Annotated in this window: 98 protein-coding genes and 1 pseudogene (2 of these 99 running past the window's edge); 69 read left to right on the top strand and 30 right to left on the bottom strand. The window is 67.1% G+C overall.

The window, feature by feature from the left end; genetic code table 11:
* From QP512_RS09805 to QP512_RS09555, 51 genes and pseudogenes are all read left to right on the top strand, one after another.
* Positions 1 to 169 carry the 3' portion of a flagellin gene (locus QP512_RS09805; protein ID WP_286071901.1) on the top strand. Its footprint begins 1,070 nt before the window's first position, so 169 of the gene's 1,239 nt are visible here — the last part of the coding sequence; its start codon lies beyond the left edge, outside the window; its stop codon occupies positions 167 to 169.
* Between the two features lie 71 nt (positions 170 to 240).
* A complete protein-coding gene (locus QP512_RS09800) occupies positions 241 to 1,473 on the top strand; it encodes a flagellin (RefSeq protein ID WP_286071900.1) in 1,233 nt (410 codons plus the stop codon).
* Positions 1,474 to 1,946: 473 nt separating this feature from the next.
* Positions 1,947 to 3,365 (top strand): flagellar filament capping protein FliD, encoded by a 1,419-nt coding sequence (gene fliD, locus QP512_RS09795; protein ID WP_286071899.1) that lies wholly within the window; start codon positions 1,947 to 1,949, stop codon positions 3,363 to 3,365.
* A gap of 128 nt (positions 3,366 to 3,493) precedes the next feature.
* Positions 3,494 to 3,910 carry a flagellar export chaperone FliS gene (fliS, locus tag QP512_RS09790; RefSeq protein WP_019336597.1) on the top strand — a complete coding sequence of 139 codons (417 nt, stop codon included), beginning with the start codon at positions 3,494 to 3,496 and terminating at the stop codon, positions 3,908 to 3,910.
* Entirely contained in the window at positions 3,907 to 4,200 is a 294-nt protein-coding gene (locus tag QP512_RS09785; RefSeq protein WP_286071898.1) for a hypothetical protein, read from the top strand. Before fliS ends, QP512_RS09785 begins: the two co-directional genes overlap by 4 nt.
* A complete protein-coding gene (locus QP512_RS09780) occupies positions 4,197 to 4,775 on the top strand; it encodes a PilZ domain-containing protein (RefSeq protein ID WP_286071897.1) in 579 nt (192 codons plus the stop codon). The genes QP512_RS09785 and QP512_RS09780 overlap by 4 nt, the downstream gene beginning before the upstream one ends.
* Positions 4,776 to 4,867: 92 nt before the next feature.
* Positions 4,868 to 5,500, top strand: a complete 633-nt coding sequence (locus QP512_RS09775; protein WP_010485918.1) for a response regulator transcription factor — start codon at positions 4,868 to 4,870, stop codon at positions 5,498 to 5,500.
* A 404-nt stretch (positions 5,501 to 5,904) separates the two neighbouring features.
* Positions 5,905 to 7,314, top strand: coding sequence for an RNA polymerase factor sigma-54 (rpoN, locus tag QP512_RS09770; RefSeq protein WP_286071896.1), 1,410 nt, complete (start codon positions 5,905 to 5,907; stop codon positions 7,312 to 7,314).
* Positions 7,315 to 7,328: 14 nt separating this feature from the next.
* Positions 7,329 to 7,706: a response regulator transcription factor gene (locus tag QP512_RS09765; RefSeq protein ID WP_005409556.1), complete on the top strand. Its 378-nt coding sequence runs from the start codon at positions 7,329 to 7,331 to the stop codon at positions 7,704 to 7,706.
* Entirely contained in the window at positions 7,703 to 9,208 is a 1,506-nt protein-coding gene (locus QP512_RS09760; protein WP_286071895.1) for a sigma-54 dependent transcriptional regulator, read from the top strand. Before QP512_RS09765 ends, QP512_RS09760 begins: the two co-directional genes overlap by 4 nt.
* A gap of 148 nt (positions 9,209 to 9,356) precedes the next feature.
* Complete coding sequence (locus QP512_RS09755; protein ID WP_286071894.1) at positions 9,357 to 9,932, top strand: SUKH-4 family immunity protein; 576 nt, start codon at positions 9,357 to 9,359, stop codon at positions 9,930 to 9,932.
* A gap of 128 nt (positions 9,933 to 10,060) precedes the next feature.
* On the top strand, positions 10,061 to 10,504 hold the full coding sequence (locus QP512_RS09750; protein ID WP_286071893.1) for a hypothetical protein: 444 nt from the start codon (positions 10,061 to 10,063) through the stop codon (positions 10,502 to 10,504).
* Positions 10,505 to 10,860: 356 nt separating this feature from the next.
* Positions 10,861 to 11,226 (top strand): flagellar hook-basal body complex protein FliE, encoded by a 366-nt coding sequence (gene fliE / locus QP512_RS09745; protein WP_005409552.1) that lies wholly within the window; start codon positions 10,861 to 10,863, stop codon positions 11,224 to 11,226.
* Positions 11,227 to 11,239: 13 nt separating this feature from the next.
* Positions 11,240 to 12,886: a flagellar basal-body MS-ring/collar protein FliF gene (gene fliF / locus QP512_RS09740; protein WP_286071892.1), complete on the top strand. Its 1,647-nt coding sequence runs from the start codon at positions 11,240 to 11,242 to the stop codon at positions 12,884 to 12,886.
* A 7-nt stretch (positions 12,887 to 12,893) separates the two neighbouring features.
* Positions 12,894 to 13,880 (top strand): flagellar motor switch protein FliG, encoded by a 987-nt coding sequence (fliG, locus tag QP512_RS09735; protein ID WP_024958226.1) that lies wholly within the window; start codon positions 12,894 to 12,896, stop codon positions 13,878 to 13,880.
* Positions 13,877 to 14,518 (top strand): FliH/SctL family protein, encoded by a 642-nt coding sequence (locus QP512_RS09730; protein ID WP_286071891.1) that lies wholly within the window; start codon positions 13,877 to 13,879, stop codon positions 14,516 to 14,518. Before fliG ends, QP512_RS09730 begins: the two co-directional genes overlap by 4 nt.
* Positions 14,515 to 15,900 carry a FliI/YscN family ATPase gene (locus QP512_RS09725; protein WP_197592137.1) on the top strand — a complete coding sequence of 462 codons (1,386 nt, stop codon included), beginning with the start codon at positions 14,515 to 14,517 and terminating at the stop codon, positions 15,898 to 15,900. The genes QP512_RS09730 and QP512_RS09725 overlap by 4 nt, the downstream gene beginning before the upstream one ends.
* 3 nt (positions 15,901 to 15,903) lie before the next feature.
* Positions 15,904 to 16,371: a flagellar export protein FliJ gene (gene fliJ, locus QP512_RS09720; protein WP_065198660.1), complete on the top strand. Its 468-nt coding sequence runs from the start codon at positions 15,904 to 15,906 to the stop codon at positions 16,369 to 16,371.
* Complete coding sequence (locus tag QP512_RS09715) at positions 16,371 to 17,522, top strand: flagellar hook-length control protein FliK (RefSeq protein ID WP_286071890.1); 1,152 nt, start codon at positions 16,371 to 16,373, stop codon at positions 17,520 to 17,522. Before fliJ ends, QP512_RS09715 begins: the two co-directional genes overlap by 1 nt.
* Positions 17,523 to 17,738: 216 nt before the next feature.
* Positions 17,739 to 18,254, top strand: coding sequence for a flagellar basal body-associated FliL family protein (locus QP512_RS09710; RefSeq protein ID WP_057504318.1), 516 nt, complete (start codon positions 17,739 to 17,741; stop codon positions 18,252 to 18,254).
* Positions 18,255 to 18,264: 10 nt separating this feature from the next.
* Positions 18,265 to 19,269, top strand: coding sequence for a flagellar motor switch protein FliM (fliM, locus tag QP512_RS09705; RefSeq protein WP_049431106.1), 1,005 nt, complete (start codon positions 18,265 to 18,267; stop codon positions 19,267 to 19,269).
* Positions 19,266 to 19,601, top strand: coding sequence for a flagellar motor switch protein FliN (fliN, locus tag QP512_RS09700; RefSeq protein WP_005409543.1), 336 nt, complete (start codon positions 19,266 to 19,268; stop codon positions 19,599 to 19,601). Before fliM ends, fliN begins: the two co-directional genes overlap by 4 nt.
* A 17-nt stretch (positions 19,602 to 19,618) precedes the next feature.
* Positions 19,619 to 20,017 (top strand): flagellar biosynthetic protein FliO, encoded by a 399-nt coding sequence (gene fliO / locus QP512_RS09695; protein WP_180848852.1) that lies wholly within the window; start codon positions 19,619 to 19,621, stop codon positions 20,015 to 20,017.
* 1 nt (position 20,018) lies between these two features.
* A complete protein-coding gene (fliP, locus tag QP512_RS09690; RefSeq protein WP_286071889.1) occupies positions 20,019 to 20,798 on the top strand; it encodes a flagellar type III secretion system pore protein FliP in 780 nt (259 codons plus the stop codon).
* 84 nt (positions 20,799 to 20,882) lie between these two features.
* Positions 20,883 to 21,152, top strand: coding sequence for a flagellar biosynthetic protein FliQ (locus QP512_RS09685; protein WP_005413254.1), 270 nt, complete (start codon positions 20,883 to 20,885; stop codon positions 21,150 to 21,152).
* 13 nt (positions 21,153 to 21,165) lie between these two features.
* Positions 21,166 to 21,957 carry a flagellar biosynthetic protein FliR gene (gene fliR, locus QP512_RS09680; RefSeq protein WP_286071888.1) on the top strand — a complete coding sequence of 264 codons (792 nt, stop codon included), beginning with the start codon at positions 21,166 to 21,168 and terminating at the stop codon, positions 21,955 to 21,957.
* Between the two features lie 279 nt (positions 21,958 to 22,236).
* Entirely contained in the window at positions 22,237 to 24,369 is a 2,133-nt protein-coding gene (locus QP512_RS09675) for a bifunctional diguanylate cyclase/phosphodiesterase (protein ID WP_286071887.1), read from the top strand.
* Positions 24,370 to 24,577: 208 nt separating this feature from the next.
* Entirely contained in the window at positions 24,578 to 25,708 is a 1,131-nt protein-coding gene (flhB, locus tag QP512_RS09670) for a flagellar biosynthesis protein FlhB (RefSeq protein ID WP_286071886.1), read from the top strand.
* Positions 25,709 to 25,752: 44 nt separating this feature from the next.
* Positions 25,753 to 27,813, top strand: coding sequence for a flagellar biosynthesis protein FlhA (flhA, locus tag QP512_RS09665; RefSeq protein WP_286072022.1), 2,061 nt, complete (start codon positions 25,753 to 25,755; stop codon positions 27,811 to 27,813).
* 145 nt (positions 27,814 to 27,958) lie between these two features.
* Positions 27,959 to 29,587: a flagellar biosynthesis protein FlhF gene (gene flhF, locus QP512_RS09660; protein WP_286071885.1), complete on the top strand. Its 1,629-nt coding sequence runs from the start codon at positions 27,959 to 27,961 to the stop codon at positions 29,585 to 29,587.
* Complete coding sequence (locus QP512_RS09655) at positions 29,574 to 30,461, top strand: P-loop NTPase (RefSeq protein ID WP_005409532.1); 888 nt, start codon at positions 29,574 to 29,576, stop codon at positions 30,459 to 30,461. The genes flhF and QP512_RS09655 overlap by 14 nt, the downstream gene beginning before the upstream one ends.
* Positions 30,458 to 31,201: an RNA polymerase sigma factor FliA gene (locus QP512_RS09650; protein WP_075674543.1), complete on the top strand. Its 744-nt coding sequence runs from the start codon at positions 30,458 to 30,460 to the stop codon at positions 31,199 to 31,201. The genes QP512_RS09655 and QP512_RS09650 overlap by 4 nt, the downstream gene beginning before the upstream one ends.
* 57 nt (positions 31,202 to 31,258) lie before the next feature.
* Positions 31,259 to 31,651, top strand: a complete 393-nt coding sequence (gene cheY, locus QP512_RS09645; protein WP_006365466.1) for a chemotaxis response regulator CheY — start codon at positions 31,259 to 31,261, stop codon at positions 31,649 to 31,651.
* A complete protein-coding gene (locus QP512_RS09640) occupies positions 31,651 to 32,256 on the top strand; it encodes a protein phosphatase CheZ (protein ID WP_049465790.1) in 606 nt (201 codons plus the stop codon). Before cheY ends, QP512_RS09640 begins: the two co-directional genes overlap by 1 nt.
* A 2-nt stretch (positions 32,257 to 32,258) precedes the next feature.
* Positions 32,259 to 34,070 (top strand): chemotaxis protein CheA, encoded by a 1,812-nt coding sequence (locus QP512_RS09635; protein ID WP_286071884.1) that lies wholly within the window; start codon positions 32,259 to 32,261, stop codon positions 34,068 to 34,070.
* A gap of 113 nt (positions 34,071 to 34,183) precedes the next feature.
* Positions 34,184 to 34,924, top strand: a complete 741-nt coding sequence (locus QP512_RS09630) for a flagellar motor protein (protein ID WP_005409527.1) — start codon at positions 34,184 to 34,186, stop codon at positions 34,922 to 34,924.
* 1 nt (position 34,925) lies between these two features.
* A pseudogene (gene motD / locus QP512_RS09625) lies at positions 34,926 to 35,771 on the top strand (flagellar motor protein MotD); the annotation flags it as partial.
* 175 nt (positions 35,772 to 35,946) lie between these two features.
* Positions 35,947 to 36,729 (top strand): ParA family protein, encoded by a 783-nt coding sequence (locus QP512_RS09620; RefSeq protein WP_286071882.1) that lies wholly within the window; start codon positions 35,947 to 35,949, stop codon positions 36,727 to 36,729.
* Positions 36,726 to 37,916, top strand: coding sequence for a chemotaxis protein CheW (locus QP512_RS09615; RefSeq protein WP_286071881.1), 1,191 nt, complete (start codon positions 36,726 to 36,728; stop codon positions 37,914 to 37,916). Before QP512_RS09620 ends, QP512_RS09615 begins: the two co-directional genes overlap by 4 nt.
* An 81-nt stretch (positions 37,917 to 37,997) precedes the next feature.
* Complete coding sequence (locus QP512_RS09610; RefSeq protein WP_005409522.1) at positions 37,998 to 38,306, top strand: STAS domain-containing protein; 309 nt, start codon at positions 37,998 to 38,000, stop codon at positions 38,304 to 38,306.
* The gene (locus QP512_RS09605) at positions 38,303 to 38,668 is read left to right on the top strand and encodes a response regulator (protein WP_005409521.1); all 366 of its coding nucleotides are present in this window, start codon (positions 38,303 to 38,305) and stop codon (positions 38,666 to 38,668) included. Before QP512_RS09610 ends, QP512_RS09605 begins: the two co-directional genes overlap by 4 nt.
* Positions 38,669 to 38,713: 45 nt before the next feature.
* Positions 38,714 to 40,705, top strand: coding sequence for a chemotaxis protein CheA (locus QP512_RS09600; protein WP_286071880.1), 1,992 nt, complete (start codon positions 38,714 to 38,716; stop codon positions 40,703 to 40,705).
* A 331-nt stretch (positions 40,706 to 41,036) separates the two neighbouring features.
* Positions 41,037 to 43,286 (top strand): methyl-accepting chemotaxis protein, encoded by a 2,250-nt coding sequence (locus tag QP512_RS09595; protein ID WP_286071879.1) that lies wholly within the window; start codon positions 41,037 to 41,039, stop codon positions 43,284 to 43,286.
* A 216-nt stretch (positions 43,287 to 43,502) separates the two neighbouring features.
* Positions 43,503 to 44,276: a flagellar brake protein gene (locus QP512_RS09590; RefSeq protein ID WP_286071878.1), complete on the top strand. Its 774-nt coding sequence runs from the start codon at positions 43,503 to 43,505 to the stop codon at positions 44,274 to 44,276.
* Positions 44,277 to 44,462: 186 nt separating this feature from the next.
* The gene (locus QP512_RS09585; RefSeq protein ID WP_099552079.1) at positions 44,463 to 44,954 is read left to right on the top strand and encodes a chemotaxis protein CheW; all 492 of its coding nucleotides are present in this window, start codon (positions 44,463 to 44,465) and stop codon (positions 44,952 to 44,954) included.
* A 136-nt stretch (positions 44,955 to 45,090) separates the two neighbouring features.
* Complete coding sequence (locus QP512_RS09580) at positions 45,091 to 45,474, top strand: hypothetical protein (protein WP_006442858.1); 384 nt, start codon at positions 45,091 to 45,093, stop codon at positions 45,472 to 45,474.
* A gap of 101 nt (positions 45,475 to 45,575) precedes the next feature.
* Positions 45,576 to 47,963 (top strand): methyl-accepting chemotaxis protein, encoded by a 2,388-nt coding sequence (locus QP512_RS09575; RefSeq protein ID WP_286071877.1) that lies wholly within the window; start codon positions 45,576 to 45,578, stop codon positions 47,961 to 47,963.
* A 611-nt stretch (positions 47,964 to 48,574) separates the two neighbouring features.
* Entirely contained in the window at positions 48,575 to 50,845 is a 2,271-nt protein-coding gene (locus QP512_RS09570) for a methyl-accepting chemotaxis protein (protein WP_286071876.1), read from the top strand.
* 37 nt (positions 50,846 to 50,882) lie between these two features.
* Positions 50,883 to 51,752 (top strand): CheR family methyltransferase, encoded by an 870-nt coding sequence (locus QP512_RS09565; RefSeq protein WP_286071875.1) that lies wholly within the window; start codon positions 50,883 to 50,885, stop codon positions 51,750 to 51,752.
* A complete protein-coding gene (gene cheD, locus QP512_RS09560; protein ID WP_008264676.1) occupies positions 51,749 to 52,345 on the top strand; it encodes a chemoreceptor glutamine deamidase CheD in 597 nt (198 codons plus the stop codon). The genes QP512_RS09565 and cheD overlap by 4 nt, the downstream gene beginning before the upstream one ends.
* Positions 52,342 to 53,415 carry a chemotaxis response regulator protein-glutamate methylesterase gene (locus QP512_RS09555; protein ID WP_286071874.1) on the top strand — a complete coding sequence of 358 codons (1,074 nt, stop codon included), beginning with the start codon at positions 52,342 to 52,344 and terminating at the stop codon, positions 53,413 to 53,415. Before cheD ends, QP512_RS09555 begins: the two co-directional genes overlap by 4 nt.
* 205 nt (positions 53,416 to 53,620) lie before the next feature.
* On the opposite strand, the gene acnB is transcribed toward QP512_RS09555, so the two are convergent.
* From acnB to QP512_RS09540, 3 genes are read right to left on the bottom strand one after another with little or no spacing between them, the layout of a single operon-like run.
* Positions 53,621 to 56,212: a bifunctional aconitate hydratase 2/2-methylisocitrate dehydratase gene (acnB, locus tag QP512_RS09550; protein WP_014647014.1), complete on the bottom strand. Its 2,592-nt coding sequence runs from the start codon at positions 56,210 to 56,212 to the stop codon at positions 53,621 to 53,623.
* Positions 56,213 to 56,255: 43 nt separating this feature from the next.
* Positions 56,256 to 56,654 carry a type II toxin-antitoxin system VapC family toxin gene (locus QP512_RS09545; RefSeq protein ID WP_286071873.1) on the bottom strand — a complete coding sequence of 133 codons (399 nt, stop codon included), beginning with the start codon at positions 56,652 to 56,654 and terminating at the stop codon, positions 56,256 to 56,258.
* Positions 56,655 to 56,660: 6 nt separating this feature from the next.
* On the bottom strand, positions 56,661 to 56,885 hold the full coding sequence (locus QP512_RS09540) for an AbrB/MazE/SpoVT family DNA-binding domain-containing protein (RefSeq protein ID WP_005409505.1): 225 nt from the start codon (positions 56,883 to 56,885) through the stop codon (positions 56,661 to 56,663).
* 301 nt (positions 56,886 to 57,186) lie between these two features.
* On the opposite strand from QP512_RS09540, the gene acnA reads away from it, so the two are divergent.
* Positions 57,187 to 59,940: an aconitate hydratase AcnA gene (gene acnA, locus QP512_RS09535; RefSeq protein ID WP_286071872.1), complete on the top strand. Its 2,754-nt coding sequence runs from the start codon at positions 57,187 to 57,189 to the stop codon at positions 59,938 to 59,940.
* A 121-nt stretch (positions 59,941 to 60,061) separates the two neighbouring features.
* Here the strand turns inward: acnA and QP512_RS09530 are convergent, their stop codons facing one another.
* Positions 60,062 to 60,511, bottom strand: a complete 450-nt coding sequence (locus tag QP512_RS09530; RefSeq protein ID WP_286071871.1) for a hypothetical protein — start codon at positions 60,509 to 60,511, stop codon at positions 60,062 to 60,064.
* 110 nt (positions 60,512 to 60,621) lie between these two features.
* Positions 60,622 to 62,172, bottom strand: a complete 1,551-nt coding sequence (locus QP512_RS09525) for a BCCT family transporter (protein WP_286071870.1) — start codon at positions 62,170 to 62,172, stop codon at positions 60,622 to 60,624.
* A gap of 169 nt (positions 62,173 to 62,341) precedes the next feature.
* Here QP512_RS09525 and betI point away from each other — a divergent pair, with 169 nt between their 5' ends.
* The 5 genes from betI (at position 62,342) to QP512_RS09500 (ending at position 69,205) form a co-directional block, all read left to right on the top strand.
* Entirely contained in the window at positions 62,342 to 62,932 is a 591-nt protein-coding gene (gene betI / locus QP512_RS09520) for a transcriptional regulator BetI (RefSeq protein WP_286071869.1), read from the top strand.
* A 38-nt stretch (positions 62,933 to 62,970) separates the two neighbouring features.
* Positions 62,971 to 64,443, top strand: coding sequence for a betaine-aldehyde dehydrogenase (betB, locus tag QP512_RS09515; protein WP_053449653.1), 1,473 nt, complete (start codon positions 62,971 to 62,973; stop codon positions 64,441 to 64,443).
* Positions 64,444 to 64,542: 99 nt separating this feature from the next.
* On the top strand, positions 64,543 to 66,225 hold the full coding sequence (betA, locus tag QP512_RS09510) for a choline dehydrogenase (protein WP_286071868.1): 1,683 nt from the start codon (positions 64,543 to 64,545) through the stop codon (positions 66,223 to 66,225).
* Between the two features lie 233 nt (positions 66,226 to 66,458).
* Positions 66,459 to 68,135 carry a long-chain fatty acid--CoA ligase gene (locus tag QP512_RS09505; RefSeq protein WP_286071867.1) on the top strand — a complete coding sequence of 559 codons (1,677 nt, stop codon included), beginning with the start codon at positions 66,459 to 66,461 and terminating at the stop codon, positions 68,133 to 68,135.
* A gap of 200 nt (positions 68,136 to 68,335) precedes the next feature.
* Entirely contained in the window at positions 68,336 to 69,205 is an 870-nt protein-coding gene (locus tag QP512_RS09500; RefSeq protein WP_286071866.1) for a crotonase/enoyl-CoA hydratase family protein, read from the top strand.
* Positions 69,206 to 69,217: 12 nt separating this feature from the next.
* On the opposite strand, the gene QP512_RS09495 is transcribed toward QP512_RS09500, so the two are convergent.
* The 8 genes from QP512_RS09495 to QP512_RS09460 all read right to left on the bottom strand — a co-directional run bounded on the left by QP512_RS09495 (position 69,218) and on the right by QP512_RS09460 (position 81,797).
* The gene (locus QP512_RS09495; RefSeq protein WP_286071865.1) at positions 69,218 to 71,938 is read right to left on the bottom strand and encodes a response regulator; all 2,721 of its coding nucleotides are present in this window, start codon (positions 71,936 to 71,938) and stop codon (positions 69,218 to 69,220) included.
* A gap of 1 nt (position 71,939) precedes the next feature.
* Positions 71,940 to 73,079, bottom strand: a complete 1,140-nt coding sequence (locus tag QP512_RS09490) for a two-component system response regulator (protein ID WP_286071864.1) — start codon at positions 73,077 to 73,079, stop codon at positions 71,940 to 71,942.
* A 205-nt stretch (positions 73,080 to 73,284) separates the two neighbouring features.
* On the bottom strand, positions 73,285 to 74,796 hold the full coding sequence (gene lysS / locus QP512_RS09485; protein ID WP_286071863.1) for a lysine--tRNA ligase: 1,512 nt from the start codon (positions 74,794 to 74,796) through the stop codon (positions 73,285 to 73,287).
* Between the two features lie 146 nt (positions 74,797 to 74,942).
* A complete protein-coding gene (locus QP512_RS09480; RefSeq protein ID WP_286071862.1) occupies positions 74,943 to 76,583 on the bottom strand; it encodes an acetolactate synthase large subunit in 1,641 nt (546 codons plus the stop codon).
* A gap of 65 nt (positions 76,584 to 76,648) precedes the next feature.
* Positions 76,649 to 78,034, bottom strand: a complete 1,386-nt coding sequence (locus tag QP512_RS09475; RefSeq protein ID WP_286071861.1) for an NAD-dependent succinate-semialdehyde dehydrogenase — start codon at positions 78,032 to 78,034, stop codon at positions 76,649 to 76,651.
* 635 nt (positions 78,035 to 78,669) lie between these two features.
* The gene (locus tag QP512_RS09470; protein WP_295568135.1) at positions 78,670 to 79,452 is read right to left on the bottom strand and encodes a helix-turn-helix transcriptional regulator; all 783 of its coding nucleotides are present in this window, start codon (positions 79,450 to 79,452) and stop codon (positions 78,670 to 78,672) included.
* A gap of 154 nt (positions 79,453 to 79,606) precedes the next feature.
* Positions 79,607 to 80,732, bottom strand: a protein-coding gene (gene prfB / locus QP512_RS09465; RefSeq protein ID WP_099551678.1) for a peptide chain release factor 2 whose coding sequence is annotated in 2 segments (ribosomal slippage) — positions 79,607 to 80,656 and positions 80,658 to 80,732 — 1,125 coding nt in all. Because the reading frame shifts where the segments join, the coding sequence is not laid out codon by codon here.
* A 183-nt stretch (positions 80,733 to 80,915) separates the two neighbouring features.
* Entirely contained in the window at positions 80,916 to 81,797 is an 882-nt protein-coding gene (locus QP512_RS09460; RefSeq protein WP_286071859.1) for a LytTR family DNA-binding domain-containing protein, read from the bottom strand.
* Positions 81,798 to 81,972: 175 nt separating this feature from the next.
* On the opposite strand from QP512_RS09460, the gene QP512_RS09455 reads away from it, so the two are divergent.
* Positions 81,973 to 83,172, top strand: coding sequence for an acyltransferase family protein (locus tag QP512_RS09455; protein WP_286071858.1), 1,200 nt, complete (start codon positions 81,973 to 81,975; stop codon positions 83,170 to 83,172).
* A gap of 102 nt (positions 83,173 to 83,274) precedes the next feature.
* Here the strand turns inward: QP512_RS09455 and QP512_RS09450 are convergent, their stop codons facing one another.
* The 7 genes from QP512_RS09450 to QP512_RS09420 all read right to left on the bottom strand — a co-directional run bounded on the left by QP512_RS09450 (position 83,275) and on the right by QP512_RS09420 (position 95,082).
* Positions 83,275 to 86,187 carry a VIT domain-containing protein gene (locus QP512_RS09450; protein WP_286071857.1) on the bottom strand — a complete coding sequence of 971 codons (2,913 nt, stop codon included), beginning with the start codon at positions 86,185 to 86,187 and terminating at the stop codon, positions 83,275 to 83,277.
* A gap of 99 nt (positions 86,188 to 86,286) precedes the next feature.
* Positions 86,287 to 88,068: a single-stranded-DNA-specific exonuclease RecJ gene (gene recJ / locus QP512_RS09445; RefSeq protein WP_286071856.1), complete on the bottom strand. Its 1,782-nt coding sequence runs from the start codon at positions 88,066 to 88,068 to the stop codon at positions 86,287 to 86,289.
* Between the two features lie 163 nt (positions 88,069 to 88,231).
* The gene (locus tag QP512_RS09440; protein WP_021204549.1) at positions 88,232 to 89,149 is read right to left on the bottom strand and encodes a hypothetical protein; all 918 of its coding nucleotides are present in this window, start codon (positions 89,147 to 89,149) and stop codon (positions 88,232 to 88,234) included.
* Between the two features lie 4 nt (positions 89,150 to 89,153).
* Positions 89,154 to 89,618: a transcription elongation factor GreA gene (greA, locus tag QP512_RS09435; RefSeq protein ID WP_026347191.1), complete on the bottom strand. Its 465-nt coding sequence runs from the start codon at positions 89,616 to 89,618 to the stop codon at positions 89,154 to 89,156.
* Positions 89,619 to 89,626: 8 nt separating this feature from the next.
* Positions 89,627 to 92,869 carry a carbamoyl-phosphate synthase large subunit gene (carB, locus tag QP512_RS09430; protein ID WP_286071855.1) on the bottom strand — a complete coding sequence of 1,081 codons (3,243 nt, stop codon included), beginning with the start codon at positions 92,867 to 92,869 and terminating at the stop codon, positions 89,627 to 89,629.
* A 149-nt stretch (positions 92,870 to 93,018) separates the two neighbouring features.
* Complete coding sequence (gene carA / locus QP512_RS09425) at positions 93,019 to 94,146, bottom strand: glutamine-hydrolyzing carbamoyl-phosphate synthase small subunit (RefSeq protein ID WP_286071854.1); 1,128 nt, start codon at positions 94,144 to 94,146, stop codon at positions 93,019 to 93,021.
* A gap of 252 nt (positions 94,147 to 94,398) precedes the next feature.
* Positions 94,399 to 95,082, bottom strand: a complete 684-nt coding sequence (locus QP512_RS09420; RefSeq protein WP_286071853.1) for a dihydrodipicolinate reductase C-terminal domain-containing protein — start codon at positions 95,080 to 95,082, stop codon at positions 94,399 to 94,401.
* Between the two features lie 137 nt (positions 95,083 to 95,219).
* Between QP512_RS09420 and QP512_RS09415 the strand changes: the two genes are divergently transcribed.
* From QP512_RS09415 to QP512_RS09405, 3 genes are read left to right on the top strand one after another with little or no spacing between them, the layout of a single operon-like run.
* Positions 95,220 to 95,981 carry a 3-oxoacyl-ACP reductase gene (locus tag QP512_RS09415; protein ID WP_286071852.1) on the top strand — a complete coding sequence of 254 codons (762 nt, stop codon included), beginning with the start codon at positions 95,220 to 95,222 and terminating at the stop codon, positions 95,979 to 95,981.
* 4 nt (positions 95,982 to 95,985) lie between these two features.
* Positions 95,986 to 96,381 (top strand): MerR family transcriptional regulator, encoded by a 396-nt coding sequence (locus tag QP512_RS09410; protein ID WP_286071851.1) that lies wholly within the window; start codon positions 95,986 to 95,988, stop codon positions 96,379 to 96,381.
* Between the two features lie 55 nt (positions 96,382 to 96,436).
* On the top strand, positions 96,437 to 97,018 hold the full coding sequence (locus QP512_RS09405; RefSeq protein WP_286071850.1) for an NAD(P)H-dependent oxidoreductase: 582 nt from the start codon (positions 96,437 to 96,439) through the stop codon (positions 97,016 to 97,018).
* 96 nt (positions 97,019 to 97,114) lie between these two features.
* Here QP512_RS09405 and QP512_RS09400 read toward each other — a convergent pair whose 3' ends face one another.
* From QP512_RS09400 to QP512_RS09390, 3 genes are read right to left on the bottom strand one after another with little or no spacing between them, the layout of a single operon-like run.
* Positions 97,115 to 97,369, bottom strand: a complete 255-nt coding sequence (locus QP512_RS09400; protein ID WP_286071849.1) for a DUF6587 family protein — start codon at positions 97,367 to 97,369, stop codon at positions 97,115 to 97,117.
* A complete protein-coding gene (locus tag QP512_RS09395) occupies positions 97,369 to 99,234 on the bottom strand; it encodes a ferrous iron transporter B (RefSeq protein WP_286071848.1) in 1,866 nt (621 codons plus the stop codon). Before QP512_RS09395 ends, QP512_RS09400 begins: the two co-directional genes overlap by 1 nt.
* Positions 99,231 to 99,485, bottom strand: coding sequence for a FeoA family protein (locus QP512_RS09390; RefSeq protein ID WP_286071847.1), 255 nt, complete (start codon positions 99,483 to 99,485; stop codon positions 99,231 to 99,233). The genes QP512_RS09395 and QP512_RS09390 overlap by 4 nt, the downstream gene beginning before the upstream one ends.
* Before the next feature lie 119 nt (positions 99,486 to 99,604).
* Between QP512_RS09390 and QP512_RS09385 the strand changes: the two genes are divergently transcribed.
* The 5 genes from QP512_RS09385 to yeiP all read left to right on the top strand — a co-directional run bounded on the left by QP512_RS09385 (position 99,605) and on the right by yeiP (position 103,177).
* Positions 99,605 to 100,393, top strand: coding sequence for an enoyl-CoA hydratase/isomerase family protein (locus QP512_RS09385; RefSeq protein WP_286071846.1), 789 nt, complete (start codon positions 99,605 to 99,607; stop codon positions 100,391 to 100,393).
* 2 nt (positions 100,394 to 100,395) lie between these two features.
* The gene (locus tag QP512_RS09380; RefSeq protein ID WP_286071845.1) at positions 100,396 to 100,797 is read left to right on the top strand and encodes a VOC family protein; all 402 of its coding nucleotides are present in this window, start codon (positions 100,396 to 100,398) and stop codon (positions 100,795 to 100,797) included.
* Entirely contained in the window at positions 100,794 to 101,690 is an 897-nt protein-coding gene (locus QP512_RS09375; RefSeq protein ID WP_286071844.1) for a hydroxymethylglutaryl-CoA lyase, read from the top strand. The genes QP512_RS09380 and QP512_RS09375 overlap by 4 nt, the downstream gene beginning before the upstream one ends.
* 100 nt (positions 101,691 to 101,790) lie before the next feature.
* On the top strand, positions 101,791 to 102,561 hold the full coding sequence (locus tag QP512_RS09370; protein ID WP_286071843.1) for an SDR family NAD(P)-dependent oxidoreductase: 771 nt from the start codon (positions 101,791 to 101,793) through the stop codon (positions 102,559 to 102,561).
* Between the two features lie 49 nt (positions 102,562 to 102,610).
* Positions 102,611 to 103,177: an elongation factor P-like protein YeiP gene (yeiP, locus tag QP512_RS09365; protein WP_005409468.1), complete on the top strand. Its 567-nt coding sequence runs from the start codon at positions 102,611 to 102,613 to the stop codon at positions 103,175 to 103,177.
* Positions 103,178 to 103,339: 162 nt separating this feature from the next.
* Here yeiP and QP512_RS09360 read toward each other — a convergent pair whose 3' ends face one another.
* From QP512_RS09360 to QP512_RS09345, 4 genes are all read right to left on the bottom strand, one after another.
* Positions 103,340 to 104,026, bottom strand: a complete 687-nt coding sequence (locus QP512_RS09360; protein ID WP_286071842.1) for an MliC family protein — start codon at positions 104,024 to 104,026, stop codon at positions 103,340 to 103,342.
* An 83-nt stretch (positions 104,027 to 104,109) separates the two neighbouring features.
* Positions 104,110 to 104,502, bottom strand: a complete 393-nt coding sequence (locus QP512_RS09355) for a nuclear transport factor 2 family protein (protein WP_286071841.1) — start codon at positions 104,500 to 104,502, stop codon at positions 104,110 to 104,112.
* Positions 104,483 to 107,632 (bottom strand): multidrug efflux RND transporter permease subunit, encoded by a 3,150-nt coding sequence (locus QP512_RS09350; protein WP_286071840.1) that lies wholly within the window; start codon positions 107,630 to 107,632, stop codon positions 104,483 to 104,485. The genes QP512_RS09355 and QP512_RS09350 overlap by 20 nt, the downstream gene beginning before the upstream one ends.
* 36 nt (positions 107,633 to 107,668) lie before the next feature.
* Complete coding sequence (locus tag QP512_RS09345; protein ID WP_286071839.1) at positions 107,669 to 108,814, bottom strand: efflux RND transporter periplasmic adaptor subunit; 1,146 nt, start codon at positions 108,812 to 108,814, stop codon at positions 107,669 to 107,671.
* 129 nt (positions 108,815 to 108,943) lie between these two features.
* Here QP512_RS09345 and QP512_RS09340 point away from each other — a divergent pair, with 129 nt between their 5' ends.
* Complete coding sequence (locus QP512_RS09340) at positions 108,944 to 109,660, top strand: response regulator (RefSeq protein ID WP_286071838.1); 717 nt, start codon at positions 108,944 to 108,946, stop codon at positions 109,658 to 109,660.
* Positions 109,660 to 110,736, top strand: a complete 1,077-nt coding sequence (locus tag QP512_RS09335) for an ATP-binding protein (protein ID WP_286071837.1) — start codon at positions 109,660 to 109,662, stop codon at positions 110,734 to 110,736. Before QP512_RS09340 ends, QP512_RS09335 begins: the two co-directional genes overlap by 1 nt.
* On the opposite strand, the gene QP512_RS09330 is transcribed toward QP512_RS09335, so the two are convergent.
* From QP512_RS09330 to QP512_RS09320, 3 genes are all read right to left on the bottom strand, one after another.
* Positions 110,714 to 112,477, bottom strand: a complete 1,764-nt coding sequence (locus tag QP512_RS09330) for a DUF4105 domain-containing protein (protein WP_286071836.1) — start codon at positions 112,475 to 112,477, stop codon at positions 110,714 to 110,716. The genes QP512_RS09335 and QP512_RS09330 overlap by 23 nt on opposite strands.
* 100 nt (positions 112,478 to 112,577) lie before the next feature.
* Complete coding sequence (locus QP512_RS09325; RefSeq protein ID WP_014037036.1) at positions 112,578 to 112,877, bottom strand: DUF2388 domain-containing protein; 300 nt, start codon at positions 112,875 to 112,877, stop codon at positions 112,578 to 112,580.
* A 62-nt stretch (positions 112,878 to 112,939) separates the two neighbouring features.
* A complete protein-coding gene (locus tag QP512_RS09320) occupies positions 112,940 to 114,328 on the bottom strand; it encodes an FAD-binding oxidoreductase (protein ID WP_286071835.1) in 1,389 nt (462 codons plus the stop codon).
* Between the two features lie 169 nt (positions 114,329 to 114,497).
* Here QP512_RS09320 and serA point away from each other — a divergent pair, with 169 nt between their 5' ends.
* Positions 114,498 to 115,343 carry the 5' portion of a phosphoglycerate dehydrogenase gene (gene serA, locus QP512_RS09315; protein ID WP_133934543.1) on the top strand. 396 nt of this gene lie beyond the right edge of the window, so the window shows 846 of its 1,242 coding nt (coding positions 1-846); it begins with the start codon at positions 114,498 to 114,500; the stop codon falls past the right edge of the window.

The following is a 115,343-nucleotide window of genomic DNA, read 5'->3' as shown; positions in this document are numbered from 1 at the left end:
GACCTCCTCGGAAAACCTGTCGGCATCCCGCAGCCGCATCCGCGATACCGACTTCGCCAAGGAAACGGCGGAACTCACCCGGACCCAGATCCTGCAGCAGGCCGGCACCGCAATGCTGGCCCAGGCCAACCAGGTCCCCCAGAACGTGCTCAGCCTGTTGCAGCGCTGACATACGGCGCTCCTGAAGCACGTCAGGAGCGTTGATCCCCTCGTACGTGCACTGCTCAAGGAACTTTCCTCATGGCACAAGTCATCAACACCAACACCATGTCGCTCAACGCTCAGCGTAACCTGAGCACGAGCGGCTCCTCGCTGGCCACCACCATCCAGCGTCTGTCGTCGGGTTCCCGTATCAACAGTGCAAAGGATGACGCTGCAGGCCTGGCGATCTCCGAGCGCTTCGGCACCCAGATCCGCGGCATCGACGTCGCCATCCGCAACGCCAACGACGGTATTTCGCTGGCACAGACCGCTGAAGGCTCGCTGTCGGAAATCGGCAACAACCTGCAGCGTATCCGTGAGCTGTCGGTGCAGTCTGCCAACGCCACCAATTCGACCAGCGACCGCAAGGCCCTGCAGGCCGAGGTGACCCAGCTTGTCAGCGAGATCGACCGCGTCGCCAAGCAGTCGGATTTCAACGGCACCAAGCTGCTGGATGGCTCATTCTCCAGCCAGCTGTTCCAGGTCGGTGCCAATGCAGGTCAGGCCATTGCTATCGACAAGGTTGTGAACGCCAAGGCTGACGCCCTTGGTAGCACCACCTTCGACAGCAACACCATGACCCTTGCTGCAGCTACGGGTGGCACGCCGGTCGCAGGCGAAGAACTGAAGATCTCCGGCCTGAAGATCAGTGGCGGCAGCCTGACCAGTGCGGTGGACATTGGCGATGTAAAGATCACCAGCACCGGCAATGCCGCCGAGGATCTGAAGGCGGCTACCAAGGCCACTGTTGCAGCCATCAACGCGAAGATCGGCGAAGCAGGCGTCTACGCGGAGGCAGACGCAACCACTGCCGGCAAGATCACCCTGACCTCGGTCAAGGAAAGTGCTGACAAGGACGGTAAGTTCAGCGGCCTGGCCGTTACAGAGGGCACCGGCAGCTTCACCAGTGACGAAGTGACGGCCCATGACGATGCCGCCATTCCGGCTGGTGGCACTCAGCTGTTGAAGGACGTCAAGATCGATACGGTCGCTGGTGCACAGCAGGCAATTGCAGTCATTGACAAGGCCTTGGGTTCGATCAACAACACCCGCGCTGACCTGGGTGCGATCCAGAACCGCTTCACCTCGGTCGTCGCCAACCTGCAGACCTCGACGGAAAACCTGTCGGCTTCGCGTAGCCGCATCAAGGACACCGACTTCGCCAAGGAAACCGCCGAGCTGACCCGCACCCAGATCCTGCAGCAGGCCGGTACGGCCATGCTGGCCCAGGCCAACCAGGTGCCGCAGGGCGTGCTGAGCCTGCTGCGCTGATACCAGGCAGTCCGGTCTACTACGCAGCGACTTAGACGTAGAAGCGGATGCTGCCGCCGGCCCTGGCCGGCGGCAGCATCCAACCGGAACCACCTAGCGGCACGAAGGCGCGGGCCATGCCCGGCCCGGGATCACTCCCGAACCGGCTTGGCATCGCCCGCTCCTGCGGACCTCTCTTTCAGCGCTGTACCTTTGACTGTACGTACCGGGCGGCTTCGTCTCCCCCCGATTGTCAGTAGCCTGATCCCTCCCCTGCATTGGGGGAGGGTCTTTTGCAGACTCCCGGCAGCCCGCGGTGAACCTACCCGCACCCTGCCCCAACCCTCCTGCAACCCGCGTGCCAGAACCCGCGCCGTACCATTGGCACGGCGCATGCATCAACGAAGTCCTCAAGACCCAGCGGCGCAGGCCGCTATTTTCGTTGACGACGGGCCACCGCACGGCGAGCCGGCCCGTATACCAGGAGAAACGACGTGGCAGACTTTGGATACGGTGGCATCGGCTCGGGGCTGGATATCTCCAGCATCGTCAACCAGCTGGTCGCGGCAGACCGCAAGCCGGCCGACAATGCGCTGAACCTGCAGCAGTCCAAGGCCAAGATGCAGCTGTCGTCGATCGGCACCGTCACCGCGGCCTTCGACAAGCTCAAGACCGCCCTGACCGCATTGAAGGCCACCACCGCGTTCGATACGCGCACCGTGACAGCCACCGGCAAGGCCGGCCCCACCAATGCCGACGACGTTCTGACAGCCTCGGTGGCGCTGTACGACCTCGGCACGACCAAGGCAGCCGCCTCCAACGGCACGCACCAGGTGGAGGTCACCTCCCTGGCCACCGCGCACAAGCTGATTGCCGACACCTCATTCCCGAAGACCGACACCTTCGGTGCCGGAACCTTGACACTGACCGTTGGCGTCGGTGACAAGGCCAAGACCATGAATGTGGAGGTGGAGGACGGCGATACGCTGACGACCATCCGCAACAAGATCGATGCTGCCGGTCGCAAGGAAGGCATACAGGCCACGCTGATCACCTCCGGCGACAACCAGTACCTGTCGATCGCCCAGGAAAAGACCGGTGCGGCCAACGCGATCAAGCTGGAATACGGCGGCAGCGACCCGAAGCTGGGCGCACTGGTCGGCAGCCTCAAGCAGAACACCGCTGCCGCCGATGCCGAACTGACCATCGATGGCGTCAAGGTGGTCAGCGCCAGCAACACAGTGGCCGACGCCGTGCCGGGCCTGACCCTGAACCTGAAGGTTCCAGGCAAGAGCACCGTGGTGATCAGTACCGACACCGCCGCTGCGACCAAGGTGATGCAGGAGTTCGTGACCGCGTACAACGCGGCGATCGCGGCGATCAACACCGAAACCAAGTACGACGCCAAGACCAAGGAAGCGGCCACACTGACCGGCGACGCGCAGATGCGTGGTGCTTCCAGCCAGCTGCGCTCGATGATGTCCGGCGTGCTGAAGGAGCTTTCCGCCGATGGCCTGGATCCGAAGGTGCTGGGCCTGCAGACGCGCGGCTATCCCAATGCCGACGGCAGCCTGGTGCTGGATACCACCAAGTTCGCCGCTGCACTGGCCAGCCAGCCGGAGAAGATCCGCGCGGCCATCACCGGTGATACCGGCGGTGCAGGCACGCTGTACACCATGGTTGACGGCTACGTCAGCACCACCGTCGGCAAGGAAGGCGCCTTTGTCGCCCGCACCAAGGGCCTGAATACCACGCTGGACAACATCGACAAGCGCCGCAAGGACCTCGACACGCGCATGAAGAACGTCGAGGAACGCTACAAGAAGCAGTTCCTGGCGCTGGACAGCCTGATGGGCAAGCTGCAGCAGAGCAACACCTCGCTGCAGCAGCAGCTGGCGCAGCTGAACCGCTGAAGGTCTGCGTACAACGCTCAAGTTTGGCGTGCAATGCACCGATAACGGACGCAACAGCAATCAACGCCGCACCGCCGGCCACGGTCCCCGCGACCTGCCGGCGGCACCCCGCGCAAGGAGAATCACGAATGTACGGTTCCAGCCGTCAATATGCCGAGCAGTACCGCCAGGTGGGAGTGACCAGTGCGGTCGCCGATGCCGATCCGCACAAGCTGGTGGCGATGCTGCTGGCAGGCGCGCTGGAGCGCGTGAGGCGCGCCCAGGCCAGCCTCGAGCGTGGCGACCAGGCCGGCAAGGGCAAGGCGATCGGCGAAGTCTGCGCGATCGTCGGCCACCTCAACGGCTCGCTGGACCACGAGGCCGGCGGCGAGATCGCCGGCAATCTGTCGGCACTCTACGACTACGTGCTGCAGCGCCTGACCGAGGCCAACCTGCACAACGACCGCGCCGCCCTCGATGAGTCCCTGCAGCTGCTGGGCGAGATCGACAGCGCCTGGAATGCGATTCCGCACGAACAACGCCGCCCGGCCGCGGTGGCACCATGAGCCTGCATGAACTGCACGCCCAGCTCGACGCCTTCGAGAAGGCCCTGGGCGAAGACGCCCTGGACCAGGCTGACAGCCTGCTCGATGGCCACGACAGCACCCTGCACGCCCTGCTCAGCCAGCCGCTGACCACGGCCGACCACGCGCCGCTCAGCGCACTGTTCGAACGCCAGGAGAATCTGCTCGGCCTGCTGCGCAAGCGCCGCGATGCAGTGGCCGCGCTGATGAACGATGGCCAGCGCTCTCTTCGCGCCGCCCATGCCTACCTGCAGGCAGAATCACTGGCATGACCCAGCTGCCGACCACGTCGCTGCACCACCCCGCCGAAAGCGAGCTGTTCGACGAAACGCTCAGCTGCGAGCTGGCCTTGCCGGCCGAGTTCCAGGCAGGCAGCGGCGCCGGCCGTACCAGCAGTGCCGAAGGCCTGCTGCGCAGCCTGGCCCTGGTGGAGGACAGCCGCGTTGACGAGCATGACGACCGCAATGAAGCCAGCCTTCAGCTGCAGCGTCTGGAAGCCAAGCTGGATCTGGCGATGGTGCTGCTCGGCCGGCTGGTCCGGCAGCAGGGCCAGGAACTGACCCTGCGCCCGGTGCGCTGGTCGCGTCGCGGCATCCGCCTGCAGCTGGGCCCGCGCAGCGGTGCCAGCCCCGGACAGGCCGGCCTGGTGCGCCTGCAGCCCAGCGACTGGCTGCCCGACCACATCGATCTGCCAGTGGAAGTGATCGCCGAAGCAGCGGATGGCGGCGGCGGCCACTATCTCTGGCTGCGCTTCCAGCGCCTTGGCGATGGCCTGGAAATGGCGATGGAGCGCCACCTGTTCCGCCTGCACCGTCGACAGGTGGCCGAAGCGCGCCGAGCGCGCTGAAACCTGCCACCATCACGCTTGGCGGGCAAGCCTTGGCGCGCCCGTTCAGCTAAGTTAAGGTGGACTCCCCTACACGGATCTGTTGCGTGCCTGTGCGAGTTCTCATCGTCGACGATCACACCCTCGTCCGCGCCGGCCTGGCGCGGCTTCTGCAGGGGTTTGCCGACGTGCAGCTGGTGGCCGAAGCCAGCAATGCCGAACAGGCACTGCAGCTGGCCCTGCAGCACGCACCCGACGTGGTGCTGATGGACCTGTCACTGCCGGGCCGTACCGGCCTGGAAGCCCTCAGCGACATCCGCCTGCGCGCGCCCGGCACCCGGGTGGTGATGATGACCATGCACGACGACGCCGCACACGTGCGCGATGCACTCGATCGCGGCGCGGTCGGGTTTTTGGTCAAGGATGCGGCGCCGCAGGAGCTGGAACTGGCGCTGCGCGCAGCGCATGCCGGCCAGGTGTTCCTGAGCCCGCAGATCTCCGCCAAGATGCTGGCACCGATGCTCGGCCGCGAGAAACCCACCGGCATCGCCGCGCTGTCGCCACGACAACGCGAGATCCTGCGCCGCATCGGCAAGGGTGAGAGCAACAAGGAAATCGCCGCCGACCTCGGCATCAGCGTCAAGACGGTGGAAACCCACCGCGCACGCATGATGGAGTCGCTCGGCTGCCGCCGCGCCAACGATCTGCTGCTGCTGGCTGCGCGCCACCAGCATGAGCTGGAGTAGGCGCCCCCCCCCCCCCGGCGGCACGCAACGATGGCAGGGTAGAGTCGACTGTCAGTCGACTGCTCTCCCATCAGGCCCAGGAAAAGTCCCGCGCTCCGCGCGCAAGTCGACTAACGGTCGACTCTACCAACGCGCGACACCCTGCATCGGCGACGAATTCCCGTCACCCCGACACTTCCCGACAGGAATCCGTACACGGCACACGGCGGGATCGACGGAGCGAGCACCGCGAATCAATGCCTTAGCTTCACCCATCGTCAATATCCCGCACTTATGTAGGGAAAACCCCTACACCCTGTCGGGACATCCACGAAAGCCCTCAGGAACCCCCCGATTCCGCACTCGCCGGATCAAAAGCAAGATGCGTTCCACAAGGCGCCGGGGAGCGGTGCCGGGGAACCACGATGAAGGCTGCACTCTCGACCCAGCTGGGCCAACAACTTCACCTTACCCCGCAGCTGCTGCAGTCGATCCGGCTGCTGCAGCTCGATGGCCTGCACCTGGAACAGGAAATCCAGCGCCTGCTGGACGCCAACCCGCTGCTGGAGATCGAAGAGGCCGAAGCGCCCGCCGCCGATGCCACCGAGATCAGTGCCACCACGCTGGACACCGCCGCGTTCGACGAACTGCCGGAGCCCTCGATGTGGGACGTGGCCGGCGCCAGCTGGCAGGACGGCGATGACGACCGCATGGCGCGCATTGCTGCCGGTGAGTCGACCGACCCGCAGCTGCGCGTGCTGCAGCGGTTGTCGCTGGACATGGACGACCGCGAGCTTGCGGTGGCTGCCTTCTGGCTCGACCACTGCGACGAGGCCGGCTATCTGCAGGCGCCGCTGGCGCAGCTGCAGCTGCTGGCCAGCGCCCAGTTCGACATCGCTGCCGAGGGCGTCGAGGCCATCCGTCAGCAGCTGCTGCACGGCGAACCTGCCGGCATGGCCGCGCAGGACCTGCGCGAAGGCCTGCAGGCGCAGCTGCGCAGCCTGCACGGCGTGGTGCCCGCCCGCCACCTGGCCGCGCGCATCCTGGATGGCGCGCTCGAAGCGCTGGCCGCACATGATTACCCCGCCCTCGCCCGCCAGCACGACGCCGAGATCGACGACGTGCGCGAAGCCGTGCGCCTGATCCTGTCGCTGCAACCGCGCCCGGGCGACAGCCTGCTGCCGGAACGCAATGCCGTGGTGGTGCCGGACGTGGTGGCCTGGCATGCCGATGGCCAGTGGAAGGTGGCCCTGAACCCGGCCACCAGCCGCCGCGTGTCGATCAACAGCCAGTACGAACAGGCCCTGGCCGAGACCAGCGAAGCGGCCCCGGCACTGCGCGAAATGCTGCAGGAAGCGCGCTGGTTCAGCCGCGGCCTGTCGATGCGCTACGACACCCTGCTGCGCACTGCGCGGGTGATCGTCGAGCGCCAGGCCGCGTTCCTGGTTCGCGGCGAAGAAGCCATGGCCCCGTTGACCCTGAAGGAAGTGGCCGAGGAAATCGGCATGCACGAGTCCACCGTCTCGCGCATCACCACCGGCAAGTTCCTGCAGACCCCGCGCGGCACCTTCGAGCTGAAGCACTTCTTCGCGGTCCGCCTGGAGGGCGCCAGTGTCTCCGGCCAGGCGGTCAAGGCCATGGTCCGCCGCCTCATCGACGCCGAACCGGCCGGCCGCCCGCTGGCCGACGAGGCCATTGCCGGGCTGCTGTCGCGCCAGGGGGTGAACATTGCTCGCCGAACCGTCGCAAAATACCGGGAACAACTGGACATCGCCCCGGCCCGAGAACGGCGCCGGCTCGGCGCCAGGCAACCGCAGCTGGCCCGGGTGGGCTGAAAAGGATGTTGGACATGAACAAGCTTACGGTCCTGCTGGTCGATGACCACGAGGGCTTCATCAATGCGGCGATGCGCCATTTCCGCAAGATCGACTGGCTGCAGATCGTCGGCAGCGCCGGCAATGGCCTGGAGGCGATCGAACGCTCGGAGACGCTGCGCCCGCAGGTGGTGCTGATGGATCTGGCCATGCCGGAAATGGGCGGCCTGCAGGCCACCCGCCTGATCAAGTCGCAGGACGACGCACCGTACATCGTGATCGCCAGCCACTTCGACGACGCCGAGCACCGCGAACACGCGCTGCGCGCCGGCGCCGACAACTTTGTCAGCAAGCTGTCCTACATCCAGGAAGTCATGCCGATCCTGGAAGGCCTCAGGGAGGAACAGTCGTGAGTGAATCGCGCATCCTGGTGCTGGACAACGACGCCGTGCGCGCCGAGCGCACCGTTGCCCTGCTGGAATTCATGGACTTCAACCCGCGCTGGGTCTCCGACGCGGCCGACTTCGACCTCGGTCGCCAGCGCCAGAACGACTGGATGGCGGTGATCGTCGGCAGTCTGGACGACACTGCCGCCAGCACCGCACTGTACAACTGGCTCGGTGGCAGCAGCCTGCCCCCGCCGGTGCTGCTGGCCGATGGTGATGCTTCGGCATTTGCGCACCAGCATGGCCTGCACGAAGCCAATATCTGGCCGCTGGAAACCCCGCTGCGCCACGCGCAGATGGAAGCCCTGCTGCGTCGCGCCAGCCTCAAGCGCCTGGATGCCGAACACCAGGCCGGTGCTGCGCAGGACCAGGGCCCGACCGGCAACGGCGCTGCGGTGACCGCACTGCGCACCATGATCGAACAGGTTGCCGCGTTCGATACCACCGTGCTGGTGCTGGGCGAATCCGGTACCGGCAAGGAAGTGGTGTCGCGCGCGATCCACCAGCGCTCGCCGCGCCGCGATGGCCCGTTCGTGGCGATCAACTGCGGCGCCATTCCGGCTGACCTGCTGGAAAGCGAACTGTTCGGCCACGAAAAGGGTGCCTTCACCGGCGCACTGACCGCCCGCAAGGGCCGTTTCGAAATGGCCGAGGGCGGCACGCTGCTGCTGGATGAAATCGGCGACATGAGCCTGCCGATGCAGGTCAAGCTGCTGCGCGTGCTGCAGGAACGCAGCTTCGAACGCGTGGGCGGCAACCAGACCATCCGCTGCAACGTGCGGGTGATTGCCGCGACCCACCGCGACCTGGAAACGCGCATCGCCGAAGGCAAGTTCCGCGAGGATCTGTTCTATCGCCTCAACGTGTTCCCGATCGACGTGCCCGCCCTGCGCGAGCGTCGCGAAGACCTGCCGGCACTGGTGGAAACCATCGCCACCCAGCTGGCCCGCACCGGCCGCGGCGAAGTGCGCTTCTCTGCCGAGGCGCTGCAGGCCCTGGCCGGCTACGAATGGCCGGGCAACGTGCGCGAACTGACCAACCTGGTCGAGCGCTTGGCCGTGCTGCACCCGGGCGGTTCGGTCCGCGTGCAGGATCTGCCGGCCCGCTACCGTGGCGATGCGGCACTGGCCGCCGTCGCTACACCGGCGCCGGCACCGCCCGCCGCCAGCGAAGAGCGACTGGACCTGCGCAGCTTCTCGTTCCACACACCCGGCAGCGGCAACCAGCCGGCGCTGGAGCACGGCATCGCCGTCAATCGCCCGGCGGCACCGGCCGCACTGCCCGACGAGGGCATGGACCTGCGCAACCACATGGCCAGCATCGAACTGGGCCTGATCAACGAAGCACTGGAACGCACCCAGGGCGTGGTCGCCCACGCCGCCCAGCTACTCGGCCTGCGCCGCACCACCCTGGTGGAAAAGCTGCGCAAGTACGGCATTGAACGCGAGCAGGCCGAACTGGCAAGCTGACACGCGTTTCCAGCATGAAGGGGACACCAACGCCTGGGCTTGCCCGGGCGTTGGTGTTTGTGGGGCCGCTGCATGAGAAGATCCACGCCGTGCGTGGGTGAGGAATTCCGCTACACGACTGCGTTTGCAACTTCTCCTAAAGGCACCGATGAAATATGTCGGTAGCTTTGCCCATATGGAGAACTCAACCAGACCGCCAACGCTGGACCTCATGCCGATCAGCCAGGAAGAGATCGATCACTCTCCCTTTCTGCTCGAAGCACAGCGCCTAGCTGGCCGCCTTTCGCCGTATGCCAACGACAACACGAAGTTCCATTCACGCCTGCAGCGATTTGAGGCAGACGAACGCACCCTGGCGATCTTTGGACACGTGCTGGGCGGGCTCTTCTTCGTGGACCTCAAAGATGGCTACGTAGGACTACTTTCAGTCGATTCCGAAGCATCACCCCAGTACTGCAATTCAGACCTGAGGAGCTTCTCAGCTTTCCATACCGCGTTCATCGCAGCAATCCGACCCGCGCTGAACTCCAACGAAGGCGTGGCGGAGTCCACTCTCACGGAACTTGAGGCCTCGTTCCGCAACTGCGATGCCACATCCATGGGGGCCGAGAGTAACTTCTGGCCCACATGTCTTTACGAGCTATCAGAGGGGTTCTTTCCTCTTTCATCCGAGAAGGTGGAACTACACCGCTCACTCGGGATCGATCTCAACTATCCCTGGTAGAAATCGGCCCGAGCACGTTCTTCGGCCGCAAGCCGAGTGGGGTCGGAGGCTTTGCGTTTGCAATGATTCCTACAGACAACGGCGCGCAGTTGCAGAGCATGGACGGGACATCCCAACGAGGTTCCACCATGCAACGCATCACCGTGCTCGCCGCCCTGCTGTTCCCGGCACTCGCCACCGCCGCCGACTGCACCCTGCCCACCACACTGGACCAGCGCCAGTTCACAAACCTCAGCGACCCGCTTTACGCACCGGACAACCCCAATGCCGGACGCATGGTCCAGGTCAGCTTCGCCGGCAACCAGTATGTGCTGGACATCCTCGGCACTGATCTCCGCATCGGCGGCAACTACCGCTACCAGCGCCTGGCCCCGCATATCGCGGAAATCCAGATGACTGAAAGCCACCCAGCCGGTCCCGCCCACTACACCCTGTTGCTGACCTGCCTGAGCGACCGCCAGGGTCGCTTCATCTACACCCAGCACGACGGCCCCATCGCACCGCGCCAGCGCCAGAATTCCGGCCACTGGACCCTGCAGCCTCAGGGCGGAAAACCGACGCCGGTTAAATGACGCCTCCATTGGGGTCAGAGCCCGTTGCCTCGCAACGGGATCCGACCCCGAGCTCTGACAGATCGCGGAGGTCTGTCGAAGGCGGGGTGGGTCCGGTTGCGGGGGCGTGAGCGCCACGGATGGCGCGACCGAGGCTACATGGATGTACTTGCGCCGTCCCCCGCAACCGGACCCACCCCGCCAACCCACGGGAAGCCCGTTTTTGACGTTGACGTTGACGTGGCGTCGGCAGGTGCAGGGCGCAGCCCTGCCAGCACACCCCCACCCTCACTTCACTGAATCGAAAACCGGTTTCGGCACGGCACTTGCACTGGCTCAAGCAGACAACCCCATCCCTGTTTCTGGAACCGTTGCAGATGTCCCACTCCGTCACTTCGATCCTTTCGCAGATCCGCTCCTATCAGACCCAGATGGGACAGCCGGCGCTCAACCCGCTGGGCGAAACGCCGCGCAGCAACGCCCTGCCGGGCACGGTGCTGGATGCACCGCAGGCCCAGCCGGCCAGCTTCACCGAAACCCTGCGTGGTGCGATTGCCGGCGTCAACGACGCGCAACAGAAATCCGGCGCCCTGGCCAAGGCGTTCGAAATGGGCGACCCCAGCGCCGACCTGGCCAAGGTGATGGTCGCCTCGCAGCAGTCCCAGATCGCCTTCCGCGCCACCGTGGAAGTCCGCAACCGTCTCGTCCAGGCTTACCAGGACGTGATGAACATGCCGCTGTAAGGAACATTGACGCATGGCACTGACGCTCTCCAAGGACAGCCTGAACGCCGAGAAGGCCGGGCAATGGTTCGACCGCCTGCAGAGTCTGCAGATCACCCGTCGGCTGGGCCTGATGGCGATGATCGCGGTGGCGGTGGCGGCAGGCCTGTCCGTGTTCTTCTGGTCACAGAAGCCGGGCATGGTCCCGCTGTATACCGGCCTGGACCAGAAGGCGACCGCTGAAGCGACCGATCTGCTGCGCGCCGCGCAGATTCCGTTCGCGCTCGATCCCGCCACCGGTGGCATCACCGTGCCGGAAAAGAACCTGCACGACGCCCGCCTGAAGCTGGCCGGCTCCGGCCTGACCGACAGCGGCAAGCTTGGCTTCGAGCTCATGGAACGCGACCCGGGCTTCGGCGTCAGCCAGTTCGTCGAAAGCGCGCGCTACCAGCACGCGCTGGAAACCGAGCTGTCGCGCACCATCAACACGCTGCGCCCGGTGCGTGATTCGCGCGTGCACCTGGCCATTCCCAAGCCGAGCGCCTTCACCCGCCAGCGGGATGTCGCCAGCGCTTCGGTGACCCTGGAACTGCGTGGCGGCCAGCAGCTGGAACGCAGCCAGGTGGACGCCATCGTGCACATGGTCGCCGCCAGCATCCCGGATCTCGCGCCAGAGCGCGTGACCGTGGTCGACCAGAGCGGTCGCATGCTCAGCATCACCGACCCGAACAGCGAGGCGGCCGTCAACGCTGCCCAGTTCGAGCAGGTACGCCGCCAGGAAACCTCGTTCAACCAACGCATCCGCGAGCTGCTGGAACCGATGACCGGCCCTGGCCGCGTCAATCCGGAAGTGAGCGTGGACATGGATTTCTCGGTGACCGAGGAAGCCCGCGAGCTCTACAACGGTGAACCGCAGAAGCTGCGCAGCGAGCAGATGAGCGAGAACACCACCAGCACGCCGGGCCCGCAGGGTGTACCGGGTGCCACCAGCAACAGTCCGCCGGGCCAGCAGGCCGCGCCGGCCACCGCGCAGACCCCGACCGAAAGCAGCAAGAACGCGACCCGCAACTACGAGCTGGACCGCACCCTGCAGCACACCCGCCAGCCCGCGGGCCGCATCAAGCGCGTGTCGGTGGCAGTGCTGGTGGACAACGTGCCGCGCGCCGGCGCCAACGGCAAGATGAGCCCGCAGCCGCTGTCGGCCGCCGAACTGACCCGCGTCGAGGCCCTGGTGAAGCAGGCGGTCGGCTTCAACGCCGAGCGTGGCGACACCGTGTCGGTGATGAACGCCCCGTTCGTGCGCGAGATCACGCCCGAGGAAGGCCCGGCCTGGTGGGAGCTGCCGTGGGTGCATGACGCCGGCCGCATGCTGCTGGGCGCGGTGGTGGTGCTGGCATTGCTGTTCGGCGTGCTGCGCCCGGCACTGCGCGCGATTACCGGGCCGAGCAGGAAGAACGACGAACAGGCACTGGAACCGCATACCGCGGACGTACAACTGGTCGATGACGATGGCATGCCCCTGCCGGCGCTGGGCGCCGACCGGGCCAGCCTGGGTGGGCCGGATGCACTGGCCCTGCCGGTGGATTCATATGAGGAACGACTGCGGATGGCGCGTGAAGCCGTGAAGACCGACTCCAAGCGCGTGGCCCAGGTGGTCAAGGGCTGGGTGGCCAATGACTGAGCCGCAATTGACCGGCGTGCAGCGCGCGGCCGTACTGCTGCTCTCCCTGGGTGAGCTGGACGCTGCCGAAGTGCTGCGCCACATGGAACCCAAGGAAGTGCAGAAGATCGGCATCGCCATGGCCACCATGACCGACATCACCCGCGAGCAGGTGGAACGGGTGATGGACCAGTTCGGCCAGGAGCTGGGCTCGAAGACCTCGCTGGGCGTGGGCTCGGATGACTACATCCGCAACATGCTGGTGCAGGCGCTGGGCAGCGAGAAGGCCGGCAACCTGATCGACCGCATCCTGCTCGGTCGCAACACCACCGGCCTGGATGCGCTGAAGTGGATGGACCCGCGCGCGGTGGCCGACCTGGTGCGCAACGAGCACCCGCAGATCATCGCCATCGTGATGGCGCACCTGGAAACCGACCAGGCCGCCGACGCGCTGAAGCTGCTGCCCGACCGCACCCGCGTGGACGTGCTGCTGCGCATCGCCACCCTCGACGGCATTCCGCCCAACGCACTCAATGAACTCAACGAGATCATGGAGCGCCAGTTCGCCGGCAACCAGAACCTGAAGTCGTCCAACATCGGCGGCGTGCAGTGCGCGGCCAACATCCTGAACTTCATGGACAGCGGCCAGGACCAGGCGATCCTGGGCGAGATCGCCCGCATCGATGCGCCGTTGAGCAACCGCATCCAGGACCTGATGTTCGTGTTCGACGATCTGGTCGACCTGGACGACCGCGAAATGCAGCTGGTGCTGCGCGAAGTGAGCGGCGAGCGCCTGGGCCTGGCCCTGCGCGGTGCCGACATCAAGGTGCGCGACAAGATCACCCGCAACATGTCGCAGCGTGCGGCCGAAATCCTGCTGGAGGACATGGAGGCCCGTGGCCCGGTGCGCCTGTCCGACGTGGAAGGCGCGCAGCGCGAGATCCTGGCCATCGTCAAGCGCATGGCCGATGAAGGCACCGTCACCATCGGTGGGAGCGCGGAGGCCATGCTGTGAGCAACGTCGTGCGCTGGCTTGCCCCGGACCTGCTGGCCCAGCCCGAACCGGCGCTGGCGCAGGAAGATGTCTTCGAGCTCACCGGGCCGGACCCGGAACACGAACCCGAGCCACCACTGCAGCTGCCGACCCTGGAGGAGATCCAGGCGATCCAGGACAGCGCCGAGAAGGAAGGCTTCCAGCACGGCCATGCCGACGGCTACAGCCAGGGCCAGGCCGAGGTGCGGCGCCTCGCCGCGCAGATCGAAGGCATCCTGGACAACTTCAGCCGGCCGCTCGTGCGGCTGGAGAATGAAGTGGTCGGTGCGCTCGGCGAGCTGGCCGTGCGCATCGCCGGTGCACTGGTCGGACGTGCCTACGAGGCCGACCCGGCACTGCTGGCACAGCTGGTCGGTGAGGCCATCGACGCGGTGGGTGGCAGCACCCGCGAAGTCGAGGTGCGCCTGCACCCCGACGACATCGCCGCCCTCGCCCCCCTGCTGAACCTGTCGCCGCAGCAGCGCCTGGTGCCCGATACCAGCCTGAGCCGCGGCGACCTGCGCGTGCATGCCGAAGCGGTACGCATCGACGGCACGCTGGAAGCCCGCCTGCGCGGTGCGCTGGATGCGGTGATCCGCCAGACCGGAGCAGGCGCATGACGCCCGGATCGCAGCCCACGCCACCGCCGGCCGACTGGGCCGTTGCCCGCAACCTGCGCCTGGCCCGCCGCCTCGACGGCCTGCGCGTGGATACCGCGCATGGTCGTGGCCTGATCCGTGAGGGCGTGCTGCGCCGCGCGGTCGGGCTGACGCTCGAAGCGGTCGGTTGCGAGGCACCGCTGGGTGCCAGCTGCAAGGTGGAAGTGGTCGACGGTGGCTGGGTCGATGCCGAAGTGGTCGGCTTTGCCGGTGAGCGCACTTACCTGATGCCCAGCGCTGAACTGCACGGCCTGCTGCCCAACGCCCGCGTGGTGCCGTCGGCGCGCCGCGGTGGCGTGGAAGTGGGCGAAGGCCTGCTCGGCCGCGTCATCGACAGCGACGGCGTGCCGCTGGACGGCAAGGGCCCGATCCGCGCCGAAGGCCATGTCGGCATGGCCGGCGTTTCGATCAATCCGCTGGCACGTGAACCGATCACCCAGCCGCTGGACGTGGGCGTGCGCGCGATCAACGCGCTGCTGCCGATCGGCCGCGGCCAGCGTGTCGGCCTGTTCGCCGGTTCCGGCGTCGGCAAGTCGACGCTGCTGGGCATGATGACCCGCTACACTGCCGCCGACGTGATCGTGGTCGGCCTGATCGGTGAACGTGGCCGCGAAGTCCGTGATTTCGTCGAAACCACGCTGGGCGAGGAAGGCCTGCGCCGCGCCGTGGTGGTGGCCAGCCCGGCCGACCGGCCACCGCTGGCACGCCTGCACGGTGCCTACCGCGCCACCGCCATCGCCGAATGGTTCCGCGACCAGGGCCTGAACGTGCTGCTGCTGATGGACTCGCTGACGCGCTTCGCCCAGGCGCAGCGCGAGATCGGCCTGTCGGTCGGTGAACCGCCGACCACCCGCGGTTACCCGCCGTCGGTGTTCGCCAAACTGCCGGCACTGGTCGAACGCGCCGGCAATGGCGCCAAGGGGCGTGGTTCGATCACGGCGTTCTACACCGTGCTGACCGAGGGCGACGATCCGCAGGATCCGATCGCCGATGCAGCGCGCGCGATCCTCGACGGTCACATCCTGCTCTCGCGGCGCGTGGCCGACAGCGGTCTGTACCCGGCCATCGACGTCGAATCGTCGGTCAGCCGCGTGGTCACGGAAATCGCCGACGAACCGTGGCGGCTGCGCATCCGCAAGCTGAAGCGGCTGGTTTCGGCCTATTCGGCCAACCGCGACCTGATCGCCATCGGTGCCTACCAGCGCGGCAACGATGCGGCCACCGACGAAGCCCTGGAGCGCTGGCCGGAAATCATGGAGTTCCTCGGCCAGGACGTTGCCAAGGCCGCAGATCTCCCGCACAGCCAGGCGGCGCTGCAGCGCCTGGTGGAACAAGAGAGCTAAGCCATGAACCAGTCCAAGCGCATTGATCCCCTGCTCAAGCGGGCCCAGGAACACGAGGACGCGGTCGCCCGCGACCTGGCCGAACGCCAGCGCGTGCTCGACACCCATCTATCGCGACTGGACGAACTGCGCCGTTATGCGGAGGAGTACGCAAACGCGCAGATGGCAGCCACCAGCCCGGCGCAGCTGCTCAACCGGCGCGCGTTCCTGGACCGCCTGGACAGTGCCGTCGAGCAGCAGCAGGCCACGGTCAACGGCAACCGCGAAAAGGTGGAAGCCGAGCGCGCCCGCCTGATCCTGGCCAGCCGTGACAAGGCCGTACTGGAACAGCTGGCCGCCAGCTACCGTGCGCAGGAGAAAGTGGTGACCGACCGCCGCGACCAGCGCGAGATGGACGATATTGGGGCGCGCCGTGCGCGCCTGGCGCAGGCCGAGGATCAGGATGGTGCGGAGCAGGGAGGCCGCTCGTGATGCCCGCCCCGCTCGCCAGCAGCGCCAACGCGCAGACACAGACGACCGGCGGCGCTGCAGCGCGCGCGCCACGCAGCGAGGGCAGCAAGGATTTCAGCCAGCTGCTGCAGGGCGGCGCGCCGGACTCGCCCGCGCCTGCCAGCGCCGCCACATCACCGTCACCGCCCACCTCGGCACCGAAGCCGCAGACGACCGCCGACGGCAAGGGCCAGGCGCCCGAAGAACGCAGCACGGATGCGGCAGCCTCGGGTAAAGACACGTCGCCCTTGCCGCCGCAAGCCCCGGGTGCGGGTGATCCGGCTACGGACAAGGACACGCCTGTTGCCAGCGAAGACGCGCCGTGGCCGCCGCTGGGCCTGGCTGGGCTGGTCCTGGCCATGCCGGCACCTGCCGACCCGGCCGCCACTCCGCCGGCCACCACCAGTACCGGAGCGACGCTGCCCGTCACTGCCGGTCCGGTACTGCCTGCCACGCCCCCGGGGCCGGGCGCTGCCACCGCATCGACGACTGACAGCACACCGTCGGCCGCCGGCACCGACGATGTCACGACCCTTCCACTGCCGGAGATGATCCTGCCCGGCGGCAAGCGTGGCGACCGCGACAGCAGCGACCTGACCGCGATCGGCGACCGTAGCGCCGCCCCACTGCTGCACGCCCCTGCCCCGGCAGCCCTGCAGGATCTCAAGGCCGCGCTCGCTGCTGGCAACGCCGTCTTCAATGGCGAACCAACGCCCAGGCCGGTGCTTGGCGACGATGGCTTCGATCAGGCCATCGGTGCCCGCGTGGGCTGGCTGGCCGACCAGAAGATCGGCCACGCCCACATCCGCCTGAGCCCGGACGACATGGGCCCGGTGGATGTGCGCCTGCAGTTGAACGGCGACAAGGTGCACGCCAGCTTCAGCAGCCCGCATGTGGACGTGCGCCAAGCACTGGAAAACAGCCTGCCACGCCTGCGTGAACTGCTGGGCGAACAGGGCTTCCAGCTGGCTCATGCCGATGTCGGCCACCAGGCCCCCGGCGGTGACGGCAATGCGTCGGGGCGATCCGGCGCCGGCGGCATGGCCGGTGACGGAGAACCGTCGCCGGGCGATGGCAACGTGTCGTCCGCGCAGTTGATCCGCCAGCGCGGTTTGCTGGACGCGTACGCCTGACAGGTGTGCCAACCAAGGTTGGCACCCACCGGAGCAGTGCGGTCAGCACCCACCAGAGCGGAGTGGTTGGCACCTGCCAGTATCGCGTTGGTGGGTGCGGAGCTTGCTCCGCACGGCCCCACCGGCACCCCGACGGAATTCCGTCGCACCCCTCTCCTCCGCCTTCGGCACGGCCCTTGCATATCCCGGTGAAGCAACCCTCAGGAGCTTCACCCCGTGGCCGCAGCCGCTGACAAAACCAAGAAGACCGCCGAGAAGGACAAGGCCGCCAAGCCGCGCAGTCCGATCCTGATCACCGCCCTGGTGGCCGTGCTGGCCGCCGCAGCCGCCGGTGGCGGCGTCTGGTTCTTCACCCAGTCCAAGCCGGAAGAGAAGACCGCGCAGGCCCCGAAGAAGTCCGCCACCCCGGCACCGGCGCAGTACTTCGCGCTGGACCCGGCCTTCGTGGTCAACCTCAACGGCCCCATCGACGGCCCGCGCTACCTGCAGCTGGAAGTGCAGCTGATGACGCGTGACCCGGCCGCGCTGGAAGCGATCAAGACCCACGCGCCGGCCATCCGCGCGCGCCTGCTGATGCTGTTCTCGCAGGTCAGCCCCGACCAGATCGCCGACGTCGCCGGCAAGCAGAAGCTGCAGGCCGCCTCGCTGGCCGAAGTGCAGAAGGTGCTCAAGGCCGAGACCGGCAGCAACGGCGCCGACGATCTGCTGTTCACCAGCTTCGTGACCCAGTAAGGGCCCCCCGATGAATGACCTGCTGTCCCAGGACGAGATCGATGCCCTGCTCCACGGCGTGGACAGTGGCGCGGTCGAGACCGATCCGGAACCGCCGTCCGGCGAAGCACGTTCGTACGACTTCGCCAGTCAGGACCGCATCATCCGCGGTCGCATGCCGACCCTGGAAATGGTCCATGAGCGCTTCGCCCGCCTGTGGCGGATCGGCCTGTTCAACCTGATCCGCCGCTCGGCCGAGCTGTCGGTGCGCGGCATCGAGCTGATCAAGTTCAACGACTACATGCACTCGCTGTATGTGCCGACCAACCTGAACCTGATCCGCTTCAAGCCGCTGCGTGGCACCGGCCTGATCGTGTTCGAGCCGACCCTGGTGTTCGCCATCGTCGACAACTTCTTCGGTGGCGACGGGCGCTACCCGACCCGCATCGAAGGCCGCGAGTTCACCGCCACCGAAATGCGGGTCATCCACCTGCTGCTGAAGCAGACCTTCGCCGACCTGCGCGAGGCCTGGGCACCGGTGATGGATGTCGACTTCGAGTACATCAACTCGGAGATCAACCCGCACTTCGCCAACATCGTGACGCCGCGCGAGTACGTGGTGGTGTGCCGCCTGCACGTCGAGCTCGATGGCGGTGGCGGCGACATCCACGTGACCCTGCCGTACTCGATGCTGGAGCCGATCCGCGAACTGCTCGACGCCGGTATCCAGAGTGATCGCAACGACCGCGACGAGAGCTGGGGCCAGACCCTGCGCGAGCAGCTCAACATCGCCGAGGTGACGCTGTCCAGCGTGCTGGCCAGCAAGCGCATGACGCTGCGTGACCTGACCCAGCTGAAGGTGGGCGACATCCTGCCGATCGAGCTCAGCCCGCAGGTGCCGTTGTGCGTGGAGAACATCCCGGTGTTTACCGGCGAGTTCGGCATCGCCAACGGCATGAACGCCGTGAAGATCACCGCTACCCATCCGCCGGGCACCCGCCCGCGCGTACCCGTCATCCAGGAAGACCCGCAATGAACGATATCGACGCCCTCGAACCCACCCCGGCCCAGTTCAGCAGCCTGCAGGCCGATGAGGCGAACGGCCCGGACCTGAACCTGGACGTGATCCTCGATGTGCCGGTGACACTGTCGCTGGAAGTCGGTCGCGCGCGCCTGCCGATCCGCAACCTGCTGCAGCTCAACCAGGGTTCGGTGGTGGAACTGGAACGGGGTGCCGGCGAGTCGCTGGATGTGTTCGTCAACGGCACGCTGATCGCCCACGGCGAAGTGGTGGTGATCAATGACCGCTTCGGCGTGCGCCTGACCGATGTGGTCAGCCCGAGCGAGCGGATCCGGAGACTGCGTTGAGCCTGCTGGCCTCCACCCTGCTGGCGGTCGGCAAGGCCGCCGCCCCGGTTGGCCCGCAGGTCGGCCAGCATGCAGCCGCCGCACCCAGCCTGTTTGGTGCGGTGCTGGCGCTGCTGGCAGTGCTGGCCCTGGTGATCGGCCTGGGCTGGTTGCTCAAGCGCATGCCCGGCAGCGGCTTCCGCCCTGCCGAAGGCATGAAGCTGGTGGCCAGCCTCAGTGTCGGCGCCAAGGAACGCGTGGTGGTGGTCGAGGTCAACGGCCAGCAACTGCTGCTGGGCGTCACCGCCGGTGGCATCAATACCCTGCATACCCTGCCCGAACCGTTGCCGCCACCGGCGCCGGTACGCGTGCCGGACTTCAAGAACCTGCCGAATTTCGCCCAGCTGCTGCAGCAGCGGCTGCGCAAGGACCCCTGACATGCGTGTCACCCGTACCCGTCTTGCCACCCTGATACCGTGGCTGCTGTTGCTTGCCCTGTGCCTGTTGCCGGCACTGGCGTTCGCTGCGCCCGGCGCACCGACCACGCCGCTGCCGGATATCAACGTCGGCAAGATCGGCGGTGCGCCGGTCAGCCTGCCGCTGCAGACCCTGCTGCTGATGACGGCGATCACCCTGATCCCGTCGATGCTGCTGGTGCTGACCTCGTTCACCCGCATCATCATCGTGCTGGGCCTGCTGCGCCAGGCGCTGGGCACCGGCCAGACGCCGTCCAACCAGGTGCTGCTGGGCCTGGCCCTGTTCCTCACCGCGATGATCATGCTGCCGACCTGGGACAAGGCCTGGAGCACCGGCATGGCGCCGTATCTCAACGGCGACATCGACTTCCAGACCGCCTGGACGCTGACCACCACGCCGCTGCGCGCTTTCATGCTGGCGCAGATCCGCGAGACCGACCTGATGACCTTCGCCGGCATCGCCGGGCACGGCACCTACGCCAGCCCCGACGCGATCCCGTTCCCGGTGCTGGTCGCCTCGTTCGTCACCAGCGAGCTGAAGACCGCCTTCGAGATCGGCTTCCTGATCTTCATCCCGTTCGTGATCATCGATCTGGTGGTGGCCAGCGTGCTGATGTCGATGGGCATGATGATGCTGTCGCCGATGCTGGTGTCGGCCCCGTTCAAGATCCTGCTGTTCGTGCTGGTCGATGGCTGGGTGCTGACGGTGGGAACGCTGGCGGCCAGTTTCAATCCGGCTTGATCCAACCCCGTAATGGCCGTCGAGCATGGCTCGACGCTACATGAGCGTCGCCGGGCACGTCCCGGCGCTACCGATGGAAAAACCATGTCTCCCGAACTTGCCTTGACCGAACTGCGTGGCGGCCTGATCACCGTGTTGTGGGTGGCCGGCCCCCTGCTGCTCACCGTGCTGGTGGTAGGCGTCGTGGTGGGCGTGGTGCAGGCCGCGACCCAGCTCAACGAACCCACCATCGCCTTCGTGGCCAAGGCGGCAGCGCTGACCGCGGTGCTGTTCGCGCTGGGCAGCCTGCTGATCGGCCATCTGGTTGAATTCACCACGCTGCTGTTCCAGCGCATCCCGCACCTGATCGGCTAGGACACGCGCCTCGATGGACGCCGCCACCCAGATGGCTGCCGACGGCCTGCAGGCCTTCGGCATGATCGGCACCGTGTTGTGGACCATGCTGCGCATCGGCGCGGTGGCGATGGCCATGCCCATGGTCGGTACACGTGCAGTGCCGGCGCGGATCCGCGTGATCCTGGCCGGCACCCTGGCCATCGCGCTGGCGCCGCTGCTGCCGCCGGTACCGGAATGGACGGGCTTTGATGCCGCCACCGTGCTCACCATCGCCCGCGAACTGGCCATCGGCGTGTCCATCGGCTTCCTGCTGCGCCTGGTGTTCGAAGCCGGTGCGCTGGCCGGCGAACTGATCGCCCAGGGTACCGGCCTGGCCTTCGCACAGATGAGCGACCCCCTGCGCGGCGGCACCTCGGGCGTGATCGGGCAGTGGTTCTACCTGATGTTCGGCCTGCTGTTCTTCACCGCCAATGGCCACCTGGCGCTGATCTCGCTGGTGGTGGACAGCTACCGGGCGCTGCCGATCGGCGCGCCGCTGCCCGACCCGCACGCCTTCTTCAGCATCGCCCCGACCTTCCTGCTGACCGTACTGCGCGGCGCACTGACCCTGGCCATACCGCTGACGGTGGCGATGCTGGCGGTCAACCTGGCGTTTGGCGTGCTGGCCCGCGCTGCCCCGGCACTGAACCCGATCCAGCTGGGCCTGCCGGTCTCACTGCTGCTGGGCCTGTTCCTGCTGGCCCTGCTGGCAGGGGAAATGGGCCCACCGGTGCAGCGCCTGTTCGATGCGGCCTTCCAGGCGGCCGACGCGGTCACACACTGACCTGATCATCACGTTTTACTGCTTGCCATGCATCCGTTTCTGTAGAGCCGAGCCCATGCTCGGCTGCCATTGGCCTGAGCGCCAGCCGAGCATGGGCTCGGCCCTACAGGGGCGCAATTTCACGTTTTACCGCTTGAAGTTCCCCCGGGTCTGCGCGTTAGAGTGAATGCGCGGCGTCCAGGGGGGACGCCGCACTTGGCCGGCGCGCCTGCGCGACGGCCTGCCTCATGCATGCCCCACCGTAGTTTCCGTCGACAGGCAGGTCCGGGAGACTGACGAATGCTGGTAGGCACGTACAATCCGTGGCTGGTGGCGATCTCGTTGCTGGTCGCCGTAATGGCTTCCTACACCGCACTGGCGATGGCCGGGCGCACGGTCACCGCGCCGGGCAAGGGCGCGGCCTGGTGGTGGCGCCTGGGGGGCGGCTTCGCGATGGGCCTGGGCATCTGGTCGATGCATTTCATCGGCATGCTCGCCTTCGATCTGCCCATTCCGCTCGGCTACGACCTGCCCATCACCCTGCTCTCCCTGGCCCTGGCCATCGCCTCGTCGGTGTTCGCACTGTGGCTGGTGTCACTGCGCACCCTGCCGCATCCACGCCTGGCGGGCGGCGCATTGTTGATGGGCACCGGCATTGCCAGCATGCACTACGTCGGCATGGCCGCCATGCGCATGCGACCCGGCATCGACTACGACCCAGGTTGGCTGCTGTTCTCGCTGCTGGTGGCGGTCGCCGCCTCGTGGACCGCGCTGTATGTGGCCTTCCGCCTGCGCGCGCAGCGCACCCGTGTCGGCGATCGGCTCGCGGCCGCCGGCCTGCTCGGGCTGGCCATCGTCGGCATGCACTACACCGGCATGGCCGCCGCACGCTTCCCCGAGGGCAGCATCTGTGGCGCGGCGGTCGGCGATGGCCTGCAGAGCGAATGGTTGGCGATGCTGGTGGTGGTGCTGACCGTCGCAATCCTGGCCGTGGTGCTGGTGGTCTCGTGGCTGGACCAGCGGGTGGAAGCGCAACTGCTGCGCCTGCGCAACTCGATGTTGAGCACCTCGCTGACCGACGCGCAGCAGGAGCTGACCCAGGCTGCATTGCATGATCCGCTCACCCGCCTGCCCAACCGGCTGCTGCTGCAGCGGCGCATCGTGCAGGCACTGGCCGAGGCCGAACAGGGCGGCAGCCGTTTCGCGGTGATGTTCATGGATCTGGACGGGTTCAAGCAGGTCAACGATGCCTATGGCCACCAGGCCGGCGACGCGCTGCTGGTGGCGGTGGCCGAGCGCACCCGCCAGCTGCTGCGCCCCCACGACATGCTGGCCCGCCTGGGGGGCGATGAGTTCGTGCTGGTGGTACGCATCGAGCATGACGAGGATCTGCCAACCCTCGCCCGGCGCATCCTGCAGGCGGTCGGCAGTGGACCGCTGCTGCCGGACAACGAACTGCAGGTAACCGCCAGCATCGGCGTGGCGATCTGCCCCGACCACGCCGCCAGCGAGCGGCAGCTGATGGCGTTTGCCGACGCGGCGATGTACCAGGCCAAGGAGTCCGGACGCAACGCCTTCGTGTTGTTCGCCGACTGGATGAACGACAGTGCCGAGCAGCAGTTCCGGCTGCTGGCCGACCTGCGCCGGGCGATCGGCAGCGACCAGCTGTTCCTGAACTTCCAGCCCAAGATCCGCGTGGCAACGCAGAAGGTGGCCGGTGCCGAGGCGCTGATCCGCTGGCGGCACCCGGAACATGGCCTGATTCCGCCCGATCGATTCATCCGCCTGGCCGAGCGCAGCGGGGCGATCAACGACATCGGGCGCTGGGCACTGGACCAGGCCTGCCAGCAGCTGCGGCGCTGGCACCACGCCGGTCACGAAGGCTGGTCGATGTCGGTGAACCTGTCGCCGGTGCAGTTCAGTTCGCCGCACCTGCTGCAGGATGTGCGTGAAGTGATCGAACGCTATGGCATTGCCCCCCGCCACCTGGTGCTGGAGATCACCGAAAGCACGGTCATGCGCGATACCGATACCAGCCTTCGCCTGCTGCAGGCGCTGTCGGCGCTGGGCGTGGGCATCTCCATCGATGATTTCGGAACCGGCTATTCCAGCCTGTTGTACCTGAAGCGGCTGCCGGCCACCGAGATCAAGATCGACCACGCCTTCGTGCGCGACCTGGAACACAGCGCCGAAGACGTGGTGATCGTCTCGGCGATCGTAGCGCTGGGCCACGCGCTGGACATGGACATCGTCGCCGAGGGCGTGGAGACTGCGGCGCAGCGTGCCTACCTGGAGCGGCTGGGCTGCGACTACCTGCAGGGCTACCTGCTGGGCCGCCCGGTCGATGCAGCACGCTTCATGCAGTTGCACGACCTGCCGCGGCCGCGGGTGGAACTGGCGCAGAGCCCGCCGCAACAACACCCGCCCGGATAACGCCGGGCAGCGCGCCCGCCCGCGATCACGGAACGATTCCTGCGGCACCCTCCTGTAGAGCCGAGCCCACGCTCGGCTGCGCTTCGTGCCTGGCCCCAACCGCAGCCAAGCGTGGGCTCGGGCCTAGACGAGGGCCGTCGGTAGATCCACGCCGTGCGTGGAACGGTTCTTGCACGCACCCCGGCATCCCCTGCCGTAGTGCCCCGTGATGTCCGAGAACGAATCCGCCGGCGAAAAGACCGAACAACCGACCGAAAAACGCCTGCGCGACGCCCGTGAACAGGGCAACCTGCCGCGCTCGCGCGAGCTCGGCACGGCCGCCGTGTTCGGCGCCGGCGTGCTGGCGGTGATGGCAATGAGCGGCTCGATCGGCCGTGGCGCCACGGCCTGGATGAAGCAGGCGCTGAGCCCGGAACAGAGCCTGCGGCAGAACCCGAAGGAGCTGTTCGGCCACTTCGGCGACCTGCTGCTGCAGTTCATGCTGGTGATCGCGCCGCTGGTGCTGGTCTGCCTGCTGGCCAGCTTTGTCGCCCCGCTGGTGATGGGCGGCCTGCGCTGGTCGCAGAAGGCGATGCTGCCCGACTTCAACCGCATGAACCCGATGAGCGGGCTCAAGCGCCTGTACGGCCCGGAGGCCATCGCCGAGTTCACCAAGTCGCTGCTGCGCGTGGCCTTTGTCGGCGTCGCCGCCGGCCTGGTGGTCTGGACTGGCTTCGACACCCTGCGCGGGCTGATCCACCACCCGCTGGAGACCGCCATCACCGACGGCCTCGGCTTCACCCTGCGCCTGCTGCTGGCCACCGCCGGTGCGATGCTGATGCTGGCCGCCATCGACGCGCCGTACCAGCGCTGGAACTGGATGCGCAAGCTGAAGATGACCCGTGAAGAGCTGCGCCGGGAAATGAAGGAAAGCGAGGGCAGCCCCGAGGTGAAGGGCCGCATCCGCCAGCTGCAGCAGCAGATGGCCAACCGCCGGATGATGGAGGCGGTACCCACCGCCGACGTGGTGGTGGTCAACCCCACCCACTACGCGGTGGCCCTGAAGTACGAAGGCGGCGCCATGAACGCCCCCACCGTGGTCGCGCTGGGCGTGGACGAGACCGCCCTGCGCATCCGTGAAGTGGCCGACGGCAACAAGGTTGCCATCGTCTCCGCCCCGCCTTTGGCACGCGCCTTGTATCGGGAAGGCCAACTCGGAAAGGAAATCCCCGTGAGACTGTATTCGGCCGTTGCCCAGGTCCTGTCCTACGTCTACCAGCTGCGTGCCTGGCGCACTGGCCCGATGCCGGACGCCCCGCACATCCAGGTGGATGAATTCGGCAAGGGAGGCCGCCCGTGAGCGCCCAGCCCTCGACCGGATTCAATACCCGCCGCGCCCTGGAAATGATCCGCCAGGGCCTTGGCGCGCCGCTGATCGTGCTGGCCCTGCTGGCCATGGTCGTGGTGCCGCTGGCCGCACCCGTGCTCGACGCGTTGTTCACCTTCAACATCGCCATCTCGCTGATGGTGCTGCTGGCGGTGGTCTACGTGAAGCGCCCGCTGGACTTCACCATCTTCCCGATCGTGCTGCTGATCACCACCATGCTGCGGCTGGCGCTGAACGTGGCCTCCACCCGCGTCATCCTGCTGAACGGCCAGAACGGCCACGACGCCGCGGGCAAGGTCATCGCCGCGTTCGGCGAATTCGTGATCGGCGGCAACTACGCGGTCGGCATCGTGGTGTTCGCAATCCTGACCATCATCAACTTCGTGGTCATCACCAAGGGCGCCGGCCGGGTTTCGGAAGTGACCGCGCGCTTCATCCTGGACGCCATGCCCGGCAAGCAGATGGCGATCGACGCCGACCTCAACGCCGGTTTGCTGACGCGTGAAGAAGCCAAGCTGCGCCGTGAAGAAGTCCGCGAGGAAGCCGACTTCTACGGTGCAATGGACGGTGCCAGCAAGTTCATCCGCGGCGACGCCATCGCCGGCATCCTGATCCTGTTCATCAACATGCTCGGCGGCCTGGCCGTGGGCGTGCTGCAGCATGGCATGCCGTTCGGCGATGCCGCTGCCACCTACACCCTGCTCTCCATCGGTGACGGCCTGGTGGCGCAGCTGCCGGCACTGCTGGTGTCCAGCGCGGTGGCGATGCTGGTCACCCGGGCCTCGCGTTCCCAGGACATGGCCCAGGCCATGACCGGCCAGGTGTTCGGCCAGTACCGTGCGCTGGCGATCACCGCCGGCATCATCGGCGTCGTTGGCCTGGTGCCGGGCATGCCCAACGTCGCTTTCCTGACGCTGGCCGCGATCCTCGGCTTCATCGCCTGGAAGGTCTACCGCAAGGGCAAGACCGCCGCCACCGATCCGGCAGCGGGAGGCAATGACGCCGCCGCGCTCAATGCGCTGGGCCGCCCCGCCGCGCCGGCACCGACCGCCGAACTGAGCTGGGACGAGCTGCGCCCGGTCGATCCACTGGGCCTTGAGGTCGGCTACCGGCTGATCCCGCTGGTGGACAGCAACCAGGGCGGTGAACTGATGGCGCGCATCAAGGGCGTGCGCCGCAAGCTGACCCAGGACGTTGGCTTCCTGATTCCCTCGGTACACATCCGCGACAACCTGGAGTTGCCGGCCAATGGTTACCGCGTGCTGGTGCACGGCGTGCCGGTGGCCACCGCCGAAATCCATCCGGATCGCGAGCTGGCGCTGGATCCCGGCAGTGCACTCGGCGCACTGGAAGGCATCGCCGGCAAGGACCCTGCGTTTGGACTGGACGCCACCTGGATCCAGCCGCACCAGCGCGCCCAGGCCGAAACGCTGGGCTACACCGTGGTCGACCCGGCCACCGTGGTCGCCACCCACCTCTCGCACCTGATCCGCGAGCACGCGCCGGAACTGCTCGGACACGAGGAAGTGCAGCACCTGCTGGCCAACCTGGCCAAGAGCGCGCCCAAGCTCGTCGAAGATCTGACGCCGAAGGCGCTGCCGCTGTCGGCGGTGGTGCGCGTGCTGCAGAACCTGCTGGTCGAGCGCATTCCGATCCGCCAGCTGCGCAAGATCGCCGAGGCACTGGTCGAACACGCGCCCAACAGCCAGGACCCGGCCGTGCTGACCGCCGCCGTGCGCACCGCACTGGGCCGCTTCATCGTGCAGGAGATCGCCGGAATGTCGGCGGAGCTGCCGGTGTTCACCCTCAACCCGCAATTGGAACGTGTCTTGCAGGAGTCCACGCAGGGCAACGGCGCCGCGCTGGAACCCGGACTCGCTGAGCGACTGCACCAGAGCCTGGCCGAATGTGTCAGCAAGCAGGAAGCCCGCAACGAGCCCGCGGTCGTGCTGGTACCTGGCCCGGTGCGCGCCGCGCTGGCCCGCCTGGTCCGCCACAGCGTTCCGTCGCTGTCGGTCCTGGCCTACAGCGAGGTGCCGGAGGACAAGCGCCTGAAGCTGGTCGGAACGATCAGCTGACGCCGCCCTCCGATGCGCCAGAAAACAGACACCACTTTCGAACCAACGCAACAGACAGACACCAAGGGGAACCCGCACCGTGCAGACCACCGACCACCCGAGTTCTCCTACCGCCACCCCGCCGTCTTCGTCCCGTGACCACAGCATGAAAATCAAACGATTCGTCGCCGCCGACATGCGCTCGGCCATGAACCTGGTGCGCAAGGAACATGGTCCTGACGCCGTGATCCTGTCCAACCGCCGGATCGAGGAAGGCATCGAGATCGTCGCCGCCGCCAACTACGACGAGAGCGCCGTGCAGCGTGCGCTGGAAGCCTCGCGCCGTGATGTCGCACCGCCGCCGGCCCCCAAGCCGCGCACCGCCGCCGATGCCGTCATTGCCGCAGTCACCCGCCGTCGCAGCAACACCCCCGCTCCGGAACCGGTTGCCGCGACCACCTCTGCCGTGGCCGCCCTCGCCCGCGCCGCGGTCGGTGCCACCGGCCGCACCCTGGACAGCGCCGACGAGATCGTGCCGACCCGCGGCAGCACCGGCTTCGCCGCGACCCTGGCCCGAGCTGCCGTCAACGAACCGGCGCTGCCGGAACAGATCTTCGCCCCGTTCGCCGAGGCCATCGTTGCACCGGCACCGGCACCGGCCGCCAGCGCGCCAGCCAACCGTGCCCGCTTCCAGATCGACCCGCCGCACGAGATGCATCACGAAAGCGCGGCCCCCGCCGTGCAGCCGCCGCCACTGCCGGGCGCGGCTCCGACCGAAGCACAGCCGGAGATCGCCGCCAGCGAACCGGCAGTGGCCGACGCCGTCATCGAAACCTCGCCGGAGCCTACCCTCGCCCCGGCCCCGGTGCTGACCGTGGTCGCCCAGGACGACGCCGAGATCCGCCAGCTGCGCCAGGAAGTGGCCGGCATGCGCCAGGTGATCGAGCGCGAGATGAACCGCTTCACCGACGAGCGCCTGCGTGGCTGCCCGGTGCGCGCCACCGCGCTGGATCTGATGGACGAGTACGGTTTCGACGCCGGCCTGGCCCGCGACGTGGCCATGCAGATCCCGCTGGAGACCGAAGCCCACCGTGGCCGTGGCCTGATGCTGGGGCTGATCTCGCGCAAGCTGCCGATCGCCCCCGTCGACCCGCTGGAGGAAGGCGGCGTGATTGCCCTGGTCGGCCCGACCGGCGCCGGCAAGACCACCACCATCGCCAAGCTGGCCTCGCGCTTCGCCGAGAAGCACGCGCCGCGTGACGTGGCCCTGGTGACCACCGACACCACCCGCATCGGCGCCCGCGAGCAGCTGTACGGCTACGGCCGCCAGCTCGGCATCGCCGTGCACGAGGCCAACAGCGGCACCGACCTGGACCAGCTGCTGGAACGCCTGAAGGACTACAAGCTGGTGCTGATCGACACCGCCGGGCTGGGCCCGCGCGACCGCGCACTGGCCGCCCAGCTGCAGTGGCTGCGCGCCGCCCGCCAGGTCCGCACCCTGCTGGTGCTGCCGGCCAACACCAGCTTCGGCGACATGGACGAGGTGGTCCGCCGCTTCGGCGCCGCCAACCTGCAGGGCCTGGTACTGAGCAAGCTGGACGAGACCGGCCGCTTCGGCAACGCCCTGTCGGTGGCCGTGGACCATGCCCTGCCGATCACCTGGGTGACCGATGGCCAGGACGTTCCGGACGACCTGCACCGGGCCAGTGCAGCCAATCTTGTACTTCGCCTTGAAGATTTGCGCCGAGCGGCCGATATGCCCTGCAACCCGGAGTTGAACCATGCCGTCGCGTGAGTACGCCAAGCTGACCAAGACCTTCCCGCTGTCGGCCACCCGCAGCGAGCCGCTCGGCCCTGTGCGCACCATTGCCGTGACCGGCGGCAAGGGCGGCGTGGGCAAGACCAATGTCTCGGCCAACCTGGCCGTGGCACTGGCCGGCATGGGCAAGCGCACGCTGCTGCTGGACGCCGACCTTGGCCTGGCCAACATCGACGTGATCCTGGGACTGAACCCCACCTTTACGCTGGCCGACCTGGTCGCCGGCCGCTGCTCGCTGGACGACGTCATCGTCGAAGGCCCGAATGGCGTGCTGGTGGTCCCGGCCGCGTCCGGCCGCCGGCACATGGCCGAGCTGGCCCCGGCCGAGCATGTCGGCCTGGTCAACGTGTTCTCCGAACTGGAACGCGAGCTGGACATCATGGTGGTCGACACCGCCGCCGGCATCACCGACGGCGTGCTGACCTTCTGCCAGGCCGCGCAGGACACCGTGGTGGTGGTCTGTGACGAACCGGCTTCGATCACCGATGCCTACGCACTGATCAAGGTGCTGTCACGCGAGCGCGGCGTGGACCGCATCCAGGTGGTGGCCAACATGGTGCGCGATCCCAACGAAGGCCGCGTGCTGTACGAGAAGCTGACCCGCGTCTGCGAGAAGTTCCTTGCCGATGTCTCGCTGAACTACCTGGGCTGCGTGCCGCAGGATGACTGGCTGCGCCTGTCGGTGCAGCGCCAGCAGCCGGTGGTGAAGGCTTATCCGTCCAGCCCGGCCGCGCTGGCGATCACCGAGATTGCCCGCCGCACCGCCCGCTGGCAGGCGCCGACCGAGCCGCGTGGCGGCGTCGAGTTCTTCCTCGAGCGCATCCTCAAGCAGCGCGGGGTGGCCGCATGAAAGGCGCAGCCCAGTACCGGGAGGTCCAGCGCTCGGCAGCCAACGAGGTCATCGCCCAGCACTCGGATCTGGTGCGGCGCATCGCCCACCACCTGGCTGCGCGGTTGCCGGCCAGCGTCGAAGTGGACGACCTGATCCAGGCCGGCATGATGGGCCTGATCGAAGCCTCGCGCAGCTATGACGCCGACCAGGGCGCCTCGTTCGAGACCTATGCCTCGATCCGCATCCGTGGCTCGATGATCGACGAGATCCGCCGCGGCGACTGGGTGCCGCGTTCGGTGCACCGCCGTGCGCGTGACGCCGCCGCCACCATCCGCCGCCTCGAACAGAGCAGCGGCCGTGCCGCCAGCGCCACCGAAGTGGCCGCGGCGATGGAGATGCCGTTGCCAGAGTACCTGCGGTTGATGGAAGACGCCGCACGCGGCCAGGTGCTGAGCCTGGAATCGCGCATCGAGGACCAGGGCGAGCTGGACACCGTCGCCCAGGGCGGCCCGACCCCACAGCAGGTGCTGGAGCGCGGCGAATTCGGCCGCGAGCTGGGCAAGGCCATCGGCCACCTGCCCGAGCGCGAACAGCTGGTGCTCTCGCTGTACTACGAGCAGGAGCTGAACCTGAAGGAGATCGGCGCAGTGCTCGGCGTGAGCGAATCGCGGGTCTGCCAGATCCACGGCCAGGCGGTACTGCGCCTGCGGGGCCGACTGAAGATATTCGAGGCGGTCGACGCCGGCCTTGAAGAATGAACATCCCCGAGGCGGCTGCCCCCGGCCGCCCGGAATGAACAACAAAGGAACTCTGCTTTGAACAAGAACATGCGCATCCTGATCGTCGACGACTTTTCGACCATGCGTCGCATCGTCAAGAACCTGCTGGGCGATCTGGGCTTCACCAACACCGCCGAAGCCGAGGACGGGCATGCCGCGCTGTCGTTGCTGCAGAGCCAGCCGTTCGATTTCGTGGTCACCGACTGGAACATGCCGGTGATGACCGGCATCGAGCTGCTGAAGGCGATCCGCGCCGACGCCAAGCTGAAAACGCTGCCTGTGCTGATGGTCACCGCCGAAGCCAAGCGCGAGCAGATCATCGAAGCGGCACAGAGCGGCGTCAACGGCTACATCATCAAGCCGTTCACCGCGCAGACGCTGGAAGAGAAGCTGGGCAAGATCTTCGAACGCCTGGCGGCCAGCGCCTGATGGATACCACGGTCGACAGGAACGCCCTCGCCCTGCGCCTGCAGGAAGCCCTGGACGCGCTGGAGTCCGGTGACGAAGCCGCTTGGCGGCAACGCATCGACGGACTGGTCGCGCTGCGCACGCAGCCGATGATGAGCGGCCTTTCGCGGCTGGCCCGCGAGCTGGGTCAAGCGCTGGGTGAACTGCCGACCGTGCCGAGCGAAGCCGGTGAACTGGACGACGCCTGCGCACGCCTGGACCACGTGGTGGCGATGACCGAACAGGCCACCCACCGCACCCTGGACCTGGCCGAGGAATGCCGCAGCCTGACCGAACAGCTGCGCGCCGAAGGCCTGCAGCCCGGCCAGGACGCGCAGCTCGAGCGCATCCGCCACAACCTCACCGAAATCGCCCTGACCCAGAGCTACCAGGACCTGACCGGACAGATCATCCGGCGCGTGGTCGGCATCGTGCGCCGCGTACACGAAGGTTTCGGCGCACTCGGCCTGCCGCCGGAACAGCATCGCACCGACCCGGAACTGGCCGGGCCGGCATTGAAGGGACTGGACCGCCACGCGGTCTCGCAGAACGACGCCGACGACCTGTTGTCGGATCTGGGGCTGTAACCATGAGCGCGGTATCCGACGACATCACTGCCGATTTCATCATCGAGGCACAGGAAATCCTGGACCGCCTGGGCGAACAGCTGGTGTCGCTGGAGCAGGCGCCGCAGGACAGCGAGCAGCTCAACGCGGTGTTCCGCGGCTACCACACGCTCAAGGGCGGCGCCGGCTTCCTAGGCGTCACCGCCATGGTCGAGCTGTGTCACGCCGCCGAAGAAGCACTGGGGATCGCGCGCGCCGGGCAGGCCGTGCTGCAGGCCCATCACTTCGACGCCGCCCAGCAATCGCTGGACTACCTGCAGTCAATGCTCGACGCGGTGTCGTCGGGCACCGAACCGGGCTACGCCCCGCCGGAGCTGATCGCCCAGTTCGACATGCACGGTGGCGGTACCGCAGCCCCGAGCGCCGCCGCACCGGCTGCCGCTGGCGGCGACCTGATCACCGAAGACGAATTCGAGGCCCTGCTCGACCAGCTGCACGGCGGCAACGCGCCGACTGCGGTCGCACCGGCGAAGAAGGCCGACGATGGATTGATCAGCGAAGACGAGTTCGAAGCCCTGCTCGACCAGCTGCATGGTGGCGCCGCGCCCGGCAGCAAGCCGGTCGCTGCCCCGCCGGCGCCTCGCCCAGCGGCCGCCGCTCCGGCAGCCAAGCCCGCCGCCAAACCGCTGGCCGAAGCCGAGCACACCGTGCGCGTGGATACCAAGCGCCTGGATGCGATCGTCAACCTGATCGGCGAACTGGTGCTGTCACGCAACCGCCTGAAGACCCTGCGCGCACGCCTGCGCGATGAGGAGCTGGACCGCGCTGTATCGACGCTGGACATTGCCACTGCCCGCCTGCAGTCGGCGGTGATGCGCACCCGCATGCAGCCGGTCGGCAAGGTGTTCTCGCGCTTTCCCAAGGTCGCCCGCGATGTCGCCCGCTCGCTCAAGAAGGAAGTGGACCTGGAGCTGATCGGCGCCGAGACCGAGCTGGACCGCAACCTGGTCGAAGCGCTGGCCGATCCGCTGGTGCACCTGGTCCGCAACGCCATCGACCACGGCGTGGAAATGCCCGAGCTGCGCGAGGCCCAGGGCAAGCCACGGATGGGCCACGTGCGCCTGTCCGCCCAGCAGGAAGGTGACTACGTCAGTATCGAGGTGCAGGACGATGGCGCCGGCATCGACCCGGAAAAGCTGCGCGCCAAGGCGCGCGAGAAGGGCCTGATCGACCCGGAAGCCGCCGCCCGCCTGAGCAGCGAGGAGTGCCTGCACCTGGTGTTCCTGCCCGGCTTCTCGACCAAGCAGCAGGTCACCGATATTTCCGGCCGTGGCGTCGGCATGGACGTGGTGCAGTCGCGCATCCGCGAACTGAGCGGCCAGATCCAGATCCAGTCGGAACTGGGTCGTGGCAGCCGCTTCCTGATCCGCGTGCCGCTGACCCTGGCGATCCTGCCGACCCTGCTGGTGCAGGCCGGCGAGGACGTCTATGCGCTGCCGCTGGCCCGCGTGATGGAGGTGCTGCACGCGCCCCGGACCTCGCTGGGATGGTTCGATGGCCGCGCCGTGCTTGATCGCCGCTCGCACACCCTGCCGCTGGTCGATCTGCGTCAGTGGCTGGATGTGACGCCGGCCGCCTCGACCCTGCTGACCATCGTGGTGCTGCAGGCCGGCGAAGCACGCTTCGGCCTGGTCGTGGACCAGGTGCGCGGACGCGAGGAAGTGGTCATCAAGCCCCTGCCGAAGGCTCTGCGCGGCCTGCGCGGTTATGCCGGTGCAACCTTGATCGGCGATGGTCGCATGGCGCTGATCCTGGACGTGGACGGGTTGAGATGACCCCCGTCGTGGTTGCGCCGGGCCATGCCCGGCGACGCGGAAAACTGTGAACTCCGTTGCACCAGATTCTCCCGGTGTCTCAAGTCCCATTCATACAAGCCGATACCGGAACCATGGATAGACTCAGCCTCATTGGACTCTTTCTCGCCCTGGCCTCGCTGGTCGGTGGCAGCATCCTCAAGGGCGCCGGCCTGGCGTCGCTGTGGTCGCCTGCGGCGTTTGTGATCGTCATCGTCGGTACCGTGGCCGCGATCCTGCTGCACACCTCGCCGGCCGTGTTCAAGCATGCGTTCAAGATCGTGCGCTGGGTCGTGCGCCCGCCGCACAGCGATCGCCGCGAACTGATCCAGCAGATCGTCGAGTGGAGCAACATCGCCCGCCGCCAGGGCCTGCTGGGCCTGGAATCGCAGGTGGAAGCGCAGCAGGACCCGTTCCTGCGCAAGGGCCTGCAGCTGCTGGTGGACGGCGTCGAACCCGAATCGATGCGGCACATGCTGGAAATCGAACTGGGCAGCCAGGAACACCAGGACCAGGCCGGCGCCAAGGTCTTCGAGGCGATGGGCATCTACGCGCCCACGCTGGGCATCATCGGCGCCGTGCTCGGCCTGATCGCGGTCATGAAGAACCTGGCCGACCCGAGCAAGCTGGGCCACGGCATCGCTGCCGCGTTCACCGCCACCATCTACGGCATCGCCTCGGCCAACCTGCTGTTCCTGCCGATCGCTGCAAAGCTCAAGAGTGTGATCTCGCACAACACCCGCGACCGCGAGATGGTCATCGAAGGCCTGATCTCGATCGCCCAGGGCGAGAACCCGCGCAACATCGAAACCAACCTCTCCGGCTTCCTGCACTGACATGGCCCGCCGCAAGCACCACGAAGAGCACGCCAACCACGAAGCATGGGCGATCCCCTATGCCGACCTGATGACGCTGCTGCTCGCCTTCTTCGTGGTCATGTACGCGATCTCCTCGGTCAACGAGGGCAAGTACCGGATCATGGCCGACGCACTCACCGATGCCTTCGGGGGTGCGCCGCGCACGATCAACCCGGTGCAGGTCGGCAACAAGCAGGTGCAGGGCGGCGGCTGGGACAGCCCCTCGGTGATCAAGTCCGGCACCAAGATCGGCCCGTCCGCGCCGGCGCCCTCGCACGACCCGACCCTGCTGCCGTCGATGGCCTCGCAGATGCGCATGCCCGTGTCGGTGCACAACCAGGAGCAGATCGCCCGCGCCGAGCGCCAGCTCAACAGCATCGCCGACCGCCTCACCGCCGCGCTGGCGCCGCTGATCGACCGCGGCATGATCAGCGTGCGCCGTACCGAGCTGTGGATCGAGGTCGAGATCAACAGCGACATCCTGTTCCCGACCGGCTCGGCCGCGCTGGACGTGCATGCACGTCAGACGCTGGCCAGCCTGGCCGAGGTGCTGCGAGACGTGCCCAACAGCGTGCGCGTGGAAGGCCACACCGACAACGTGCCGATCGCCACCGCCACCTTCCCCTCGAACTGGGAACTGTCGGCCGGGCGCGCGGCCAGCGTGGTCCACCTGTTCGCCGACCAGGGCGTGCAGCCGTCGCGGCTGGCGATGGTCGGCTACGGCCAGTTCCGCCCGCGCGAAGACAACGACAGTGCGCAGGGCCGCAACCGCAACCGCCGGGTGATGGTCATCATCCTGGCCGACACCTCGCATTCGGTGGATCCGCTCGGCCAGCGCCTGAACGCAGCCACCGGCGCCACCGACAGCACCGCAACCGAACAAGCCGCCGCAACTCCGGCCAGCGTCCCCACCTCCCCCATCGCACCGGTGAAGTTGCCACCGGTGCCGGCTGGCAGCCGTGTCGGCGCCGCCGTTCCCCCGGCAATGAAGGAGTAAACCGATGCGCATCTGGGCAGTCGCCAACCAGAAGGGCGGAGTCGGCAAGACCACCACCACCCTCGCCCTCGGCCGCGGCCTGGCCGCCCTCGGCCATCGCGTGCTGCTGATCGATCTCGATCCCCATGCCTCGCTCAGCCGCGCCTTCGGCGTACCGGTGGACCCGCCGCCGGCCGGCGTGCTGGAACTGTTCGGCGCCCCGCCAGCAGATCTCTCCAGCCTGTGCCATGCCAGCAGCATCCAAGGGCTGGACTATGTCTGCGCGCAGTCGGCGCTGGCCACGCTGGAGCGCCGCAGCGCCAACCAGCCCGGCCTCGGCCTGGCCCTGCAGAACGCCTTGGCGCGCCACCAGGGCCAGCACGACTACATCCTGCTCGACTGCGCACCGACGCTGGGCCTGCTGATGATCAATGCACTGGCTGCGGCCGACCGCCTGATCATCCCGACGCAGGCCGAGCCGCTGGCCTTGCATGGCCTGGATGGCATGGTACGCACCGGCGAGATGGTCGAGCGCTCGCGCCGCCGTCCCCTGCCGATCTCGATCCTGCCGACCCTGTTCGACCGCCGCACGCGTGCCGGCAACGAATCGCTGCGCACCATGCAGGACCGTCACGGCGCACGCGTGTGGGAAGACGCAATTCCGATCGACACCCGCATCAGTAATGCCGCCGGCCTGACCCTGCCGAGCGTGGGCGAAGACTACCCGGGCCGTGGCCTGGCCGCCTATCGCCGCGCCCTGAACTGGATCCTCGGCGAGGATGCCCGCGTCCTGGAGCAGGCCGCATGAACAGCACCGGCGTACTGGACGATTACCTGGACGAGTTGCTGGGCGAAGCGATTGTGGCACCCCCGCCTGCCACGCCGTCACCCGATAGCGCCGGCCCCTGCCCGGCGAGCGAGGTAGCACCCGAGCGTGAGCCGACCTGGGACGACCTGCCCGCCGAAGTCATCTACGAGACGGACGCGGTCGTCGCACAGCCCGCTGCAGACGACGCAGCCCTGGAGGCCGCCTTCAACGCCGCATCGACGCCCGTGACCGTGACCGCGGCCGTGACCGACACGGAACGCGAGCCCACCTGGGACGACCTGCCCGCCGAAGTGATCTACGAAACAGGAACCGTCGCCCCAGCCGAGGACCCGGCCGCGCTGGAGGCCGCTTTCCAAGCCGCCACCGCCGGTAGCGCCGGGCCGCGCCCAGCGAGCGAAGCGGCCGCCGAACGCGAGCCGACCTGGGATGACCTGCCCGACGAAGTGATCTACGAGACCGACCCGGCCGACAGCCATCAGCTCGCCCACATTGACAGCCCGGGCCTGCAGGCGGCATTTGAAGCCGCGGCCGGTGGCGAGGACGTACCGACGCCGCCTCCGGCAGTCATCACGCCCCCGGCGCCGCGCCCCGTACCGGCCCCCGCCGCACGCAGCGCGGTCGCGCCGCCCCCACGGGTGGCCGTGGATGCCCCTGCCGGCAACCGCCCCAGCAGCTGGCAGGAGCTGCAGGCCCAGGCCCACCAGCCCGCCAGCAGCCCACACCCCCAGAACCGCCGCGCCGGCGAGCGCACCTCACGCTGGCTGCGCCTGCGCTGCGGCACCCAGGCCTACGCACTGGAGCTGCTGAAAGTGCAGGAAGTGGTGTTGCCGGTGCCGCTGCTGCCGTTGCGCGGCACCGCACCAGCGATGCTCGGCATCATGAACCTGCGCGGCCAGGTGGTACCGGTGATGGACCTCGGCCTGCACCTCGGCGCCGCGGCAGCGGAGGACGACGCCCAGACCCGCATCGTGGTACTGGAAGAGGACGGCGAGACCATCGGCCTGCGCGTGTCGGCAGTGGAAGACGTCGCCAACCTCACCGATTCGCAGATCGAACCGCCGGATACCGCCCGCATCTGCCAGATTTCGAACGACCTGTTCCGCGGCGTGGCACGCGTCAGCCAGCGGCCGATGATCCTGCTCGACGCCACCCGGCTGCTGAGCTGACCCGACGCACCGCGTCGATTCCTCTAAAGAACCCCGCCGGGGTGCCGTTATGGATCACGGAACCGTTTGTCCGGAGCAACGATGAGCACTGTCGAACTGGGTGAGGATCTCGGCATCGAGAGCAGCACCGAGCTCAAGAACCGCCTCGCCCCGCTGGTGGCGCAGGCAGGCGAGCTGACCCTGGATGCAAGCCAGGTCGCCCGCATCCACACAGCCGCCGTGCAGGTGCTGTGTGCCTTCGTGCAGGCCCGCCGCGAGGCAGGCCTGGGCACCGGCTTCCACGGTTGCACCGCAACCTTCCGTGACGCCGCGCGCCTGCTGGGCGTCACCCAGGCCCTGGGCCTGGACGTAACCCATGACAACCTGAAATCTGTGGAGAACGCTGCATGAGCGCACGTATCTTGGTGGTGGACGATTCGGCGTCGATGCGCCAGATGGTTTCCTTCGCCCTCACCTCGGCCGGTTTTGCCGTCGAAGAAGCCGAAGACGGCGCGGTCGCGCTCGGTCGCGCCAAGGGCCAACGCTTCAATGCGGTGGTCACCGACGTCAACATGCCGAACATGGACGGCATCGCGCTGATCCGCGAACTGCGCCAGCTGCCGGACTACAAGTTCACCCCGCTGCTGATGCTGACCACCGAATCGGCCGCCGACAAGAAGTCCGAAGGCAAGGCCGCCGGCGCCACCGGCTGGCTGGTCAAGCCGTTCAATCCGGAACAGCTGGTCGCCACCGTGCAGAAAGTGCTGGGCTGATCGCCCGGCACCGCTCCCCCTCTTCGCTTCCGGACCACCACTGCCATGAGCATGGACCTGCAACGCTTCCACGCCACCTTCTTCGAGGAGAGCCGCGAAGGCCTCGACGCGATGGAGGCTGGCCTGCTGGCCCTGGAATCGGGGCAGCAGGACGCGGAGATCATCAATTCGGTATTCCGCGCCGCCCACTCGATCAAGGGCGGCGCCGGCACCTTCGGCTTCGATACGATCGCCGGCCTGACCCATGTGCTGGAAACGCTGCTCGATGAGCTGCGCGCCGGCAAGCGGGCGCTGGAAGGCCACGCCGTCGACGCCATGCTGTCCTCGGTGGACGTGCTGCGCGCCCTGCTGCGCGAAGCCGAGCACGGCCAGGCCGCAGACCCCGCCGCCGTCGCTGCTGTGAAGGCACGCCTGGAAGCCGTGCTTTCCGGACAGGCCGCGCCGAGCGCCCCGGCCGCTCCCGCAGCCAAGGTGGACGACACGCCGGAAGCCTGGCAGATCGGCTTCACCCCCGCGCCGTCGCTGTTCATGAGCGGCAACGACCCGCTGCGCATCATCCGCGAACTGGAACACCTCGGTTCGCTGCAGGTGGCCGCGCGCATGGAACGCCTACCCGGCTTTGCCCAGCTCGACCCGCTCGAGGCCCACCTGGCGTGGGACCTGGGTCTGGTCGGCAAAGTGCCGCGCAGCAAGATCGAAGACACCTTCGCCTGGGTGCTGGACGACTGCGAACTGGACATCCGTCCGGCCGCACCGCCGAGCCTGGCTACACAGGCGCCCGTTGCAACCGCCCCTTCCACACCGGCTGCCGTCGTACCGGCGGCGCCTGCTGCGCCCGCCACCGGCGGCGGCGCCAGCCAGGAAGCGGAAACCTCGATCCGCGTCAGCGTCGACAAGGTCGATGCGCTGATCAACCTGGTCGGTGAACTGGTCATCACCCAGGCCATGCTCAAGCAGGTCTCGCACGCGCTGGATCCGGTCCACGCCGAGAGCCTGTTCGCCGGCCTGGACCAGCTGGAACGCAACACCCGCGACCTGCAGGAAGCGGTGATCGGCGTGCGCATGCTGCCGGTCGATGCGGTGTTCCGCCGATTCCCGCGCCTGGTCCGCGACCTGTCCAGCCGCCTCGGCAAGCAGGTGCGCCTGCGCACCGTCGGCGAAGGCACCGAGCTGGACAAGGGCCTGATCGAGAAGATCGCCGATCCGCTGGTGCACCTGGTGCGCAACTCGATCGACCACGGCCTGGAAATGCCCGACGTGCGTCGCGGCGCGGGCAAGGACGAAACCGGTACGATCACCCTGGCCGCATCGCACCAGGGCGGGCACATCGTCATCGAAGTGAGCGACGACGGCCGCGGCCTGGATCGCGCCAAGATCCTGGCCAAGGCCACCGAGCGCGGCCTGGCCGTGCCGGACAACCCGACCGATTCGCAGGTCTGGGACCTGATTTTCCAGCCCGGCTTCTCCACCGCCGATGCGGTCACCGATCTGTCCGGGCGCGGCGTCGGCATGGACGTGGTCCGCCGCAACATCCAGGCGCTGGGTGGCGAGGTGCAGATCGAAAGCAGCCTCGGCGCCGGCACCCGCACGCTGATCCGCCTGCCACTCACCCTGGCCATCCTCGATGGCATGACCGTGGCCGTGGCCGGCGAAACCCTGATCCTGCCGCTGGCCTATGTTCTGGAAGCACTGCAGCCGCAGCCCGAGGACATCCGCAGCATGGCCGGCGAAGGCCGCGTGCTGCGCGTGCGCGGCGAGTATCTGCCGATCCTGTCGCTTAGCGAGTACTACGGCTATGGCAACCGCGCACCGGGCAGCGAATCGCTGGTGGTAGTGGTCGAAGGCGACGGCCAGAAGATCGCACTGGAAGTAGACGAGCTGGTCGGCCAGCAGCAGGTAGTGGTGAAGAACATCGAGAACAACTACCGCCGTATCGGTGGGGTGTCCGGTGCCACCATCCTCGGCGATGGCCGCGTGGCCCTGATCGTCGACATCGGCGGCCTGGTGCGCTCGCTGCGCGTGCCGCAGGCTGCCTGACCTGCCGCGCCGCGTTTTACCCGGAACCGCCGCCCGCAGGGGCGGCGGTTTTCGTTTGCGCGCGCTTCAATCGGGCTGACCACATTGTGTGACATTGGTCGTGCCGGCGGTCACACCTGAATCCCCCTGCGCGGGCCAGGGAAATTGCGCCGCAACGCTTTCCACATGGTCTTGCCGGGTTGGTGACTGTGACATTGATCTTAAAGTCCTCTGGTCTGACGCCGCTATCTGTCTGTGACGGCGGTCACTATCAAGACGCCCAGCCACGCCGTTACGCATTGCCCCTTCCCAGGCCGCCCGCGCGCGGCTCCACTGTCTCCTGGAGCATTTCATGAAGTGGTTCCACGATCTGCCCATCGCCCGCAAGCTGGCGCTGGGTTTCACTTTGACCACCCTGATGACGGTGGTCCTGGGCGTGTTCGCGCTGCTGCGCCTCTCCGAAGCCAATGCACAGCTGGGCTCGATGGCGACCAACGACATGCCCTCTCTCCAACACCTGGGCGAGGCGCGCTCGCTGCTGGGCGAGTTCCGCACTTACGAAATGGCCCTGCTGACGATGCTGGACCAGCCTGACCGGGTTGCCGACTACAACAAGCGCATGGATGACACCGCGCAGACAGTACGCGATGAGTTGGCGGCCTACGCCGTCATTCCTGCGGGTGACGCCGAGCGTGCGCTGTTCACGCCGGTGAAGGCCGACGTAGATGCCTATTTCGCTGCCAATGCCAGGCTGCGTGAAGCAGTGAACAGCGGCGACGCCGCGCTGGCCCAGCAGATTTCCGACGAGCAATCGCGGCCGGCACGGCGCAAGGCGTTCGATGACCTGAAGGCTCTGAGCGGATTCCTCAGCAAGCAGATGCAGGGCAAGATCGAGGGCGCCAACGCCACCCACCGCAACAGCGTCATCGCCGTAGTCAGCTGCGTGGTACTACTGTCCCTGCTCGCAGCCGCGCTGGCCATCGTCATCTCGCGCGCAGTCACCGGCCCGCTTGGCAAGGCGCTTACCGCCATCCAGGCCGTCGCTCGCGGCGATCTCAGCGTCAACACCCAAGCCACCAGCCAAGATGAAGCCGGTCGCATGCTCGCCGCAACCAGCGAGATGACCACCATGCTGCGCCGCTTCTCCGAGCAGACCCAGCTGATGGCGCAGATGCATGCCGGCCCGGACATCAGCCACCGCATTCCGGAAGATTTCCCGGGCGTCTATGGCCAGCTGGCCAACGGCATCAACACGGTGATCTTCGAACACCTCGATGCGATCGTCGATGCCATTGAAGTACTCAACCAGTATGCCATCGGCAATCTGACCCCGGATGCACGCCGCCTGCCCGGCAGCCGCGCGATCCTGCACGAATCCATGGACGCGGCCAAGGCCAGCCTGCTGGCGATCAATTCACAGATCCAGCACCTGGCCGCGGCGGCCGCCGCCGGTGACTTCAGCCAGCGCGGCGACGCACAGCGCTTCCAGCACGACTTCAAGCTGATGATCGAGCACCTCAACACCCTGATGCACGTGGCTGACGGCAACCTCGGCCAGCTCTCGCAGCTGCTGCAGTCGATCGCCACCGGCGACCTGACCGCGCGCATGGAAGGCCAGTTCAACGGCGTGTTCGCCCGCATGCGCGACGATGCCAACGCCACCGTCGCACAGCTGACCCAGATCGTCGGCCAGATCCAGGCCAGCGCCTCCAGCATCACCCTGGCCGCGGGCGAAATCGCCTCCGGCAACAGCGACCTGTCGCGCCGCACCGAGCAGCAGGCCGCCAACCTGGAAGAGACCGCTGCATCGATGGAAGAGCTGACGTCCACCGTGCGCCAGAACGCCGAACACGCTCGCCAGGCCAACCAGCTCGCCATCGGCGCGCATGGCGTGGCTTCGCAGGGCGGCGAAGTGGTCGGCCAGGTGGTGACCACCATGTCGGCCATCGAAGCCTCGTCGAAGAAGATTGCCGAAATCATCTCGGTCATCGATGGCATCGCCTTCCAGACCAACATCCTGGCGCTGAACGCTGCGGTGGAAGCCGCCCGCGCCGGTGAACAGGGCCGCGGCTTCGCGGTGGTTGCCAGCGAGGTGCGTACCCTCGCCCAGCGCTCGGCTGCCGCCGCCAAGGAGATCAAGGGCCTGATCGATGACTCGGTCGGCAAGGTGGCCGAAGGCTCCAGCCTGGTCCATCAGGCCGGCAGCACCATGGGCGAGATCGTCGCCTCGGTGCAGCGGGTGACCGACATCATGGCCGAGATCTCAGCCGCCTCGCAGGAACAGTCGGCCGGCATCGAGCAGGTCAACCAGACCGTGGTGCAGATGGACGAGACCACTCAGCAGAACGCCGCGCTGGTGGAGGAAGCCACGGCTGCCGCGCGTGCGATGGAAGACCAGGCCGTGCAGCTGGGCGAAGCCGTCGCGCGCTTCCGGTTGGCATCGCGGGGCGTCGCCGATGCGCCGGCACGGCTGGCACATGCGCCGCAGCCGCGCCAGGTCGCGGCCGCCCTGCCTGCCAGCAAGGCCGCGCCAGTCCGTCCGATGCGCGCATCGACCGCCCAGCCGGCGCTGGCTGCAGAAGGGGATTGGCAGGAGTTCTGAAGACACTGGGGCTAGAGATCTCTTCCTTGAAAGAGGGATCCGACCCCATGCACCAGGAGAGCCACAGGGTCAGGTCCCTTTCCCTCGGGAAAGGGATCGGACTCCTTATTCGTGGAAAGTGATGAAATTCTCACTTCATAATCCAGTGCAGAGGCCGATATCCCCATCGAGCCTCGCGCCAACGCGTGCTGGCGCCCGCCCCTGATCACAGATTCCATGTCCGACGGCCACGACACTGAACTGCACGATGTCCACGCGGCCGACGCCGCGGACGAACGCTTCCTGGTCCGCAACCCCCGCCAGCTGCGCCAGCTGCTGCGCTCGCTGATCGAGCAGCGATCACTGATCAATGCGCATATCGACGGCCGCGACCGTTCGTTCCCGACCGCCCTGCTTGATCTCGACGAGGACGAAGACTACCTGCTGCTCGACGGCAGCCCGCAGGAGGCATCGAACCGTGCCGCCGAGCAGGCCGACCACCTGCTCTGCTTCGCCCAGCTGGAACGTGTCCTCGTACGGTTCCGCCTGCACGCGCTGCAGCGGGTGGACAACGATGGCCACGTCGCCTTCCGCGCCCCGCTGCCGGACGAACTGGTGCACCTGCAGCGCCGCGAGCTGTACCGGCTCGAGACCCCGGTCACCGACTCGCCACAGCTGCTGCTGCCACCCGGCGAAGCCCGCGCCGAAGCACTGTCGATGCGGGTCGTGGACATCAGCGGCGGCGGTCTGGCCGTAGTGGTACCCAACGACTGCGCGGTGTTCAGCCTGCAGAAACGCTACCCGGCGCAGCTGTCGCTGCCCGATGGCCCCGATCTGGACATCGAACTGGTGGTCTGCAACCTGCTGCCGCAGCGCCAGCCCAACGGCATCGAGGTCAAGCGCGTGGGCATGCGCTTTGACAGCCTGCCGCGCGGTGGCGACAGCGCCATCCAGCGCTACATCTTCCGCATCGACCGCCAGCGCAAGGCGCGCCGTAACGGCGAGATGTAGTCACCTGGCAGCGCCGGCCGCTGGCCGCAATCCGGAAAGTGCCGTTGCCGGCCAGCGGCCGGCACTACCGATCGTCGGTAGATCCACGCCATGCGTGGAGGTCTCTTCCCCGGCACCTAAAGTCCCCCCACGCGGGGCCGATATCGAGCCTGACACCGGGACTTCCGGCAGAACCAGGACCCCTCGATGAACGACAAGACCAGCTCCGCCGCCAGCGCCGGTGGCGAATTCCTCAGCTTCACCCTCGGCGCCGAGCACTACGGCGTGGACATCCTCAAGGTGCAGGAAATCCGTGGCTACGACGCGGTCACCCGCGTGCCGGATGCCCCGGACTATATCAAGGGCGTGATCAACCTGCGCGGCACCATCGTGCCGGTCATCGACCTGCGCCTGAAGCTGCGCCTGGACAACGCCCGCTACGACGCCTTCACCGTGATGATCGTGCTGAACGTCGAAGACCGCGTGGTCGGCATCGTGGTCGACAGCGTCTCGGACGTGATCCCGCTCTCGGCCGAGCAGATCCGCCCAACCCCGGAATTCGGCGCCGCTGTCGATACCCGCTTCATCTCCGGCATCGGCACCCACGACGACCGCATGCTGATCCTGCTGGACATCGAGACCCTGCTCGACAGCGCCGACATGGGCCAGACCACCCTTGCCGAAGACGCTGCCGCCTGACGCAGCGGACCTGCTTCACGTTCTGGTCACAAGACCCTTCAGTTCCCCCCGGCAGTGCCGATAGGGGGACAGAAGCCGGTCGCGCAGGAGCGCGCAGAACCGGAACGACCATCACCATCCCCGGAGATATACCTCGATGAAGTCCCTGCTTGCGTTCGTTTCGGCCGCTGTCCTGGCCACCACCGCTTCGTCCGCTTTCGCCCAGTCGGCCGACATGATCCCGCCGGAACTGGCCCCGCGTTCGGTCGGCAAGGACGGCATGGTCTGCGGCAAGGTTGAAAAGGCCCGTTACGCAGAAGGTTCCGAAGGCCAGCCGACCTTCCTGTACATGGGCGGCGCCTTCCCGCGCCACACCTTCTCGGCCCGCATCGCCGGGGAGAACCGCGGCAAGTTCTCCTTCCCGCTGGAAACCCTGGAAGGCAAGACCGTCTGCGTGATCGGCAAGATCCAGCGCGACGCGTCGCGCGCCGAAATCGAAGTCAGCTCGCCGGCCGGACTGAAGCTGGCGAACATCAAGTAATCCGCTGTCCGTCGAACCACGCCGGCGCTTGAACCGGCGTGGTTTCTGCTGCAACCGGGCCCGATGCCCGGACGCGTCTGCCTTAGGAGATCGCAACGCCCATGCCGTGGATCAACAACCTGAAACTGATGCCGAAGCTGCTGTTGACCTTCGGCGTCCTCCTGCTGGTGATGCTGCTGCAGGGCATCGTCGCCTATCGCGGACTGCATTCGCTGAACAACGTCACCACCGAGCTGGCCGGTTCGCGCATGGAAAGCATCCGCATGGCCGGCGAGATGCGCGGCATGCTGGGCGAGTACCGCAACGCCGCCTACCAGCAGCTGATCCGTGCCAGCGACGACGTCAAGTCCGACGCACGCAAGCAGGCAGCTGACCTGCGCACCAGCATGGACACCTCGATCAAGGACTACCCGAAGCTGGTCGACAACGCGCAGCAGAGGAAGTTGTTCGACACCTTCGCCAAGGAATGGAAGGACGCCCTGGCCTCCTATGACAGCGTCACCGAGATGCTGGAACTGGACCTGCCGGACGACGCCATCGACACCTTCGTCGGCGAGACCCGCACCAAGCACCGCAAGGCCGCTTCGGCGCTGGAAGCGCTGATCGCAGAAGACAACCGCCTCGCCCGCGCCTCCCGCGAAGAGGCCGCATCCACCTATTCCGCCTCGGCCGTGCTGACCGTGATCGCCCTGCTGGGCGGCGCGGCGCTTGGCCTGGTGCTGGTCTGGCTGTTCGCCCGCGCCCTGGTCGGCAGCGTGCGTGGCGCCGTTTCGGTCGCCAACGACGTCGCTGGCGGCAAGCTTGATGGCCACATCGATGTCAGCCGCCAGGATGAAGTCGGTGAGCTGATGCAGGCCATGCAGCGCATGCAGCGCGACCTGCGCGAGCGCATCGAAACCGACCAGGCCGTCGCCCGCGAGAACCTGCGCATCCGTACCGCGCTGGATTACAGCTCGACCGGCGTGTACCTGACCGACACCAGCAACACCATCGTCTACAGCAACCGCGCCCTGCAGCAGACCCTGACCCAGTACCAGGACGAGGTGCGCCGCGACCTGCCGGACTTCGACGCCCAGGCCTCGCTGATCGGCAAGCCGGTCACCGTGCTGGAGCATCGCGGCGAGATGGACCAGACACTGCTGGGCAATCTGAAGGCGCACGGCGTTGCCCGTCGCCCGATGCAGTACGGCGACGCCCAGTTCGCCCAGGTCGTTTCGACCATCCGCAACGAGGACGGCGACACCGTCGGCTACGTGGTGGAATGGCGTGACCGCACCCAGGAAGCCCTGGTCGAAGCCGAAGTCGCCCGCGTCATCGCCCAGGCCGCCGCCGGCGACCTGTCCGGCCGCATCGACGCCAGCGACAAGGAAGGCTTCTTCCTGCAGCTGGCACAGCAGATCAACGGCCTGCTGGACGCCAACGCCGGCAGCATCGAACAGATCTCCGGCCTGCTTGCCGCACTGTCTCAGGGTGACCTGACCGTGCGCATGCACGGCGATTACCAGGGCGTGTTCGCCCGCATGCGCGACGACGCCAACGCTACCGCCGCGCAGCTGAGCGAAATCGTCACCCGCATCAAGCAGTCCAGCCGCGCGATCAGCTCGGCCGCGGGCGAAATCGCCTCCGGCAACAGCGACCTGTCGCGCCGTACCGAGCAGCAGGCCGCCAACCTGGAAGAAACCGCTGCATCGATGGAGGAGCTGACCTCCACCGTGCGCCAGAACGCCGAACACGCTCGCCAGGCCAACCAGCTCGCCATCGGCGCGCATGGCGTGGCTTCGCAGGGCGGCGAAGTGGTCGGCCAGGTGGTGACCACCATGTCGGCCATCGAAGCGTCGTCGAAGAAGATTGCCGAAATCATCTCGGTCATCGATGGCATCGCGTTCCAGACCAACATCCTGGCACTGAACGCCGCCGTGGAAGCCGCCCGCGCCGGTGAGCAGGGCCGTGGCTTCGCGGTGGTTGCCAGCGAAGTGCGCACCCTGGCCCAGCGCTCGGCGGCGGCCGCCAAGGAGATCAAGGGCCTGATCGACGACTCCGTCGGCAAGGTCAATGACGGCTCGGCACTGGTGCACAAGGCCGGCGCGACCATGGGCGAGATCGTCGCCTCGGTGCAGCGCGTGACCGACATCATGGCCGAAATCTCCGCCGCCTCGCAGGAACAGAGTGCCGGCATCGAGCAGGTCAACCAGACCGTGGTGCAGATGGACGAGACCACCCAGCAGAACGCCGCGCTGGTGGAAGAAGCCACCGCCGCCGCGCGCGCGATGGAAGAACAGGCCGGCCACCTCAGCGAGGCCGTGTCGATCTTCGTGGTCGACGAAGCCGATACCGTGGTTGCCGCGCCGCGCGCCGCTGCCCCGGCCCCGCGTGCTGCTGCACCGGCGGCACCGGCTCCGGCTGCTCCGGCTGCCCCGCCCGCCCGCCGCAGCGCGGGTGGTCGGCCGATGGCCACCGAACTGGCGGACGGAGACTGGCAGGAATTCTGATGCCTGCCTGACCTGACGCACGAGAACGCCCTGGCCCTGCGCTAGGGCGTTTTCGTTTACGGGGTATCTGGATCATCCATGCCGCGGACACCCCTGCGCAACCCACCCTCCCGGCCACGGACAGTTCCCGTGCGCGTCCCCCCCGGATTGAAGAAAGAAGAGCAAGAGCAACAGCTGCATCGCTTCCGGGGTCAGATCCGTTCTCCGCAGGAAAACGGATCTGACCCCTCTTTCCACTTGGAAACCCAACGCTCTTGCCATCCGACACCGGGATGTCGAATGGGCCTGGTCAGGGTGGGTTGGCGGGGGTGTCCGCGGCATGGATGCCGCGGCCAAGCCCCCAAGGACGGGTTTACAGCGCCCCCCGCCAACCCACCCTGGCCAGGCCCTTCTCGCAACCCGTGACCGCCGACCAACCGCTGTTGCTGTTGCTGTTGCTTCAAAACCAGCCTGCCGCAGGCAGCGCCGCAGCCGCCGCTGCACGGAAACCTGAATACGTTCGAACACCGCACCTCAATCCCCCGCCCCAGCGGCCGATAACGGGGTTGTCACCGCTTGTCCCGCCGTGACCGGCTCGGCGCCGCCCGCCCGTTTCCACCTGGTCCTGCTCGATGAATCTCCTGCATCGCTGGCAACACTACTTCAGCAATCTCTCCGTCCGGCGCAAGCTCAACCTGCTGACGCTGCTCATCGCGCTCGGCGTGATCGCGCTCTCGGTGATCGCCGCCCGCATGCAGTACCTGGACCTCACCGAGACCCGCAAGAGCGCGCTGAAGACCCAGGTCGAACTGAGCTACGGCATCCTCCAGCACTACCACCGCCTGGCCGGTACCGGCGAGCTCAGCGAAGACGCCGCCAAGGGCGCCGCGCTGCAGGCGCTGGAATCGATGCGTGCCGAGAACGATACCTACTATTTCAACATCTACGACACCGGCTACCACCTGTTGATGCACCCGTTCCGCAAGGACCTGGTCGGCAAGGACATGAAGGATTTCCGCACCGACGACGGCGTGCGCATCTATTACGACCAGGTCGAAGCAGCCAAGGCTGGCGGCGGCTTCGTCAACTACCGCTGGGCCAAGCCGGGCAGCAAGGGCGACGTCGAGAAGGTCGCCTACGCCGGCCTGTTCGCGCCCTGGAACTGGGTGGTCAGCAGCGGCGTCTACATGGATGACGTACAGAAGCAGGCACTGGTGTTCACCGCCATCATGGCGGTCTCCGGTGGCGTGCTGGTGCTGATCGTGCTGGCGCTGAGCTGGGTCATCGGCAACCGCATCGCACGCCCGCTGAAGCAGGCCACCGCCGTCGCCGAAGGCATCGCCAGCGGCAAGCTGGACAGCCACATCGGCCCGCAGCCGCACGACGAACCCGGCCGCCTGCTGCACGCCATGGCCGGCATGCAGCAGCAGCTGCATGCGGTGATCGGCGGCCAGCGCGAGATGGCCCGCCGCCACGACGGCGGCGAACTGAGCTACCGCATCGACGCCAGCGCCTTCCCGGGCGAATACGGGCTGATGGTGCAGGAAACCAACACCCTGGTCGGCAGCCATGTACAGACCCTGCACGACGTGCTGGACGTGGTGAAGCAATACGCCGTCGGCGACCTGAGCCGCGACATCGCCCGCTATCCGGGCGAGAAGGCGGCGATGACCACCACAGTCGACACCGTCAAGGCCAATCTCGGCCGCATCAATGCAGAGATCAAGCAGCTGGCCAGTGCCGCCGCGGAAGGCGACTTCAGCCGCCGTGGCGACGCGCAGCGCTTCGATCACGATTTCCGCCTGATGCTGGAAAACCTCAACACGATGATGGCGGTCAGCGATGACAACCTCGGCAAGCTCTCGCAGCTGCTGTCGTCCATCGCCGAGGGCGACCTGACCGCGCGCATGCACGGCGATTACCGGGGCGTGTTCGCGCGCATGCGTGACGATGCCAACGCCACCGTCGCACAGCTGACCCAGATCGTCGGCCAGATCCAGGCCAGCGCCTCCAGCATCACCCTGGCCGCGGGCGAAATCGCCTCCGGCAACAGCGACCTGTCGCGCCGCACCGAGCAGCAGGCCGCCAACCTGGAAGAGACCGCTGCATCGATGGAGGAGCTGACGTCCACCGTGCGTCAGAACGCCGAACACGCACGCCAGGCCAACCAGCTCGCCATCGGTGCGCAGGGTGTCGCCTCGCAGGGTGGTCACGTGGTCGGCCAGGTCGTGACCACCATGTCGGCCATCGAAGCCTCGTCCAAGAAGATTGCCGAAATCATCTCGGTCATCGATGGCATCGCCTTCCAGACCAACATCCTGGCGCTGAACGCTGCGGTGGAAGCCGCCCGCGCCGGTGAACAGGGCCGTGGCTTCGCGGTGGTTGCCAGCGAGGTGCGCACCCTCGCCCAGCGCTCCGCTGCCGCTGCCAAGGAGATCAAGGGCCTGATCGATGATTCGGTCGGCAAGGTCGCCGAAGGCTCCAGCCTGGTCCATCAGGCCGGCAGCACCATGGGCGAGATCGTCGCCTCAGTGCAGCGGGTGACCGACATCATGGCCGAGATCTCAGCCGCCTCGCAGGAACAGTCGGCCGGCATCGAGCAGGTCAACCAGACCGTCGTGCAGATGGACGAGACCACCCAGCAGAACGCCGCGCTGGTGGAGGAAGCCACGGCTGCCGCGCGTGCGATGGAAGACCAGGCAGGCCAGCTTGCCGATGCCGTGGCGATCTTCCGCCTCGACAACCAGGTTTCCGCCGCAGTGAAGGCTGCGGCCGCGCGCGTGGAGCCTGCGCGCATCACCACCGTGGCACGTCCGCAGACGACCAGCGCGCCCACGCCGGCCCGCCGCAGCAGCAACGCCAGCACCTTCGTCGCCAGCGACAGCGACTGGCAGGAATTCTGAGACCCACCCGCGGTGGCTCCGGCCACCGCCCTCGCCGATGGACACGTCCCCCGTGCAAAGTCCTACTCCCATCGTCACCGGCCCGCGCGAGTTCGAGTTCGCCGACCGTGATTTCCGCCGCGTCTGCGACCTGATCTATCAGCGCGTGGGCATCGCCCTGGCGCCGGCAAAGCGCGACATGGTGTATGGCCGCCTGTCGCGCCGCCTGCGCACGCTGGGCATGCGCAGCTTCCAGCAGTACCTGGACCATCTGGAACAGGAAGACGGCGATGAGTGGCAGGCGTTCACCAACGCGCTGACCACCAACCTGACCTCGTTCTTCCGCGAGCCGCACCACTTCGACAAGCTGCGCGAAGAGCTGCAGCAACGCTCGAGCCGCACGCCATTGCTGCTGTGGTCGTGTGCCGCATCCACCGGTGAAGAGCCTTACTCGATGGCGATCACCGCCTGTGAAGCGTTCGGCACGCTGAAGCCGCCGGTGCGCATCGTGGCTACCGACGTCGATACCCAGGTGCTGGCCACCGCCGGCCGTGGCGTCTACAACATCGACCGGGTCGCCAACCTCGACCCGGACCTGCGCCGCCGCTACTTCCAGCGCGGCAGCGGTCCCAACGAGGGTCAGTGCCGCGTGCTGCCGGCGCTGCGCGAGCTGATCGAGTTCCGCCCGCTGAACCTGCTCGCCCCTCGCTACGACGTCGGCGGCCCGTTCGACGCCCTGTTCTGCCGCAACGTGATGATCTACTTTGACAAGCCGACCCAGCGCGCCATCCTCGGTCGCCTGGTGCAGCACCTTGCCGATGACGGCCTGCTCTACACCGGCCACTCGGAGAACTATCTGCACGCGGCCGACCTGATCCAGCCCTGCGGGCGCACCCTGTACCGCCGTGCGGCAAAGGGTGGCGCATGAACGCCTCACTGCGTACCGACGATGTGATGCGCTACCAGGACGCGCGCTTCAAGACCATCGCCGCCAAACTGCTGCCCACCCAGTACCTGGTGGTCGATGACACCACTGCGCTGACCACCACGCTGGGTTCCTGCGTGGCCGCCTGCCTGCGCGACCCGGTGCTGAAGATCGGCGGCATGAACCACTTCCTGCTGCCGGAAGGCAACGCGGGCGACGGCGCACCCGCGCGCTACGGCAGCTACGCGATGGAACTGCTGATCAACGACATGCTCAAGCGCGGCGCGCACCGCAAGCGCATCGAAGCCAAGGTGTTCGGCGGCGCCAACGTGCTCAAGGGCTTCACCAGCAACCCGGTCGGCACCCGCAATGCCGAGTTCGTGCGCCAGTACCTGCAGGCCGAGCATATTCCGATCATCGCCGAGGACCTGTGCGGCATCCATCCGCGCAAGATCTGGTTCTTTGCCGATACCGGCCGCGTGGTGGTGCAGCGCCTGCCGCACGCGCATGAAGCCGAGGTGGCTGCGACCGAATCGGCGGTGCGTGCACGCCTGTCCAAGGCCCCGGTCACCGGCGGCGTGGAGCTGTTCGAATGACGCTCACCGGCAACGCCCCCTGCCGGGTCCTGATCGTCGACGACTCCGCCGTCGTGCGCCAGATGCTCACCGAGATCCTGTCCAGCGACCCATCAATCGACGTGGTCGGCACCGCCGCCGATCCGTTGCTGGCGCGCGAGAAGATCAAGCGCCTGGCCCCGGACGTGATCACGCTGGACGTGGAAATGCCGCGCATGGACGGGCTGGCGTTCCTGGAAAACCTGATGCGCCTGCATCCACTGCCGGTGGTGATGATCTCGTCTCTGACCGAGCGTGGCGCCGACACCACGCTGCAGGCGCTGGCGCTGGGCGCGGTGGATTTCGTGTCCAAGCCCAAGCTTGATGTGGTCCGTGGCCTGCAGGGCTACGCCGATGAGATCATCGCCAAGGTGAAGATGGCGGCGCGCTCGCGGGTGCGTCCGCTGGTGCGCGCCGCGGCGCCGAAGCTCCTGTTGGACGCAGCTCCTGCAATGCGCCCCGCTGCGCCGCAGTTCCGCACCACCGACCGTCTGATCGCGATCGGCTCATCCGCCGGTGGCACCGAAGCCCTTCGCGTGGTGCTGGAAGGCCTGCCCGCCGACGCGCCTGCAGTGGTGATGACCCAGCACCTGCCGGCCAGCTTCAGCAGCGCCTTCGCCGAACGCCTGGACCGCCACTCGGCGATGGCCGTGCGCGAGGCCAGCGATGGTGAAGCGGTGCTGCCAGGCCACGCCTACCTGCCACCCGGCGGCAAGCACCTGCGCATCATCCGCGACGGTGCGCGCTGGCGCTGCCGGGTCGATGATGGTCCTGCGGTGAACCGGCACAAGCCTGCGGTGGACGTGCTGTTCCGCTCGGTCGCGCAGAGCGCGGGCGGCAACGCCATCGGCGCCATTCTCACCGGCATGGGTGACGACGGCGCGCGTGGCCTGCTGGAAATGCGCCAGGCGGGTGCGCCGACCCTGGTGCAGGACGAGGCCACCAGCGTGGTCTGGGGCATGCCCGGTGCAGCGTTCAAACTCGGCGCCGCTGAGGAACAGGTACCACTGGAACGCATCGCCGAACGCCTGCTCGCCCTCGCCCGCAGCTGACGCGAAGCAGGTCCACGCAATGCGTGGATGCCTCTGTAGTGTCGAGCCACGCTCGACGCATCACGCATTGCGCGAACATCAGCCGAGCGTGGGCTCGGCTCTACAGACCGTCAGCGACGAAGCGCCGGCCAGCGGCCGGCACTACCGTCCATCGTCGGCTCACAAAAAAACCCCCGGCGCGAGCCGGGGGTTTTCCGTTACCGCATCAGGCAGCGACCGTCTTGGCCACGTCCTGATACTCCTCGATCTGGTCGAAGTTCATGTAGCGGTAGATCTCCGCACCATTGGCGTTGATCACGCCGATGTCCGCCATGTACTCCTCCTTGGTCGGGATGCGGCCCAGGCGCGAGCAGATCGCGGCCAGTTCCGCCGAACCCAGGTACACGTTGGTGTTGCGGCCCAGGCGGTTCGGGAAGTTGCGGGTCGAGGTCGACATCGCGGTGGAGCCTTCACGGATCTGCGCCTGGTTGCCCATGCACAGCGAGCAGCCCGGCATTTCCATGCGTGCGCCGGTGGCGCCGAAGGTGCCGTACACGCCTTCCTTGGTCAGCTCGGAGGCGTCCATCTTGGTCGGCGGGGCCACCCACAGTCGGGTCGGCAGGTCACGCTTGCCTTCCAGCAGCTTCGCAGCGGCACGGAAGTGACCGATGTTGGTCATGCACGAACCGATGAACACTTCGTCGATCTTGGCGCCGGCCACTTCGGACAGGGTCTTCACGTCGTCCGGGTCGTTCGGGCAGGCCACGATCGGCTCGTGGATGTCGGCCAGGTCGATCTCGATGACGGCGGCGTATTCGGCGTCGGCATCCGGCTCCAGCAGCTGCGGGTTGGCCAGCCACGCTTCCATCTTTTCGATACGACGCTGCAACGAACGCGGATCCTGGTAGCCCTCGGCGATCATCCACTTCAGCAGCGTGATGTTGCTGGTGAGGTACTCGATGATCGGTTCCTTGTTCAGGCGCACCGAGCAACCGGCTGCCGAACGCTCGGCCGAGGCATCGGACAGTTCGAACGCCTGCTCGACCTTCAGCTCCGGCAGGCCTTCGATTTCCAGGATACGGCCGGAGAAGATGTTCTTCTTGCCAGCCTTGGCCACGGTCAGCAGGCCCGACTTGATCGCGTACAGCGGAATCGCGTTGACCAGGTCACGCAGGGTCACGCCCGGCTGCATCTTGCCCTTGAAGCGCACCAGCACCGACTCCGGCATGTCCAGCGGCATCACGCCGGTGGCAGCGGCGAAGGCGACCAGGCCCGAACCGGCCGGGAACGAAATGCCCACCGGGAAACGGGTGTGCGAGTCACCACCGGTACCGACGGTGTCCGGCAGCAGCATGCGGTTGAGCCAGCTGTGGATCACGCCGTCGCCCGGGCGCAGCGAAACGCCGCCGCGGGTGGAGATGAACTCCGGCAGGGTGTGGTGGGTCTTCACGTCCACCGGCTTCGGGTAGGCGGCGGTGTGGCAGAACGACTGCATCACCAGGTCGGCCGAGAAGCCCAGGCACGCCAGATCCTTCAGCTCGTCACGGGTCATCGGGCCGGTGGTGTCCTGCGAGCCGACCGAGGTCATCTTCGGTTCGCAGTAGGTGCCCGGGCGCATGCCCTGGCCTTCCGGCAGGCCACAGGCGCGGCCGACCATCTTCTGCGCCAGCGAGAAGCCCTTGCCGGTGTCGACCGGCTGTACCGGCAGGCGGAACAGGTCGGTCGGAGCCAGGCCCAGTGCTTCGCGCGCCTTGCCGGTCAGGCCACGGCCGATGATCAGCGGAATGCGGCCACCGGCACGCACTTCGTCAAACAGCACGTCGGACTTGACCTGGAACTCGGCGATCACTTCACCGTTCTTCAGCGCCTTGCCTTCGTACGGACGCAGCTCGACCACATCGCCGTGCTCCATCTTCGACACATCCAGCTCGATCGGCAGTGCGCCGGCATCTTCCATGGTGTTGTAGAAGATCGGGGCGATCTTCGAACCCAGGCAGACGCCACCGGCACGCTTGTTCGGAATGAACGGAATGTCATCACCGGTCCACCACAGCACGCTGTTGGTGGCCGACTTGCGCGAGGAACCGGTACCGACCACGTCACCGACGTAGGCCACCAGGTGGCCCTTGTCCTTCAGGTCCAGGATCTGCTGGATCGGGCCGCGCTTGCCGTCTTCTTCCGGGGTGAACGGCGCGTCGTCGCGCTTGTTCTTCAGCATCGCCAGCGCGTGCATCGGGATGTCCGGGCGGGTGGTCGCGTCCGGGGCCGGTGACAGGTCGTCGGTGTTGGTCTCGCCCGGCACCTTGAACACGGTGACGGTCAGGCTCTGCGGCACTTCCGGGTTGCTGGTGAACCACTCGGCATCGGCCCAGCTCTGCAGCACGGCCTGGGCGTTGGCGTTGCCAGCCTTGGCCTTTTCCTGCACGTCATGGAAGGCGTCGAACACCAGCAGGGTCTTCTTCAGGCCGTTGGCGGCGATGGTGCCGACGCTGGCGTCGTCCAGCAGCTGCACCAGCGGGGCCACGTTGTAACCGCCCAGCATGGTGCCCAGCAGTTCGGTGGCGCGCTCGCGGCTGATCAGCGGGTTCTGCTCGCTGCCCAGCGCGATCGCGGCCAGGTACGAGGCCTTGACCTTGGCTGCGTCATCGACGCCGGCCGGCACACGATGGGTCAGCAGGTCGAGCAGGAACTCGGCCTCGCCCTGCGGCGGGTTCTTCAGCAGTTCGATGACATCGGCCGTCTGCTGCGCGCTCAGCGGCAGCGGCGGGATGCCAAGCGCAGCGCGCTCGGCGACGTGGTGGCGGTAGGCTTCCAACATGACAACTCCCGGGTAATGCGTAGGTTGAAATAACAAAGTGGGCTCAGGCGTGCGGCACGATCAGCTTCAGGCCCTTGAAGTAGTCGCGGTAAAACGTGTCGTTCCAGGTGATCAGGCCGTCGCACTGCAACAGTGCGTGGGCGCCGACCATGAATTCGTCCAGGCTGCGGCGGTTGCCGCCGCGCTGGCGGTGGCGGCGGTGCATCTCGCCGGCGCGCAGCGCCGACTTGGCTTCCATCGGGTTGAAGTGCACGCCCATTTCTTCCAGCGCTTCGAGCACCTCGGCGCCGCCACGCAGCGATGCGCAGACTTCGGCCAGGGTCGCGCCACAGACCACCACGCGACCGCCGACCAGGCTCTGCCGGAGGATGGCTTCCACCGCATCGGCCTGCGGACCATTGCTGAGCAGCTCGACCAGCACCGGGGAATCGACGGCGATCATCACGGCTTATTCCTCGTCGCGAACCGCGCGTACTGCCGCATCGGACGACTCGAAGCCATCCAGCGCGAACTTGCCGCGCGCCCGTGAAATGGCATCGTCAACACTCTTGCGCAGGATGATGCGGCTGCCGTCCAGCTCGACCTTCAGCAGCGTGCCCTTGGTCAGGCCGAGGGCATCACGCACCGCCTTGGGCAGGGTGATCTGTCCGCGTTCTGCAACAGTGGCTTCCATCGGTAGGCCCTCCAGAGTATGCACGAATTATACATACTTCTCCGGGCATACTTCCACCCTGAACGGGACCGGCGATCCGCCAGCCCTGGCCTCGCAAAGGATCGGCCACACACGTGACATACGCCATACACCTCCCCCTGTAGTCTGGAACCGATGCCGCAGGCCGGACCCGGCCCGGGTGAATCCATTCAGTTTCGGGTTCATACTGGAACCTCCGGGGCCACCAGGCCCGCGGCGACCGCAAGCAGGCCCACCCACGAACGGGCCACTGCAAGCCATCCGCAAGAAGGAGTTACCCCGCATGAGCGATTCGTTCTCCACCCGCAGCCAGCTGAACGTCGGCGGCAAGACCTACGACTACTTCAGCCTGCCCACGCTGGGCCAGCGCTTCGATATCTCCCACCTGCCCTACTCGATGAAGATCCTGCTGGAGAACCTGCTCCGGCATGAGGACGGCGGCGCAACCGTCGGCCCCGACCACATCGAAGCCGTGGCCCGCTGGAACCCATCCGCCGAGCCGGACACCGAAATCGCCTTCATGCCGGCGCGCGTGGTCCTGCAGGACTTCACTGGTGTGCCCTGCGTGGTCGACCTGGCCGCGATGCGCGATGCGGTGGTCAAGCTCGGCGGCTCGCCTGAGCAGATCAACCCGCAGATTCCCTCTGAACTGGTCATCGACCACTCGGTGCAGGTCGACGTGTTCGGCAAGCCCGACGCGCTGGACCTCAACGGCAAGATCGAATTCCAGCGCAACCAGGAACGCTACGGCTTCCTGCGCTGGGGCCAGAAGGCCTTCGACAACTTCAAGGTGGTGCCACCCAACACCGGCATCGTCCACCAGGTGAATCTGGAAAACCTCGCCCGCGTGGTGATGACCGCGGACAAGGATGGCAAGGCGGTGGCCTACCCCGATACGGTGTTCGGCACCGACAGCCACACCACCATGATCAACGGCATCGGCGTGCTGGGCTGGGGCGTGGGCGGCATCGAAGCGGAGGCGGCCATGCTCGGCCAGCCGTCGTCGATGCTGATCCCGCAGGTGGTGGGCTTCAAGTTGACCGGCAAGCTTCCCGAGGGCGCCACCGCCACCGACCTGGTGCTGACCGTTACCCAGATGCTGCGCAAGCTCGGCGTGGTCGGCAAGTTCGTGGAGTTCTACGGTGATGGCCTGCAGCACCTGCCGCTGGCCGACCGTGCCACCATCGGCAACATGGCCCCGGAATACGGCGCCACCTGCGGCATCTTCCCGATCGATGCCGAATCGCTGAACTACCTGCGCCTGTCCGGCCGCAGCGAAGAGCAGATCAACCTGGTCGAAGCCTACGCCAAGGCGCAGGGTCTGTGGCACGAACCAGGCAGCGCGCACGCCCAGTACAGCACCACGCTGGAACTGGACATGGGCACCGTGAAGCCGTCGCTGGCCGGCCCCAAGCGCCCGCAGGACCGCGTGCTGCTGGAGGACGTGCAGAAGAACTACCGTGAAGCGCTGGTCGGCATGACCGCCAACCGTGACAAGCGCAGCGACGATGTGTCCACGTTCGTCAATGAAGGCGGCGGCGCAGCGGTCGGCAACGAGCAGCTGGCCAAGGGCTTCGCCGACATCGAGATCGACAACCGCAAGGTGAGGCTGAAGGACGGCGCGGTGGTCATCGCCGCCATCACTTCCTGCACCAACACCTCCAACCCGGCGGTGATGATCGGTGCCGGCCTGCTGGCGCGCAACGCGGCCGCCAAGGGCCTCAACCGCCAGCCGTGGGTAAAGACCTCGCTCGGCCCAGGCTCGCGCGTGGTTACCGATTACCTTGAAAAGGCCGGCGTGCTGAAGGAGCTGGAGAAGATCGGCTTCTACGTGGTCGGCTATGGCTGCACCACCTGCATCGGCAACTCCGGCCCGCTGCCGACCGAAGTCAGCGCCGGCATTGCCGCTGGCGATCTGGTGGTGACCTCGGTGCTGTCGGGCAACCGCAACTTCGAGGGCCGCGTGCACCCCGAAGTGAAAATGAACTACCTGGCCAGCCCGCCGCTGGTCGTCGCCTACGCCATCGCCGGTACCACCGACATCGATCTGACCACCCAGCCGCTGGGCACCGGCAGCGATGGCCAGCCGGTGTTCCTGCGCGATATCTGGCCAAGCAACAAGGAAATCGGCGATGTCATTGCCGCCACCATCGGCCCGGAGATGTTCAAGCAGAACTACGCTGATGTGTTCAAGGGTGACACCCGCTGGAACACCATCGCCTCGCCGGACGGCAACCTGTACGCGTGGAGCGACGCCTCCACCTACATCAAGAACCCGCCGTACTTCGATGGCATGACCATGCAGACCGGCAGCATCGACGACGTGCATGGTGCACGCGTGATGGGCCTGTTCGGCGATTCGATCACCACCGACCACATCTCCCCGGCCGGCAACATCAAGAAGGACTCGCCGGCAGGCCGCTTCCTGCAGGAACGCGGCGTGCAGCCGGCCGACTTCAACAGCTACGGCAGCCGCCGTGGCAACGATGACGTGATGGTCCGCGGCACCTTCGCCAACATCCGCATCAAGAACCTGATGTTCGGTGGCGAGGAAGGCGGCAACACCCTGTACCACCCGGCCGGCGGCGGCCAGCCGGAGAAGCTGGCGATCTACGATGCGGCCATGAAGTACAAGGCCGACAAGGTGCCGCTGGTGGTCCTGGCCGGCAAGGAATACGGCACCGGCTCGTCGCGCGACTGGGCAGCCAAGGGCACCCTGCTGCTGGGGGTGAAGGCGGTCATCGCCGAAAGCTTCGAACGCATCCACCGCTCCAACCTGGTCGGCATGGGCGTGCTGCCGCTGCAGTTCCGCAACGGCGAAAACGCACAGAGCCTGGGCCTGGACGGTTCGGAGGTGATCGACATCACCGGCCTGCAGGACGGTGCCAGCAAACGCGCCACGGTCACTGCCACCAAGGCCGACGGCACGAAGAAGACCTTCGAGGTATCGGTGATGCTGCTGACCCCGAAGGAAGTGGAGTACTTCCGCCACGGCGGCCTGCTGCAGTACGTGCTGCGCCAGCTGGCCGCGAAGTAAGGTGGGGCCGGACGGCGGCGGTGCCGGGCAACACGCCCAGGCCCCTCCGCCGGCTGCCGAGGGCCGGGTCCGCAGGGGCCCGGCCTTTCTGCTGGACGCGGTAGCGAATGCGCCGGTCGCCTCAACGCACGCCGTAGATCCGCCACGGCGCCACCGCCGAGCCGATGTCGTACACCAGCGCCCCCAGGCCCTCGGGCATCACGGTTTCACCGTCGACCGCGCCCACGTTCAACACCGTCACCACCATCTCGAACGCGGCGTGGGGCGCTTCGCCGAAACGCGAGCAGACCACGCCACGGTCGTTGTAGTGCACGTAGGGCGTGAATCCCTCGCCGCACTCGGCCGCGATGAAGCGGTAGCCCCGGTCATCGTCGGTGCCGGGCATCAGCGCGTGGGCCGCGTAGGACACCCGGCCCTGCCCGCCAGCATAGGCGGGCGCGTGGACACGGAACTGGCCGATGTCGCCCACTGCCAGCACCGGGAAATCGAGTTGCTGCATCGGAGGCGGCATCGGCTCGGCACGCAGCGGAATCGCAACGGACAGCAACAGGCCACAGAGGTAAGGCTTCATAGGGATCTCCTGTTCGAGGAGACCCCATGGTCCATCACGACCCCATGCGACGTATCTAGGAATGCAATGAAATGTGGCAGGCATCGGCGCGCGCCCATGCCCACCCGCGCTCAGCGCCGCGGCGCATCCGGATCGGTACGCAGCGCCTTCAGCAGGCCCCACATGTAGAAGGCCAGGGTGAACGAGAACGGCAGGCCGCACAGCACCACTGCGGTCTGCATCGCACTGAAGTTGCCGGCCAGCAGCAGGCCGACGCTGGCCACGGTGATGCCGGCCGCCCAGAACACGCGCAGCCAGATCGGCGCGTCGTGGCCATCCTCCACGCCGTCATCAACACGGCGGGTGCACAGGTTCGCGATCATCAGCGTGCCCGAATCGACCGGAGTCAGGAACAGCACGAAACCGATCACCACTGCGGCACCGGCCACGTAGGGCGCGGCGGGCAGGTATTCGAGCAGCTTGAACAGCGTCATCGCCGCATCGTGCTGCGCCACGTCGCCCAGGATCGCCTGGCCGTGGTTGAGCACCAGGTCGATGGCGGTATTGCCGAAGATCGACAGCCAGGCCAGGGTGAAGCCGAGCGGGATCAGCAACACGCCCATGATCACTTCTCGGATGGTGCGGCCACGCGAGATGCGTGCCACGAAGAGGCCGACGAACGGCGCCCAGGCGATCCACCAGGCCCAGTAGAACAGCGTCCACGAGCCCATCCACTCACGGCCCTTCGGGTCGTTGAGGTACATGTCGAAGCTCTTGCGCACGAACGCGCCGAGGTAATCGCCGGTGTTCTGGATCAGGCCGTCGAACAGATGCAGGGTCGGGCCGGTGACCAGCACGAACAACAGCAGGCCGCACAGCAGGCGCACGTTGAGGTTGGAGAGCCAGGCAATGCCCTTCTCCACGCCCGCGACCACGCCGATGGTGGCTACCACCATCATCACCAGCACGATCGCCACCAGCACCTGCGGCGTATCCGGAATGTGGAACAGGTAGACCAGGCCGGACTGCACCACCAGCGCACCGATGCCGAGGTTGGTCACCATCGAGATCAGCGTGGCCAGGATGCCGAAACCATCGACCATGTCGCCGATGCGGCCGTGGATGCGCTCACCGAAGATCGGGTACAGCGCCGAACGCAGCGCCAGCGGCAGGTCGCGGCGGTAGGCGAAGTAGCCCAGCGCCACGCCCACCAGCGCGTACAGCGCCCAGCCGTGCAGACCCCAGTGCAGGAAGGTCAGCACCATCGCCTCGCGGCCGGCGGCCACGGTGCCACCGGGCTGCCCGGGCGGATGCAGGAAATGGTCCAGCGGCTCGTAGGCGCCGTAGTACAGCAGCGCGATGCCAATGCCAGCAGAGAACAGCATCGACACCCAGGCCACGTAGCTGAACGCCGGTGATTCCTCGTTGTGGCCCAGGCGGATGCGGCCGTACGGGGAGAACGCCAGCCACAGCACGAAGCCCAGGCACAGCACGATCAGCAGCATGTACCACCAGCCGAACGCCGCCGAGACCTCGGCCTGCGCCCATTGCAGCCAGTGCTCGCTGCCTTCGGGATAGAGAACGGTGAGCAGCCCGAGGATGCCGATCGACACCGAGGAACTGAAGAACACAAAACGGTTCAAGCGCAGGGGCGAACGCTTGGGATGAGCCAGGGAAGACATGGGATCGTCTCATCAGTCCGGGGGAGCACATGGGCGGGGCCGGACCGGTAAACCGGGCCCATGGCGTGGGGCGCGAGCGCATCCTAGGGTTTATTGATTGAACGTTCAATCAATAAAAAGCATAATGCTGGGCAGCCCGATCCTTCGGGTCGCAATCCGTGGAGAGACAATGCCGAAGAAAGGCGTGGAACCGGTACGGCGCGAACAGCTGATCCGGGCCACTTTCCAGACCATTGACGAGATCGGCATGGCCGATGCGACCGTCGCCACCATCGCCAGGAAAGCCGGGCTGTCCAGCGGCATCGTCGCCCACTACTTCGGCGACAAGGACGGGCTGCTCAATGCTGCCATGCGGCAGATCCTGCGCGAACTGAAGGACGCCGTCGCCCGCTACCGCGCCAACGTTGGCGATGACCCGCGCGACCAGCTGCGCGCCATCGTCGATGGCAACTTCGACGACAGCCAGATCAACGGCACCGCGATGCGCGTCTGGCTCACCTTCTGGGCAGCCAGCATGCACCAGCCGGAACTGGCCCGGCTGCAGCGCGCCAACGACCAGCGCCTGTTCTCCAACCTGTGCCACCAGTTCAACCGCCTGCTGCCCCACCCGCAGGCCCGCCTGGCCGCCCGCGGCCTGGCCGCGATGATCGACGGCCTGTGGCTGCGCGGCAGCCTGGTCGGCGGCCAGTTCAACGCCGAGAAATCACGGCGCATCGCTTACGGTTACATCGACTTCCAGTTGCAGGCCGACGCGCTATAAGCGCTTCAGCACCCGCCCCCTTCCAAGGAGTACGCCCCATGACCACCCTGCCCGTCCAACAGCTCTACATCCACGGCCAGCGCGTCGACGCCACCAGCGGCAAGACCTTCAAGAGCGTCAACCCGGCCACCGGTGAGGTGATCGCCGAGGTGCAGGTCGCCAGCCAGGCCGACGTCGAGCGCGCCGTGCAGAGCGCGGCCGAAGGCCAGAAGGTGTGGGCAGCGATGACCGCGATGGAGCGCTCGCGCATCCTGCGCCGCGCCGTTGAGATCCTGCGCGAGCGCAACGACGAGCTGGCCCACCTGGAAACCCTGGACACCGGCAAGGCACTGGCCGAGACCACCACCGTGGACATCGTCACCGGCGCGGACGTGGTCGAGTACTACGCCGGCCTGGCCACCGCCATCGAAGGCATCCAGCTGCCGCTGCGCGAATCGAGCTTCTTCTACACCCGCCGCGAGCCGCTCGGCGTGGTCGCCGGCATCGGCGCCTGGAACTACCCGATCCAGATCGCCATGTGGAAGTCGGCCCCGGCCCTGGCCGCCGGCAACGCGATGGTGTTCAAGCCGTCCGAAGTGACCCCGCTGACCGCGATCCGGCTGGCCGAGATCTACACCGAAGCCGGCGTGCCGGCCGGCGTGTTCAACGTGGTGCAGGGCCCGGGCCGCGAGATCGGCCAGTGGCTGACCGAGCACCCGGTGATCGAGAAGATCTCCTTCACCGGCGGCGTCGCCACCGGCAAGAAGGTGATGGCCAGCGCCGCGTCTTCGTCGCTGAAGGAAGTGACCATGGAGCTTGGCGGCAAGTCGCCGCTGGTGATCTGCGATGACGCCGACCTGGACCGCGCCGCCGACATCGCGGTGATGGCCAACTTCTTCAGCTCCGGCCAGGTCTGCACCAACGGCACCCGCGTGTTCGTGCCGCGCAGCATGCTGGCCGCGTTCGAAGCCGCTGTCGTCGAGCGCGTCAAGCGCATCCGCATTGGCGACCCGATGGCCGCCGAGACCAACTTCGGGCCGCTGACCAGCTTCCCGCACATGGAGAACGTGCTGCGCTACATCGAGAGCGGCAAGGCCGAAGGCGCCCGCCTGCTGACCGGCGGCGGCCGTGCCACCGAAGGCGCGCTGGCCAATGGCGCCTACGTGCTGCCGACCGTGTTCTCCGACTGCCGCGATGACATGACGATTGTCCGCGAAGAGATCTTCGGGCCGGTGATGAGCATCCTCGCCTACGACGACGAGGACGAAGTGGTGCGCCGCGCCAACGACACCACCTTCGGCCTGGCCGCCGGCGTGGTCAGCAAGGACGTCAGCCGCGCCCATCGCATCATCCACCGCCTGGAAGCCGGCATCTGCTGGATCAACACCTGGGGCGAATCGCCGGCCGAAATGCCGGTGGGCGGCTACAAGGAATCCGGCGTCGGCCGCGAAAACGGCATCTCCACCCTCGGCCACTACACCCGCATCAAGTCGGTGCAGGTCGAGCTGGGCGACTACGCCAGCGTGTTCTGACCGGCGCGCCCTGCGCACCCCATCGTCCGGCCATCGTGCCGATCCGACATTCCGCCGGGACGCCTGCATGCAGCGCGCCCCGGCCTGCAGGAGACACCCATGAGCACCCATAACGAGTACGACTACATCATCATCGGCGCCGGTTCGGCCGGCAACGTGCTGGCCACCCGCCTCACTGAAGATGCCGATGTCAGCGTGCTGCTGCTGGAAGCCGGTGGCCCGGACTACCGGCTCGACTTCCGTACCCAGATGCCGGCGGCACTGGCTTTCCCGCTGCAGGGCAAGCGCTACAACTGGGCGTACAAGACCGATCCGGAGCCCTTCATGAACAACCGCCGCATGGACTGCGGCCGCGGCAAGGGCCTGGGCGGCTCGTCGCTGATCAACGGCATGTGCTACATCCGCGGCAATGCAATGGACTACGACAACTGGGCCAGCATGCCGGGCCTGGAAGACTGGACCTACCTGGACTGCCTGCCGTACTTCCGCAAGGCGGAAACCCGCGACATCGGCCCCAATGACTACCATGGTGGCGACGGCCCGCTGCGCGTGACCACGCCGAAGGCCGGCAACAACGAGCTGTTCGCTGCAATGGTCGAAGCCGGCGTACAGGCCGGCTACCCGCGCACCGACGACCTCAACGGCTACCAGCAGGAAGGCTTCGGCCCGATGGACCGCACGGTGACCCCGAAGGGCCGTCGTTCCAGCACCGCCCGCGGCTACCTGGACCTGGCCAAGCCGCGCCCGAACCTGACCATCGTCACCCACGCGCTGACCGACCGCATCCTGTTCTCGGGCAAGCGTGCGGTGGGCGTGCAGTGGCTGCACAACGACCAGCCGCAGCGTGCCACTGCCCGCCGCGAAGTGCTGCTGTGCGGCGGCGCCATCGCCTCGCCGCAGATCCTGCAGCGCTCGGGCGTCGGCCCGGCCGACCTGCTGCGCAGCCTGGACATCGAGCTGGTGCACCACCTGCCAGGTGTCGGCGCCAACCTGCAGGACCACCTTGAGATGTACCTGCAGTACGAGTGCAAGAAGCCGGTGTCGCTGGCCCCGGCACTGAAGCTGTACAACCAGCCGGCGATCGGTGCCGAGTGGCTGTTCCTGGGCACCGGCATCGGCGCCAGCAACCAGTTCGAGGCCGGTGGCTTCATCCGCAGCGACGCCGAGTTCGACTGGCCGAACCTGCAGTACCACTTCCTGCCGGTGGCGATCAATTACAACGGCTCCAACCCGATCAAGGCGCACAGCTTCCAGATGCACGTCGGTTCCATGCGCTCGCCCAGCCGCGGCCGCATCCACGTGCGCTCGAAGGATCCGCGCGAACATCCGAGCATCCTGTTCAACTACATGTCGCACGACCAGGACTGGCGCGAGTTCCGTGCGGCGATCCGCATCACCCGCGAGATCTTCGCGCAGCCGGCGCTGGCACCGTACAGCGGCCGCGAGATCTCCCCGGGCAGCGCATTGCAGACCGATGCGCAGATCGATGCGTTCGTCCGTGAACATGCCGAGACCGCCTACCACCCGTCGTGCTCGAACAAGATGGGCCATGCCGACGACCCGATGGCGGTGGTCGATGGCCAGGGCCGCGTGCACGGCCTGGAAGGCCTGCGCATCGTCGATGCCTCGATCATGCCGCAGGTGGTGACCGGCAACCTCAACGCGCCGACCATCATGATGGCCGAGAAGCTGGCCGACGTGATCCGCGGCCGCACCCCGCTGCCCCGCAGCACCGCGCCGTACTACAAGGCCAATGGTGCACCGGTGCGCAAGCAGGACTGACGCAGACGCCTCGCTACGCGGCCTCCCCCGCCTCCATGTGGGTGCCCACCTTGGTGGGCACGCCTCCACAGCCCCCCCTCGCAATCCTGTGCCGACCAAGGTCGGCACCCACCCTTGCCGCGCCGCAAACCCCTCTTCGCGTTTTCCCTACGGCGGGGTATGCTGCAATGAACGGCCATTGTCGATACGCTCAGGGCCGGAACCTAATACATCACGATTCCTGGAGGGGGAATATGAGTCTGGATCGTCCCTGGCTGCAGAGCTATCCGAAAGGCGTTCCCGCCGAGATCGACGTCAACGAGTTCCATTCGGTAGCTTCGGTCTTCGACGCGTCCGTCGCGAAATTCCGCGACCGTCCCGCCTACTCCAGCTTCGGCAAGGTACTCACCTACGGTGAAACCGATGCGCTGGTCACCCGGTTCGCGGCCTACCTTCTGGGTGAGCTCAAGCTCAAGAAGGGTGACCGCGTCGCCCTGATGATGCCCAACTGCCTGCAGTACCCCGTGGCCACCTTCGGCGTGCTGCGCGCCGGGCTCACCGTGGTCAACGTCAACCCGCTGTACACCGCGCGCGAGCTGAAGCACCAGCTGGTCGATGCCGGCGTGACCGCGCTGGTGGTGGTCGACAACTTCGGCGACACCGTCCAGCAGGTCATCGCCGACACGCCGGTCAAGCACGTGATCACCACCGGCCTGGGCGACCTGCTTGGCGCCAAGGGCGCGATCGTCAACTTCGTGCTGAAGTACATCAAGAAGATGGTGCCCAATTACAGCATCAAGGGCGCGGTCCGCTTCAGGCAGGCGCTCAGGCTGGGCAGCCACCACACGCTGCCGCCGGTCGAGATCGACCACGACGACATCGCCTTCCTGCAGTACACCGGCGGTACCACCGGCGTGGCCAAGGGTGCGATGCTGACCAACCGCAACCTGATCGCCAACATGCAGCAGGCGTCGGCGTGGCTGTCGACCTCGGGCATCGAGCCGGGCAAGGAAGTGATCATCACTGCCCTGCCGCTGTACCACATCTTTGCATTGACGGCGAACGGCCTGGTGTTCATGAAGTTCGGTGGCTGCAACCACCTGATCACCAATCCGCGCGACATGAAGGGCTTCGTCAAGGAGCTGAAGGGCACCCGCTTCACCGCCATCACCGGCGTCAACACGCTGTTCAACGGCCTGCTCAACACACCCGGCTTCGACCAGATCGACTTCTCCTCGGTCAAGTTCACCCTGGGCGGCGGCATGGCCGTGCAGCGCGCGGTGGCCGAACGTTGGAAGAAGACCACCGGCGTCACCCTGGTCGAGGCCTATGGCCTGACCGAGACCTCGCCGGCGGCGTGCATCAACCCGCTCACCCTGCCCGAGTACAACGGCTCGATCGGCCTGCCGATCCCGTCCACCGATGCCTGCATCAAGGACGACAACGGCAACATCCTGTCGCTGGGCGAGGTGGGCGAGCTGTGCATCAAGGGCCCGCAGGTGATGAAGGGCTACTGGCAGCGCCCCGAGGAAACCGACAAGGCCATCGACGCCGACGGCTGGCTGCACACCGGCGACATGGCGAAAATGGATGAGCAGGGCTTCTTCTACATCGTCGACCGCAAGAAGGACATGATCCTGGTGTCCGGATTCAACGTGTATCCGAACGAAGTGGAAGACGTCATCGCGATGATGCCGGGCGTGCTGGAAGTGGCCGCCGTCGGCGTCCCGGACGAAAAGTCCGGCGAGGTGGTCAAGGTCGTGATCGTGAAGAAGGATCCGAACCTGACCGCCGAAATGGTCAAGGAGCATGCCCGGGCAAACCTGACCGGTTACAAGCACCCCAGAATCGTCGAATTCCGAAAAGAGCTGCCGAAGACCAATGTCGGCAAGATTCTCCGTCGCGAGCTACGTGATACGCCCGCCCCGTAAGGGTTTCAGGGCGAAGGGAGATTCCAGGGGCCTCGCCGGCGACAGCGGGGCCTTTTTTGTTGCCGGAACAGGGCCGGTACAGCGCTTGCGGGCGGTTCACGACGGGTGCATAGAATCAGTCGCCGCCGCACGTTCAGCTCACCCCCTCACCCATCTCCGTCCGCTCTGCGGTTGGCCGGACGGTCATACGGAGAACTCCCATGTCCGCAGTACGCCCCATCATCACCCGCCCCTCGCAGCACCCCACCCTGCGCATTACCGAAGAACCCGAGCGGGATGTCTACTGGATCCACATGCATGCCAATCTGGTCAACCAGCCGGGGCGGCCGTGCTTTGCCTCACGCCTGGTGGATGACATCGTCGATTACCAGCGCGAACTGGGCGATCGCCTCAGCGCCTCGCACGTCCTGTCCCCCCATGTCGTTCTGGCCTCGGACAGCGACGTATTCAACCTGGGTGGCGATCTTGAGCTGTTCTGCCGCCTGATCCGTGAAGGCGATCGCGCTCGCCTGCTCGACTACGCCCAGCGCTGCGTGCGCGGGGTGCATGCCTTCCATGCCGGGCTGGGCGCCCGCGCGCACAGCATCGCCCTGGTCCAGGGCAATGCGCTGGGAGGCGGCTTCGAGGCGGCCCTCAGCTGCCACACCATCATTGCCGAGGAAGGCGTGCTGATGGGCCTGCCGGAGGTGCTTTTCGACCTGTTCCCCGGCATGGGCGCCTACTCCTTCCTGTGCCAGCGGATCAGTCCGCGCCTGGCAGAGAAGATCATGCTGGAAGGCAATCTCTACACCGCCAGCCAACTGAAGGAGATGGGCCTGGTCGACATCGTGGTACCGGTCGGCGAAGGCGTGGCCGCGGTCGAACAGGTGATCAAGGACAGCAAGCGCATCCCGCACGCCTGGGCAGCGATGCGCGAGGTCAACGAGATCGCCACCATGGTGCCGCTGCACGAAATGATGCGGATCACCGAGATCTGGGTGGACACCGCCATGCAGCTCGGCGAGAAGTCCCTGCGCACGATGGATCGCCTGGTGCGGGCGCAGGCCCGGCGCAATGGCGACCCGGCCTGACAGCCCGGTGGTTCAGATCGGGCTGCGCTCACTGTCATCGCGGTGCGGCGTTGCCGCACTACGGGCAGCCAGCGCATTCCTGCCGTTGCGCAGGGCGGCCGCCAGACTGCCGAGGCGGGTGCTCCACTCGCCTTTCAGCTGCCAGTCCGGCATGCGCATGATCTCGCCACTGGAGGCGGCAACCTGGACGAGCCCCAGGTTGCTCGCCACGCCACGCAGCGCGTGGGCATGCTCGCGGAAGTCCTCCCAGGCCTGGCGCTCACCGCTGGCCTGCAGCTGGCCCATGCTCGCATCGACATCCACCAGGCACTGGTCGATGAATTTGCGCTCAAAGCCGTCACCCATACCCAGCGAGGCCAGCTCGTCCAGTACTGCGGTATCGAGCACGCCCTCGCCCACCGGCAACGCGGGCACCGACTGGATGCCGGACTCGGCACGGGTGTTGGCCGCCACATCGGCCAGCACCTCCAGCAGACGGGTGGCGACCACCGGCTTGGCCAGGAACGCGCGCGCGCCGGCCTGTTCGCAGCGCAGGATCGATTCGGGGGTGACATCGGCGCTGAGCACCATCACCGGCACATAGGGCATGCCGCTGGCCTGCATCACCCGCAACTGCTTGAGCAGGTCCAGGCCGCTCATGCCGGGCATGTGCAGATCGACGATAGCCGCGTCGTAACTGGCCTGTTCGAGTGCATCGAGCACTTCGGCACCGCCGTTGACGCAGGTGACCTTGTGGCCCGCTTTCTCCAGAAGGCGCTGCAGCACCATCCGGTTGGCTTCGTGGTCGTCAGCCACCAGCACGCGCAGGCTGCGCACGCGCGCGCGGTGACGCAGGAACGGGTTGGAGAACGCGATGACATTGCCGGCTTCGGCCACGTCGGATGGTGCGGTCGGCACCGCCGGAACATCGGCGACGTCCAGCGTGATCTCGACCCAGAACACGCTGCCACGTGGACTGTTCGGCGCGTAGCCGACCTGGCCGCCCATCGATTCGACCAGGCCCTTGGCGATGGCCGTGCCCAGCCCGGTGCCTTCGTGCCGGCGGGCCAGGCCGACATCGCCCTGCTCGAAGGCATTGAACAGACGGCCACGCAACGCCACCGGCACACCGATGCCGGTATCGACGATCTCGAAACGCAGGCGCACCCGCTCGCTGCCGAGCGCATCGGGGCTGGACACGCGCAGATGGACATAGCCGCTGTCGGTGAACTTGACCGCATTGCCCATCAGGTTGAGCAGGATCTGCTGCAGGTGCCCGGCATCGCCGAGCAGCCGTGGCGGCACGTTCTCGTCCACCTGCACGCGGTAATCCAGCGATTTGGAGCGGGTCTGCGGCGTCAGGATCAGGTTGATCGCCTGCAGCACGTCGGCCAACGCGAACTCGTGCCACTCCACGCGAACCTTGCCGGCTTCGATCGCGGAGATGTCCAGCACCTCTTCCACCAGCGCCAGCAGGCTGCGGGTCGAGGCCTGGATGGTGTTGAGGCACTCGCGCTGTTCATCGTCCAGTCGGGTGGTGGCCAGCACTTCGGTCATGCCCGCCAGGCCGTTGAGCGGCGTGCGGAACTCATGGCTCATGTTGGCCAGGAAGCGGCTCTTTGCTTCGTTGGCCTGGCGTGCTTCGGCCACCGCGCGGGTCAACGCATGCAGCAACGAGTCGAAGTACAGCGGGATCGCGCCCAGGCCCAGCAGCAGGCCCCAGCCCAGGTAGTCATGGTCACGCCAGTACGGCGACAGCATCACCGTACACAGGAACGCCAGGAACCCCATGGCCGTGGCCACGCGCAGGTAGGTACTGCCGTAGCGCATGCCGTTGCCGATCGTCACCCACAGCATCACCGCGTACAGCGGTGCCGCCGGCTCGCCCTGGATGGTCATGATCCAGGCCATGCAGGTGTAGTCGGTCAGCATGCCGATCACCCGGCGCACATGCGACACGCCCGGATTGATCAGGATCGCGGTCAACAGACCGGCGGAAATGGTCAGTTCGAAGGCCAGGATCAACCACGTCGTGGTCAGCGCCTCGCCACCACCGCTCAGCGAACGCCAGCCCAGGTAGCTGATGAACAGCGCCGTGATCACGATGCGGATCAGGTTCTGCGCATGCTCGCTGTCCTCGCGCCCGGCCAGGCGCTGCTTGAAACGGGCCAGCAGCGAACGCGATGCGGTGACGGCGGGGGTGGTATCCATGGTCGGATGTCGCATCCTTCGGCGCAGCAGGGAGGAACAGCACAGCGGCACTGCCAGCAATCCCAGCCACAGGGAAATGGCCAGGCCCAGGTTCGCCTGCCAGTACGGCGTCAGCAGCACGGTGGTGCCGAAACTGGCCATTGCCAGCACGATGGCGGCGGCCAGGTAACGCGACCCGAAACGCAGTCCATTACCGACTGTCACCCACATCACCACTGCGTACACCCAGGCCAGTGGCTCGCCCATCTGGATCATGCCGACCGCGATCAGCCCGTAGTCGGCCAGCATCCCGGCCACCCGCCGCGGGTCGCAGCGCTCCGGCTTCCACAGCAACCAGCCGAACAGCAGCAGCGACAGACCCAACCCGGTCAGCACCGTGGCCAGCACGCCCTGGTACTGCTCCAGCCGATGCAGGCGGGCGCCTGACAGCAGCACATAGACCAGGATCAGCGAGATCAACACCACCCGTACGATGGCCTGGCCATGCTCCGAATCCGGACGCTGCGCCAGCCGGCGCTTCACGCGTGCCAACAGATCCTGCATGTCACCCACCCGGTCGCGTCGATGCCGTCGAGTGCTGCGCGCAGATATCCATCAGCTGCTGGTGGCCACGCATCAGCGCATCCACGCAACGCGGATCGAACAGTCGGCCACGCTGGGCGTAGAGATAGGCCAGTGTGGCTTCCATGGTCCATGCTTCCTTGTACGGACGGGGGGAGATCAGTGCATCGAAGACGTCCGCCACGGCCACGATCCGCGCTTCCAGCGGGATCGCCTCGCCAACCAGCCCATCGGGGTAGCCGCTGCCGTCATAGCGCTCGTGGTGGCGCAGTGCGATCAGCGCGCCAACCTGGATGAAACGGTTCTGGCTGCCACTGAGCAGCTCGTGGCCGATGCGCGGGTGCCGGCGCATGATCGCCAGCTCCTCGTCATTGAGCTTGCCCTGCTTGAGCAGCACGGCATCGGGAATGGCGATCTTGCCCATGTCGTGCAGCGGCGCCGCCATCTCGATCAGCTTGACGTCGTCCTCGGGCAGGCCCAGCTGCTCGGCGATCAGACCGGCCACGCGCGCCATGCGTTCCAGATACGCGCTGGTGCCGGCATCACGGAACTCGATCGCCCTGGCCAATCGCGAAAGGGTCTCGCGTTCCCGCTCCTCGACCTCGTGCATGCTGGCCAGCAGCCGCTGCTCCAGCGACAGCGCACGCTGCTTCACGTTCTCGGTCTGCTGGCGCAGCTGCAACAGGTTGTAGCAACGCGCGCGCAGTTCGCGCGGGCGGATCGGCTTGACCAGGAAATCGATGACGCCGGCCTCGAGCGCGGCCTGCCGGATCGGCTCGTCACCGACCACGGTGATCAGGATCACCGGAATGTCCCGGTGCTTGGGCAGGCGACGGAAACGGCGGGCGAACTCCAGCCCGTCCATCTCCGGCATGCGGTAATCGAGCAGCAGCAGGTCGACCGGATGCGCCTCGCACCACGCCAATGCGGTCAACGGGTCGCCGAAGTCATACACGCTCAGTTCGGGCGCGATGTCCTCGATGACGTGACGCAGCATCGTCCGCGCGGACGTCTGGTCGTCAACAATGACGATATTCAACGCGTACTCTGCCTGGTTTCTCGACCATGCTGGATCATCAGCAGGCGAGGATACCCTGCCGCTGCGAACGCTCGCACCCTGCATCGGCCTGACTCCCGTGTCATGCGTCCCGGTTCATGATCGTCATCACATTGTGAAGCGGACTCTCCACAATGCGCCATCCCCCTGGCGCCGATCAAGCCATAACAGGCGTCAAGGTAGTGCATTAACGATACGCCGAGTGCGGGACGCGTCAATCGCGCCGTCTCGTTTCGGGACGGCGCGCTCAATCAGGAGTCAGAAAAGCGACTTACTGCTCTGGACGCATGTACGGGAACAGCAGCACGTCGCGGATCGAGCTACTGCCGGTCAGCAGCATCACCAGGCGATCGACGCCGATGCCCAGGCCGCCAGTCGGTGCCATGCCGTACTCCAGCGCACGGATGTAGTCGGCGTCGTAGTGCATGGCCTCGTCGTCGCCACCTTCCTTCGCGGCCACCTGGGCCTGGAAGCGCTGAGCCTGGTCTTCCGGGTCGTTCAGCTCGGAGAAGCCGTTGGCCAGCTCCTTGCCGTTGACGAACAGCTCGAAGCGGTCGGTGTAGCCCGGATCATTGTCGTTGGCACGGGCCAGCGGCGAGACCTCCACCGGGTGATCGGTGATGAAGGTCGGCTGGATCAGGGTGTGCTCGACGGTAGCCTCGAAGATCTCCAGCAGCAGCTTGCCCCAGCCGTAGGACGGCTTGACGCGGATCTTCAAGCGCTCGCAATGGCGCAGCAGCGCCTCGCGGTCGGTGCAGTCGGCCGCGGAGATTTCCGGGTTGTGGTGCCGCACCGCTTCATCCATGCGCCAGCGGCGGAAGGCCGGGCCCAGGTCGATCTTCGCGCCGTCCCATTCCACCTCGGTGCCCCCGTTCACGGCCTGGGCCACGTCACGGATCACGCCTTCGGTCAGGTCCATGATCTCGTTGTACGTGGCGTAGGCCTCGTACAGCTCCATCATGGTGAATTCCGGGTTGTGGCGGGTACTGACGCCTTCGTTGCGGAAGTTGCGGTTGATCTCGTAGACGCGCTCCAGGCCACCCACGGTCAGGCGCTTGAGGTACAGCTCCGGCGCCACGCGCAGGTACAGGTCCAGGTCCAGCGCGTTGTGATGGGTGGTGAACGGCTTGGCCGCCGCGCCGCCGGGGATGTAATGCATCATCGGCGTCTCGACTTCCAGGAAGTCGCGGTTGTCCAGCCACGCGCGCATGGCGCGGATGATCTTAGAGCGCTTGATGAACACCGCGCGCGATTCCGGGGTCACGATCAGGTCGACGTAGCGCTGGCGGTAGCGCTGCTCGACGTCGGCCAGGCCATGCCACTTGTCCGGCAGCGGGCGCAGCGACTTGGTCAGCAGGCGGATCGACTCGGCCTTGACCGACAGCTCGCCGGTCTTGGTACGGGTCAGGCCGCCTTCGACGGCGATGATGTCGCCCACGTCCCACCCCTTGAAGGCGGTGTAGGCGTCGCCCAGCGCGGCCCCCTGCAGGAACAGCTGGATGCGGCCGGACTCGTCCTGGATCTGCGCGAAGCTGGCCTTGCCCATGATGCGCTTGGCCATCAGGCGGCCGGCCATCTTCACCTGGCGGCCGTTGCCTTCCAGCGCCTCGGCGGTCCACTGCCCGGCATCGGCGAATTCTTCCTGCAGGCGACCGGCGAAATCCTGGCGACGGAAGTCGTTCGGGTACGCGATGCCCTGCCCACGCAGCGCTTTGAGTTTCTCACGGCGCTCGGCGATCAACTTGTTTTCGTCGACGGGGGGGGTATCGGTAGCTTCGCTCATGGATCTGCGGGAATCGTGTAGTGAGGGGGGATGCTGCACCCGGCACGGCCGGCTCCACAGCATACCAAAACCACCCTGCCCCGGCCCGGAGAGGGGTCAGATCCTTTACGCAGCAAAGGGATCTGGCCCCATCAGCGGATCGGCGCCTACCCGTTCCCGGGGAACGCCTGCCGCAACTCATCAACCAGCACCCGCTGGTTCTCCGAGTAATCGATCGGCACTGACACCAGATGCACACCGCCGTCATTGAACGCCGCCTCCAGGGTCAGAATGAACTGCTCGATGGCGGTTACCTCATGCCCCTTGCAGCCATAGGCCTCGGCGTACTTGACGAAATCCGGGTTGCTGAAGGTCATGCCGTAGTCGGTGAAGCCATCCACCGCCTGCTTCCAGCGGATCATCCCGTAGGCGCCGTCGTTGAGGATCAGCACCACCAGGTTCAGGCCCAGCCGGCGCGCGGTCTCCAGCTCCTGGCTGTTCATCATGAACCCGCCGTCGCCGCACACCGCCAGCACCCGCCGCTGCGGGTACAGGATCGAGGCCATGATCGCCGACGGCAGGCCCGCGCCCATGGTCGCCAGCGCGTTGTCCAGCAGCAGCGTGTTGGCCACCTGGGTGCGGTAATTGCGCGCAAACCAGATCTTGTACATGCCGTTGTCCAGCGCCACGATGCCGTCCGGCGGCATCACCTGGCGCACGTCGTGCACCAGCCTCTGAGGGGTGAAATCCGCTTCTTCGGCACGGGCAGCGATGTGCTCGAGAATGGTCGCACGCAGCGGCAGCAGCGCATCGGCGTTCGGCACCGCGCCTTCGATACGGTCAGCCAACTGGGTCAACGAACGACCGATATCGCCGATCACTTCCACCTGCGGGAAGTACACCTGCTCCACCGCCGCCTGCGAGTAGCCGATATGGATCACGGTCGGGCCACCCGGGCGCATCACGAACGGAGGCTTCTCGGTCACTTCATGGCCGATGGTCACGATCACGTCGGCCTGGTCGATGGCCATGTGCACGTAGTCGCGCTCGGTCAGCGCCGCGGTGCCCATGTACAGGCCCGAGCCACCGGCCACCGCGCCCTTGCCCATCTGCGTGGTGAAGAACGGGATGCCGGCACGCAGCACGAACGCCGACAGCGCCTCGCTGGACTGCGGTCGCGACGCTGCCGAGGCGATCATCAGCAGCGGGCGCCTGGCATTACGGATGATCTCGGCCGCGCGGTCCAGCGCCTCCGGGCTGGCGATCGGCCGCTCCACCGCGTGCGGTGGAATCAGCGCCGCGCCCTCGACTTCATTGGCCGCGATATCTTCCGGCAGCTCCAGCAGCACCGGTCCGGGGCGCTCCTCCTGGGCAACACGGAATGCCTCGCGCACGATGGTCGGGATGGTGCGTGCCGAGACGATCTGCCGCGCCTGCTTGGTCAGCGGCTTCATCGTGCTGACGATGTCGACGATCTGGAAGCGCGCCTGCTTGCTGGCGACGATGCCCTTCTGGCCGGTGATCATGATGACCGGCCACGCGCCGAGCAGTGCATAGGCGGCGCCGGTGGTGAAGTTCAATGCACCCGGGCCGAGCGTGGCCAGGCACACGCCCGGCTTGCCGGTCAGGCGGCCATAGGTGGCGGCCATGAACACCGCTGCCTGTTCGTGGCGGGTGATCACCAGCTCGATGCTGGAATGACGGAGCGACTCGACAACGTCGAGGTTCTCTTCGCCGGGAATCCCGAAAATGCGCTCGACGCCTTCGTTCTCAAGTGCGGCGACGAGCAGGTCTGAACCCTTGGACATGGGAATGCCGTCCTTTTTTTGCTGGACTGGTGGTGGATCGTTGCAGGAAGGGTGGAAGCCGCGCGTCAACGCTTGTCGAACCACACCGTCTGCGCGTTGACGAACTCGCGGATGCCGAAGTGCGAGAGCTCACGGCCGAAGCCGCTCTTCTTCACGCCGCCGATCGGCACGCGCGGGTCCGAAGCCGAGAAGCCGTTGACGAAGACGCCGCCGGTCTGCAGCCGGCGCGCCAGCTGCATCGCACGGGCACGATCGCCGGTCCACAGGTTGCCACTGAGGCCGAACTCGCTCTGGTTGGCCAGGTCCACCGCATGGTCGGCGTCCCGAGCGCGGCTGATCGAGGCAACCGGCCCGAAGGTCTCGGTATCGAAAGCCTGCATGCCCGGCTCCACGTCAGCCAGCACCGTGGGGGCATAGAACGCGCCCGGACGATCCAGCTGATGGCCGCCGACCAGCAGCTTCGCGCCCGCGTCCACCGAAGCGCGCACCTGCGCGTCGAGCTGTTCCAGCAGGTCCTGGCGTGCCATCGGGCCGATGCGGTTGCCGGGATCGCGGCCGTCACCGATGGTCAGCGCCTGCACCTTCTGGCAGAACTGCGCCACGAAACGATCGTAGACCGCGTCTTCGACGATGATGCGCTTGCCGGCGATGCAGACCTGCCCGGTGTTCTGGAAGCGCGAGGCCACCGCCGCATCGACCGCGGCATCGAGGTCGGCATCGGCCAGCACGATGAACGGATCGGAACCGCCCAGTTCCAGCACCACCTTCTTCAGCGCCTGCCCGGCCTGGGCAGCGATGCTGCGCCCGGCGGCAACGCTGCCGGTCAGGGTTACCGCCGCGATGCGGTCATCGGCGATCGCGCGGCTGGTGCCCTCGCGGCTGATGTTGGCGGCGATGAACGTACCTTCCGGCAAGCCAGCGTCACGCCAGGCGGCATCGAGCAGCTGCGCGGTACCGACAATGTTCTCGGCCGGCTTCAGCAGGAAGCCGTTGCCCCCCATCAGGATCGGCACTGTCGCGCGCATTACCTGCCAGTACGGGAAATTCCACGGCATGATGCCCAGCACCACGCCCAGCGGCAGGTAGGACACGTAAGCCTTGTCGTCGGGCACCTGGGTCGGTTCGTCGCGCAGGAACCGTGCCCCGTTGTCGGCGTACCAGTCGCACAGCACGGCGCACTTCTCGATCTCGGCCAGCGATTCGGCCTGCACCTTGCCCATTTCAGCGGTGGCCAGCGCGGCCAGCTTGTCGCGGTCACGGCGCAGTACGGTGGCCATTGCGCGCAGTACCTCGGCCCGCTGTTCGAGGCTGCGGGTGCTCCAGGCGGCGAAGCCAACCTGGCCGCGATCGAGGATGGCGTCCAGTTCGGCGTCGGTAGCGAAGGGATGGCTGGCGATCTGCTGGCCGGTGGCCGGATCGCGGGAAATGGCGGTACTGGGGGCAGCGGACATGCAGGTCTCCTGGTGTCTCGACGACGGGCGGTGGCACGTCTCCTGCACAGGAATGTGGACCCGATTGGTGGAGGCAACAAGGCGTCTGCGTATCCTGTGACCTGCACTTACCTGCCTGAATGGGGTTATCGGCAGGGCTGCGCCCTGCACCCGCAGAGGCCAGGGCAACGTCAAGGTCAAAGGCCTGCATTCCGTGGGATGGCGGGGTGGGTCCGGTTGCGGGGGACGGCGTGAATACGTCCATGTAGCCTCGGTCGCGCCATCCATGGCGCTCACGCCCCCGCAACCGGACCCACCCCGCCTTCGACATTTTTCCGCGATCTGTCGGGAATGCTCTTGGGGTCAGATCCGTTTTCCTATGGAAACGGATCTGACCCCGAAATTTCTTTCGCTATCTGACAGATGTGTCCACCAAGGTCGACACCTGCCGACAGCCGCGGAGATCTGTCGAAGGTGGGACGGTGTCGGAGTGCGGGGTGTCAGCCGCATGGATGCGGCTGCCAAGCCTACACTGACGTACTTGCGGCGTCCCCGCACTCCGACACGGCCCCGCCAAACCACGGAATCCAGCTCTGGCTTTGGCTTTGGCCGTTGTATTGAGCGGGTGCAGGGCTGCAAGCCCTGGCGAACATCCCCTACTTGCGCGGCAGGTAAGTAACCAGAGAAAGATCGTGCCGGCTCTCCGGCACCAGCGCCACATACTGCAGGTCCAGCAACCCGCGTGTGGGATGGTTCAACTTCTTCGCACCTTCATCGAACCGACGCACATCGTGCTCCGGCCACCACTGGCGGAACTCCTCACTATGCGCCGCGATGTCCTCCACCAGCGCCAGGAACGGCGCCTTGTCCGGCGCCTGCGCCATCGCCGCGCGGAACCCCGCCAGCAGGCCGCGGGTCATTTCTTCCCAGTTGAGGATCAGCGTGCGGTACGGCGGGTACAGGAACATCAGCCGCAGCGTGTTGCGCTCGTGCGGCGACAGCTCGCTGTAGTCCACGAAAAGATCGGCGATGGCCGAATTCCAGGCCAGGATGTCAAAGCGCGTATTGCGTACATACGCCGGGATCGGTTGCATCGCCTCCACCAGCTGGCGCAGGCCGTCGGTCACGCTCTCGTCCGGCGATTCCAGCGGTACGCCATAGCCGGACAGCGCGAACGCATAGGCGCGTTCGTCATCGCTCAGGCGTAGCACCTTCGCCAGGCGCTCGAGCACTTCGGGCGAGGCACGCACTTCGCGGCCCTGCTCGATCCAGGTGTACCAGCTGACACTGACCCCGACGGCCAGCGCCACTTCCTCGCGCTTCAGGCCCGGGGTGCGCCGCCGCCCGGCCGGGAGGCCGAGCGTGGCGGGGTCGACGCGGGCGCGGCAGGCCTTGAGAAAGCCGCCGAGCTCCTTGCGTTCACTTTCGCTTCGCATCATCGCTACCGCCGTACCCGTTGTAGCGTCGAGCCATGCGCGACGCATCTGCAACTGCGCCAACAGCAGCCGAGCATGGGCTCGGCTCTACCGGAAGCGCGATCAGCCACCCTCGGCGTTGCGCGCGAGGGTGATGATATCCGCGCAGGCGCGCCGATCAGGCATCGACGCGCTTGGAGCCTACGGCGAGGCCGGCCTTCAGGCTGGCCTCGACGAACTCGTCCAGGTCGCCGTCGAGCACTTTCTGCGTGTCCGAACGTTCGATACCGGTACGCAGGTCCTTGATGCGGCTCTGGTCCAGCACGTAATTGCGGATCTGGCTGCCCCAGCCGATGTCGGACTTGGTGGCTTCCACCGCGTCCTTCTCGGCGTTGCGCTTCTGGATCTCCAGCTCGTACAGCTTGGCGGCCAGCATCTTCATCGCGTTGTCGCGGTTCTGGTGCTGGCTGCGGCCGGTCTGGCAGGCCACGACGATGTTGGTCGGGATGTGGGTGATACGCACCGCCGACTCGGTCTTGTTCACGTGCTGGCCACCGGCACCGGACGAACGGTACACGTCGGTACGCAGGTCGGCCGGGTTGATGGTGATATCGATGTTGTCATCGATTTCCGGCGACACGAACACCGAGGTGAAGCTGGTGTGGCGGCGGTTGTCCGAGTCGAACGGCGACTTGCGCACCAGGCGGTGCACGCCGGTTTCGGTCTTCAGCCAGCCATAGGCGTAGTCGCCTTCCACGCGCAGGGTGGCCGACTTGATGCCGGCGACATCGCCACCGGACACTTCCATCAGCTCGGTCTTCCAGCCGCGCGATTCGCACCAGCGCAGGTACATGCGCAGCAGGATTTCCGCCCAGTCCTGGGCTTCGGTACCACCGGCACCGGCCTGGATGTCGACGAACGCGGCGGCATTGTCCATCTCGCCGGAGAACATGCGCTGGAACTCCAGCTTCTCCACGTGCGCCTGGTGCTTGTCCAGATCGGCGACCACGGCCAGTGCGGTGTCCTCGTCCTGCTCGGACTCGGCCAGCTCCAGCAGTTCGGTCGCGTCGGTGAGGCCGTCCAGCACCGAGGCGATGCCGCCCACGGTCTTTTCCAGGCTGGAACGCTCGCGGCCCAGGTTCTGGGCGTACTCGGCATTGTTCCAGACGTCGGGGCTTTCCAGCTCCCGCGTTACTTCTTCAAGACGCTCTTTCTTGGCGTCGTAGTCAAAGATACCCCCGAAGCGACAGCACGCGATCGGTCAGATCGGTGATGCGCTGGCGGACAGGATTCAGTTCGATCATGTCGGCGGTTATGCATTCAAAAGATGACTGGCAATGATAGCGCAGGCCGGCGGCGCCCGGAATGAGGGACCCGGCCTGCCGCTGGGAGCCAGCTACTGGTAGACCCGCCCCTGTAGAGTCGACTGTCAGTCGACTGCCTTTCATTCAGGTTGCAGTGACGCCCGCGCTGCGCGCGACAGTCAACTAGCGGTCGACTCTACCCCCACCCGCCCCGCCCAGCGCCTGGCGCAGCACCGGCAGCTGCCGCCGGCTGCACGGCACCTTGGCCCCGTCGGCCATGTGCAGCAGGGCCTCGCCGCCGTCCAGCGGCTCGATCGAGCGCAGCTGGCCACGATGGATCAGCCAGCTGCGGTGCGGGCGCAGGAACACGCCCGGGTCCAGCCGCTGCTCCAGTACCGCCATGGTGATCCGCAGCGGGTAGTCGTGGCCGCGTACCCGCAGGTTCACGTAGTTCCCCGCCGCCTGGGCGTACTCCACATCGCTGGTGGCGACCAGGAACTCCTTGCCCAGCTTGCGCACCAGGAAGTGCTGCGGGCGCTCGACCGGTTCCACCGGGGGGCCTACATCGGGCTCGGCCAACAGGCTCGCCTCGCCCTGCCTGCGCCGCCCGAACCAGCTGGCGAAGTGCTCCAGCGCCACGAACATCGCGAACGTGCGCACATCCTTCAGGTATTCGTAGGCAAAACGCTCCAGCCATCCCGCATCGTCCTGGTAGCGGTAGCCCAGCGATACATAGGCCAGGTGCCGCAGCACCATCATCCCCACCACGTGCAGGAACGACCAGCCCACGCTGGCCAGCAGGTACAGCGGCAAACGCTGCTTCCAGGTATCGGCATGCAGCGGCCAGCGCTCGCAGCCCCACCACAGCAGCGGCAGGGTCAACAGGATCAGGGCGAGGCTGCTGAATTCCCAGATCATCGGCTCCCACAGGCCGAGATCGCTGCCACGCCGCGAGGCGTCCATCACCTCAACCAGCGCGTTGGTCACCGCCGAGGCCGACAGGATCGCTGCCCAGACCAGCAGACGGGTGGTGGTGCGCCAGCGCGGTGGTCGGCCCTGGGTCATTGCTGCATCCATGTCGTTGCGGTGCTCCAGCCTGCCTCAATGGCCAAAGGGTAGCGGCTCCATTGGTCCCACCACCCCCGCCATTGGTCACTGCGCGGGTTCCGGCGGGCCCTTGGCAGTCGCCGCACGGACCGGGCGGCGTCACCTTGGGTCGACTCTCCGGCACACCACCACCATGACCCGACGCCACGACATCGACGCCCTGCGCGTGTTCGCCTTCGCGCTGCTGATCCTCTACCACACCGGCATGGCCTACGTGGATGACTGGGGTTTCCACCTCAAGAGCCTGCATACCACCGAATGGCTGCAGTGGCCGATGCTGTTCATCAACCGCTGGCGGATGTCGCTGCTGTTCCTGATTTCGGGTATCGCGATCGCGCTGATGCGACCGGAAGGCAGGCTGCTGCGCTTTGCCGGCCTGCGCACGTGGCGGCTGCTGCTGCCCTTGCTGTTCGGCATGTTCGTGATCGTGCCGATCCAGCCCTACTGCGAAGGCGTGGCCAACGGCCACGTGGCACCGGGCTTCGGCCACTTCCTGTTGCGCTACTGGCAGGTGCGGCCGTGGCCGGAGGGCAGCTTCGCCGGCTGGCAGTACGGCATTACCTGGAACCACCTGTGGTACCTGGCCTATCTATGGAACTACACCCTGGCGTTGGCCCTGCTGATGCCATTGCTGGGAACGGCGCTGGCGCGTCACGCGATCGCGCGCTGCGCAGCGTCGCCAATCCTGCTGATCGGCCTTCCGTCCGCCCTGCTGCTGGCCTGGGTGATCTGGCTGGAGCCGATCTACCCGTCCACCAATGCCCTGCTCGGCGACTGGTACCAGCACGCGAAGTACGCCACGGTGTTCCTGGCCGGCTACCTGCTGGGTCGTGAGCCGGTGTTCTGGGAGCGCGTGGTCGCTCTGCGCCGTACCACGCTATGGCTGGCGCTGGCTGCCGTCGGCTGGTATCTGGGGTTGCGCATCCTCGGCCAGGTGCTGCCTGCCGATTCCCCGCTGCGGCAATGGCCCGAACCGTTCTGGGAACTGCAGGGCCGCGCCAGCCAGTCGCTTTACGTATGGACCGCGCTGCTGGCCATCCTCGGCTGGGGAAAGGTCTTCCTCGATCGCCCGTTCCGCTGGCTGCCGTACTGCACCGAAGCCATCTATCCGTGGTACATGCTGCACCAGAGCCTGATCATCGCCCTGCTGTTCTGGCTCAAGCCGTTGCAGCTGGGCCCTTGGCTGGAGCCGGCGCTGCTGCTGGGCGGCACCGTCGGCGGCTGCCTGCTGATCCACGAACTGCTGATCCGGCGCTCCCGCTGGCTGCGGCCCCTGTTCGGCCTGCGCGCCAATCCGCCAGCGTCGCCGGTTGCACACGCTGCGCAGTTGTAGAGCCGAGCCCGCGCTCGGCTGCTTCTACCATGAGCCGAGCGCAGGCTCGGCTCTACATTGAGGCAGTCGAGCAAGCTCGACTCTACACTGGCATCCGAGCAGTCATTTCACCTCGAACTCGCCCACCAGCACGGTTTCGGCGCGATCCTTCAGCCGCATCGTCACCATCTGGTCCTTCTGCTTGGCAGTGCCCCAATGGGTGGTCAGGCGCAGCATCAGCGTCGTCGCCCCGGTCACCAGCTGCTGGCGGCTGCCGAAGTAGTTCGCTTCCACCTTGTACTTGCCCGGCTTGGCATTGCGCAGCGAGAACTGCTCGGGACCATAGCCGCCGGTGAAGTCCTGCGACATCTGCCCGCCCTGGTAGGTCAGGCGGTTGCCGTAGTAGGCGCGCTCGCCGTTCGGGTCGGTCACCCACAGGTCCATGTCGCTGTTATCGGCATCCCACGACAGCACCACGCGCAGGTCCAGCGGCATCGCCTGCAGCAGGCGCGGGTCGATGGCCGAGGTGTCCAACCGGGGGGTGCTGCGCACCACCAGATTGGTCAGCTCATCCAGTGCGATCAACGCGATGCCATCGAAACGGCTGTCCCACGGGCGCACGACCACCTGGTAGAGCGGCACCAGCGCCTGCTGCGGCTTGCCGGCCGCTGCCAGTGCCAGGCCCAGGTCGCGGAAGCTCTGCGGTTCTTCCTGGCCCATGGCCAGCACCTGCTCGAACACCGGCACCGCCAGCGCGGGGGCATCGGCCTGCATCAGCCGGTAGCCGAGCACGCGCAGCAGGTGGCGGTTGTCCAGGTCCATCTCGGCCAGGTTCGACAGCACACGCAGGGCTAGGTCGCGTTGGCCCTGCTCCAGCAGCAGGTCGGCCACGTCGAGGAAGAATGCGCTGCTGTCGGCATGGGCAGCGCGCTCGGCCAGGTAGCGGTCATAGAGCTGCGACGGCGGCCCCTGGCGCAGGCGCCGGGCGATGGCCGAGTCCGGCTGCCAGGCCGCCAGCTGGATGCCGAGTTCGCCCTCGTTGGCGGCAGCGGGCGCAGCGACACGGTCACCCGTGACCGTGATTGAATCCAGGGCCTTGTTCGATGCAGGCGCTGAGCGACGTGCACGCGCGCTGCCGGCTTCCATGCGCTGCTCGGCGGCGGCGGCCATCGGTGCCGGAACGGGCGGTGCCGCAGGGGCCGGCGCGGCGAGCATCGCCACTGGCGCCGATTCCATCGCGTAATCTGCGGAGCCCACCTCCAGTGCCCCGCCCTTCGCCTGCGGCGGCATACCCTTCGGCCAGCTGCGGTTCCACCACTGCTGGCGCTCCTTCCAGCGCGCCGCCACTTGATCCAGGCGCTGGCGATCCGCAGCGGCGCGATCGGCCACCTGCACTGCGAATCGTGCGTCGTACGCGGCGCGCAACGTGCCAGACGGACGGATCGCATAGCGCAGGTAGTCCTCCAGGGTTTCCAGCACGATCAGCGAGGTATCCGGCCCGACCAGGCCAAACTGCTGGGAAAGACGCTGCATGGCCTCGCGGTTGCCACCGCGGTCGGCGGCCAGCTGCTGCAGGCGCGCCTGCGCCCACAAGCCCGCCAGCAGTTCGCCGTCGTTGCTCTTCTGCGTCGCCGGCAGCGCCTGCCATTCGCCGCCACCCACGCGCACCCGCATCGGCACGCCATCGGCCGCCAGTCGGGCGTGCAGCCACAACCAACCTTGGGCTTCACTGCGACGATCGATCACCACGTCCTGCACGCCTCGCCCCGCATCGACCTGCACATCCAACGGCGACGACAGCAGCGCGCGCGCCGCCGCATCGACATCCTTGCCCAGCGCAACGAAGCGGCCACCATGGAATTCGCTCCAGCCACGCAGTCGCACGACATCGGTGCGTCCACCGGCACTGCTGACCGCAAACAGGCGCTGATCCGGCGCCAGCGTCGGCAGCTGCTCCGAGCCGTAGGTCAGCAGGCCATCGCTGACCAGCAGGTATTCCTTCACGCCCGACTGCGGCTGCCACTGGGCCAGCGCGCTGGCACCGTCCGGGCGCACCGCCTGCAGTGCTGCGCGCAGCTCGCTCCAGTTGCCCGCGCGGATACGGAATCGCCGCACCGGTTCGGCGCGATCGCGCAGCACGGTCAACGCCACGGTGCCGTCACCCAGCGCGGCGAAATAGCGATCCAGCAGGGCGAACTCACGTGTGCGATCGCGCTGACCCGCCGAGCCGGAACCGTCCCACAGCAGCCCGACGTCGCTGGGCAGCGTGCGCGGCCCGTGACTGACCGGCACCGGCAGCTGCGCCAGCAGGTAGTTGCCATCCTGCCAGGGCGCTACCTGCACCTGTGCCTGTCGTACTGCGGGCAGGCTCCACTGCAGCTGCGACGGCAGCTGCGTGCCCTTGCCCTGCCAGTGCAGCTGGCCCGCACTTATGCGGAATGGCGCCCCGCCTGCGCTGGTCGTGACGGGTGCCTGCAGCTTCAACTCAACTGCCGCTGCACCGGCGGCGAACCGCAGTGGCAGCGTCCACTGCCAGCCTTGGCCGTCGAAGGCCAACGGCTCGCGAATCACCAGCTGCACGCGGCGGCTGCCACCGGCCGGCAGCGGGTAGATGCGCAGACGGAACTGGTTGCCGGCGGTCTGTTCCAGCAGGCCCGGATCAACGCCTCGGCGGGCGATCTCTTCGAACACCTGGCGGCCGCGGTCCTTGGCCACTGGCACCGCGTCACGCATCTCGCCGTTGATATCCAGCGCGAAGCCGCTGATCTGCTGGCCATCACCCAGCGGGAACTGCAGCTCACCCTCCAGCACGCGCCGGTTCGGGTTGTGGAACTCCAGCGTGATCCGGGTCTGTGCGATGCCCGCCTGGACCTCGCCTTCGATACGGGCGCGCTGCAGCTGCACCGGTTGTTCGGCAGCTGGCGCGATCAACAGCGGAGGGGTGACGCGTGTCGAAGCGATGCGAGGCGTCTGAGCTTCGGAGGGCCAGGCAGCGAGGGCCAGCAGGAACACGATGCAGCGACGGGCGAAGACCATGGCGGGACTCCAGTGGGATCTTGGACGATTCAACGCTCCGGCATGGCAGGTGGGGTTACCGTTCGGACACTGAAGTCGTCCGCCGGGCGTGGCCCGGCGTTACCACGGCGCCTGGGCCCTTTCCTGGGCGGGCAGGCAGTGCTCCACGATCAGCTGGATGGCGCTGCCGCCGCGATAGTCGTCGCAGGCCAGACGGTAGGCCAGGTGCACGTGTCGGCCGGGCGCATTGCCGTGCCAGCCACCAAAGTGGATCGCGTTGATGGTGCCTGGCACACCTGGCAGGCGCAGCTCCAGCTTGAGGTGGCGTTCCTTCAGAACGCGCCAGTTAGCCACTTCGAAGTGACCGTCGAACAGCGGTTCCGGGAAGCCCTGCCCCCAGGGACCGGCCAGACGCAGGGCGTCGGCATGGCGATGATCCAGCTCGTCAGCTGCCAGTTCGCCGTCGCTGAGAACCTGCTGCTGCAGTGCCGCCGGGTCGAGCATTTCCAGCACCACGGCGACGAAGGCGGCCTTGAAGTCATCGACGTGATCGAGGCGCAGGCTGAGGCCGGCCGCCATGGCGTGGCCGCCGAAGCGTTCGATCAGCCCCGGATGGCGCGCATCAACCAGCGCCAGTGCGTCACGGATGTGAAGACCAGGAATCGAGCGCGCCGAACCGCGCAGGGCGTCGGCGCCGGGTTCGGCCGGGGCGAAGGCGATCACCGGGCGATGCAGGCGATCCTTCATCTTCGACGCAACCAGGCCAACCACGCCCGGATGCCAGTCGGCATCGAACAGGCAGGCCGCGACCGGCCGTTGCCCGGACATGTCCAGCACCACGCGGGTCAACGCCTGCTCGGCGTCGTCGGTCATCGACTGCTGCACGGCGCGGCGTTCCGAATTGATCTGCTCCAGCGTCTGTGCGATCTCGCGCGCCTGGCGCGGGTCTTCGGTCAGCAGCAGCGCGATGCCCAGCGCCATGTCCTCCAACCGGCCCGCAGCATTCAGGCGCGGGCCCAGGGCGAAGCCGATGTCGGTGGCGGTCAGTCGCGCAGCGTCACGGCCACTGGCTTCGATCAGGGCCCGCAGGCCGACACAGCCCTGCCCCGCACGCAGCCGCCGCAGACCCGCGCTGACCAGCGCACGGTTGTTCGGGTCCAGCGCCACCAGATCGGCCACGGTGCCGATTGCCACCAGGTCCAGCAGCGTGGTCAGGTCCGGGCCCTTGCCATCGGCGAAGACACCGGCCTCGCGCATCTGCCGGCGCAACGCCATCAGCACGTAGAAGATCACGCCGACGCCTGCCAGCGACTTGCTGGGGAAGGCGTCGCCGTCGAGATTGGGATCGACGATGACGTCGGCCGGCGGCAACTGCGGACCGGGAAGATGATGGTCGGTGACCAGCACCTGCCAGCCACGCGCCTTGGCCGCGATGACACCGGCATGGCAGGCAATGCCGTGGTCGACCGTGACCAGCAGGTCCGGCTGCAGCGCGGCCAGCTCTTCCACCAGTGACGGTGACAGACCGTAGCCGTGCACCATGCGGTTCGGCACCGCGTGGAAGACATGCTGCGCGCCGAGCATGCGCAGACCGCGCACGCCGACCGCACAGGCGGTCGCGCCATCGCAGTCGAAATCGCCCACCACCAGGATGCGCTTGTCGTTGGCGATGGCCTCCACCAGCAGGCCCACTGCATCGCCGATGCCAGTCAGCAACTCGGGGGCGTGCAGATTGCCAAGCTTCGGCTGCGCCAGCTCCGGTGTGCCTGCACCCCGGCTGGCATAGAGACGCGCCAGCAGCGGCAGCGTGCCTTCCGGCCAGCTGCCGGGCGCGACCGCATCGCGGCGGCGGATCATGGGTGTATCAGAGGCGGGCTGCACAGCTTCGGCGGCAAGGGACATCGGCATCGCCGGGTGACGGAAGACCCGTCGATGATACCGCCACGGCGACCGCCCGGTAGAGCCGACTGTTAGTCGACTGCACTTCGCTCGGATGCAGGAAACCCCGCGCGTTGCGCGTTAGTCGACTAACAGTCGACTCTACCTGCCGGATCGTCCCGCATGCTCAGTCGTGAAGCTGACGGGGCTTTTTCCAGAACTGCCAACGCTGGCCGCGGTCCAGCTGGAACTGCAGGCCGTCCTCGAAATCGAGCACCAGCCGCTGCAGCTCGCCACGCTTGAGCGCCGCCAGCAGCGGCCGGATCGCATCATTGCCGAGCTGCTGCAAAGAGCGCAGCTGGCGCAGATCGACCAGCGCATCCACCGCCTGCTCGCCATCCACGGCGACGCCAGCCGCCAGGGCCAGGCCCTGCAGCAGGGCATCGCGGCTGCGCACCTGCGCGTGTGGGGTGCTGACCGACACCGGCATCACGCCACCGCCCCAGAACCACAGCGAATTGATCGGCTGCTGTCCCTGCGCGGCACGTTGCTGGTTCCAGGAATGGTTGTGCAGCAGTACCTGCGCCTCTGTCATCAGCGCCCGCCAGCGGCGGCCGCCCTCGCCTTCCGGCAGGTGCGAGAACAGGTCATCGCCCAGCACCTCGTCCGGGCTGTCGAAATCCGGCAGGGCCAAGTCGATAGGAAGCCGCAGGTACCAACGCGAGGGGTCAGGTGCGTCGAGCACGAATCCGGCATCGGCGAACAACGGCTGCAGCACCGGCAGCAACGCCAGGCTGTCGGCCAGGGTCGGCCGCAGCGTTTCGCCGTAGGCCATCATCCGCGCCCCGTGCATGTCCGGCACCATGCAGGCTGGATCGGCACGCAGCCAGCTGGCGCCGGCGGCATCACCGACGTCACGCTGGCGGGTCAACGCGGCCACCGGCCAGTGCGGCGCGGCCACCGTGAAATGGCGCGTCAGTTGTGCGCGCTCGCCCGGTGCGACCTGCACCGTGGTGGCACGGCCGAGCGCACGCGCCACATCGTCCGGCAACGCAGCCGCGGCAAAGCGGCTGCGTGCAGGCAACAGCAGGGTCGCCGTCGCCACGTGGTCAGTCCACGTAGCTGACGCTGACGATCTCGTACTCGCGCTGGCCGGCCGGAGCATCGATCACGATCGAGTCACCTTCCAGCTTGCCGATCATGGCGCGCGCCACCGGCGAGGAAATCGCGATCAGGCCCAGCTTGATGTCCGCTTCCAGGTCACCGACGATCTGGTACTTCTTCTCTTCGTCGGTTTCCACGTCGGCCAGGGTCACGCTGGCGCCGAACACCACCTTGGAGCCGGCATTGAGCTTGCTCACGTCGATGATCTCGGCGTGCGACAGCTCGCCTTCCAGCTGCTTGATGCGGCCTTCGATGAAGCCTTGTTCCTCGCGCGCGGCGTGGTACTCGGCGTTCTCCTTCAGGTCGCCATGCTCACGCGCTTCGGCGATGGCGGCGATCACCTTCGGGCGCTTGACCGACTTCAGGTGATCCAGTTCGTCGCGCAGCTTCTGCGCGCCCTTCATCGTGATAGGGGCTCTCATGCATTCAACTCCTTGTGCAGCTCCTGCAGCGACCAGACGGGGCCGGTGCCACGGAATTCCAGTGAATCCACCAGCGCCTTGGCGCCGGCAATGGTGGTCGAATAGGTGACGCGGTGCTGCAGCGCCTCGCGACGGATCGAGAACGAGTCGTTGATCGCCGAACGGCCTTCGGTCGTGTTGACGATGTAGACGATCTCGCCGTTCTTGATCGAGTCGACGATGTGCGGGCGGCCTTCGACCACCTTGTTGATGATCTCGCAGTCCATGCCGTGCTGCTGCAGCCACGCGGCGGTGCCACGGGTGGCGACCAGGCTGTAGCCACGTGCGAGCAGGGCCTTGGCCACCGGCAGCACGCGCTTCTTGTCCGGGTCGCGCACCGAGACGAAGGCCTTGCCCACCGGCGGCGCCTTGATGCCGCCCGCTTCCTGCGCACGCGCGAAGGCGGCATTGAAGGTGCGGCCCACGCCCATCACCTCACCGGTGGAACGCATTTCCGGCCCAAGGATCGGGTCGACGCCCTGGAACTTGGCGAACGGGAAGATCGCTTCCTTCACCGAGTAGTAGTCCGGCACGATTTCCTTGGTCGCGCCCTGCTCGGCCAGCGTCTTGCCAGCCATGCAGCGGGCGGCGATCTTGGCCAGCGGCATGCCGGTGGCCTTGGACACGAACGGCACGGTGCGCGAGGCACGCGGGTTCACTTCCAGCAGGTAGATGGTGTCGGCACCTTCATCGCTGGTCTGGATCGCGAACTGGGTGTTCATCAGGCCGACCACGTTCAGGGCCTTGGCCAGCTCCACCACCTGGCGGCGCAGCTCGGCCTGGGTTTCAGCCGACAGCGAGTACGGCGGCAGCGAGCACGAGGAATCGCCCGAGTGCACGCCGGCTTCTTCGATGTGCTCCATCACGCCGCCGATCAGGACGTTGCCATCCTTGTCGGCGATGATGTCCACGTCGCACTCCACCGCGTTGTCGAGGAAGCGGTCCAGCAGCACCGGCGAATCATTGGACACCTTCACCGCGTCGCGCACGTAGCGGGCCAGGTCGGCTTCGCCGTAGACGATTTCCATCGCACGGCCACCCAGCACGTAGCTCGGGCGTACCACCAGCGGGTAGCCGATCTCGCGGGCCAGCAGCAGGGCTTCCTGGTCGTTGCGGGCGATGCGGTTCGGCGGCTGCTTCAGGCCCAGCTTGTCCACCAGCTGCTGGAAGCGCTCGCGGTCTTCGGCCAGGTCGATCGAATCCGGGCTGGTGCCGATCACCGGCACGCCGTTGGCTTCCAGCGCGCGCGCCAGCTTCAGCGGGGTCTGGCCGCCGTACTGCACGATCACGCCCTTCGGCTGTTCCAGTTCGACGATTTCCAGCACGTCTTCCAGGGTCAGCGGTTCGAAGTACAGGCGGTCGGAGGTGTCATAGTCGGTCGACACGGTTTCCGGGTTGCAGTTGACCATGATGGTTTCATAGCCATCCTCGCGCAGGGCCAGTGCCGCGTGCACGCAGCAGTAGTCGAACTCGATGCCCTGGCCGATGCGGTTCGGGCCACCGCCCAGGATCATGATCTTGTCGCGGTTGGTCGGCGCGGCCTCGCACTCGTCCTCGTAGGTCGAGTACAGGTAGGCGGTACCGGTGGAGAACTCACCGGCACAGGAGTCCACGCGCTTGTAGACCGGACGCACCTTGTGCGCACGGCGCAGCGCGCGGATGGCCGCTTCGTTGGTGCCGGTCAGCTGCGCCAGGCGGGCGTCGGAGAAACCGGCGCGCTTCAGCTTGCGCAGGCGCGCCGCATCCAGTGCGTCGATGCCATCGGCGGCAACGGCGGTTTCTTCGGCGATGATTTCCTCGATCTGGTCCAGGAACCAGTGGTCGATGAACGACAGCGCGTAGATCTCTTCCACGCTCATGCCGGCGCGGAACGCATCGGCGACGAAGAACAGGCGCTCCGGACCCGGTGCCTTCAATTCGCGGCGCAGGGTCTGCAGGTCGTCTTCGTTGCCCAGGTCCAGGCCGGTCGGGTCGAAGCCGACCTTGCCGGTTTCCAGGCCGCGCAGGGCCTTCTGCACCGACTCCTGGAAGGTACGGCCCATGGCCATCACCTCGCCCACCGACTTCATCTGGGTGGTCAGGCGAGCATCGGCGGCCGGGAACTTCTCGAAGGCGAAACGCGGGATCTTGGTGACGACGTAGTCGATGGACGGTTCGAACGACGCCGGGGTCAGGCCACCGGTGATCTCGTTCTTCAGCTCGTCCAGGGTGTAGCCCACGGCCAGCTTGGCGGCGACCTTGGCAATCGGGAAGCCGGTGGCCTTGGAGGCCAGCGCCGACGAACGCGACACGCGCGGGTTCATCTCGATGACGACCACGCGGCCGGTCTTCGGGTTGATGCCGAACTGCACGTTCGAGCCACCGGTGTCCACGCCGATCTTGCGCAGCACGGCGATGGAGGCATCGCGCAGGCGCTGGTATTCCTTGTCGGTCAGGGTCTGCGCCGGGGCCACGGTGATCGAGTCACCGGTATGCACGCCCATCGGGTCCAGGTTCTCGATCGAGCAGACGATGATGCAGTTGTCCGCGGTATCGCGGACAACTTCCATCTCGAACTCCTTCCAGCCCAGCACCGACTCTTCCACCAGCACTTCGGTGGTCGGCGACAGTTCCAGGCCGCGGCTGACGATCTCGACCAGCTCTTCGCGGTTGTAGGCGATGCCGCCACCGCTGCCGCCCAGGGTGAAGCTCGGGCGGATGATGGTCGGATAGCCGACGCGGGTCTGGATCTCCAGCGCTTCGTCCAGGGTGTGGGCGACGGCGGCGGTCGGGCATTCCAGGCCGATCTCACCCATCGCCACGCGGAACAGCTCGCGGTCTTCGGCCATGCGGATCGCTTCGCGCTTGGCGCCGATCAGCTCGACGTTGTACTTCTCCAGCACGCCGTGGTCGGCCAGGTCCAGCGCGCAGTTCAGCGCGGTCTGGCCACCCATGGTCGGCAGCAGCGCGTCGGGCTTTTCCTTGGCGATGATCTTCTCGACCGTCTGCCAGTTGATCGGCTCGATGTAGACGGCGTCGGCCATCTCCGGGTCGGTCATGATCGTGGCCGGGTTCGAATTGACCAGCACCACGCGGTAACCCTCGTCACGCAGGGCCTTGCAGGCCTGGGCGCCGGAGTAGTCGAACTCGCAGGCCTGGCCGATGACGATCGGGCCAGCACCGATGATGAGGATGGTCTTGAGGTCAGTGCGCTTGGGCATTTTCTTCTCTAAGTCAGTACAGCGTGACAAGGGGGAGTGATCGCACGCTGTCGATCAGGAATCTTGATCCGCAGCGCCGCGCCGGGGGCAGCAGCGATGCGGGGTTTACGGTCCATTGCGACGCCACCGGCAGGCCGGCGGCGTACTGATCACGCCTTGGCCTGCTCCATCAGCGCCACGAAACGGTCGAACAGCGGGCCGACATCGGTCGGGCCCGGCGACGCTTCCGGGTGGCCCTGGAACGAGAACGCGGGCACGTCGGTGCGGGCAACGCCCTGGTTGGTGCCGTCGAACAGCGAACGGTGGGTCACGCGCAGGGTGGCCGGCAGGGTCGCTTCATCGATGGCGAAGCCGTGGTTCTGCGAGGTGATCATCACCCGGCCGTTGTCCAGGTCCTGCACTGGGTGGTTGGCACCGTGGTGGCCGTGGCCCATCTTCATGGTCTTCGCACCCGAGGCCAGGCCCAGCAGCTGGTGGCCCAGGCAGATGCCGAAGGTCGGGATCTTCACGTCGATGAAGGTCTTGATCGCTTCGATGGCGTAGTCGCACGGTTCCGGGTCACCCGGGCCGTTGGAGAGGAACACGCCGTCCGGCTTCAGTGCCAGCACTTCGGCGGCCGGGGTCTGGGCCGGCACCACAGTCACTTCGCAGCCGCGCTCGGCCAGCATGCGCAGGATGTTGGTCTTCACACCGAAATCGTAGGCCACGACCTTGTACTTGGCCGGCACGCTGACGAAGGCATTGGCATCCAGGTCCAGCTGGCCCTCGGTCCAGGTGTAGGTCTTCTCGGTAGTGACGACCTTGGCCAGATCCATGCCCTTCAGCCCCGGGAACTTGCGGGCGGCTTCCAGTGCCTTTTCCACGTCGATGTCGCCGGCCATCAGCGCGCCGTTCTGCGCGCCCTTCTCGCGCAGGATGCGGGTCAGCTTGCGGGTGTCGATGCCGGCGATGGCGACCACGCCACGCTGGATCAGCCAGTCCTGCAGCGAAACCTGGCTGCGCCAGTTGCTGGGGCGGCGCGGCACATCGCGCACGATCAGGCCGGCCGACCACACCTTGGACGCTTCATTGTCCTGGTCGGTCATGCCGGTGTTGCCGATATGCGGATAGGTCAGCGTGACCATCTGCCGGGCGTAGGACGGATCGGTCAACACTTCCTGATAGCCGGTCATGGCGGTGTTGAACACCACCTCACCGACGGACAGGCCGGGCGCGCCTACGGATTCGCCCTCGAATACGGTGCCGTCTTCGAGGACGAGGATTGCGGCTTGGGTCACGGGAATCTCACTTTGGCTACCGAGGGGGCTGCCGAAGTCACGCCTGCGCTTCACGGAAATCCGGTTGCAAAAAAGCGCGGACGTACGGTCTGGGACCGGTCCGGCTTTCGTGATTCGGCGAGTGCGAATTGTAGCGCTGCCGGTGCGCTCGCGCCAGCGGTTATCGCGCTTCATGAACAGGCGATTGCGTATTCATTTCAATCCGGTCGGGGTCAGAGCCCTTTCCGCTGGAAAGGGATCCGACCCCGGGTATCAGCCCCGCGGACCGTCCAGCAGATCCCGTACCCGGTAGCTGCCCGGGGCCCGGCCCTGCAGCTGGCGGGCGGCAAACAGCGCGCCGCGGGCGAAGATGTCACGGTTGGTGGCCCGGTGCACCAGTTCGATGCGCTCGCCCAGCCCGGTGAACTGGACCAGATGCTCACCGACGATGTCACCGGCACGCAGGCTGGCATAGTGCGGCTCCGCCCCGCCCCGCTGCGCGGCAGCCCCCAGGGTCAGCGCGGTGCCCGAAGGCGCATCCTTCTTCTGGGTATGGTGCGATTCGACAATGTCGCAGTCCCAGCCGGCCAACGCCTGCGCCGCGCGCTCGACCAGTTCGTCCAGCACCGCCACGCCCAGGCTGAAATTCGAGGCCCAGACCAGCGGGATCTTCGCCGCCGCCGCCTCCAGCGATTGGCGCTGCGCGCTGGAGATCCCGGTCGTGCCCGAGACCAGGCCCGCGCCTCGCTCCACGCACAGCGCCAGCATCGGGTCGAAACCTTCCGGCAGGCTGAAGTCGATCGCCACGTCGAATGGCGGCGCACCGGGCAGCTCACTGGCAGCGAAGAACGGTACGCCATCGACCACGCGCTGGGCCGGCGCACGACCCGTCACGGCAGCCACGATCTGCAGGGTTTCGGGATGTTCGGCGGCCAGCCGCAGCAGGGCCTGACCCATGCGCCCGGAGGCACCGTGAATGAGCAATCGCAGGGGAGTCTGGTTCATGCCTGCAGGCTAGCGGCAGCACGGCCGCTCCGGCAAGCGCCATCGCTGCTACGCTGCATGCCCTTTCGTGCAATGGATGGCAGCCCCTCATGCAGATCAGTGAACAACTGGTGCTGGTCACCGGTGCCGGGCGCGGGCTTGGCCAGCACATCGCTCGCGCCTTCGCCGGGCAAGGCGCGCGCGTCATCGTCAACTACCATCGCAGCGAGAGCGCCGCGCGCGCACTGGCCAGCGAGCTGGGCGGACAGGCGATCGCGCTGCCGGCCGACATCACCGACCGCAGGCAGGTCGATGCGATGCTGCAACAGGCACTGGCCCACTTCGGCCAGGGTGTCACCACGGTGGTCAACAATGCACTCGCTGCGTTCTCATTCAATGGTGACGCCCGCGACGGCGCCGCCGATATCGGCTGGCCGGCGTTCCAGGCGCAGTTCGAGGGCAGCGTGCGCGGCGCGCTGAACACCGTGCAGGCCACCCTGCCCGGGATGCAGGCCCGCCGCTTCGGCCGCGTCATCAACATCGGCACCAACCTGTTCCAGAACCCGGTGGTGCCCTACCACGACTACACCGCCGCCAAGGCCGCACTGCTGTCGCTGACCCGCACCCTGGCCGGCGACCTGGGCCCGCATGGCATCACGGTAAACATGCTGTCCGGCGGCCTGCTGCGCACCACCGATGCCAGTTCCGCCACGCCCGAAGCGGTGTTCGACTACATCGCCGCCAACACCCCGCTGCGCAGCGTCACCACCCCGGCCGAGTTCGCCGATGCCGCGCTGTTCTTCGCCAGCCCGTGGTCACGCGCGGTGACCGGCCAGAACCTGGTGGTCGACGGCGGACTGGTGCGGGACTGAGCCGATGCGTATTTCCGAGGTCAGCCGGCTGACCGGCGCCAGCGCCAAGGCCATCCGCCTGTATGAGGCACGCGGGCTGCTGACTCCGGTGCCGCGCCTGAACCGCTATCGCGACTACAGCGAACAGGACGTCGCGTGGGTCCAGCTGATCCGCCAGGCATTGGCGCTGGGCATCACGCTCGCTGCAATTTCGCGCCTGCAGGGCCATGACGGGCAACTCGACTGGCCAGCGGTGCTCGGCTTGCTGGAACAGCAGCACCGCCGCATTGCCAGCGAGCGCGCGCGACTGGAGCAGGTTGACCGCGCCCTGCAACAGGTCCGCGACGAACTGCAGCAATGGCTGCAGGCCGGCCGCGGTGACTGCGTACTGGACCCCAACGGCTGCAGCACCCCGGCTTGACTCTGCCCCTGGGGCAGACCGCAACCTCGCGTGCTTTCCATTGCCCGAGGTTGCCGTGTCCCGTTCCATCCTGATCCTGCTCGGCCACCCCGACCGCGACAGCCTGTGCGGCGCGATCGCCCAGCGCTATGCCACGGCCGCCGAGAACGCCGGCCACCGGGTGCGCCTGATCGCATTGGGCGACCTTGAATTCGACCCGGTGCTGCGCCACGGTTACCGCCAGATCCAGCCGCTGGAAGCCGATCTACTGGACGCCACCGATGCGATCGAAGCCTGCAACCATCTGGTGCTGGTCTATCCCACCTGGTGGGGCGGGATGCCGGCCCTGCTGAAGGGCTTCTTCGATCGTGTGCTGCTGCCGGGGTACGCCTTCCGCTACCGGCGCGATTCGGTGTGGTGGGATCGGCTGCTGGCCGGGCGCAGTGCACGAGTGATCACCACGCTGGATACGCCGCCCTGGTATTACCGCTGGATCTATCGCGATCCGGGCATCACCCAGATCCGCGCCACCATCCTGGAGTTCTGCGGCATCCGCCCGGTGCGGGTCAGCCGGCTTGGCGCGGTACGCAGCAGCACCCCGGCACGACGTACCCGCTGGCTCGCGCGGGCGGCGGAGCTGGGTTCACGGGCCGGCTAGATCCGTGCCATGCGCGGATGGATCTCATGGGTGTGCGAACCAAGGTTCGCACCCACAGGACGAAGGTTGGCATCCACCGGGGCAGGAAAAGCAGCGTCAGTGCTGCTTCGGCGGAGTCGGCCCGCAGCTGTCGCAACCGCCACAGGCACCAGCACCGCCGCTGGCCGGCGGCGCGATCTTCCGCCCCAGCGCCTGCAGCCACGCGGCACGGCCCGGCTTCAACAGCGCCAAGGCCAGCACCCCGCGCAGCGTGCGCACGGTGCCCGGGAACTGCTTCTTCAGCACCACCCAGGCACTGACCAGCACGGCCACCGCGATGATCAGGTACTGGATCAGCAGGCCGCTATCCATCAGCCGCCCCCCAGCGCCTTGGTCACCTGGTAGGTGATCAGCGCGGCCACATAGGCCGCCGCGAACAGGTAGAACGCGGCGAAACCCATCTGCTTCCACGAGTTGGTCTCGCGCTTGATGGTGGCCAGCGTCGAGATGCACATCGGTGCGTAGATGTACCAGACCAGCAGCGACAGCGCGGTGGCCAGCGACCAGCCATCGCTGATCAGCGGGGTCAGTGCCTGGCTGGCGGCATCGTCGTCGGCGGCCGACAGCGCATACACGGTGGCCAGCGACGACACCGCCACCTCACGCGCGGCAAGGCCCGGAATCAGCGCGATGCAGATCTGCCAGTTGAAGCCCAGCGGCGCGAAGAACACAGCCATCGCATGGCCGATCTGGCCAGCGTAGCTGTAATCGATCGCGGGCAGGGTGGCGCCGACCGGGGCGGCCGGGAACGACAGCAGCACCCACAGCAGGATGGTCAGTGCCAGGATGATGCCACCGACGCGCTTGAGGAAGATCATGCCGCGCTCGTACAGGCCGACCGCCAGGTCACGCACATGCGGCAGGCGGTACGACGGCAGCTCCAGCATCAGCGGGTGCTCGCTCTTGTCGCGACGCCACTTCTTCATGATCCACGACATCGCCAGCGCACTGAGAATGCCCGCCGCGTACAGACCGAACAGCACCAGGCCCTGCTGGTTGAACACGCCCCACACCGTCTTCTGCGGAATGAACGCGCCGATCAGCAGCGCGTACACCGGCAGGCGCGCCGAGCAGGTCATCAGCGGCGCGACCAGGATCGTGGCCAGGCGGTCACGCGGATCCTGGATGCTGCGGGTGGACATGATGCCCGGCACCGCGCAGGCGAAGCTGGACAGCAGCGGGATGAACGAGCGGCCGGACAGGCCGGCGGCGGCCATCATCCGGTCCAGCAGGAACGCCGCGCGCGGCAGGTAGCCGGATTCCTCCAGCACCAGGATGAAGAAGAACAGGATCAGGATCTGCGGCAGGAACACAACCACGCCGCCGACCCCGGCGATGATGCCGTCGGTCAGCAGGCTGGCCAGCGGCCCTTCCGGCAGCACGCCGCCGACGAACTGACCGAGCCAGGCAAAGCCGGCCTCGATGCCATCCATCAGCGGCGTGGCCCAGGCGTACACCGCCTGGAAGATCAGGAACATCACCACCGCCAGGCTGATCAGCCCGAACACCGGGTGCAGCAGCCAGCGGTCCAGCGCGTCATCGATCTTTGCGGTGCGTGCCGGCATGCGCACGGCCACCGACAGGATCTGGCGCACCTTGGCGTGGTAGTCGATGCCGCCTTCCGGGCCCGGCACTGGTGCATCCAGGTGCGGCACCATCGCATCGAGGCGCTCGACCAGGGCCTTGGCGCCCTGCTTGCGCACCGCCACGGTCTCCACCACCGGCACGCCCAGCTCGCGCTCCAGCGCGGCCACGTCCACCTGGATGCCGCGGCGCTGGGCCGCGTCAACCATGTTCAGCGCCACCACCATCGGCTTGCCCAGCTCGCGCAGTTCCAGCGCGAAACGCAGGTGCAGGCGCAGGTTGGTGGCATCGATCACGCACAGCAGCACATCCGGCGCCGCTTCGCCCGGGTAGAAACCCCGGCACAGGTCGCGCGTGATCGCCTCGTCCAGGCTGGCCGGCTGCAGGCTGTAGGCGCCCGGCAGATCGAGCACGGCGAATTCGCGGCCGGACGGCGCACGCAGGCGGCCTTCCTTGCGCTCGACGGTGACACCGGTGTAGTTGGCGACCTTCTGCCGGCTGCCGGTCAGCTGGTTGAACAGTGCGGTCTTGCCGCTGTTCGGGTTACCGACCAGCGCGACGCGCAAGGGGGCGGTGGAGGCAGTCGGGGTCATGCACGTCGCTCCTGGCTGGCGGCGTCGACAACAACGCGCTTGGCTTCAGTGATCCGCAGTGCGAACCGGGTGAACCCGACCTGCACCAGCAGCGGCTCCCCACCGACCGGGCCCTTGGCCACCAGGCGCACTTCCTCGCCCTTCACGAAACCCAGCTCGCGCAGGCGACGGGCGATGGCATCGTTGGCATGCAGGTCCTGCACGGACTCGACCACGGCCGAGGTGTGCAGCGGCAGTTCGGACAGCGTCATCTAGCGTGTTCTCTGCTGGATGTAAATGGTTCTCGATTCTAACATTCCCGCGTCGCGTCATGGCCCATGACCAATGGCCCGCTATGATCCATACAGGTATGGAGTGACCCTGGAATCCCATGAACGATGCTTTGCAGATCGAGCGCCGTGGCGCCGTCCTCACCCTCTGGCTGAACCGGCCGGAGCTGCACAACGCCTTTGACGCCGGCCTGATCGCCCGCCTCACCGCCGCGCTTGAGGCCGCCGGCCGCGAAGATTCGGTGCGCGCGGTGGTACTGGCCGGCCATGGCGCCTCCTTCTCGGCCGGTGCCGACATGCAATGGATGCGCGGCATGGCTGCAGCCAGCGAGGCCGACAACCGCGAGGACTCGCTGGCCCTGGCACGGTTGATGCGCACCCTGGACGAGCTGCCCAAGCCGACCCTGGCCCGGGTCCACGGCGCGGCCTTCGGTGGCGGCGTCGGCCTGGTCGCCTGCTGCGACATCGCCATTGCCAGTACCTCGGCCCGCTTCGGCCTGACCGAAAGCCGCCTCGGCCTGCTGCCGGCGGTCATCTCGCCCTACGTGATCGAGGCCATCGGCCCGCGCCAGGCCCGCCGCTGGTTCGCCACCGGCGAGCACTTCGACGCCGATACCGCGCTGCGCATCGGCCTGGTCCACCAGCTGGTCGAGCCCGAACGCCTGGACGAAGCGCTGGAACGCCAGCTCGCCCTGCTCGACAAGGCCGGCCCGATCGCCTCGTCCACCGCCAAGCAGCTGGTGCGGCAGGTCCGCGACAGCCATGACCGCGACGCGCTGGATCGGGACAATGCTGCCCTGATCGCGCGCCTGCGGGTGTCCGCCGAGGGGCAGGAAGGCCTGGGCGCCTTCCTCGACAAGCGCGCACCGCACTGGGTCACGGAAGCCTGAACATGCTCGATCATCTTGGTTTGACCAGCGCCGACCTGGCGCGCAGCAAGACCTTCTTCCTGCAGGCGCTGGCGCCGCTGCAGATCGGCGTGGTGATGGAAGTGACTGCCGAACAGACCGGCGACCACGACCACATCGGCTTCGGCAGCAACGCCAAGCCGTTCTTCTGGCTCGGCAATGGCGGCACCGCCAGCCACGGGGTGCATGTGGCCTTCGCCTGCACCAGCCGTGCGCAGGTGGATGCCTTCCATGCCGCCGCGCTCGCCGCCGGCGGCCGCGACAACGGCGCCCCGGGCCTGCGACCGTGGTACCACCCGGACTACTACGCCGCCTTCGTGCTCGACCCGGACGGCAACAACATCGAGGCGGTCTGCCACCGCCCTGCCAATGGGGCAACCGCATGAGCGACTACGTCCGCATCGTCGAGGTCGGCCCGCGTGACGGCCTCCAGAACGAGAAGCAGTCGGTGTCCACCTCCGACAAGATCGAACTGATCAACCGCCTGTCCGGCACCGGCCTGAGCAGCATCGAGGCGACCAGTTTCGTCAGCCCGAAGTGGATCCCGCAGCTGGCCGATGCCGCCGAGGTCTATGCCGGCATCCAGCGCCGACCCGGCATCCACTACCCGGTGCTGGTGCCGAACGAACAGGGCTACGACCGTGCCCGTGCGGTGGGCGTGGAAGAAGTGGCGGTGTTCACCGCGGCCTCCGAAGCGTTCAATCGCACCAACACCAATGCCGGCATCGATGAATCGCTGGCGCGGTTCGAACCGATCCTGCGCCGTGCCGCCGCCGATGGCGTGCGCGTGCGCGGCTACGTGTCCACCGTGCTCGGCTGCCCCTACCAGGGCGATGTGCCGCTGGCCGACGTGGTGCGCGTGGCGCGCGCCCTGCACCACATGGGCTGTTACGAAATCTCGCTGGGCGACACCATCGGCGTCGGCACCCCGCGCAAGGCGCGGGCGATGCTGCAGGCAGTGGCGGCCGAGATTCCGATGTCGGCACTGGCCGTGCACTTCCACGACACCTACGGCCAGGCCATCGCCAACATCGCCACCTGCCTGGAAGAAGGCGTGCGCGTGGTCGACAGCGCGGTGTCGGGCGCCGGTGGCTGCCCGTATGCGAAGGGCGCCAGCGGCAACGTCGCCAGCGAAGACGTGGTCTACCTGCTGCAGGGCCTGGGCCTGGACAGCGGCGTGGACCTGCCGGCCCTGGCCGAGACCGGGCGCTGGCTGGCCGGCCTGCTCGGCCGCGCGACTGCCAGCCGCACCGGCCAGGCGCTGGCCGCCGCCGGTTGATGGCGGCGCTGCGCCGCCCTTGCCGGGCGGCGCAGTGCACAATGGCGACGGTCCCGGCTTCCGTTAGAATCGGCGGTTCTCGAACCTGCAGGACCGTTCAATGCAGCTGTCTTCCGTACGTGCCGTGATCACTGGCGGCGTCTCCGGCCTCGGCCTGGCTGTGGCCCGGCACCTCGTCGCCCAGGGCGGCAAGGTGGCCCTGTTCGACCTCAACGACGACAAGGGCGCTGCCGCCGTCGCCGGACTGGGCGACGACAAGGCCCGCTACTTCAACGTCAACGTCAGCGATGAGGCGGCGGTAATCGCGGCCATCGACCAGGCCCACGATTTCCTCGGCGGCCTCAACGTGGCGATGAACTGCGCCGGCATCCTCGGCGCCGGTCGCGTGCTGGGCAAAGAAGGCCCGATGCCGCTGGCCGGTTTCCAGGGCACGGTGATGGTCAACCTGATCGGCAGCTTCAACGTCGCCAAGGCCGCAGCCAATTGCATGCAGCACAACGAAGCCGGCACCGACGGCGAGCGCGGCGTGATCATCAACACCGCAAGCATCGCCGCCTATGAAGGCCAGATCGGCCAAGCCGCGTATGCCGCCAGCAAGGGCGGCGTGGTCTCGATGACGCTGCCGATGGCGCGCGAACTGTCGCGCTTCGGCATCCGCGTCAATACGATTGCGCCCGGCGTGTTCTGGACGCCCATGGTCGACGGCATGCCCGAGTCCGTACAGCAGTCGCTGGCCGCCTCGATCCCGTTCCCGTCGCGCCTGGGCAAGCCGGAAGACTTCGCCAGCCTGGTCGGCTTCATCCTCGGCAACACCTACCTCAACGGCGAGACCATCCGCCTGGACGGCGCTACCCGCCTCGCTCCGAAGTGATTCCCCCCGGGCGCCGGGACGGCGCCCTCCCCCAACGACCTAGATCATCATGAAAGCCAACGACATCAAGAAGGGCAACGTCGTCGAGTACAACAACGGCGTGTACCAGATCCGCGACATCGAGCGCAGCTCGCCGCAGGGTCGCGGCGGCAACGTCCGCTTCCGCTTCATCATGTACAGCGTGCCGGGCGGCAACAAGCTCGACGCCAGCTTCGATGCCGACGACAACCTGGTCGAGGTCGAACTGCTGCGCCGCCAGTCCACCTATTCGTACAAGGACGGCGACGCGTTCGTGTTCCTCGATGACGAGGACTACACCCCCTACACCCTGGACGCGGACGTGATCGGCGACGACGCGGGCTACATCACCGACGGCCTGACCGGCATCTACGTGCAGGTCATCGACGAGCAGCCGGTGGCGATCCAGCTGCCGGCCTCGGTGGTGCTGGAAGTGATCGAGACCCCGCCGGAACTGAAGGGTGGCACCGCCACCAAGCGCCCGAAGCCGGCCAAGCTCAACACCGGCATCGAGATCATGGTGCCGGAGTACATTGTCAACGGCGAACGCGTGCTGGTGAACACCGCCACCGGCGAATTCGCTGGCCGCGCCGACTAAGCGCCTTGCGCTGATCGCCTGCCTGTCCCTGCCTGCGGCGTGTTCGCCGCCGGCAGCGGACGGATCATCGGTGGCAGCGGATGTGTAGAGCCGAGCCCACGCTCGGCTGCTGTGGGTTGGACAGGTACTGCAGCCGAGCGTGGGCTCGGCTCTACAGGTAACTTACGGCTGCTTCGCGCCGAAGTTGCCACAGCCATGGTACTGGCGTGTGCCCACGGTCAGCATCGCCTTGGCCTCGAAGGCTTCACCGCTCATGTCATCCTGGCAGGTAGTGCGCTGGAAGCTGAGCTTGACGTCGGTGCCATCGGACGCCTTGCCACTCCAGCCATCGGCACCTTCGGTGGGCTTGGCCACGTCGAAGCGGCGCTCGCCATAGTCGACTTCCACCTGCAGGCCCGGCGCGTCTCCATCGACGACCGCCAGCCAGCCCGGCTCGTTACCGGAGGCACGGAACGCAGCAGTGCCCGCACTCCCATCACCTTCAGTGGCATCCACCGCGTGGCACTCGCGGTCCGCCTCGCCCTTCAGGCTGAGCAGGCCATCATCGCTGCCCTTGGTCCAGAAGCTGTTGCCCTTGCCATCAGCGTATTTCGCACCCGAAGCGACACGTTCGGAGGTCATCGCGAACGTGTGATCGCCGATCACCACCGTAGCCGCGTCCTCGCCGTTGAAGGTCGCGCGCACGCTCAGGTCACCGCACTGGAACGCGGTTGCGCTGCCAGTGCTGGCTTCCGGTTGCGGTGTGGGCGGCGAGGTGTCATTGCCACCCGCAACAGGCGGCTGGGCGGGTTGGCACGCGGCCAGGACAAACCCGAGCGAGGCTGTCAACAGACTGGGAACTGCACGCATGGCTCGACTCCTTGTCGACACTACTAAGGTCATCGACCCTACCACCTGCCGGTGAGCGGGGCCTGAAAGGGGCCTGACCGCGCTCACGCGGCCAGCACCGCCATCGACAGCAGCTGTGCGCCACTGTCGCCGGAACTGCGGGTCCATACGCGCAGCAGGCGCAGTTCCAGTTCGCGCTCCTGGCCCTGCCCGCGCAGCGACAAACGCACGTCGCTGGACAGCAATGCCAGACGCCCGCACAGCAGCGTTTCCACTGCGCACGTCTGCAGGCTCCTCACCTGCACTTTCCCGGCCAGCCAGTCGCCCAGCCATGGCAGATCGAGCATGCGTCCACCCTGCCCGTCCATCATGAACAAGGCCGGCGATACCAGCGCGGCCAACGCATCGTGGTCATTTTCCAGCAGCGCAGCGCACAGGCGCTGCTCCAGCGCCATCAACTGTTGCTCATGCAGATCTTCAACGATGTTCCGTTCCATCCACGGTTCCTTCCGGCATCGGCCGGCGCCTGCGCAGGCGCTGCGCGATCCACTGCCGCGCGCCCTGCACCACTACATAGAAGACCGGCACGAAGAACACGGCCAGCACGGTCGCACTGACCATGCCGCCGAACACCCCGGTTCCGATCGCCTGCTGGGTTTCCTTCGACGCGCCCTGCGCCAGCATCAACGGCACCACGCCCAGCGCGAACGCCAGCGAGGTCATCACGATCGGCCGCAGGCGCAGCCGCGCCGCCTCCCGTGCCGCTTCGACCAGGCCGCGCCCCTGCTGCTGCAGTTGGCGCGCGAATTCGACGATGAGGATCGCGTTCTTCGCCGACAGCCCGATCACGGTGATCATGCCGACCTTGAAGAACACGTCGTTGGGCATGCCGCGCAACAGCACCGCAGCCACCGCGCCGAGCAGGCCCAACGGCACCACCAGCATCACCGCCAGCGGAATCGACCAGCTCTCGTACAGCGCGGCAAGCACCAGGAACACCACCAGCATCGACAGCAGCAGCAGCCACGGCGCCTGCGCGCCCGACTCGCGCTCCTGCAGCGACTGGCTGGTCCACTGCAGGGCAAATCCGGACGGCAGCTTCTGCGCCAACCGCTCCATCTCCGCCATGGCCTGGCCGGTCGACACGCCGGAGGCCGGTGCGCCGGACAGGTTCAGCGCTGGAAAGCCGAGGTAGCGCTGCAGCTGCAGCGGCGCTTCGGTCCAGTGCGGCGTCACCAGTTCGGACAGTGCCACCATCCCGCCTTCGCTGTTGCGCACATACAGCTTCAGCACGTCCTCCAGCTCCATCCGGTGTGGCGCATCGGCCTGCAGGATCACCTGCTGCAACCGGCCCTTGTTGGGGAAGTCGTTGACGTACTGCGAACCCATCGCCGCCGACAACGTGCTGCTGATGTGCTCGAAACCCACGCCCATCGCCTCGGCCTTGGCCCGGTCGATGTCCAGCCGCACGCTGGTACCGGCCGGCAGGCCATCGGCATGCACCTCCGACAGCAGCGGGCTGGCCTCGGCCAGTTTCAGCAGCTGCTGCAGTGCCGCGCGCAGTTCGGCCTGGCTCTGGCCGGTACGCGCCTGAAGCGCCAGCGAAAAGCCGGAGGAACGCCCCAGGCTGTCGATGGCCGGCGGCATCACGCTCATCACCTCGCCTTCGGCAATCGTGGCCATCGCCTTCTGCGCGGCCTCGACCTCTCCGGCCGCGGTGGCGCCGGCGCGCTCGCCCCAGTCTTTCAGCATGGTGTAGGTCAGCGCTGCGCTCGGCCCCGAACCGGAGAAGCTGTAGCCCAGGATCGCCTGGTTGGAACCGATGCCCGGGCGTGAGGCCACATGACGTTCGTAAGCTTCGACCACCGCCAGCGTGCGTTCGGCGGTGGCTTCGGCCGGCAACTGGATCGAGGTCATGAAGTAACCCTGGTCCTCTTCCGGCAGGAACGCGCCCGGCAGCCAGTGCAGGCCCAGCAGCAGTGCCGCCACCAGCGCGGCGAACACGCCCATCACCCTCCCGCTCCGCTGCAGCACCGACGCCACACCACGCTGGTAGCGCCCGGTCATGTTCTCGAAGCTCCGGTTGAAGGCACCGAACAGCCCGCCACGACCGTGATGGCCCTCGGTGTTCGCGCGCAGCAGGGTCGCGCACAGTGCCGGGGTCAGGCTCAATGCCAGCAGCGCCGAGAACAGGATCGACACCGCCATCGCCACGGTGAACTGGCGGTAGATCGCGCCCACCGAACCGCTGGCGAATGCCATCGGAATGAAGACCGCGGTCAGCACCAGGGTGATGCCGATCACCGCACCGGTCAGCTCGCGCATCGCTTTGATGGTGGCCTCGCGGGGTGGCAGGCGTTCCTCGGCCATGATCCGCTCCACGCCTTCGACCACCACGATGGCATCGTCAACGATGATGCCGATCGCCAGCACCATGCCGAACATGGTCAGCACGTTGATCGAGAAGCCCAGCGCCAGCATCACCGCAAAGGTACCCAGCAACGCGATCGGCGCGACCAGCGCGGGAATCAGCGTGTAGCGCCAGTTCTGCAGGAACAGGTACATCACCGCGAACACCAGCAGCATCGCTTCCAGCAGCGTCTGCACCACCTTCTGGATCGAGATCTTCACGAAGGGGGCGGTGTCGAACGGAATGCTCGCCTCCACGCCGCGCGGCAGCAGCGGTGCCAGTTCGGCCATGCGCTCGCGCACGGCAGATGCGGTCCGCACCGCATTCGCGCCAGGGCGTAGCTGCACGCCGGCGGCAGTGGCCGGATGGCCGTCCTCGCGGGTGCCCCAGGCATAACTCTGTGCGCCCAGCTCGACGCGGGCGACATCGCCCAGCAGCACCCGCGACCCATCGGCGCCGGCACGCAGCACGATGGCGGCGAACTGTTCCGGCGTGGACAGCTGACCGTCGGCGCTGAGTGGCACGGTGATGCGCTGGCCCGGCACGCCGGGCGAATCGCCGATGCGTCCCGGCGAGATCTCCAGGTTCTGCTGCTCGATGGCGACCGCCACATCGCCCATGGTCAGGCCATAGCCCGTCAACCGGGTCGGGTCCAGCCACACCCGCATCGCCTGCTCGGCACCGAACAGCTGCACCCGCCCGACGCCATCGATACGGCGCAGCTCCTCGATGATGTTGCGCGCCATGAAGTCACCCAGCGCCGCCTCACTGACGCTGGCATCCGGCGAACGCAGGCCGACCAGCATCAGGAAGCCGGAATCGGCGGCCTCCACGAACAGGCCGTTCTGGCGCACGCTGCGCGGCAGGCGCGGTTCGATCGCCTTGATCCGGTTCTGCACGTCCACCTGTGCCAGTTCCGGATCGGTGCCGGGCTTGAAGGTTGCGGTGATGGAGGCTTCGCCGGAGGTGTCCACCGACGATTCGAAGTACAGCAGGTGCTTGACGCTGGACAGCTCGCGCTCGATCAGGCCGACCACCGCATCGTTCAGCGTCTGTGGGCTGGCGCCCGGGTAGCTGGCGTAGATGCTGACGCTGGGCGGGGCAACCGCCGGGTAGCGCTCCACCGCCAGGCGCGGGATCGCCAGCACGCCGGCCAGAATGATGAAGATCGCCAGCACCCAGGCGAACACCGGGCGATCGATGAAGAAACGTGCCATGTTGGATTTCCCTGGAGAGACCGACCCGGAGAAGGCTCAGCCCTTGCTGCCGGCCTGCACTGCACCGGCACTGGCGACCGGCATCTGCCAGTCCCGCGCATCGACCACCGCGCCTTCCTGCAGGCGTTCCTGGCCCTCGACCACCACCTTCTCGCCGGCCTTCAGGCCCGTGCGCACCAGCCACTGGCGATTGACGCTGCCATCGACCTCCAGCGTGCGGATCACCGCCTTGCCGTCGGCGCCGATCACCCAGGCATACGCCTGGCCGCCGGCACTGCGCAGCACGGCCTGCTGCGGCACGGTCAGTGCGCTCGCGGGGGCACCGCGCGGCACTTTCGCGCGGACGTACATGCCGGGCAACAGCTGGCGTTGCGGGTTGTCGACAAGGATGCGGAGGATCACGTCACCGGTGCGCGCATCGACATTGATGCCGGAAAACAGCAGCTGGCCGCGCTCGGACAGCGGCTTGCCAGCTGCACCGATGATCGTCACCGGCAGCTCGCCGCCGCCGGCACTGCGCTGCAGCGACTCCAGCTGTGCCGCCGGCTGCCGCACGTCCACGTAGACCTGGTCGATCTGCTGCACCACTGCCATCGGTTCGGCGTCGGCGACACCGACCAGCGCGCCTTCGGTCACCAGCGCCTGGTCGATGCGTCCGGCAATCGGTGCACTGACCGTTGCATAGCGCAGGTCGAGCTGGCGTCGTGCCAGGATCGCGCGCGCCTCGTTCACTGCCGCACGGGCCTGTTCGTACTCGGCACTGGCATCGTCGCGATGCTGCTGGCTGACCGCCTGCACGGCGGCCAGTGCATGCAGGCGCTGCGCCTGCACGCGGCTGCGGCGCAACGCGGCCTCACTGCGCTGCAGGGAGGCCAGCGCTGAATCGACATCGGCACGGAACGCGGCCGGATCGATCTGGAACAGGGCCTGGCCGGCGCTCACTTCGGCACCCTGATCGAACAGGCGGCGCTGCACGATGCCGCCGACCTGCGCACGGATCTGTGCGGTGCGAACGGCGGCGACGCGGCCGGGCAGTTCGTCGTCGCGCTGCACCACCTGCGGACCGACAGTGACCACGCTGACGCGCGGTGCCGCGTCCGGGGTGGCTTCGGGGGAGGAACAGGCCGTCATGGCCAGGGTAAGGGCCGCGATCAACGCGACCGGCGTCCTGAAGGTTCTCATTGCTGTGCACAATGCCGCGCAGGCGGCGGATAGGTTCTGAAGCGCGCAGTGTGCGTGGTGATGATGGGGTTTCGATGGAGGAACTGTGGAGATACGATGGAGGCAAGCACCTTAAGGCCCCGCCCCTGCATGCATGCCTCCCCTGCCCTCGCCGCCCTCGTCCTGATCGTCGAGGATGAGGCCGAGATCGCCGATATTCTCACTGCCTATCTGGAGCGCGAAGGACTACGGACCCTGCGTGCCGCCGATGGCCACAGCGCACTGGACCTGCACCGCAGCGCCCGCCCCGACCTGGTCCTGCTGGATGTGCAGCTGCCGCGGCTGGACGGCTGGAGCGTGCTGACCCAGCTGCGCCAGCGCGGCGAAACGCCGGTGATCATGCTGACCGCGCTGGACCAGGACCTGGACAAGCTGACCGCACTGCGGATGGGCGCCGACGACTACGTGGTCAAGCCATTCAATCCGGCCGAGGTGGCGGCACGCGTGCGAGCAGTGCTGCGGCGCACGCTGCGCGCCTCGCGCGTGGATGCCCCCAGCGCGCTGCGCGTCGGTCCGCTGCTGATCGACTCGGCCACCCATGCCGTGCACGTGGAAGGCGAGGGTTACAGCCACGAGGTGCTGCTTACCCTCACCGAGTTCAAGCTGCTGCACTGCATGGCGCTGGCACCGTCGCGCATCTTCAGCCGCAGCGAGCTGATGCACGAATGCCTTCCGGAAAGCGAAGCACTTGAGCGCACCGTCGACAGCCATGTCAGCAAGCTGCGCCGCAAGCTGGACGATGTGGGCATGGTCAATGTGCCGGCCAGCGTGCGCGGCGTCGGCTACCGGTTGATGGCCGACCGCTGATGGGCCGCCTGCGCCGCTCCGGGCTCAGCCGCCACATCATCGTCTCGATGTCGCTGATGGTGATCGGCGTCATCGTGATGATGATCCTGTCGTCCTGGCTGCTGTATGCGGTACTGGTCGAGTTCTTCCCCGGCAGCACCGAGGAGCCGGAAGGCTGGCTGCCGACCGGGCCGGAGCTGGCCTGGATGGTCGGGGTGATCCTGACCGGCCTGGCGCTGGCCATCGCCGCCTCGTTCCGTCTCGCCCATCGCATCCTGTCACCCTTGAATTCACTGGTGGACAGCGTGCGTGCGCTTGCTGGCGGCGACCTGGGCGCACGCGCCAGCGTCGAGGAGAATTCTCCGGGCGAGGTCGCGACCCTGGTCGAGGACTTCAATGCAATGGCGCGCCGCCTGCAGCACATGGAGAGCGAGCGTGCGATGTGGCATGCGGCCATCGCCCATGAACTGCGGACACCGGTGACGATCCTGCGCGGTCGCCTGCAGGGCCTGGCGGAAGGGGTATTCCAGCCCGACGAAACGCAGTTCCGCAGCCTGCTGGCCCAGGTCGAAGGCCTGTCACGCCTGATCGAGGACCTGCGAGTGCTGAGCCTGTCCGACAACGCCAGGCTGGATGTACGGCGCGCGCGCACCGATGTGGTGGCCGAAGTGCATTCGGTGATGACCCTGGTCGATCCGCAGTTCCGCGCCGCCGGCTTCGTGCTGGAACTGGAAACCAGCCGCGAGGAACACGCCGCGCACTGCGACCCGACCCGACTCCGCCAGGCCCTGCTGGCACTGCTGGAGAACGCGCGCCGCTACGCCAGCCCGGGCAAGGTGAGGATTGCCGTGCATGACACGCCCGGACACGTGCAGGTGGCAATCGAAGACGAAGGTCCGGGCATCGACCCGGAACTTCACACCGACATCTTCACTCCGTTCATGCGCGCCGATGGCTCGCGCTCGCGCCAGGGCGGCGGCAGCGGACTGGGCCTGGCGGTGGTCAAGGCCATCGCCGATGCACATGGCGGCCGCGTTTACTGCACGCCCGGCAGCGCCGGCGGCAGCCGCTTCGTCATCGAGCTGCCGCGCCAGTAGCCGGCGCCGCTGCCTGCTCGCGCAGATGCACACCGACTTCGGCCAGGTTGGCATCGATCGCATCCATCTCGTCGCGCTGCCTGGCCGGCAGCTGCTGCCGCAGCTGCACGCGCAACGCCTGCCAGGCCGGTACGGCCTGCGCACTGGCAGTGGCCACCGCCTCGGACAGCAGGGCCTGCTCGTCGCCCAGCGGCAACCCATAGCCTCTGTCCTGCAGCAGCGTCCCCGGCCGCAACCACTGCCCGCTCTGCTCCAGCAGCCCGCGCAGGCTGCGGGTTTCCGCACTGTCCGGTGCAGCCAGCAGCTGCCGCTTGAGCACGTCACGCGCGCGCAGCTCGGCGCGCCGCTGTGCAGCCTGTTCCAGCAACAGCAGACCGGCACTGGCGCGCAGGTCGCCTTTCAGCAGCCACGGTGCCCGTTGCTGTGCAGGCAGCTGCAACCAGGCACGCACATCACGGGCGGGCAAGGCCAGCTGCCCCGCTGCCACTGCGAACAGCTGCTGGTAGTGGTCGCGCGCCGAAGCAAAGTAATACCCCTGTGCCTGCGCTGCGCTGCGGTCGGCCAGCACCTGCTCGTCGAGCACGTCCAGCCGCATCAGTCGCCGCTTCAGGCCACGCGGGCTCAGCTGGGCCAACCCGGCCTCGCCCAGCCGCGGAACGCCCGCCTGCAGCAGCTTGGCCGTTTCCACGGCGCAGTTGTTGCTGATGAAGTAGTAGCGCCCGTCATAGCTCCAGTGCACCTGCGCGATGCGCTCGAGCAGGCTGGGGATTTCGCTGCGGTCCAGCTGCAGCGGCAACGACTGCAGCCCGCGCAGCTCGACCTTGGTGTACTCGTCCACCACCTGCTGCAGCGGCAGCACGAACAGCCGCGAGGGATAGCCGCCGGTCAGTCCACGCCAGTTGGAAATCTGCACGTCACCGACGAACGCGCGGAACGACAGCACGCGGTGGTACTCGAGATCAAGCCGGCAATCCGGGCCCAGGGGGCGACCCGGCTTGCAGATCACCAGCCGCAGCATGCTGTGGCCCCAGCGACTCATCGGCTGCGCACTGCCTTCGGCGAACAGGTAGTCCACCGCGTAGACGTGCGCCGGGTCGAGCTGCAGCAGCGATGCAGCGCCCTCCTCCGATTCGGCCTGCAGCAAGGGCAGCGTCGTGGAGCACTGCGGCTGTGGCAGCGACGGCGGTGTTCCGAAATGCGCCTGGTACCACTGCGCCAATGCCGGACGCCGGCAGGCGAACTCGCCGTCGAGCACGAAATGCTCGGCGTTCACCGCCAGGTATTCGGCCGGGCCTTCGAGCTCGTAGGCATCGGGACTGCGGTCACGGAACTCGTTACCGCCACGGCCCAGATGCCAGGGCTTGCGTTGCCAGCCCGCGAGGTCGCGCCAGCGTGCGCTGCGCGACCAGTTTGCGCCGCCACGGTCGGCAATGTGGGTCAGCTCGTGCACCAGGGCGCTGCGCCGCGCACGGCGGGCGCCGGGCGCACTGTCGTCCAGCAGATCGCCGCGCAGCGCGATGCCACCGGCGAAGGCACGGCCATGCACGTGGGCAGGAAGATCATCGCGCCAGGCCACCTGGACCTGTGCCGGCAATGCGCGCAGCAGGCCATCGGGCAACAGCGCCTGCACGTCGGCCAGGGCCTGGCTGGCGAGCCGCCGCTGTGCCGGATCGAGACCGGACGGATCGAGCTCCAGGCGATCAGCTGCGTGCGCGACGTGAGCGGTCAGCAGTAGAGCCACGCCATGCGTGGCTGCTGTAACCACCCATCGGCGCCTGGCGCCCAGCCGAGCATGGCTCGGCGCTACAGAAAGCGATGACGCAGAGGTCATGCCGCCTGGATCAACGCGCCAGCAGCGCGCGGGCCAGTTCCAGATCGCTCTGCTGCTGTGCGGCGGTGCTCTGCTCGCGCAGGTGGACCAGCGCGGCCTGCAGGCGCGCGCCCCGGATCTGGCCGTCGCTGGCAACGAATGCGGCGGCATCGTCGCGTGCGGCAAGCACCACCTTGTCATCACCCGAGCTGCTGCCCGAGGAGCCGGAAGATGCACCGGTGGCCGAACCGGCCGAGGTCCCGGCAAAGCTGGAAGCGAAGCCGGCCAGCGGCAGGGACAGCAGGGCAAGCAGCAGAAGCGGACGGGTCATCGGTTCGAAGCCGGTTGTTGGGATGCGGGGAGCGTAGCGGGTGCGTGAAGGAATTTCCCGGCTCAGACGTCGAACAGCTTGCCGGGATTCAGCCGCGCTTGGGGATCGAACGCATGTTTGACTGCCTTCATCAGGGCGATCTCGGCTGGGCCGCGGGTGCTGCCCAGGTAGCCCTTCTTGACCAGGCCGATGCCGTGTTCAGCCGAAATGCTGCCATCGAAGCGCGCCAGCACCTGCGCCAGCAGCTTGGTCACCTGCTCGCACTGCGCCACGAAATCGGCGTCGCTGGTGTCATCCGGCTTGAGCACGTTGATGTGCAGGTTGCCGTCGCCGATATGGCCGAACCACACCACATCGAAGTGCGGGTAGGCCTGCCCGATCAGTGCCTGGGTTTCGGCCAGGAACGCCGGCATCGCCGAGATCCGTACCGAGACGTCGTTCTTGTAGGGTTTGTAGCGCGCCAGCGATTCGGTGATGCCTTCGCGCAGGCGCCAGAGCTGGGCGGCCTGGGCATCGCTGGCACTGATCACCCCGTCGCTGACCCAGCCATTGCCCATGCAGTCCTCGAAGGCCGCCATCGCCGCCGCCTCCTGGGCCTCGTCATTGGCGGCGAATTCGGTCACCACGTAGTACGGATGCACTTCGTCGAACGGCGCCTGCGCGCCATGGGCAAGCACATGCTCCAGCGCCCGGTCGGTGAAGAACTCGAAGGCCTGCAGCTGCAGGCGCGCGCGGAACGCGGCGAACACCTGCATCAGCACTTCGAAGCTGGGCAGTGCCAGCAGCATCACGTTGCTGGCCGGCGGCGGATCGGTCAGCTTCACCGTCGCCTCGACGATCACGCCCAACGTGCCTTCCGAACCAATCAGCAGCTGGCGGAAGTCATAGCCGCTGGAGTTCTTGATCAGGCCCTTGTTGAGCTCCAGCAACTCGCCGCTGGCGGTGACCACCTTCAGGCCGGCGATCCATTCACGGGTGTTGCCGTAGCGGATCACCCGGATGCCACCGGCATTGGTGGCGATGTTGCCGCCGATCGAGCAGGAACCGCGCGCGGCGAAATCGACCGGGTAGATCAGACCGTGGTCCAGCGCAGCGTTGTGCACGGCTTCCAGCGGCATCCCGGCCTGCACCACCAGCGTGCGATCGACCGCATCGTAGGCCAGCGCCTTGTTCATCCGTTCCAGGCTGAGCACCAGCTCGCCGTTGGCCGCCACTGCGCCACCGGACAGGCCGGTACGGCCGCCGGACGGCACCACCGCCACGCCATGCTCGGCACTCCAGCGCATCACCGCCTGTACTTCCTCGACCGTGGCCGGCAACGCGATCACCAGTGGCGCCGGCGTCCAGCGCCGGGTCCAGTCGCGCCCGTAATGCTCCAGGTCGGCCGGGTCGGTCTTCAGCTTCAGGCCGGGACAGGCCTGCTGCAGCGAGGCAATGCGGGAATCGGTCATGACGGTCCAGCGCGGGGCGTGAAGAACGGGCAAGCGTGCCAGCGGCACGCGCCAGCGTCCAGCCCCGCAGGCAGGCAGATAGCTACCGATGCAACCAATTGCGCACTGCACCATGGGCGTCGCGATCTGGCATAGTGATTGGCCCCTGTCCCACTGGCCGTGTTGCCCCATGTCGCCGAAGAAGACCTCGTTCCCGAAGCAGGATATCCGCGTGCTGTTGCTGGAGGGGGTCAGCCAGACCGCCGTGGAGGTGTTCAGCGCCGCCGGCTACAGCCAGATCGAAGCGCACACCAAGGCGCTGCCCGAGGACGAACTGAAGGCGCGCATCGCCGAGGCGCACATCGTCGGCATCCGTTCGCGCACCCAGCTCAGCGCTGAGGTACTGGCCGAGGCCAAGCGCCTCATCGCGGTGGGCTGCTTCTGCATCGGCACCAACCAGGTCGACCTGGACGCGGCCGAGCTGGCCGGCATCCCGGTGTTCAACGCGCCCTACTCCAATACCCGCAGCGTGGCCGAGCTGGTGATCGCCGAAGCAATCATGCTGACCCGCGGCATTCCGCAGAAGAATGCCGAATGCCATCGCGGCGGCTGGTCGAAGTCGGCCAGCGGCAGCCATGAGGTGCGCGGCAAGACCCTGGGCATCATCGGCTACGGCCACATCGGCACCCAGGTCGGCGTGCTGGCCGAATCGCTGGGCATGCAGGTGATCTTCCACGACGTGGAAACCAAGCTGGCGCTGGGCAATGCCCGTGCCGCCGCCAGCCTGGACGACCTGCTGGCGCGCGCCGACATCGTCACCCTGCACGTGCCGGAAACCCCGTCCACGCAGTGGATGATCGGCAGCACCGAGCTGGCCAGGATGCGCAAGGGTGCGCACCTGATCAATGCCGCACGCGGCACCGTGGTCGACATCGATGCGCTGGATGCCGCGCTGGCCAGCGGCCACGTCGGCGGCGCCGCGCTGGACGTGTTCCCGGTCGAGCCGAAGGGCAACGGCGATATCTTCGAATCGCCG

This window comes from Stenotrophomonas sp. 57 (assembly GCF_030291075.1).
Taxonomy (GTDB): domain Bacteria; phylum Pseudomonadota; class Gammaproteobacteria; order Xanthomonadales; family Xanthomonadaceae; genus Stenotrophomonas.
The sequence above is the reverse complement of the archived record's forward strand: the minus strand, read 5'-3'. Positions and strand labels throughout refer to the sequence as shown.

Excerpts from the sequence above, each read along its gene's own strand:
- acnA (WP_286071872.1), top strand. The coding sequence starts at position 57,187 with ATGAGCGATTCGTTCTCCACCCGCAGCCAGCTGAACGTCGGCGGCAAG.
- QP512_RS09640 (WP_049465790.1), top strand. The coding sequence starts at position 31,651 with ATGGATACCACGGTCGACAGGAACGCCCTCGCCCTGCGCCTGCAGGAA.
- betI (WP_286071869.1), top strand. The coding sequence starts at position 62,342 with ATGCCGAAGAAAGGCGTGGAACCGGTACGGCGCGAACAGCTGATCCGG.
- fliM (WP_049431106.1), top strand. The coding sequence starts at position 18,265 with ATGAATGACCTGCTGTCCCAGGACGAGATCGATGCCCTGCTCCACGGC.
- QP512_RS09725 (WP_197592137.1), top strand. The coding sequence starts at position 14,515 with ATGACGCCCGGATCGCAGCCCACGCCACCGCCGGCCGACTGGGCCGTT.
- QP512_RS09685 (WP_005413254.1), top strand. The coding sequence starts at position 20,883 with ATGTCTCCCGAACTTGCCTTGACCGAACTGCGTGGCGGCCTGATCACC.
- QP512_RS09385 (WP_286071846.1), top strand. The coding sequence starts at position 99,605 with ATGAACGATGCTTTGCAGATCGAGCGCCGTGGCGCCGTCCTCACCCTC.
- QP512_RS09575 (WP_286071877.1), top strand. The coding sequence starts at position 45,576 with ATGCCGTGGATCAACAACCTGAAACTGATGCCGAAGCTGCTGTTGACC.
- QP512_RS09420 (WP_286071853.1), bottom strand. The coding sequence starts at position 95,082 with ATGGGTCAGGCCCTGCTGCGGCTGGCCGCCGAACATCCCGAAACCCTG.
- QP512_RS09470 (WP_295568135.1), bottom strand. The coding sequence starts at position 79,452 with ATGATGCGAAGCGAAAGTGAACGCAAGGAGCTCGGCGGCTTTCTCAAG.
- QP512_RS09780 (WP_286071897.1), top strand. The coding sequence starts at position 4,197 with ATGACCCAGCTGCCGACCACGTCGCTGCACCACCCCGCCGAAAGCGAG.
- QP512_RS09635 (WP_286071884.1), top strand. The coding sequence starts at position 32,259 with ATGAGCGCGGTATCCGACGACATCACTGCCGATTTCATCATCGAGGCA.
- QP512_RS09455 (WP_286071858.1), top strand. The coding sequence starts at position 81,973 with ATGACCCGACGCCACGACATCGACGCCCTGCGCGTGTTCGCCTTCGCG.
- QP512_RS09530 (WP_286071871.1), bottom strand. The coding sequence starts at position 60,511 with ATGAAGCCTTACCTCTGTGGCCTGTTGCTGTCCGTTGCGATTCCGCTG.
- QP512_RS09395 (WP_286071848.1), bottom strand. The coding sequence starts at position 99,234 with ATGACCCCGACTGCCTCCACCGCCCCCTTGCGCGTCGCGCTGGTCGGT.
- flhB (WP_286071886.1), top strand. The coding sequence starts at position 24,578 with ATGTCCGAGAACGAATCCGCCGGCGAAAAGACCGAACAACCGACCGAA.
- QP512_RS09755 (WP_286071894.1), top strand. The coding sequence starts at position 9,357 with ATGAAATATGTCGGTAGCTTTGCCCATATGGAGAACTCAACCAGACCG.
- QP512_RS09450 (WP_286071857.1), bottom strand. The coding sequence starts at position 86,187 with ATGGTCTTCGCCCGTCGCTGCATCGTGTTCCTGCTGGCCCTCGCTGCC.
- fliF (WP_286071892.1), top strand. The coding sequence starts at position 11,240 with ATGGCACTGACGCTCTCCAAGGACAGCCTGAACGCCGAGAAGGCCGGG.
- acnB (WP_014647014.1), bottom strand. The coding sequence starts at position 56,212 with ATGTTGGAAGCCTACCGCCACCACGTCGCCGAGCGCGCTGCGCTTGGC.
- QP512_RS09610 (WP_005409522.1), top strand. The coding sequence starts at position 37,998 with ATGAGCACTGTCGAACTGGGTGAGGATCTCGGCATCGAGAGCAGCACC.
- QP512_RS09400 (WP_286071849.1), bottom strand. The coding sequence starts at position 97,369 with ATGGATAGCGGCCTGCTGATCCAGTACCTGATCATCGCGGTGGCCGTG.
- QP512_RS09370 (WP_286071843.1), top strand. The coding sequence starts at position 101,791 with ATGCAGCTGTCTTCCGTACGTGCCGTGATCACTGGCGGCGTCTCCGGC.
- QP512_RS09590 (WP_286071878.1), top strand. The coding sequence starts at position 43,503 with ATGTCCGACGGCCACGACACTGAACTGCACGATGTCCACGCGGCCGAC.
- QP512_RS09490 (WP_286071864.1), bottom strand. The coding sequence starts at position 73,079 with ATGCAGGGTGCGAGCGTTCGCAGCGGCAGGGTATCCTCGCCTGCTGAT.
- QP512_RS09355 (WP_286071841.1), bottom strand. The coding sequence starts at position 104,502 with ATGGAACGGAACATCGTTGAAGATCTGCATGAGCAACAGTTGATGGCG.
- QP512_RS09410 (WP_286071851.1), top strand. The coding sequence starts at position 95,986 with ATGCGTATTTCCGAGGTCAGCCGGCTGACCGGCGCCAGCGCCAAGGCC.
- lysS (WP_286071863.1), bottom strand. The coding sequence starts at position 74,796 with ATGAGCGAAGCTACCGATACCCCCCCCGTCGACGAAAACAAGTTGATC.
- QP512_RS09415 (WP_286071852.1), top strand. The coding sequence starts at position 95,220 with ATGCAGATCAGTGAACAACTGGTGCTGGTCACCGGTGCCGGGCGCGGG.
- QP512_RS09570 (WP_286071876.1), top strand. The coding sequence starts at position 48,575 with ATGAATCTCCTGCATCGCTGGCAACACTACTTCAGCAATCTCTCCGTC.
- QP512_RS09495 (WP_286071865.1), bottom strand. The coding sequence starts at position 71,938 with ATGCAGGATCTGTTGGCACGCGTGAAGCGCCGGCTGGCGCAGCGTCCG.
- fliP (WP_286071889.1), top strand. The coding sequence starts at position 20,019 with ATGCGTGTCACCCGTACCCGTCTTGCCACCCTGATACCGTGGCTGCTG.
- QP512_RS09565 (WP_286071875.1), top strand. The coding sequence starts at position 50,883 with ATGGACACGTCCCCCGTGCAAAGTCCTACTCCCATCGTCACCGGCCCG.
- QP512_RS09555 (WP_286071874.1), top strand. The coding sequence starts at position 52,342 with ATGACGCTCACCGGCAACGCCCCCTGCCGGGTCCTGATCGTCGACGAC.
- cheD (WP_008264676.1), top strand. The coding sequence starts at position 51,749 with ATGAACGCCTCACTGCGTACCGACGATGTGATGCGCTACCAGGACGCG.
- QP512_RS09800 (WP_286071900.1), top strand. The coding sequence starts at position 241 with ATGGCACAAGTCATCAACACCAACACCATGTCGCTCAACGCTCAGCGT.
- QP512_RS09375 (WP_286071844.1), top strand. The coding sequence starts at position 100,794 with ATGAGCGACTACGTCCGCATCGTCGAGGTCGGCCCGCGTGACGGCCTC.
- recJ (WP_286071856.1), bottom strand. The coding sequence starts at position 88,068 with ATGTCCCTTGCCGCCGAAGCTGTGCAGCCCGCCTCTGATACACCCATG.
- flhA (WP_286072022.1), top strand. The coding sequence starts at position 25,753 with ATGATCCGCCAGGGCCTTGGCGCGCCGCTGATCGTGCTGGCCCTGCTG.
- QP512_RS09650 (WP_075674543.1), top strand. The coding sequence starts at position 30,458 with ATGAAAGGCGCAGCCCAGTACCGGGAGGTCCAGCGCTCGGCAGCCAAC.
- QP512_RS09785 (WP_286071898.1), top strand. The coding sequence starts at position 3,907 with ATGAGCCTGCATGAACTGCACGCCCAGCTCGACGCCTTCGAGAAGGCC.
- QP512_RS09500 (WP_286071866.1), top strand. The coding sequence starts at position 68,336 with ATGTCCGCAGTACGCCCCATCATCACCCGCCCCTCGCAGCACCCCACC.
- fliR (WP_286071888.1), top strand. The coding sequence starts at position 21,166 with ATGGACGCCGCCACCCAGATGGCTGCCGACGGCCTGCAGGCCTTCGGC.
- QP512_RS09350 (WP_286071840.1), bottom strand. The coding sequence starts at position 107,632 with ATGGCACGTTTCTTCATCGATCGCCCGGTGTTCGCCTGGGTGCTGGCG.
- fliJ (WP_065198660.1), top strand. The coding sequence starts at position 15,904 with ATGAACCAGTCCAAGCGCATTGATCCCCTGCTCAAGCGGGCCCAGGAA.
- fliE (WP_005409552.1), top strand. The coding sequence starts at position 10,861 with ATGTCCCACTCCGTCACTTCGATCCTTTCGCAGATCCGCTCCTATCAG.
- QP512_RS09615 (WP_286071881.1), top strand. The coding sequence starts at position 36,726 with ATGAACAGCACCGGCGTACTGGACGATTACCTGGACGAGTTGCTGGGC.
- QP512_RS09320 (WP_286071835.1), bottom strand. The coding sequence starts at position 114,328 with ATGACCGATTCCCGCATTGCCTCGCTGCAGCAGGCCTGTCCCGGCCTG.
- QP512_RS09480 (WP_286071862.1), bottom strand. The coding sequence starts at position 76,583 with ATGTCCAAGGGTTCAGACCTGCTCGTCGCCGCACTTGAGAACGAAGGC.
- rpoN (WP_286071896.1), top strand. The coding sequence starts at position 5,905 with ATGAAGGCTGCACTCTCGACCCAGCTGGGCCAACAACTTCACCTTACC.
- betB (WP_053449653.1), top strand. The coding sequence starts at position 62,971 with ATGACCACCCTGCCCGTCCAACAGCTCTACATCCACGGCCAGCGCGTC.
- QP512_RS09360 (WP_286071842.1), bottom strand. The coding sequence starts at position 104,026 with ATGCGTGCAGTTCCCAGTCTGTTGACAGCCTCGCTCGGGTTTGTCCTG.
- QP512_RS09475 (WP_286071861.1), bottom strand. The coding sequence starts at position 78,034 with ATGTCCGCTGCCCCCAGTACCGCCATTTCCCGCGATCCGGCCACCGGC.
- QP512_RS09545 (WP_286071873.1), bottom strand. The coding sequence starts at position 56,654 with ATGATCGCCGTCGATTCCCCGGTGCTGGTCGAGCTGCTCAGCAATGGT.
- QP512_RS09765 (WP_005409556.1), top strand. The coding sequence starts at position 7,329 with ATGAACAAGCTTACGGTCCTGCTGGTCGATGACCACGAGGGCTTCATC.
- QP512_RS09605 (WP_005409521.1), top strand. The coding sequence starts at position 38,303 with ATGAGCGCACGTATCTTGGTGGTGGACGATTCGGCGTCGATGCGCCAG.
- QP512_RS09340 (WP_286071838.1), top strand. The coding sequence starts at position 108,944 with ATGCATGCCTCCCCTGCCCTCGCCGCCCTCGTCCTGATCGTCGAGGAT.
- fliS (WP_019336597.1), top strand. The coding sequence starts at position 3,494 with ATGTACGGTTCCAGCCGTCAATATGCCGAGCAGTACCGCCAGGTGGGA.
- yeiP (WP_005409468.1), top strand. The coding sequence starts at position 102,611 with ATGAAAGCCAACGACATCAAGAAGGGCAACGTCGTCGAGTACAACAAC.
- QP512_RS09335 (WP_286071837.1), top strand. The coding sequence starts at position 109,660 with ATGGGCCGCCTGCGCCGCTCCGGGCTCAGCCGCCACATCATCGTCTCG.
- QP512_RS09675 (WP_286071887.1), top strand. The coding sequence starts at position 22,237 with ATGCTGGTAGGCACGTACAATCCGTGGCTGGTGGCGATCTCGTTGCTG.
- QP512_RS09345 (WP_286071839.1), bottom strand. The coding sequence starts at position 108,814 with ATGAGAACCTTCAGGACGCCGGTCGCGTTGATCGCGGCCCTTACCCTG.
- carB (WP_286071855.1), bottom strand. The coding sequence starts at position 92,869 with ATGCCCAAGCGCACTGACCTCAAGACCATCCTCATCATCGGTGCTGGC.
- QP512_RS09630 (WP_005409527.1), top strand. The coding sequence starts at position 34,184 with ATGGATAGACTCAGCCTCATTGGACTCTTTCTCGCCCTGGCCTCGCTG.
- QP512_RS09655 (WP_005409532.1), top strand. The coding sequence starts at position 29,574 with ATGCCGTCGCGTGAGTACGCCAAGCTGACCAAGACCTTCCCGCTGTCG.
- QP512_RS09600 (WP_286071880.1), top strand. The coding sequence starts at position 38,714 with ATGAGCATGGACCTGCAACGCTTCCACGCCACCTTCTTCGAGGAGAGC.
- QP512_RS09525 (WP_286071870.1), bottom strand. The coding sequence starts at position 62,172 with ATGTCTTCCCTGGCTCATCCCAAGCGTTCGCCCCTGCGCTTGAACCGT.
- fliN (WP_005409543.1), top strand. The coding sequence starts at position 19,266 with ATGAACGATATCGACGCCCTCGAACCCACCCCGGCCCAGTTCAGCAGC.
- QP512_RS09715 (WP_286071890.1), top strand. The coding sequence starts at position 16,371 with ATGCCCGCCCCGCTCGCCAGCAGCGCCAACGCGCAGACACAGACGACC.
- QP512_RS09390 (WP_286071847.1), bottom strand. The coding sequence starts at position 99,485 with ATGACGCTGTCCGAACTGCCGCTGCACACCTCGGCCGTGGTCGAGTCC.
- flhF (WP_286071885.1), top strand. The coding sequence starts at position 27,959 with ATGAAAATCAAACGATTCGTCGCCGCCGACATGCGCTCGGCCATGAAC.
- QP512_RS09325 (WP_014037036.1), bottom strand. The coding sequence starts at position 112,877 with ATGACCCGTCCGCTTCTGCTGCTTGCCCTGCTGTCCCTGCCGCTGGCC.
- QP512_RS09595 (WP_286071879.1), top strand. The coding sequence starts at position 41,037 with ATGAAGTGGTTCCACGATCTGCCCATCGCCCGCAAGCTGGCGCTGGGT.
- QP512_RS09620 (WP_286071882.1), top strand. The coding sequence starts at position 35,947 with ATGCGCATCTGGGCAGTCGCCAACCAGAAGGGCGGAGTCGGCAAGACC.
- QP512_RS09580 (WP_006442858.1), top strand. The coding sequence starts at position 45,091 with ATGAAGTCCCTGCTTGCGTTCGTTTCGGCCGCTGTCCTGGCCACCACC.
- QP512_RS09460 (WP_286071859.1), bottom strand. The coding sequence starts at position 81,797 with ATGACCCAGGGCCGACCACCGCGCTGGCGCACCACCACCCGTCTGCTG.
- betA (WP_286071868.1), top strand. The coding sequence starts at position 64,543 with ATGAGCACCCATAACGAGTACGACTACATCATCATCGGCGCCGGTTCG.
- QP512_RS09505 (WP_286071867.1), top strand. The coding sequence starts at position 66,459 with ATGAGTCTGGATCGTCCCTGGCTGCAGAGCTATCCGAAAGGCGTTCCC.
- QP512_RS09585 (WP_099552079.1), top strand. The coding sequence starts at position 44,463 with ATGAACGACAAGACCAGCTCCGCCGCCAGCGCCGGTGGCGAATTCCTC.
- QP512_RS09380 (WP_286071845.1), top strand. The coding sequence starts at position 100,396 with ATGCTCGATCATCTTGGTTTGACCAGCGCCGACCTGGCGCGCAGCAAG.
- QP512_RS09540 (WP_005409505.1), bottom strand. The coding sequence starts at position 56,885 with ATGGAAGCCACTGTTGCAGAACGCGGACAGATCACCCTGCCCAAGGCG.
- QP512_RS09750 (WP_286071893.1), top strand. The coding sequence starts at position 10,061 with ATGCAACGCATCACCGTGCTCGCCGCCCTGCTGTTCCCGGCACTCGCC.